Genomic DNA, 114,333 nt, shown 5'->3' with positions numbered 1-114,333 from the left:
CGTGGTAGATCGGGCCCAGCACACCGTACAGCAGGCCGGTGATGTGGAACATCGGCACCACGGCCAGGCCGACCGACTCGGGCGAGGCATAGCCCCAGAGCCCGCCGCCGCAGGCATTGGCCATCAGCGTGCGGTTGCTGTGCATGCAGCCCTTGGGCAGGCCGGTCGTGCCCGAGGTGTAGGGCAGCAGGGCCAGGTCGTCGGGGCCGGCGCTGTGCGGCCCCGGCACCAGGCCGGCCGCCAGCGCCTCGGTCCAGCGCGCCGCGCCGGCAGGCAGGGTCGGGTCGGCCATCAGCCATTGCTGCAGGGCCGGGGCCAGCGCCGCATCGACACCGGCCTCGGGCAGGGCCTCGGCATAGCGGGTCACCAGCAGGGCCTGCAGACGCTTGGCCGGCGGCAAGGCGGCGTTGGCCGCATCGACCACGGCAGCCAGATCGGCGCTGCAGATCACGACCCGGGTCTCGGGATCGCTGATGTAGTGGCCGAACTCCTCGGCCCGGTTCATCGGATTGACCGGCACGACCACCGCATCGGCGCGGTTGATCGCGTAGAACGCGATCAGGAACTGCGGGCAGTTCTGCATGAACAGCGCGACGCGGTCGCCCTTGCCCACACCCTGGGCCTGCAGCCAGCCGGCCAGCGCCTCGGCTTGGCATCTGAGTTCCGCATAAGTCATTGAACGACCGCAGAAGAGGGTCGCGGCCTTGTCGGGGTAGCGGGTCGCCGCCACCTCCAGATTGAACCAGAGCGAGGTCCGGGGAATCTCCAGCCGGCGGGGCAGGCGCCGGGGCCATGACAGATGCTGGCGGGTGTGGGGCGCGGGCGGATCGGCGGCTGTCATCGGGAAGTCTCCATCGGCGGGTCGACCGCATCTTGTCGCGCCAGGGGCGGCGGGCTTGTCACCGGAGCGACAAGCCCGCCGCTGATGTGCGGCACATCCACTCGCGGGGGTGCCAACAGGCGCGGCCACCGCGCATCAATAGAATGCCGGGCAACGCCTATGAAGCGCAACAACCATGGCCCGGACTCGCACGGGCGCCACATCTGCACCGATCTGCACTGGAGTGCCATGTCTTGCCCCATCACCGTGAACCGTCGCGACTGGCTGTGTAGCGCCGCCGCTGCGGCATTCGCCGGCGCCGCCCAGTCCAGCACCGAGGACAAGGTGCTGCTGAGCATAGGCGGCAAGCTTGGCCGCCCCGACCGGGACGGGCGTGCGCTGTTCGACATGAAACGGCTGCAGGGTTTTCCGCAGCACAGCCTGACGCAGAAGACGCCCTGGTACGCCGGCCCGCGCAAGTTCAGCGGCCCGCTGCTGCGCGAGGTGCTGGCCGCCGCCGGGGCCCAGGGCCAGAGCATCGAGGCCATCGCCATCAATGACTACAAGGTGACGATCCCGATGGACGACGTCAGGCTGCATGATGTGATGCTGGCACTGCAGATGGACGACCGGCCGATGCCGCTGCGCGACAAGGGCCCGCTGTTCATCATCTACCCCTTCGACAGCGATCCCCGCTTGCGCACGAGCATTTACTACGCCCGCTGCGCCTGGCAACTCAAGGCGCTGGAAATCCGTTGAGCGCGGCCGCCACCGTCCCGAGCAGGCAGCGCCGGCTGCGCCTGCTGCTGGCCTCGATGGGTGTGCTGCTGGTGATGGCCTTCGGCGCCGTCGGCTTGCTGCAGTCGCGCCAGTTCGAGCTGCTCAACACCACCAGCCGCTACCAGGGCGACTATCTGGTCTGGAGCCTGTTTCAGTTCGAGGTCGAGTACCTGAAGCTGCGCCTGGCGCTGACCCAGGCGCGGCAGGACCGCAGCCCCGAGGCGGCCGAGCAGGCGGCGCAGCGCTACGAGATCTTCGTCAGCCGGCTCAGCCTGATCGAGGGCGAGTACGCGGCCAAGGTGCTCAGCGCCAACCCCGACTACCAGCGCACCTTGGAGCGCACCAAGGCCTTTGTGCAATGGGCCGACGCGCTGCCGCTGGACGCGGCGCTGATCCAGCAGCAGTCGCCGACCATGCAGGCCCTGCTTGATCGCATGGACGGCCTGGCCGATGCGATCCGCGAGCTGTCGCTGACGGCCTCCCACCATGTGGCCAACCAGGTCAGCGGCCGCCATGAGATGGTGCGCTCGCAAAGCAGCCTGAGCCTGTGGCTGACCGCGCTGCAATGCCTGCTGTCGCTGGGCGTGGCCCTGATCGTGATCCGCCAGTTCCGCAGCCTGGACCGCCATGGCCGGGAGCAGGAAGCGCTGGCCGAGACCCTGCGCCAGGCGCGCCAGGAGGCCGAGGCCGGCAGCCGCGCCAAGAGCATCTTCCTGGCCAATATGAGCCATGAGCTGCGCACGCCGATGCATGGGCTCATGGGCATGCTGAGCCTGCTGCAGGACGGCCAGCTGCAGCCTGCCCAGCGCGAGCAGCTGCAGGCCGCCCACGAATCGGCCCGCCATCTGCTGGCCATCCTCAACGACGTGCTCGATGTCTCGAAGATGGAGGCCGGCGGCATCACGATACAGCCCGAAGCGATGCAGCCGGCCCGGCTGGTGCAGGAGCTGGAGGAACTGCTGTGGCCGCAGGCCAGCGCGAAGGGGCTGGATCTGAGCCTGCGCCTGGACGCCGAGGTGCCGGCCTGGGTCAGCGCCGACCCGACGCGGCTGCGCCAGATCCTGTTGAACCTGCTCAGCAATGCGATCAAGTTCTCCGAGCGGGGTCGGGTGGGCCTGCGCGTCAGCAGCACGACCGAGGCCCTGGTGTTCGAGGTCAGCGATACCGGCCTGGGCATGGACGCCGCCACCCAGGCCAAGCTGTTCCAGCGCTTCAGCCAGGGCGATCAGACGCGCTCGCGCCGCTTCGGCGGCACCGGCCTCGGCCTGGAGATCTCGCGCAATCTGGCCCGGGCCATGGGCGGCGATATCGAGGTACGCAGCGAACCCGGCCGCGGATCGGTGTTCACGGCCCGGCTGCCGCTGCCGCCCTGCCCGGCAGCGGCCGAAGCACCCTCGCCGCCCCCGGCCGCCATGGCCGCGCCGGCACGACGGCTGCGCATCCTGGTCGCCGAGGACCACCTGACCAACCGCAGCTTCCTCGAAGCGGTGCTGGAGCGGCTGGGGCACGCGGCGGTGTTCTGCGAGAACGGCTTCGATGCGCTGCAGCAGCTCAAGGCCGCCGACTTCGACCTGGTGCTGATGGACCTGCACATGCCGATGATGGACGGCTACCAGGCCGCCCAGGCGATGCGCGAGCTGCCCGGGCCGAAGTCGCGCACCCGCATCATCGCGCTGTCGGCCGATGCCTTCGAGGAGTCGCGCGAGCGCGCGCTGCAGGCCGGCATGGATGGCTTCCTGGCCAAGCCGGTCGGCATCGCCGCACTGGCCGCCCTGCTCGATGAGGAGGCGCGTGCGCTGCCGACGGCGCCGGCGCTGCCGGACACCGGTTTCGATGACAGCGTGCTGCTGGAGCTGCGCCGCAGCCTGCCGCCAACCAAGATCGCGCCGCTCTACCAGACCTTTGTGCGCGGAGTACCGGCCAGCCTGCAGCGCCTGCAGGCCGCCGGCGCGGACGCCGCCCTGCTGCGCGCCGAGGCCCATGCCTTGAAGGGCGCCAGCGCCAGCCTGGGCCTGATCAGCGTGACTGCGGCCGCGCGCGAGCTGGAGCTGCTGGCCAAGTCAGGCAGTGCCGATGCACCGGCCTTGCAGAGGGCGGTTCAGGCCCTGCTGAGCGCCATGCAGCGAAGCGCCGAGCTGTGTGCCCGGCGCGGCCTGGGCTGAATCAAAGCAGGATGGGCTCCGGCTCCAGCCGGATGCCGAAGCGGCCGTAAACGCTCTCCTGGATCGCGCGCGCCAGCGTCACGACCTCGGCCCCGCGCGCCTGGCCGCGATTGACCAGCACCAGGGCCTGGCGCTCGTAGACCGCCGCATCGCCGACCGACTTGCCCTTCCAGCCACAGGCGTCGATCAGCCAGCCGGCCGCCAGCTTCACCGTGCCGTCGGGCATCGGGTAGTGGACGATGCCGGGGTCACGGCCAATGATGTCGCGGCACTGCTCTTCGCTGACCACCGGGTTCTTGAAGAAGCTGCCGGCATTGCCGATACGGGCCGGGTCGGGCAGCTTGGCGCTGCGAATCTCGCAGACCCAGTCGAAGATCTGGCGGGCGCTGGGCGCGCTGATGCCCGTCTCGGCCACCTTGCGCTGCAGATCCAGATAGTCGATATGCGGCTGCCAGGGCTTGGGGCAGCGCAGCCTGACCTTGGTGATGACGCTTTTGCCGGCCAGGCCGCCAAAGCCGGTTTGCTTGAACACGCTGTCGCGGTAGCCGAAGCGGCAGACCGAGGCCGGCAGATGCACGGCCCGGCCGGTCACCAGGTCCACCGCATCCAGGCTGTCGAAGCGATCCTTCAGCTCGATGCCGTAGGCGCCGATGTTCTGGACCGGCGCGGCGCCGACCGTGCCGGGGATCAGGGCCAGGTTCTCCAGCCCCGGATAACCCTGCTCGATCGACCAGCGCACCAGCTCATGCCAGGGCACGCCGGCGCCAGCCTCGATAATCCAGGCATCATCCCGTTCTTCCAGCAGGCGCAAACCAGGAATCTCGATCTTCAGCACCACGGCCTCGATATCGCGCGTCAGCACCATATTGCTGCCGCCGCCCAGCACGAACTTGGGCGAGCGGCCCAGGCTGGGGTGGTCCACCACGCGGCGCACATCGGCTTCCGAGCGGATGCGCACCAGTTGGCGGGCCACAGCCGGCAGGCCGAAGCTGTTATAGGGCTTCAGATTGACGTCACGCTCCAGCAGCCATGCCGGTGCGGTCGGCCCGTTAGGGGGATTTACAGCTTGTTCCTGCATGGCAGAATTTTCACCGATCGAGAGGCCGAACCCGGCCCCTCACCCCAACAGCAGACAAATAAACATGCCCAGCTTTGATACCGTCCTCGAACCCGATATGGTCAAGATCAAGAATGGCGTCGACAACAGCGCCAAGGAGATCGCGACACGCTTCGACTTCAAGGGCACCGGCGCCCGCATCGAACTGAAGGACAAGGACAAGGAAATCCAGACCTTCGGCCACAGCGAGTTCCAGCTCGAACAGATCGAGGCCGTGCTCTACGCCAAGCTGACCAAGCAGGATGTGGTCATCAGCTTCCTCGACAAGGCCGAGAAGATCGAGAAGCTCGGCGGCGACAAGGTCAAGCAGGTCTACAAGATCAAGGACGGCATCGAGTCCGAGCTGGCCAAGAAGATCGTGGCCGCCGTCAAGAAGAGTGCGCTGAAGGTGCAGGCCTCGATCCAGGGCGACACCGTGCGCATCACCGGCAAGAACCGCGACGATCTGCAGGTCGCGATCGCGATGCTGAAGAAGGACATGGCCGACACGCCGCTGTCCTACAACAACTTCCGGGACTGAACTCGTGCCGTCGCCCCGCGCCGCCGCCCTGTTCGCCCTGGTGCTGATGGTCGGCGCGGCCTGGGGCCAGAGCGTCAGCTTCAACGGCAGCCTGGGCGCCCAATCGGCCCTGCTGCTGATCGACGGCGAGGCGCGCACCGTGGCGCTGGGCCAGAGCGTGCGCGGCGTCAAACTGCTGGCGCTGGAGGATGGTCGCGCCACCGTCGAGTTCGGCGGCCGGCGCCAGATCCTGGTGCTGGGCGCCTCCCCCGGTCGCATCGGTGACGGCAAGGCCGGCACGGGCGCGGGCCGGCAGATCGTGCTGGCCTCGGGGCCCGGTGGGCATTTCGTCGCCCAGGGCAGCATCAACGGCCAGGCCACGCAGTTTCTGGTCGATACCGGCGCCACCAATGTCGCGATCGCCCAGAGCGAGGCCGAGCGCATGGGCCTGAAGTTCCGCGAAGGCCGCCGCGTGATGGCACAGACCGCCAATGGCACGGTGCCGGCCCACCTGCTGCAGCTCGCGTCGGTGCGGGTCGGCGAGGTCGAGGTTCGCAATGTCGACGCCATCATCCTGCCCGGCCAGATGAGCCATGTGCTGCTGGGCAACAGCTTTCTGACGCGCTTTCAGATGCGCAGGGACAACGATGTCATGACGCTGGAGTTGCGTTACTGAGCGCCCCCTCGCCTGCGGGTGGGGTCAGGCGGGCGAGGCATTGGCGGAACGTATGATTACCACGATGCGTCAGCCAACGATTGCCCCCATGCCTTGTGCCAGCCAGACCCGGTCCCGCTCCAGTCAGCGATGGCCGCAGCGCCGCCTTGCCGGTCTGCTGCTTGCCGGTCTGAGCCTGGCTTCCCAGGCCTGCCTGGCCAACTCGGGCAAGGCGGCCACCTTCTACGAAGATGCCCTGAGCCGCTACCAGCGCAAGGACATGGCCGGCGCCATCATCCAGCTGAAGAATGCCTTGCAGCAGGACAAGAATCTGTTGCCGGTGCAGGTGCTGCTGGGACGCGCACTGCTGGCCAACGGTGATGCGGCCGGCGCCGAGATCGCCTTTGGCGAGGCCTTGCGCCTGGGTGTGGATCGCAGCGAAATCGCCCTGGCACTGGCTCAATCGCTGGCGGCCCAAGGCAAGCCCGGCCAGGTGCTGGAGCGAACCGAACTCAAGCCTGACGGCCTGCCTCCGGCGCTGCGGCAGAGAATGCTCCTGCAATACGCCTCGGCCCATGCCGACCGGGGTGATATCCGCGCCGCTTTCATGGTGCTGGAAGAGGCGCGCGGCATCGACCGGAACAATCTCGAGGTCTGGTTGCTGGAGGTGCCGCTGCGCGTGCGGGCGCGGCAACTCGATGAAGCCCTGAAAGTGGCCGAGGGCGCCGTGCGCCTGGGGCCCAATTCGGCCGAGGCGCACTATCAGAAAGGCACGGTTTTCCACGCTCGCGGAGATATCGCGGCGGCCACCGCCGCTTACGACCAGGCGCTGCGGGTCGACGCCGCGCACATCGAGGCCCGCCTGGCACGGGTCGGCGTGCAGATCGACCAGGGCCGTCGCAAAGAGGCGGCCATCGATCTGGGCAAGCTGCTGGAGCTCGCACCCGAGGATCCGCGCGGCGTCTACCTGAAGGCCCTGCTGGCACGCAGCAGCGGCGATATCGCCGCATCCAACGCTGCCCTCAACAGTGTCACATCGCTGCTCGACCCGGTGCCGATTGAATTCATCCGCTACCGCCCGCAGATCCTGATGCTCAATGGGCTGGCGCACTTCGCGCTCAACGAGTATCTGAAGGCCCTGCCCTATCTGGAGGCTGCACACCGGGCGATGGGGCCTAGCCCGCTGGTCAAGCTGCTGGCGCAGATCTACATCGACGAGAACAAGCCCGAGCGTGCTGCCGAGGTGCTGGAACCTTATCTGCGTGCCCAGCCTGCCGACAGTCAGGCCCTGGCCATGTATGCCTCGGTGCTGGTTTCACAAGGGCGCCATGCCAAGGCGACCTCGATGATGCAGGACGCCTTGCGTGGCAACGATTCGGCCGAGTTCAGGACCGTGCTGGGCCTGGGACTGCTGCAGAGCGGCCAGACGGCCAGCGGCCTTGCCGAACTCGAAGCCGCACTGAAGAAGGATCCACGCCAGTTGCAAGCCGGCATGGCACTGGTCAGTCGCCATCTGGGCAGCAGACAATTCAAGAAGGCAGGTCAGATCGCCGACCAATTGGTCAAGCACCACCCGAAGAGCCCCAGCGTCTGGACGCTGTCTGGCATCGCCAAGCAGCGCGCCGGTGACTTTGCCGGCGCACGCACCGCCTATCAGAAGGCCCTGAGCTTGGACGCGGAGCTGCTGGAGCCGAGATTGGGGCTGGCACGGGTGGAGCTGGCCTCGGGCAAGCTGACCGAGGCTGACGCACAACTCAAGACCTTGCTGAAGGCCGATGAGCGCAATGCCGATGTGCTCTTCGAAATGGCAACCCTATCGGAACTGAGGCGCCAGCCCGAAGACGCCTTGCGCTGGCTGGAGCGGTCGGTCGAAGGCAATGGCCCCGGCGCCTTGAAGGCCCAGCACGCACTGGTCGCCTGGCATCTGCGGGCCGGTGATGCCGCAGCCGCCTTGGCGGCCGCCAAGCGCCTGCTGGGTCGCACGCCTGACGACGTCAAGGCCCTGAACGCCTACGCCCAGGCTCAGTTCCTGGGCGGCGATATTCCCGGCATGCGCAGCACCCTGACGACGGCCGCGCGTAAGGCTGGCTTCGATAGCGGCCTGCTCTTGAGCGTGGCCGAGCTGCAAATGACGGCCAACGACCCCAATGCTGCCGTCTACACGCTGGAGAAGGTGCTGTCCACCGAGCCTCAGTCGACGCGGGCGCTGGCCATGAACTCCAGCGCCGAATTGCTGCGGGGAGATCTCGTCAAGGCCGAGAAGAGCGCCCGCCAGGTCCTGCAACTGCAGCCCCGTGCGGCGATCGGTCACAACCTGATGGCCGACATTCATATGGCCCGCGAGCAGCCCGGCCCGGCACAGGAATCCTTGCGTCGCGCCCTGGAGCTCCAGCCCAACAGCACCCATCTGCTGCGGCTGTTCCGTGTGCTCGCGGCACAAGATGGCGGCAAACCCGCGATCCAGCTTGCCGAGCAATGGCTGAAAGGCAAGCCCGGGGACCTGGTCGTGCGCAAGGCGCTGGGCGATGCCCAGGCGCGCACCGGCGACTTTGCTGCGGCGCAACGGTCTTATGAGGCGGCCTTGAAATTGAAGCCCGAAGACGCAGAAGTCTTGAACAACCTGGCCAATGTCCAGCTGCGCCTGGATCAGCCCGCGGCAGCGGTCAAGACCGCCGAAGCGGCGCTGCAGCAAGCACCGCGCAATCCGCTGGTCATTGACACGGCCGGTTGGGCTTATCACCGCCTCGGACAAAACGAGCGGGCGCTTCAGCTGCTGCGGGATGCCCGTCTGCGCGAGCCGGACAACCCCGAGATCCGCTACCACCTGGGCGTGGTGCTTGCCGCGCTGGGTCGAAAGGCAGAAGCCCGTGAGGAGCTCCAGATGGCGCTCAAGGGCTCACTCGCGGCCGACATCCGCGCCGCAGCCCTGCCGCTGCTCCAAACCCTCAAATGAGGGGGCACTTGGCTGTCAAAAAAGCTTACATTCCTGCCATGGGAAACCCAGGCATCGACGCTAAGTGCCTGTCAAACCTCAGAATCGTGTGCTTGGCCTGTTTTTTGCTCTGCGTCAGTCATGATTCTTTTTCAAGCTGATTGCGTTCCGGAGACATCTATGACGGCAAAAAAACCTCTGAAATGCCTGGCCTTGCTCGCCTTGCTTGGCGCCGGCTTTGCCGCACCGGCATTTGCAGCGGACTCCTGGACGTGGAAAGCCAGCACCTGCACGCAGACGGCGAGCGGGAGCACGGTGGCAGGCCCCAACGGCAATGTCAGCAATATCGGCAATGCCTATGGCTGCGGTGCCACCTCGGGCGCTGTTGTCAACAACGCAACCCTGACTGGCTGGTCGACCACCGGATTCAGCGGCGCGAGCAGCTCAAGCTACGACAAGGCTTCGGTGCGCAGGTATGACGGCGTCGAGTTCGGCATCGTCAATGACTACAACGAAACCAGCACTGGCGGTCAGCACTCGGTGGACAACAACACCCACACCGACTCTCTGCTGATCAAGTTCGATTCCGCAGTCGCCCTGAATGCGCTGAACATCGGCTGGCGCTACAACGACGCCGACATCACCATCCTGCGGTACGTCGGTGCCGATGCCCCGAACGTCCAGGGCAAGACCACGGCCGATATCAAGGCCGACATTCTTGACGGCAACGGCCAAGGCTGGGAATTGGTGGCCAATGTTTTTGATCTGGCCGCATCGACCAACACCAACAGTCCCAGCGCGACCTTCAACAACAATGCTGACGCCAGCAAGAACAAGAGTTCCAGCTGGTGGCTGATCAGTGCCTTCAATTCGAATCTGGGCGGAGTGGCCGGCGACGGCAACAAGGATTACTTCAAGCTGTTCTCCTTTGCTGGCGCTGGCAAGCAGGAGCCGTCGACCGGCATTCCGGAGCCAGCCTCCCTGGCATTGGCAGCAGCGGCCTTGCTGGCCCTGCGTGTGTCACGGCGCTCCTCACGAGCCTGAGTCAATCACCCAAGCACAAAGCGCCTCTTGCAGGCGCTTTGTTCGTTTTGGGTCGCCCAGCGAGGATTTGTCCCTGCCGAGACAGCTGTAAATCGAACGCTCGTGCTAAAAAGCAGCAAGTATTCGAGGAGACAGCATGGACCTGAACTTCACCCCCGAGGAACTGGCGTTCCGCTCCGAGATCCGGCAGTGGGTGGCCGAGAACCTGCCCAAGGACATCAGCCACAAGGTGCACAACGCCCTGCGGCTGTCCAAGGACGATATGCAGCGCTGGGCCAAGATTCTTGGCAAAAGGGGTTGGCATGGCTGGGCCTGGCCAAAGCAGTTCGGCGGACCGGGCTGGAATGCTGTGCAGCGCCATCTGTTCGAGGAGGAATGCGCGCTGGCCGGAGCGCCACGAGTCGTCCCCTTCGGCCCGGTGATGGTGGCGCCGGTCATCATGGCTTTCGGCTCGCCCGAGCAGCAGCAACGCCATCTGCCCGGCATCATGAGCGGCGAGGTCTGGTGGAGCCAGGGCTATAGCGAACCGGGTTCGGGGTCGGACCTGGCCTCGGTCAAATGCAGGGCAGAACGCCAGGGCGACAAATACCTCGTCAACGGCCAGAAGACCTGGACCACGCTGGGCCAGTACGGCGACTGGATCTTCTGCCTGGTGCGCACCGACACCGCAGTCAAGCCCCAGGCCGGCATCAGCTTTCTGCTGATCGACATGAAGTCGCCCGGCGTCACCGTGCGGCCCATCATCATGCTGGACGGCGAGCATGAGGTGAACGAGGTGTTTTTCGACAATGTCGAGGTGCCTGCCGAGAACCTCGTCGGCGAGGAGAACAAGGGCTGGACCTATGCCAAGTACCTGCTGGCCCACGAGCGCACCAATATCGCCGACGTGAACCGCGCCAAGCGCGAACTCGAGCGCCTCAAGCGCATCGCCAAGAGCGAAGGCATGCTCGAGGAGCAGCGCTTTCGCGACCAGATCGCGCTGCTGGAGGTCGACATCGTCGCGCTGGAGATGATGGTGCTGCGCGTGCTGTCGGCCGAGAAGAGCGGCAAGCAAAGCCTGGATGTCGCCGGCCTGCTGAAGATCCGCGGCAGCGAGATCCAGCAGCGCTATACCGAGCTGATGATGCTGGCGGCCGGGCCCTTCGCCCTGCCCTTCATCCAGGAGGCGATGGAAGCCGGCTGGCAGGGCGACCATATCGGCGCCGCCCATTGCGCGCCGCTGGCCAGCCACTACTTCAACTATCGCAAGACCACCATCTACGGCGGCTCCAACGAAGTGCAGCGCAATATCGTCGCCCAGACGGTGCTCGGCTGAAAGAAAGGACGGATCATGGATTTCGACTTCAATGAAGACCAGGAATCGCTGCGCGACGCCGTGCGCCGCTGGGTCGACAAGGACTATGACTTCGCTCGCCGCCACGCCAGCGTCAAGGCCGGCGGGTTTTCCAGGCCGGCCTGGGAAGGTCTGGTCGGCCTGGGCCTGAGCGCCCTGGCCGTGCCCGAGGCCCAGGGCGGCATGGGTTTCGGTCCGGTCGAGGCCATGGTGGTGATGGAAGAGCTGGGCCGCGGCATCGTGATGGAGCCCTATGCCCAGGCCGCGCTGATCGCGCCGGCCGTGCTCGCCCATGCACCGGCCGAGCTGCAAGCGGCCTGGCTGCCCAAGATCGCCGGCGGTGAGGCCCTGATCGTGATGGCTCATCAGGAGCGTGGCGCCCGCTACCGCTTCGACCAGCCAAGCACCCGCGCCGACGGTCTGCGCCTTTCGGGTGCCAAAAGTCTGGTGCCGGCCGGTGACCAGGCCGATGCCTTCATCGTCCCGGCGTTGAGCCAGGGGGGCCTGGCCCTCTACCTGGTCGAACGCAGCGCGGCCGGCGTCTCGACCCGCCCCTACAGTCTGCAGGACGGCTCGCGCGCCGCCGAGCTGACGCTCATCAACACACCCGCCACGCTGCTGGTCGGCCCCGAGCAGGGCCTGGCCGTGCTGGAGCAGGCCATCGATATCGGCATCGCGGCGCTGTGCGCCGAAGGCGTCGGCGCGATGGAGAAGCTGGTCGCGATCACGGCCGAGTACCTGAACACGCGCAAGCAGTTCGGCGTCGTCATCAGCAGCTTCCAGGCGCTGCGCCATCGCATGGCCGATGTGAAGATGCAGCTGGAGCTGGCGCGCTCGATGAGCTATTTCGCGACGCTGAAGCTGGGCGACGAACCTGCCTCGCGGCGCCGGGCGCTGTCGCAGGCCAAGCTGCAGCTGGGCCAATCCCTGCGCTTCGTCGGCCAGCAATGCATCCAGCTGCATGGCGGCATCGGCGTCACCGACGAGTACATCGGCAGCCACTACTTCAAGCGCCTGACGACCATGGAAATGCAGTTCGGCGACAGCCTGCACCACCTCGGCGAGGTCAGCGCCCGCATGCAGGACACGGCGGGCGTCTTCGCCTGAGGCGGGCTCGCGGCCTGATGCCCGATTCCTCGATCTGCGATGTGGCCGGCCTGATGGTCGGCCACCATACCGACCACCGCCGCCCGACCGGCTGTACGGTCTTGCTGTGCCCGCAAGGGGCCACCGCCGGCGTCGATGTGCGCGGCGCGGCACCCGGCACCCGCGAGACCGATCTGCTGGCGCCCGAGAACACGGTGGACCAGATTCATGGCCTGCTGCTGACCGGCGGCAGCGCCTTCGGCCTGGACGCCGCCGGCGGCGTGATGCGCTGGCTGGCCGAGCGCGGCCACGGCGTCGCGGTGGGACCGGCATGCGTGCCCATCGTGCCGGCCGCCGTGCTGTTTGATCTCTGGCTGGGCGATCCGGCGATCAGCCCCGATGCGGCCGCCGGCTATGCGGCCTGCGAGGCCGCCAGCTCGCGGGCGCCGGCCGAGGGCTCGGTCGGCGCCGGCACCGGTGCCACGCTGGGCAAGCTGCGCGGCATTGCACACGCGATGAAGGGCGGCATCGGCACGGCCTCGGTGACGGTCGGCGGAGTCACCGTCGGCGCCCTGGTGGTGGTCAATGCGATCGGCGACATCATCGACCCGGCCAGCGGCCAGTTGATCGCCGGCGCGCGCGGCGACGACGGCCGGCCGCTGGGCATGCTGCAGGCGATGCTGCGCGGCGAGTTGCCCGCCGTGCCGCTCAGCGGCACGGCCACCACCCTGGGCATCGTCGCGACCGATGCCAGCCTGGACAAGGCAGGCGCCAAAAAGCTGGCCCAGATGGCACACGACGGCCTGGCCCGCACGATCAACCCGGTCCACACGGTCAGCGATGGCGATGTGATCTTCTCGCTGGCAACAGGCACGACGGGCGAACGCGGCGACCTCCGCCTGCTCGGGCCGCTGGCGGCCGAAGTCACCGCCCGCGCGGTCCTGCGTGCGGTGCGGGCCGCGACCGGCCTGCCCGGCCTGCCGGCTGTGGCCGAGCTGGCCGGATAATCGGCCCATGCGTCTGTCACAAATTCTATTTTCCCAAGGCTTCGGCACCCGCCGCCTGTGCGCCGGCCTGATCTACAACGGCGAGGTCAGCGTCAACGGCGAGCTCATCGAGGACGCCGATGCCGAATTCGAGACCGAGGGCCTGGAGTTCGTCGTCAGCGGCAAGACCTGGCCCTTTTACGAGAAGGCCCTGATCCTGCTGAACAAGCCGGCCGGCTACGAGTGTTCCCAGAAGCCCAAGCACCATCCCAGCGTGATGACCCTGCTGCCCGGGCCGCTGCGCGAGCGCAATGTGCAGCCGGTCGGACGGCTCGACGAGGACACCACCGGCCTGCTGCTGCTGACCGATGACGGCAGCCTGATCCACAAGCTGACCAGCCCCAAGCACCATGTGCCCAAGATCTACGAAGCGCAGTGCAAGCATGAGGTGACGCCGGAGCAGGTCGCGCGGCTGCTGGCCGGCGTTGAGCTGCACGAGCCGGATCCGGCGCCCGGCAAGCCCGCGCGCAAGGCCGAGCAGGCACACGCGGAAGGCGCCGAGGCTTTCGCAACGGCGGCGGGCACCCACGGCCTGCGTCTGACCTTGATCGAGGGCAAATACCACCAGGTCAAGCGCATGGTCGCGGCGGTCGGCAATCGCGTCGAAGCCCTGCACCGCCCGCAGTTCGGCGCGCTGACCTTGCCGGCCGATCTGAAGCCCGGCCAGTGGACCTGGGTCAGCAGCCCGAGCCTGATCACCCCCTGAGTTTCCCTAGGCTTTGCGGCGGCCACACCACGCTTGCGGGTTCCTCCTAGGATGTTTGTCATCGGCGATCTGTAGAACCTAGGGATTGATGCGGCGGGCGCCTTGCTTGCCGCCACCCGTCCTAGAGCGCCCAGCAAGGGTGCCGCGTCCTAGCTGTATGACACAGACGATCAGAGCCGAGCCCCCGAGGGGCCGAGGGAATACCGAATCGAGGGCCGACATCACCGCTCAGGTGGCGTCGGAGCGCCTCGCATCGCTGTACGAGATGACGATGGCCCCGACGCTGGCGGGCCTGCTGTTCAGCGGCTTCCCGGTCATTTTTCTGTGGCAGCACCTGCCTCGCCCGCTGCTGCTGGGCTGGCTGGCCGCGCGGCTCGCCATCGGCGGCCTGCGCTGCCTGGACGTGCTGCAGTTCCGCCGTGCGCGGCCGGCCTGCGGCGACAGCGCCCGCTGGCAGCTGCGCTATCTGCTGCTGCTGGCGCTGGACGCGTTGAGCTGGGGGGCGATGGGCTGGCTCTTCCACAACCCGGCCGTGCCGGACCTGGACGGCATCATCCTGGCCTCGATGGTGGGGCTGGGTGCCGTCGGGCTGTTCTCGCTGGGCAGCGTCTGGCGCGCCCACCTGCTGTTCTCCGTACTGGCCTTCACGCCGCTGATGGCCTACCACCTGAGCCTGGGCACGCCGGCCGGCCTCTTCGTCAGCGCCGGCCTGGGGCTGTTCCTGGCCCTGACCCAGCTCGAGTCGCGCCGCGCCGAGGCCCGCAGCACCGAGCTGCTGCGCCTGCGCTTCGAGAATGCCTGGATCGCCGAGGAGCGCCAGCAGGCCTTGCAGTCGGCCGAACGCGACAGCAGCAGCAAGAGCCGTTTCGTTGCGGTGATGAGCCACGAGATCCGCACGCCGCTCAACGGCATCCTGGGCATGACGCAATTGCTGGAGCGCTCCGCGCTCGACGCCCAGCAGCGCGAGCAGATCGATATCGTGCGCCGCTCGGGCCGCCATCTGCTGACCCTGGTCAACGACATCCTGGACCTGTCCCGCATCGAGTCGGGCAAGCTGGTGGTCGAGTCCGGCCCGGTGCTGCTGCGCGAGGCGGTCGACGATGTCTGCCGCCTGCTGTCGGGCAGCGCACGCGACAAAGGCCTGGCCTTCGAGCTCAGCCTGAGCCCTGCCCTGCCGGTCTGCGTGCTGGGCGATGCCGACCGCATCAAACAGGTGCTGCACAACCTGGTCGGCAACGCGATCAAGTTCACCGAGCGCGGCCGGGTCGCGGTCGATGTCAGCACGGTGCTGGACATGCGCGCCGGCACCCTCTTGCGTTTTGCGGTGCGCGACACCGGCGAAGGCATCGCGCCCGACCAGATGGAGCGGGTCTTCGCGCCCTATGAACAGGTGCTGCGGGGCGATGGCGCCGCGCCGCGCCGCCAGGAGGGCACCGGCCTGGGCCTGACGATCTCGCGCGAGCTGGCCCGCGCGATGGGCGGCGATCTGCGCTGCGCCTCGATGCCCGGCCAGGGTTCGGTGTTCGAGTTCACGCTGCCGCTGCAGGTCTGTGCGGAACCCGAGAACAGCCAGCCGCCGGCCCCGACCGAGCTGCCGCAGCTGGCCGGCCGGGTACTGCTGGTCGACGACAGCGTCGTCAATCTGCTGGTCGCCTCCAGCATGCTGGAGCGCTGCGGCCTGGTGGTCGATCAGGCCGAGAACGGCCTGCAGGCGCTGGAGCGGCTCAAGAGCGCCGACTATGACCTGGTGCTGATGGACTGCCAGATGCCCGAGCTGGACGGCTTCGAGACCACACAGAGCTGGCGCGCCCACGAGCGGCGCCAGGGGCTGGCCCGCCTGCCCATCGTCGCGCTGACCGCCAGCGCGGTGAACAGCGACCGCGACCGCTGCCTCGAATGCGGCATGGACGACTATCTGGTCAAGCCCTTCGAGCTGGATGACTTGGCGGCCATGGTGCAACGCCATCTGCGCGCACCGGCTCTGGCCTAGGCCTGCGTAGATAATCCCTGGATGCATGTCTTTCGCGGCTTCCACCATCCCGGCATCGCACCCGCCTGTGCGCTGACCATCGGCAATTTCGACGGCGTGCATCGCGGCCACCAGGCCATGCTGGCCTTGCTGAAATCAGAAGCCCTGCATCGCGGTCTGCCGACCTGTGTGCTGACTTTCGAGCCGCATCCGCGCGACTTTTTCGCCGCCAAACTGGGCAAGCCCGAGCTCGCCCCGGCCCGTATCGCGCCGCTGCGCGACAAGCTCAGCGAGCTCGAGCGCTGCGGCATCGACCAGGTCGTTGTGCTGCGTTTCGATGAGTCGCTGGCCTCGCTGAGCGCGCAGGACTTCATCCAGCAGGTCTTGCGGCAGGGCCTGGGTGCCAAGTACGTGCTGGTGGGCGACGATTTCCGCTTCGGCGCCAAGCGCCAGGGTGACTACGCCACGCTGGACGCGGCCGGCCAGCGCATGGGCTTCGATGTCGCCCGCATGATGAGCTACGAGGTCCATGGTCTGCGCGTGTCCAGCTCGGCGGTGCGCGAGGCGCTGAGCCAGGGCGATATGGAGGCGGCCGCCAGCCTGCTGGGCCGGCCCTACTCGATCTCCGGCCATGTCGTGCATGGCAAGAAGCTGGGCCGGATGCTGGGCGAATCGGCGGCCGGCGCGGCCGATGGTTTTCGCACGCTGAACCTGCGCTTCCCGCATGACAAGCCGGCCGCCAAAGGCATTTATGCGGTGCGCACGCATGGGCTGACACAGGGGCCGCTGGACGGCGTCGCCTCGCTGGGCGTGCGGCCGACCATCGAGCATGCCGGCCGGGTGCTGCTGGAAGTGCATTGCCTGGACTGGCCGGCCGAGCTGGGGGCCGACGGGGCCTACGGTAAACTCGTGCGCGTGGAACTCCTGCACAAACTGCGCGACGAAGCCCGCTACGAGGGGCTGGACGCCTTGACGGCCGCGATCCGTCAGGACGTGGATAACGCGCGCGCCTATCTGGCGGGCCATGTGGCAACCCATGCCTCGCTGCGCCGCCAGACCACGCGCGACCGAATTTGAAGCGCTGAGCGCGCCTCCTCCTCAGTCTGTGCCCGCCGGGCACACCCCCGATTTGCAGGCTCATGCCTGTCCCTGATTGCCGCCTGCCATGACCGACGCCACCAAACCGGATTACCGCGCCACGCTAAATCTGCCCGACACCCTCTTCCCGATGCGCGGCGACCTGCCCAAGCGCGAGCCGGGCTGGGTCAAGAGCTGGGAAGACCGCGGTGTCTACAAGCGCCTGCGGGATGCCCGTGTGGGCCGCCCGAAGTTCGTGCTGCACGACGGCCCGCCCTACGCCAACGGCCAGATCCATATCGGCCATGCCGCGAACAAGATCCTCAAGGACATGATCGTCAAGGCGCGCCAGCTGGCGGGCTTCGATGCGGCCTACATCCCCGGCTGGGACTGCCACGGCCTGCCGATCGAGAACCAGATCGAGAAGACCTTCGGCCGTGGCCTGCCACGCGACGAGGTGCAGGCCAAGAGCCGCGCCTACGCGACCGAACAGATCGACCAGCAGCGCGCCGACTTCAAGCGCCTGGGCGTGCTGGGCGACTGGGAGAACCCGTACAAGACGATGAACTTCGCCAACGAGGCCGGCGAGATCCGCGTGCTGAAGCGCCTGTTCGAGCGCGGCTTCGTCTACCGCGGCTTGAAGCCCGTCTACTGGTGCTTCGACTGCGGCTCCTCGCTGGCCGAGTTCGAGATCGAGTACGCCGACAAGCAGAGCCCGGCCGTCGACGTGGCCTTTCTGAGCGCCGAGCCGGCCAAGCTGGCCGCCGCCTTCGGCCTGCCCTCGCTGGCCAAGGACGCCTTCACCGTCATCTGGACGACCACGCCCTGGACCATCCCGGCCAACCAGGCGCTGAATCTCAACCCCGAGCTCAGCTACGCCCTGGTCGACACGCCGCGCGGCATCTTCATGGTGGCCGAGGCCCTGGTCGAGAAATGCCTGGCGCGCTGGAAGCTCGAGGGCCAGGTGCTGGCCACGACGCTGGGCAAGCAACTCGAGCTGCTGAAGTTCAAGCACCCGCTGGCCCATGTCGACGCCGGCTATGACCGCGAGAGCCCGGTCTACCTGGCCGACTACGCCACCGCCGAGGACGGCACCGGCGTGGTCCATTCGGCGCCCGCCTACGGCCTCGATGACTTCAACTCCTGCGTCGCCCACGGCCTGGCCTTCAAGGACATCCTGAACCCGGTGCAGGGCAATGGCACTTACGAGGCCGAGCTGCCGCTGTTCGGCGGCCAGCACATCTGGAAGGCCAATCCGCTCATCGCGCAAGCGCTGGAAGATGCCGGCCGCCTGCTCTCGCACAGCAAGATCACCCACAGCTATCCGCACTGCTGGCGCCACAAGACGCCGGTGATCTACCGTGCGGCCGCGCAGTGGTTTGTGCGCATGGACGAGGCTGAATCCGGAACTCAGGGTGTCTTCAGCGTCGACAAGGCGCCCAAGACCCTGCGCCGGATCGCGCTGGACGCCATCGCCGCGACCAGCTTCTATCCCGAGAACGGCCGCACCCGTCTGCACGACATGATCGCCGGCCGGCCCGACTGGTGCATCTCGCGCCAGCGCAGCTGGGGCGTGCCGCTGCCGATCTTCCTGCACAAGGACAGCGGTCTGCCGCATCCGCAGACGCTGGAATTCATCGAGCGCGCCGCGCAGCTGGTGGAAGCCGGCGGGGTCGAGGCCTGGGCAAAACTTGACCCTGCCGAATGGCTGGGTGCCGAGGCCGATGTCTACAGCAAGGGCAGCGACATCCTCGACGTCTGGTTCGACTCCGGCTCGACCTTCCAGCACGTGCTCAAGGGCAGCCATGCCGGCGCGGCGCACGAGAGCGGCCCCGAGGCCGATCTCTACCTGGAAGGCCATGACCAGCATCGCGGCTGGTTCCACAGCTCGCTGCTGATCAGCTGCGCCCTCAATGACCGCGCACCCTACCGCGGCCTGCTGACCCACGGCTTCACCGTTGACGGCCAGGGCCGCAAGATGAGCAAGTCGGTCGGCAACACGGTCGCGCCGCAGCTGGTCAGCGACAAGATGGGTGCCGAGATCATCCGCCTGTGGTGCGCCGCCACCGACTACTCCGGCGACCTCGCCATCGACGACAAGATCCTCGCCCGCGTCGTCGATGCCTACCGCCGCATCCGCAACACCCTGCGTTTCCTGCTGGCCAACACCAGCGACTTCGATGCCCGGAAAGACGCAGTGCCGCTGGCGCAGCTGCTGGAAGTCGACCGCTATGCGCTGGCGCGTGCGGCCGAGCTGCAGGCCGAGATCCTGGCGCACTACGAGCGCTATGAATTCCATCCGGTGGTGGCCAAGCTGCAGGTCTACTGCTCGGAAGACCTGGGCGGCTTCTACCTCGATGTGCTGAAGGACCGGCTCTACACCACCGCCCCCGGCAGCCTGGCGCGCCGCTCGGCGCAGACCGCGCTGTGGCAGATCACCCAGGCCATGCTGCGCTGGATGGCGCCCTTCCTGAGCTTCACGGCCGAGGAAGCCTGGGCCATCTTCGACGGCGGCCATGCCGACGACTCGATCTTCACCGAGACCTACTGGCAGTTCGAGGGCAGCGACAGCAGCCTGATCGCCAAGTGGGACCGCATCCACGCGATCCGCGACGCGGTCAACAAGGCCATCGAGGCCGTGCGCGCCGCCGGCGGTGTCGGTTCCTCGCTGCAGGCCGAGGTCAGCCTGGGCGTCAACCCGCAAGACCTGGCCCTGCTGCAAAGCCTGGGCGAGGACCTGAAGTTCGTGCTGATCACCTCGGCTGCCAGCCTGGTGCCGGCCGATGAGCTCAGCGTCACGGTCACGCCGTCGAGCCAGGCCAAGTGCGAGCGCTGCTGGCACTACCGCGACGATGTCGGCGCCAACCCGGCCCACCCGACGATCTGCGGCCGCTGCGACAGCAATCTCTACGGCACGGGCGAGCCGCGCAGCGTGGCCTGAGCGTAGCAAGGGGCGCCGCGGCGCCCCTTCTTGTTTCCAAACCCCGGTCGGTCAGGGGAAGGCTGGGACGTTGGGCTCCAGGCCCTCGAAATGCGCCTCGGGATGGGTGCGCTCGAGCAACTGCTCGATTTCGGTGACGCGCGAGCGCGGCACATCGACCATCAGCAGATACTGGCCGGCCTCGATGGCCTTGTCGAACCGGGTCAGCCGCCGGCTCGGGGTCGAACTGCCTATCATGCTGGACGACCAGGTGCCCAGCACCGCGCCGATGCCGGCCAGCGCGATCACGATCAGGGCCGGCGGTGCGGTGCCGGCCAGCACATAGGCGCCGACGACGCCCAGCGCCGCACCGAGCCCGGCGCCCAGCAGCAGGCCGGTCTGGGCCGCCTCGACCAGGTCCGAGGTCTGCAGCACATTGGCCGCATGCAGGCCGCTCATATCGGCACCCTCACGGGCGACGAAATGGATATGCGGCTCGCTGATGCGGGCCAGCAAGAGCTCGTTCATGGTTTTGACCGCGCTGCCTTGGTCGGGCAGCAACCAGTAGATCCTTTTGCGCATCGCGAACTCCTTGCAAGAACTCGGTGGCCGGGCCGGCCACGAACAGGGCCATAGGCCGCAATGTAGTCCTTGCCGCGATCGCTAGCAACAGGCTAGCAGCAGCGGCCCATGCGGGCACCGTAGCGGGCCTGCTGGCGCTCGCGGAAAAAGGCTTCGTAGCTCATCGGCGCCTGCTCCGGGTGGGTGCGCTGCATATGCTCGAGATAGCTGCCGTAGTCGGGCAGGCCCACCATCAGGCGCAGGCTCTGCGCCATATAGCGGCCGGCCCGGCCGAGACCGGCCAGTTGCTCCTCAAGCATGCTGGCCGCCCAGCGTGGTGTCGGCCGGCAGGCGCTCGTAAGCGGTTTCCTGAGCGGTCGGCTTGCGGCTGGCGCGCGCCGCGACCACGGCCTTGACGCTGTAGACCAGCACGCTCAGCACGACGAAGATGAACAGACCGCACAGCGCCGCATCAAGACGGTCATTGAAGATCACGCGTTCCATCGCCTCCAGGCTCTTGGCCGGCGCCAGCACGGTGCCGGCAGCCAGCGAATCGGCGTACTTCTGCGCATGGGCCAGGAAGCCCACCTTGGGATCGGACGAGAAGATCTTCAGCCAGCCGGCCGTCATCGTGCAGGCCAGCAGCCAGGCCGCAGGGACAATGGTGACCCAGGCGTAGCGGTCCTTCTTCATCTTGAACAGCACGACCGTGCCCAGCATCAGCGCGACAGCGGCCAGCATCTGATTGGCGATGCCGAACAGCGGCCACAAGGTGTTGATGCCCCCCAGCGGATCGACCACGCCCTGGTAGAGGAAGTAGCCCCAGGCCGCGACGCACAGGCCGGTGGCGATCAGGTTGGCCGGCAGCGAATCGGTCTTCTTCAGCGCCGGCACGAAGGTGCCCAGCAGGTCCTGCAGCATGAAGCGGCCGGCGCGCGTGCCGGCGTCCACGGCGGTCAGGATGAAGAGCGCCTCGAACAGGATGGCGAAGTGGTACCAGAAGGCCATCATGGTCTTGCCGCCGACCACCTGATGCAGGATGTGGGCCATGCCGACGGCCAGTGTCGGCGCACCGCCGGCGCGAGCCAGGATGGTGTTCTCGCCGACATCCTTGGCGGTCTGCACCAGCATCTCGGGCGTGATCACGAAGCCCCAGGTCGACAGCGTCGCCGCGACGGTTTCGGGCGTGCTGCCCACCAGCGCGGCCGGGCTGTTCATCGCGAAATAGACGCCCGGCTCGATGCAGGAAGCGGCCACCAAGGCCATCACCGCGACAAAGCTCTCGGCCAGCATGCCGCCATAGCCGATGAAGCGGGCGTTGACCTCGTTGTCCAGCATCTTGGGCGTGGTGCCCGAGGAGATCAGCGCATGGAAGCCCGAGACCGCACCGCAGGCGATCGTGATGAAGAGGAAGGGGAATAGATTGCCCGACCAGACCGGCCCATTGCCGGCCGCGAACTGCGTGAACGCGGGCATCTGCAGCGGCGGCGCCACGATCACGATGCCGATGGCCAGCGCGACGATGGTGCCGATCTTCAGAAAGGTCGACAGATAGTCGCGCGGGGCCAGCAGCAGCCAGACGGGGATCGACGCGGCGACGAAGCCGTAGCCGATCAGCATCCAGGTCAGGGCCTTGCCGTCATAGGTGAACAGCGGCGCCCATGTCGGGCTTTCGTGCACCCACTGGCCGCCGATGATGGCCAGCATCAGCAGCACGAAGCCGATGATGGAGACCTCGCCGATGCGGCCCGGGCGGATGTAGCGCAGATAGACGCCCATGAAGAGCGCGACAGGAATCGTCGCCGCCACGGTGAAGGTACCCCAGGGCGAATCGGCCAGCGCCTTCACGACGATCAGGGCCAGCACCGCCAGGATGATGATCATGATCATGAAAGCGCCGAACAGCGCGATCACGCCGGGCACCATGCCCATCTCCTGCTTGACCAGATCGCCCAGCGAGCGGCCGTCGCGACGCGTCGAGATGAAGAGCACGATGAAGTCCTGCACCGCACCGGCGAAGACCACGCCGGCCAGTATCCACAGCAGCCCGGGCAGATAGCCCATCTGCGCGGCCAGCACCGGGCCGACCAGGGGGCCGGCGCCGGCGATCGCGGCGAAATGGTGGCCGTACAGCACGTATTTGTGCGTCGGCACGTAGTCCAGGCCGTCGTTGTACTTCCAGGCCGGCGTCTGGCGTGTCGGGTCCAGGCCCAGCACCTTGGTGGCCAGGAACAGGCTGTAGTAGCGGTAGCCGATCAGGTAGACGCAGACGGCGGCGATCACCACCCATAGCGCGCTGACCGCCTCGCCGCGCGCCAGGGCCACAACGGCCAGCGACGCGGCGCCAAGAATGGCCACGCCCGCCCAGGCGAGGTGGCGACGAATACTGGACATGGATCTGTCTCCTTTATGGGGCGCTTCGGCGCACGGACGCACCGCTGCTGTGCAGGCGGCGAGTGTGCGCCGCGGCACAGGACGACACATCCGTGGCCCGGCTTAAGCGGCCTGCGTGGCAATGCTTAGGTGCTAACCCTAGGATTCCAGGCGACGGCCATGCTCGACCGCATAGCGGATCAGCTCCGCCTGCCCCTCCAGCTCCAGCTTGCGCTTGATGTTCTGGCGATGCGTCTCCACGGTGCGCACCGACAGGTCCAGCGCCTTGGCGATCTGCTTGCTCGATTCGCCTCGCCCCAGGGCCGAGAGGATCTCGCTCTCGCGCGGCGACAGGATGGGCCGCGCTTGCTGGCTGCGGAACAGGCGCTTGGACACCGCAGGGCTCAGAAAGGTGCCGCCGGCCGCGACCGCGTCGATGGCCGCCACGATCTCGCCGGCCGGCGCGTCCTTCAGCACATAACCGCGCGCACCGGCCTGCAGCGCGCGCTGCACGTACTCGGGGTTGTCGTACATGCTGTACATCAGCAGGCGCAATTCGGGCTGGCGCTCGAGCATGGTCTGGGCCAGCTCGATGCCGTTGAGGCCCTTGAGCCCGACATCCAGCAGCACGACCGCCGGCTGGGTCGACACCAGCATCACCATGGCCTCCTCGGCGCCGCCGGCCTCGCCGACGACGGCAAAGCGCGCTTCGGCCTGCAGGCGCGAGCGCAACCCCTCGCGCACTAGCGGATGGTCGTCGACCAGCAGGATGCGGATGGCTTGTTCGCTCGCGACCTTCATGGAGCGGGATTGTCGCGCGCCAGACGCTGCAGCGCCGCGCCGCTGATGCCGGCCTCGATCTGCGTGCCATGACCGGGGCTGGACTGCAGCTCCAGCAGCCCGCCCACCGAGGCCAGGCGCTCGCGCATATTGCGCAGGCCGATGCCCTGCTCGGGCAGCGCCTGCACCGCCTCGGGATCGAAGCCACGGCCGTCATCGAGCACCCGCAGCAGCACGCCGCCGCCCGGCTGGAACTCCAGCGTCAGCGCCACCCGCGTGGCGGCCCCGTGCTTGGCCATATTCGTCAGCGCCTCCTGGGCGACACGGAACAGCACCGTGTTCAGCAAATCGGGCAAGGCGCGCGGCGTGCCCAGCAGCTGCCAGCCGACCTGGGCCGGGCCGACCTCGTCGAACTCGCGGGCCAGGTGCTCCAGCGCCGCCGGCAGGCCCAGCGTGTCCAGCAGGGCCGGCCGCAGCCGGTGCGATAGGCCGCGCACCTCGGTCAGGCTGGCGTTGAGCCGCTCCAGCGCCCGTGGCAAGGCCGCCGTATCGCCGGCCCGCTGGGCGCTCTCGATCAGCAGCTTGGTCGACACCAGGGTCTGGCTGACGCCGTCGTGCAGCTCGCGCGACAGATGCGCGCGCTCCACCTCTTGCGAGCGCACCACCTGGTGGGCCAGCGCGCGCAGCTTGGCCTCGGCCAGTCTTTGCTCGCTGAGGTTCAGCGCCAGGCCGCAGACGCTGATCAGGGCCACGCCGAAGACCGCAATGCCGGCGATCCACCACATGGTCTGGGCGATATTGCGCTGCGCCTGCGCATCGAGTTGGTCGAGCGTGGCCTGGATGCCGTCCAGATAGAGTCCGGTGCCCAGCATCCAGCCCCAGCGCTCCATCGCCACCACATAACCCAGCTTGGGCACCATGCGCTCGCTGGACGGCTTGCGCCACAGATAGTCGACATAGCCGCCGCCGGCGCGCGCCTGCGCGATCAGTTGCTGGATGGTCGGTCGGCCCTGCGGATCGCGCAGATCCCAGAGCTCGCGGCCCAGCAGCTCGGGCTGGCGCGAGTGCATCAGCACCCGACCCTGCAGGTTGTAGACGAAGAAATAGCCATCCTGGCCGTAGTCCAGCGAGGCCAGCAGACGCAGGGCCTGCTGCTTGTCGGCTTCATTGTCGCCACCGCGCGCATACAGCGGCTTCAGCGTGCTGACGGCCAGCTCGACGTAGTGGCGCAGCTCGTCGCGGCGCGCTTCCATATAGGCCCGCCGCATCGTCGCGTGCTCGCGCGCCAGCAGCTCGCGCTCCTGCTGGCGCACCGCCAGCGCGATCAGCACCAGCGAGGCGACCAGCGGCAGGATGGCCAGCAGCAGGATTTTGAAGCGCAGTCTCATCGGGCCGCAACTGTAGCCTGGGGCGCTACAGTAGCGCACCGTTTCCTCCCTCCATCCATGGCAGCCTCCAAGTCCTCCTCGTCCTCTTCGCGCCTGGCCCTGTGGCTGGGAATCGCCCTGCTGATCATCGTGCTGGACCAATTCAGCAAGACCCTGATCCTGGGCCATTTCCAGCTCGGCGACAGCCGCCATGTGACCGATTTCTTCAACGTCGTGCGGGTCCACAACACCGGCGCGGCCTTCAGCTTCCTGGCCGGCGCCTCGGGCTGGCAGCGCTGGTTCTTCGTCGGGCTGGGCGCGGTGGCCACCGTCTTCATCACCGTGATGCTGCGCCGCCACGGCCACCAGACCCTGTTCGCCTGGGCGCTGTCGCTGATCCTCGGCGGCGCGATCGGCAATGTGGTCGATCGCCTGCTGCACGGCTATGTGGTGGACTTCATCCAGCTGCACTGGGGTGGCTGGTACTTCCCTTCCTTCAATGTGGCCGACAGCGCGATCACGGTCGGTGCCGTGCTGCTGATCTGGGACGAGATCCGCCGCGTCCGCAAGGGCTAGCCCCGCTACACATCTGCTCGCGTCTGGCCTAGGCTCGCGCCATGAGCACCAGCGACGAGCCGGCCGAGACCTCGGCCTTTGACATACAGCTGCGCCCACTGCGCTTTAGCGACCCATTGCGCTGGCTGGCGGCCGGCTGGCGCGACTTCATCCGTGCCCCCGGCATCGGCCTGTTCTACGGCTTTTGCTTCATGGCCATGGGCTGGGCCCTGCTGAAGGTCTACGAACATGCGCCGGCCTACACCTTGGCGCTGTCGGCCGGCTTTCTGCTGATGGGGCCCTTTATGTGCCTGGGCCTGTATCAGGTCAGCATGCGGCTGGAGCGCGGCGAGCAGCCCGACTTTGCCGACTCCATCCTGGCCTGGGAGGCGCGGCTGTCGCAGCTGGCAATCTTCGGCGGCGTGCTGCTGATCCTGGAGATGCTGTGGGGCCGCGCCGCGCTGGTGATCTTCGCGGTCAGCTTCGACGGCATGCCTGATCTGGCCGGCTCGCTGGCCAAATTCCTCGACCCCGAGAACCTCGGCTTCGTCGTCACCTATCTGGGCGTCGGTGCGGTCTTCGCGGGCCTGATCTACGCGGTCAGCGTGGTCTCGATCCCGATGCTGCTGGACCGGCCGGTCGATGCCGTCACCGCCGGCCTGACCAGCCTGCGCCTGGTGCTGAGCCAGACCGGCGTGATGCTGCTGTGGGGCGGCCTGATCACCGTGCTGGTGCTGCTGGCCCTGCTGCCCTGGTTTGCCGGGCTGCTGGTGGTCGGGCCGGTGCTGGGCCATGCCAGCTGGCACGCCTACCGCGCGGCCGTGACGGACTGAACAAGCCGGCACAAATTCTTCATCTCCGCAGCATCCGGCTCACGCCACAATGGAGGGCGTTGCCCTCCTCCTCCGGCCCCTGCCGCCCATGCTTGATTTCTCCAGCTTGACGCATTACGACTGGCTCGATGTGCCCATGTGGGTCTTCGATCCCGAGCGCCAGCGCAATCTCTGGGCCAATGCAGCGGCGCTGAGCTTCTGGAAGGCCGAGAGTGCCGAGGAATTCCTGTCGCGCGACTTCTCCGACACCAGCACTATGGTGCGCGAGCGTCTGGCCGTCACCGCCGCCGACCACGCCCAGGACAAGATCGTGCGCGAGCAGTGGACGCTCTACCCCAAGGGCCAGGCCACCACGGTGCTGCTGGTTTCGCGCGGTATTCGCACACCGGACCGACGCCAGGTGATGCTGTTCGCCGCCGACGCGCTGCCCACCGGGGTCGACAAAAGCATGTTGCGCGGCGTCGAGGCCTTGCAGCACACCTCGGTGCGCATCGCGATGTTCAGCCTGAAGGACGGCAGCGTGCTGATGCGCAACCCGGCCGCCGCCAGCTGCTTCGGTGGCCTAGCCGAGGAGCGTGGCAGCAAGGCCTTCATGGCGATGTTTCCCGAACCCGAGCTGGCGCGGCGCATCTTCGCCCAGGTGCAGCGCGGCCAGACCTTCAGTGCCGATCTGGAACTGCTGACCAGCAGCGGCCGGCGCTGGCACGGCGTCGACGCCCGGCCGATGCGCGACCCGGTCACCGGCGAGCTGGTGATGCAGTTCAATGCCCGCGACATCGCCGATCTGAAGGCCTCGCAGGCCGCGCTGGAGGCCGCCCGCGAGGTGGCCGAGGCGGCCAGCCAGGCCAAGAGCAGCTTCCTGGCCAATATGAGCCATGAGATCCGCACGCCGATGAACGGCGTGCTGGGCTTGACCGAGCTTGTGCTGCAGACCGAGCTCAACGAGCGCCAGCGCAAATTCATCGAGCTGGCCCATACCTCGGCCAAGGGCTTGATGGTCATCATCAACGACCTGCTGGACGTCGCCAAGATCGAAGCCGGCCGCGTCGTCATCGACAGCCAGCCCTTCTCCCTGCACGACTGCCTGCGCGAGGCCCTGCACCCGCTGCTGCTGCATGCGCACGAGAAGAGCATCTCGCTGCATGCCAAGGTGCAGCCGGGCGTGCCGCAGCGCGTGCTGGGCGACGCGCTGCGGCTGCGCCAGGTGCTGGTCAATCTGGTCGGCAATGCGCTGAAGTTCACCGAGAAGGGCGAGGTGCGGCTGGAGGTCCTGCGCCTGGACGAAGACAGCGCGCCGGCCCCGCTGCGCCTGCGCTTCTCGGTGCATGACACCGGCATCGGCATGACGCGCGAGCAGATCGCCCAGGTCTTCGACCCCTTCACCCAGGCCGACGGCAGCATCACCCGGCGCTACGGCGGCACCGGTCTGGGCCTGACCATCGTGCAGCGCCTGGTGGGCCTGATGGGCGGCCAGGTCACGGTGGAGAGCCAGCCCGGCACCGGCTCCTGCTTCAGCTTCGAGCTGGCGATGGCGCGCCTGCCGGCACCCGAGTCGGCGCCCAGTTCACCCTCGCCCCTGCCCTCAGACCAGCAGCACGCCTGAGCCTATGGTCGTGCGGGCCTCGAGCTCGCGGTGCGCCTGCACCACCTGGTCGAGCGCATAGCGCTGCTCGACGTGGATCTTCACCTGGCCGCTGCCGACGACCGAGAACAGATCATCGGCCATCGCCTGTGTGGCTTCGCGCGTGGCCAGGTGGGTGAACAGGGTCGGCCGGGTCACATAGAGCGAACCCTTGGCGGCCAACTGGCCCAGCTGCACCGGCGGCGCAAAGCCCGAGGCATTGCCGAAGCTCACCAGCAGGCCGAAGGTCGCCAGGCTGTTCAGCGAGCCCTCGAAAGTATCCAGGCCCACCGAGTCGTAGACCACCTTGACGCCCTTGCCGCCGGTGATCTCGCGCACCCGCGCGGCGAAGTCCTCGCGCCGGTAGTTGATCGCGTGGCTCGCACCCGAGGCCAGCGCCAGCGCACATTTCTCGTCCGAGCCGGCCGTCGCGATCAGCTGCAGGCCCAGCGCCTTGGCCCATTGGCAGGCGATCAGGCCGACACCGCCGGCGGCGGCATGGAAGAGCACGAAGTCGCCGACCTGCAGACCGCCCTGCGGCAGGGTACGGCGCAGCAGGTATTGCGCGGTCAGGCCCTTGAGCATCATCGCGGCGCCGGTCTCGAACGAGATGGCGTCCGGCAATCGCACCACGCAGCGCGCCGGCATCACGCGCGCCGTGCAGTAGGCGCCGGGTGGCTGGCTGGCATAGGCGGCGCGGTCGCCGACGCTCAGATGCGTGACGCCCTCGCCCACCGCCTCGATGACACCGGCCCCCTCCATGCCCAGGCGGGCGGGCAGCGGCAGCGGGTAAGCGCCGTTGCGGTGGTAGACGTCGATGTAGTTCAGGCCGCAGGCCTGATGGCGGATGCGGATCTCGCCAGGCCCGGGCTCGCCGACCTCGATGTCGACCAGCTGCATCGCCTCCGGTGCGCCAGGCTGCAGGATCTGGACGGCTTTTTCGCGACGGCTCATGCGCTCTCTCCTCAACGTCAATGGATGAATTCCGCTATCGTGCCAGCCTTTGCCCGATCCTGCCGACGCCGCCGATGCTGACCCCGCGCCTTGCCCTGATGCTGACCCTGCCGCCGCTGCTGTGGGCCGGCAATGCGGTGGTCGGCCGGCTGATGGCCGGCAGCGTGCCGCCCTTGCTGCTCAACGCGCTGCGCTGGAGCCTGGTCTTTGTGCTGCTGCTGCCGCTGGCCTGGCGGCTGCTGGCGCAGCCGCAGCAATGGCTCAGCCGCTGGCGCTATCTGGCGCTCAGCGGACTGCTGGGCATGGGCTGCTACAACGCACTGCAGTACCAGGCGCTGCGCAGCTCCACAGCACTGAACGTGACCCTGATCGCCGCCAGCATGCCGGTCTGGATGCTGGCCATCGGCGCGCTGGTCTTCAAGGTGCGGCCCAGCCGCTGGCAGATCGGCGGCGCGCTGCTGTCGCTGATCGGCGTGGCCTTTGTGATCGCGCGCGGTCAGCTCGCCAATCTGGCCCGGGTGCAGTTCGTGCCCGGCGATCTGCTGATGCTGCTGGCGGTGTTCTCCTGGGCGATCTACAGCTGGATGCTGGCGCGCCCCCCGGCCCATATGCTGGGGGATCGAAAACCCGCCTGGAACTGGGCCGAGATCATGATGTCCCAGCTGATCTTCGGCCTCGGTTTCGCCGGGCTGATGGCCGGCGTCGAGCAGGGCTACACCGCGCAGCCCCTGGTCTGGGGGCCAGGTCTTGCGATGGCCCTCGTCTATGTCGCCATCGGCCCCTCGCTGATCGCCTATCGCTGCTGGGGCCAGGGCGTGGCCGAGGCCGGGCCGGCAATGGCGGCCTTCTTCGGCAATCTGACGCCGGTGTTCGCGGCACTGATGTCTACCGCGCTGCTGGGCGAATGGCCGCAGTGGTACCACGGCGTCGCCTTCGCGCTGATCGCGGCGGGCATCGCGGTCTCGGGGCGGCGCTGATCGGCGGATCGCCCCCCAAGCTAGAACCGAGCCGGCGGGCCTCGCCATGCCTAGAATCAGCAGCTGCAACTACAACGGGGGCTCTCAATGACAAAGCATAAACACTCGTGGCTGGCCTTGGCCTGCGGTCTGGCACTGGCGGTCCCGCTGCAGGGCCTGGCGCAGGAACTCGGCAAGGGCGGCTCCAAGGCCACCGGCGGCGTCGGCCCCGATGGCGCCCAGGGCGCCTCGGCCGAGCTGGAGAAATGCGAGGCCCCCAAGGGCACGATCGCGGTGGTCGAGCCGCAGTCGGCGCTGTCGGTGGCGCTGCAGCGCTATCAGCTGGGCTCGCCCACCAGCGTGATCCGCATGCTGATCCAGCAGTCCAACTGCTTCCAGGTGGTCGAGCGCGGCATGGCGATGCAGAACATGATGCAGGAGCGCGCGCTGGCCCAGTCCGGCCAGCTGCAGGCCGACCAGAACATCGGCAAGGGCCAGATGGTGACGGCCGATTTCCTGGTCACGCCCAATGTGGTGTTCAGCGAGAACAATGCCGGCGGCATCGGCGGCGGCCTGCTGGGCGCCTTCGGTGGCAATGCCGGGCGGCTGATCGGCGGCATTGTCGGCGGGCTCAAGTTCAAGCAGGCCCAGACCAGCCTGCTGCTGGCCGACTCGCGCTCCGGCATCCAGGTCGCGGCGGCCGAGGGCAGCGCCGAGAAGGCCGATTTCTCGCTGGGCGGCGCGCTGTTCGGCGGCGGTGGCGGCGCGGCGCTGGGCGGCTATTCCAACACCAATGAGGGCAAGGTCATCGTCGCCTCCTTCATCGACAACTGGAACAACATCGTCCGCTCGATCCGCAACAACCCGTCCTTGATACAGGCCCGCGCCGGCGAGGCCTCGCAGCGCAATGCCGCCACCAGCGTGCAGGCCGGCGCGGCGGCCGAGGGCGATGTGATGGTGCCCAAGATCGGCGGGGCCAAGGTGTTGCGCCAGCCGCGCGAGGGCGCGCCCGAGTTGCAGACCCTGGCACGCAGCGACGAGGTGCTCTACCTCGGCGAAGAGCGCGATGGCTTCCTGAAGGTGCAGTCGGGCAAGGGCGAGGGCTGGATCAAGAAGGTGCTCGTCAAGAAGCAATGACGCCTCCGCCCGGCGATCAGGGGCGCAGCGTCAGCGTGTAGCGCGTCTCGCCGGGCAGGAAGGGCAAGGCCTGACCCTGCAGCCAGGCCTGGTGATCGGCGCGGTAGAACGGCGACAGCGGGTGGCCGGACTGGCCGGCCGGCACGCTCAGAATGCCCCGGGCCTCCTGGCCCGGCGCCACCACCATGCGCTGGGACTGGCCATGCACGCTCTGCTGCACCCGCGGCATATGGCGATCGCCGGCCAGCGGCGTGTCCGGCATGTCCAGCCAGGGGCCCAGCAGCGGCAGGGCCTGGCTCAACGGATGCCTGATCGCGGCGCGGTTCTGCTCGCCCCAGTTGGCGTCGGCCAGCTGGCGGCTGGGCGTGGCTTCGAGGATCTTCTTGCGGCTGTCCAGCACCGCCTGCTCCAGCAGGGCCTGCCACGAGGCCTGCGCCTGCGGCAGCGTGTCGGCACGGCGCGCCTGCAGCAGGGCCCAGCCGGGCGTCTCGGGCGCCAGCTTCAGATCGCGCAGGCGCAGCTGGTGCGACTCCAGCAGGGCCGCCAGCGGCGCGAACAGCTGTTCCAGAACCTGCTCGCGCCAGCCGCGCAACAGCCGGTAGCCGACCGCGTCCGGACCGGCCGCTGCGGCGCTGCGCTCGATGGCGGCGCGGTAGTCCGCCAGGCCATGCTGCTGCACGAACGCCGGCCTCAGCACCTCATCGAGCAGCAGCCGGCGCCAGCGCTGCAGGAACAGCGCGCGGTGGTCGAGCTGGATGTCGTGCAGATCGGCCTCGCCCAGCTTGGGCTTGGCGAACAGGCCGTCGCGGATCTGCTGGCCGCGCGCACCGAGGTCGTAGCCGCCCTCGCCGATCAGGGCCAGCGCCGCGCCGCCGACCGTGCGGGCATTGGCGGTCCAGAGCCGGCCCTCGGCGGGCTTGGCCAGCTGCGGCCAGGCGGGGTCGGCCGCGCCGAGGTAGCCACGCCAGCCCTGGCGGCCATCGCTCCAGTCCTGCGGCACATTCAGATCGTCCAGCTCGCGCTTGGGCAGCGCGGCAGCCAGGGTCCAGCCGATGTGGCCGGCGGCATCGGCCACCAACAGGTTCTGCGCCGGCAGGCCGGCGCCGCGCGCGGCCTGCAGCGCCTGCTCCACCGAGCCGGCCCGCTCCAGGCCCAGCAGGCGCAGATTGAGGCCCTCGACATCGTGGGCCACCCAGCGCAAGGCATGAGCCTCGAAGGGGGCCGCCAGACGTGGGCCCCAGATCGTTTCCTGCACCTCATGCTCGACCGTCGCGCCGCCGGCCACCTCGATGCGCTCGAGATGGCGGCTCAGCGGCAGCTCGCCCTGCGGGCTCTGGTAATGGCTGCCGGCGGCGTTGAGCTTGAGCACCACGACATCGGCCCAGTCGGCCGTGGCATTGGTGAAGCCCCAGGCCACGGCGCCATTGCTGCCGGCCACGATGGCCGGCGTGCCCGGCAGGCTGACGCCGGTGACCTGGTGGGAGCGCCCGGCCTCGGTCCAGCGCAGCTGGGCCTTGAACCAGATCGCCGGCACGCGCAGGCCCAGATGCATATCGTCGGCCAGGATGGCCGCGCCATGCGGGCTCAGCGCGCCGCTGACGGCGAAGTTGTTGCTGCCGATATCGCGGCTGTCCTGCAGCCCGCAGTCGCCCCGGCAGGCCAGCTTGGCGGCGCGCAGCGCCTCGGGCAGCGGCGTGGCCGGCACCGCCACCGGCTGCACACGGCTGCCGTCGATCGCTGCCTGCCAGTCGCTGCTGTGCTGGGTCAGGAAGGCATACCAGTCGGGGGGCACACTGTGCTTCAGCACACCCATCGCCAGATCGTCGCGGCCCTGCGAGGACTGCAGGTCCAGATACATGCTGTAGATCACCAGCAGCGAATCGGTGCTCTGCCAGGGCCGGGGCTCCTGGCGCAGGATCAGGTACTCGAAGGGCCACGCGCCCAGGGCCGCCAGGCCCTCGTTGACGCCGGCCGTGTAGGCGTCGAGCAGGCTGCGCTGCTCGGCCGGCAGGGCCGCCAGCGCCACCGCGGCGCGGTGGCGGAAGCGGTGCAGCCGGCGTCCCTGGTCTAGCGGCAGCGCCTTGGCGCCGAACAGCGCGGCCAGCTCGCCGGCCGCGTTGCGCCGCATCAGGTCCATCTGGAAGAAGCGTTCCTGGGCATGGCTGTAGCCCAGGGCCTGCGCCGCGTCGGCCCGGTTGGCCGCGCCGATGCTCAGGTAGCCGCGCTCGTCGCGCGTCAGCGCCACCGCCGCGCTGACCGCGCTGCGCGCCTCGCCTTCGTAGGCCGGCAGGCTGGCGCGCAAGGCCAGCCAGGCGGCCAGTGCGATCAGCAGCACCAGGGCCAGCAGGCCCAGCAGCAGTCGGCGCAGCCAGCGCATCAGAAGGTGCCGGGGTAGGCGCCGCCGTCGAGCAGGATGTTCTGCCCGGTCAGATAGCCGGCCTGGGCGCTGCACAGCATCGCGCAGATCGCGCCGAACTCGGCGGCCGAGCCGAAGCGCTGGGCCGGGATGGTGACGCGGCGCTTGGCCGCCATCTCCTCGGCCGAGACACCGCTCTTGGCCGCGCCGGCCACCATGGTCTTCTGCAGGCGCTCGGTATCGAAGGCGCCGGGCAGCAGATTGTTGATCGTCACATTGCGGCCGGCGATGCGGGCCTGGCGGGCGATGCCGGCGACGAAGCCGGTCAGGCCCGAGCGCGCGCCGTTGCTCAAACCCAGCACATCGATCGGCGCCTTGACCGCGCCCGAGGTGATGTTGACGATGCGGCCGAAGCCGCGCTCGCCCATGCCGTCCACCGTGGCCTTGATGAGCGCGATCGGGGTCAGCATGTTCGCGTCCAGCGCGGCGATCCACTGCTCACGGTCCCAGTCGCGGAAATCGCCGGGCGGCGGACCGCCGGCGTTGTTGACCAGGATGTCGACCTGCGGGCAGGCCGCCAGCGCCGCCGCGCGGCCCTCGGCGGTGGCGATGTCGCCGGCCACCGTGCGCACTTCGACGGCGGGGTTCATTGCCCGCAGCGCCGCGGCGGTGGCCTCCAGCGTCTCGGCGCCGCGCGCCGTGATCACCACATTGACGCCCTCGCCCACCAGGGCCTCGGCGCAGCCGCGCCCCAATCCCTTGCTGGCCGCGCACACCAGGGCCCAGCGGCCATTCAGTCCGAAATCCATTGCTCTATCTCCACTTGGTCAACAGCCACACCCCGCCCATCACCAGCACCGTGCCGGCAGCCACCCAGGGGGTGAAGGGCTCGCCGAGTATCCACACGCCCATCAGGATGGTGGACATCGGCCCAATCATGCCGGTCTGCGCCGCCATCGTCGCACCGATGCGCTCGATCGCCATCATCACCATCAGCACCGGCGCGAAAGTGCAGGCGGTGGCGTTCAGCAGCGACAGCCACAGCACCTCGGGAGCCAGGCTCGCCAGCGAGCCCAGCGGGCGCAAGAGCAGGAACTGCGCGATGCACAGCAGGCAGGCCACCGTGGTCGCCAGCCCGGTCAGGCGCAGCGCGCCCAGGCGCTTGACCTCCTCGCCGCTGTAGACCAGGTAGAGCGCATAGCTCAGCGCGCTGCCGAACACCAGGGCCGCGCCCAGCAGCACATCGCTGCCCTGCAACTGCAGCTCCTGGCCGAACACCAGCAGCACGCCGGCATAGCTGACCGCCAGCGCGATCAGCTGGCGGCCGGTGACCCGGCGCCGGAACAGCACCCAGCCCAGGAAGAGCACGATGGTCGGGTTCAAATAGAGGATCAGGCGCTCGAAGCTGGCGCTGATATAGGCCAGGCCGGCGAAGTCCAGAAAGCTCGCCAGGTAGTAGCCCGAGAAGCCCAGGCCCAGGATCACCAGCCAGTCGCGCCGGGTCAGCGGGGGTTTGCCGCGACCGGCCCACCAGCTCAGGACCAGGAACAGCGGCAGCGCGAACACCATGCGCAGCATGATCAGGGTCACCGCATCGACGCCGTGGCGATAGGCCAGCTTGACGATGATGGCCTTGCCGGAGAACGCGATCGCGCCCAGCGAGGCCAGCAAAAGGCCCGGCCACAAGGGGGAAACGGCAGCGGGCGCGGTAGGGCTGGACATGGGCCGCCGATTCTAGGGTGCCTGCGCACCCGACCCGGCCGCAACCTGCGCTGCCGGGCGGCTGGCGCGCAGCATGAGCGGCCCGCCCTGCCTGCCACCGAGGCGACAGCCCGCCCCCCAGGCGCAAGAAAGCGTCGCCCGGTGTGAACTTGTGCCGGGCCGATTCGCCAAGATAGGTAACAATTGGTATTAGTTTGGTTACATATAAAAATACCAATGGTTCAAATTGGCGTTAGTTCTCGGGGGAGAGAAAACAATATGCACATGCTTCACAAATCCGGCCGACAAGGCGGTTTCACCTTGGTCGAACTGATGATTGCCGTCGTCGTGGCCGGCATCCTGGCCGCCGTCGCCGTGCCCGCCTACACCAGCTTCATCGCCAAGAGCCGGGCCAAGGACGCCAGCGCCGACCTCGCCGCGCTGGCGCTGAACATGGAAAACAGCTTCCAGCTGCAGCTGCGCTATCCGGTCCATGCCGACAAGACCGCCGCCACCACCACGCTTTTCAAGGGCTGGGCCCCGACCCAGGCCGGCCATTTCAGCTACAGCCTGGCCAGCGATGCCAGCAGCTACACCCTGACCGCCACCGGCAAGGGCAGTCTCTCCGGCTGCGTGCTGACCCTGGGCCATGACAACCGCCGCGGCGCCAGCAGCGCCTGCGGCTTCAGCGCATGGTGAGACGGCACGGCCAGCGCGGCATCGGCCTGATCGAGCTGATGGTGGTGGTCGCCCTGATGCTGCTGCTGGCCCTGGGCGGCAGCGCGCTGACCGCCAGCTGGGTCGACCAGGCCGCGATGCGCCAGAGCCAGGCCCAGCTGCGCCAGGCCATGGCCGAGCTCAAGGCCCAGGCCTTGCGCAACCCCGAGGCCCGGCCGATGGGCGAGGCGGCGGCCGTGCTGCTGAGCCTGCCCGGCCGGCTGTGCGTGCATCGCGGTCGACCCGATGAACTGGCCTGCGCCGGCGCACGCTGGCAGGCCACCCCCCCGGCCCGCATCCAGCTGGCCGAGCAGGACAGCGCCTGCCTGGCGATGGACAGCGCCGGCCAGCTGCTCGACAGCGCGGTCGGTTCAGGGCTGTGCACCACCGAGCTGGCCTATCGCATAGCCCGACACAAGGAGGAGCCCGTCAATGGCTGGCTTGAATAGAAAGAGAACCCAGCGCGGCGCCAGCCTGGTCGAGGCCATGGTGGCGGTGCTGCTGCTGGGCGTGATCGGCCTGGGCCTGGTCTACGCGCTGAGCCGCACCCTGGTCGCCCACAAATACCACAAGGCCCAGAGCCTGGCGGTGCAAGGCATCAGGGCCGAGCTGCAAAGCGCCGGCCTGGCCGGCGGCTGCCCGGCCAGCGGCACGGCCACCCGCAGCAGCGATCTGCAGCTGGGGGCGACGCTGAGCATCAGCGATGTGCAGAAGACCTGCATCGTGACGCCGGTGACCGTCAGCATTGCCGGCAGCAGCAAAAGCGTCACGCTGGCCCAGGTGCTGTATGAACTCGACGCCGAAACCCTGCTGGGTCCCGGCACGCTGACACTGAGGAATTGACGCGATGGCAGGGACGAAGAGGCCGCAGCGCCAGGCCGGCACCAGCCTGATCGGCTTGATGGTGGGCATGGTGATCGCGCTGCTGGCGGTGGTCGGCGGCATGAGCCTGTACCGCAGCACCGTGCAGCAGTTGATGAAGGATGGCGGCCTGGTGAAGAGCAGCAGCCAGGACGGCCAGCTGGCCTCGGGCCTGCTGAGCGCGCAGATCGCCTTGCAGGCGGCCGGCTACGGCATCAAGGGCGCGGCCAGCGACAGCCATCTGATCCTCCTGCGCGAGGCGGCGCTCAGCGGCGCACGCCTGAGCGGCCAGACCCAGGCGCTCAGCAGTGCGGCGGCGGCCGGCAATGCCCTGGTCTGGATCAGCAACCCCACGCTGTCGGCCGACCCGGCCCAGCAGGTCTGCCATGCACTGCTGGCCGAGCCCGACAGCCGCGCCCTGCTGCTGCTGCGCGCCGAGGGCAGCTGCCATCCGCTGGCCACGCGCTGGAACCAGCTCGAATGGGCCCGACGCAGCCTGGTGGCGGCCGAGCAGCTCAGCGAGCCGGTGGGCATCGCGGCGCGGCGCGCGGCCGGCTGCTGGCCTTATGGCGCGCTGCCCGAGGCGATGACCGGCATGGCGGCGCCAAGCGCGCCGGTCGAGGTCAGCCTCGCCTATGCGGGCAGCGTCAGCGGCGCCAGCAATCGTTACACCTCCTGCCTGGCCAACCTCATCCAATGACACGCAAGACTCCTCTCTCAGCGCCGCAGCGCGGCGTGGCCTCGGTGCTGTTCATGATGCTGTTGGGCCTGGGCCTGGCCGGCCTGGTGTTCGGCGCGGTCTATGCGGTCAGCGGCTCGCAGTCACAGGCCCGCACCGTCCATGCCCAGACCCAGGCGCAGCTGAAGGCCTGGGGCGGCGCCGAGGCGCTGCGCCAGTATCTCTACCAGCTCGGCGCGGCCAAGGCGGCCGAGCTGGAGGCCGGCAGCGCGGTGGCGTTCACCGGCCTGGACGGCGTCAGCGCCGGCATCAGCACGGTCAGCGCCGCCGACCCCGACTGCGAGGGCGCCACCAAGGTCGCGGCCCAGCTCACCGGCAGCAGCGGCGGCGCCAATGCCTTGCTGGCCCTGGTCTATTGCGCCAGCGGCAAGCCCGGTGGCGGCGGCACCTCGGGCAGCGATGCGATCAATATCAAGGGCAATCTGGACCTGTCCGGCGATCTGCAGGTGCTGGGCGACGACAAGGCCCGGCTGATCGTCGACGGCAGGGTCAGCGGCGCCGGCAGCCTCAGCGGCATCAACCACCTCTATGCCTCCGACAGCGTCACGCTGGGTGGCAGCACCAGCATCGCGACGGTGTTCTCCGAAGGCAGCATCACGCTCAGCGGTAGCGGCAGCTACAACAAGCTCAGCGCGATGCGGGACATCACGCTCAAGGGCGGCGTATCGGCCGGCACGCTGACGGCCAACGGCGCGGTCAGCCTGGAGAGCAACCAGGTGGTGGCCGTGTCGGCGATCGGCGATGTGCAGCTGGGCAGCGCCAGCGTCAGCATGCTCAAGACCCAGGGCAATGCCAGCGGCAGCAATGCCAAGATCACGGCCGAAGCCCTGGTGCAGGGCAGCTATAGCGAGGGCAGCAACGGCGCGGTGGCCAGCGGCCAGTATGGCCAGAGCCTGACGAAGCCAGGCTGGAACAGCCAAGTCGTGATGAGCCGCGTGGCCGGCCTGCGGGTGGCCCTGACGGCGCTGACCCCGACCACGATCAGCTCGCCCCGCATCGACGCCTACGAGTACCGTGCCGCCTCGAACTATCAGTTCGAACGCGACGCCGACAACCGCACGGTGGTGACCGTCAACCAGGTCAGCGGCATTCCCGACGGCCGCTACTTCCTGGCCGGCAGCGGCGCCAACCAGGACTGGCTGTGCAGCAGCGCCAGCTATGCCGCCGCCAGCTGCGTGGCCAAGATCTGTGCCGGCCACTCCAACTACAACAGCTGCCTGAGCTACGACACCGTCAGCCAGACCTGGATGCTGGCCGGCACCAGCATGGCGCCGGGCGTGGCCTGGTTCAAGGGCAATCTGGTCGCCGGCCAGGGCGACTACGCGAACAGCTTCATCGCCACCGGCGATATCAAGACCGCCGGCAACAACACGACCGAGGCGCTCAACTACGCCGGCTACGCCAAGGTCTGCAACAACAGCCTCTTTGCCGGCCTGGCGCCACGGGCTTATTGCAGCAGCGCCGAGCTGAAGCCGCAGCCGCTAGGCAATATCGCCTTCGCGGCCGGCGGCTATGTCGGCGCCAGCTACAGCGGCGGCCGCATCGACCTGACCGCCGCCAACCATGTCTATGGCGATGTGCTGGCCGGCGATCTGCTGCTGACCGGCGGCAACACCACCGTGCACGGCCATGTGGTGGCCGCCCGCATGGGCAATCACGGCGGCAACAACGCCTTCGGTGCCAGCACCAAGATCGACCTGCGCAATCTGCCCAGCACCTTCAAGCCCGGCGAGAACCCGCTCAAAGTCGGCCAACCGGCCAGCGCGAAGCTGCTGTGGTCGAGCTATCGATAGACGGGTCGACCGGCCAGGTTCAGGGCAGCAAAGTGCTGCCGCACAGCTCGATCCATTGCCGCCCACGAAAGCACGCGCCGAGCAGGTGCTCGCGATCCCAGGGAACCTCGTAGCAGAGCTCGGTCGCCATCTCGTCATCGAGCGGCACGACGACGACGGCCACCAGCGAGGCCTTGCGCAAGGCCTCGGCGGGATCGCTGAGCTCCGCCAACCCATCGTCATCGGGCCGCAACTCGCCGGCTCGAACCGCCTCGGCATAAGGCTCGTAATGCTCGAACAAGGCCTGCTGCAGCGAGTGGCGAACAGCCGCGAAATTCTCGGCCAACGTCAACGCCTGCGAGAGCGCCTGCGCATCAGGCCCTTTGCGCGTTCCACCGAGCACCAAAGGCACCCGGCCATACGGGGAGAGGCTGATCTCGCCGCGCCAGCAGCCTCGCCGCCAGCCCAGCACGCCGAGTTGCGGATGATCGAGATCCGAAGTCTTGAACAAACCAAACATCGTGAGCCCCCTCCTTCAGGCTCGATGGCCTGCCTGCGATTGACGACCGGTGGCGGCGCCCTCAGCGCCAGAACTTCCCATCCGGCCCGATGATGGCCAGATCGGCGTAGTCCAGGCCGGTGTGGTCGCTGCTGCTGAAATGCAGTTCGAGGCCGCCCAGATCGTATTTGCCGAGCCCGTCGAGCGCGCGCACCAGGCTGGCGCGGCTGAGGTCCTTGCCGGCCTTGCGCAGGCCGGCCACCAGCACCTTGGCGGCGGCGAAGCCCTCCAGATTGGAGGGGGTCAACTCGGCCAGGCCGGCGGCCTTGGCCAGCTCGTGGGCCTCGCGGATCATCGGCGTGTTCAGCGAGCGCTCGGACGGGAAGACCTGGCTGACGATGACGCCACGGCCGAGCTTGTCCAGCCGTTTGACGAAGCCCGCCGAGGCATTGTTGGACAGCGTCGCCACCTGCGCATTCGAGCCGGCGGCGCGCAGCGCCTGGATGCCCTCGACCACCGTGTCGCCCGAGCCGATGAAGAGCAAGGCCTGCACATCGGCCTTGGCCAGCTGTGCCATCAAGGGCGCCAGATCCGGCTTGACGCGCGGGAACACCAGATGGGCGACCGCCTGCAGCTTGGCCACCTGCAGGCCCTTGAGCGCACCGGTGGCGGCATCGGCGCCAAAGCTGTCATCGACCTGGGCCAGCGCGATGCGGCTGACCCCCATGCCGACCAGATGCTGGATCGCGCGCTCGGCCTCGCGCTGGTAGGTCGCGCGCACGTTGAACACATAAGGATTGACCGGCTTGTGCAGCAGCATCGCGCCGGTCGACGGTGCGACCAGGGCCAGCTTGTGCTCGGCCAGCAGCGGCAGGATGGCCTGGCTGTGCGGCGTGCCGCGGTTCAGGAACAGCGCGAGCACGCCCTGCTCGATCAGCTTCTTGGCGTTCTCGGCCGCCAGCGGCGGCTCGAACTTGTCGTCCAGCGAGATCAGCTCGATGCTCTGGCCATTGATGCCGCCGGCGGCATTGACCGAGTTCAGATAGAGCTTGGCGCCATCGGTCGTCTCCTTGACCCCGGCCGCCACCGGCCCGCTGAAACCGGCGGTCTGGCCGATCTTGATCTGGGCCCAGGCCCCGGCCGTCAGTCCCAGACCGCAGCACAGGGCTATCGCAACAGAACGCAGGCGCATGGGTGTCTCCCTTTTGATTGGGGGCGATTGTGGCAAAGCCGCTCGACACCCAGCCGCGCAAAAGCGGGCTAAATGTGAGCAATTGGTCACGCCGGCCAGTGGCGGGCCAGCAGCGGCGCCAGGTCCGCCTCGGCCTCGATGCGCCGCAGCAGCGCATGGAAATCGGGCCGCTGCTTCGCCAGATGCGCGCGCGCGCCCGACCAGCGCGACACCACCACGGCCATGAAGTCCAGCGCGCCGGTACGCTCGCCGTTCAGAAAGGGGGCGGCCGGAAACTGATCGGCAAAGATCTCCCATTGGCGATGCAGCTGCGCGCGCGCGCCACGCTGGATGCGCTCGCGGATGTCGGCATCGGCCTCGGCACACACGCGTTCGGGAAAGTCGATCACACCGATGCTCGCATAGCAGTTGGCGGCAATGAAGACCAGGCCGCGCAGCGCCTGGGCCCGTGCCGCCGGCTCGCTCGACAGCAGCCCGGCTTCGGGATGGACCAGGCCCAGATGGATCAGGATGGCGGCGCTCTCGCTGAGCACGGCGCCGTCCGGCAGCAGCAGAGTCGGGATCTGCAGCAGAGGATTGTGGCGGCGCAGCTCGGCCTGCTCGGAGTCGGGTTCCCAGGACGAGGCGCGGCGCAGCTGCCAGGGCTGGCCGATGCGCTCCAGCGCCATTTCTATCATCGCCGAGCCTGAGCCCGGGCTGCCGAACAAGGTGTACATGGGAGTGCTCTGGCTGCGTACCGACGCGGCCGAGCTTACCCGATCAGAGCCAGGCGCCCAGCAGCAAGGCCCCGCCCGAGCTCAGCAGCAGGGCCGGCGCCAGCCACAGCGGCCGCCAGGTTGCCAGTGCCACCACAGCCAGCGCGGCCAGGGTCAGCTGGGCGCCCCATTCGGTCCAGGCGATGCCGGTGTCCGGGCGCGGCCAGACGGTCAGCCACGAGAACGCGAACGCCAGCAGCGCCAGCGCACGCAAGCCGCGGCGCCAGGCCGGGCTCGGCGTCTGGCCCAGCGCGTCCTGATGGTGACGCTCCATCGCCAGGCACAGCGCGGCGAACGCGGCCAGGCAGCATAGCAAGGGATGCAGCAGGAACGATGGCGATGACATCAGGCGCCCTCCACCTGGCCGGCGGGGCCAGGTCTTGCCCGATGGGTCGCTGCCGGCCGGCATTTCCAGGCCAGACAGCCCAGCAGCGCCGCGCCGCTCAGAAAGGCCAGATCGATGCCCAACAGCATGCCGCCCGGCGGTGCGCCGGCCTGCAGCACATCGAGCAACGGCAGGCCGGCAAAAGCCAGCGCGCCCAGCCCGAACACCAGGCGCCAGCCGCCACCCGCCATCGCGATCAGCAGGCTGGCGCCCCAGACCGCGAAGAACACCTTCAGCTCCGCATCGGGCCGCTGCGCCAGCCCCAGCGGCAGCAGCCGGTTGGCATAGAAGAAACCCGCCATCGCCAGCGGCAGGCCGGCAATGGCCGTGATATTCAGCAGCGCGACCAGGCGATGGCCGAAGCCCAGCCGTGCCGGCCCGCGGCGCTCGGCCTCGGCGCGGCGCTTGACGCACCACAGCACCAGGCCGGTCGCGATCATCGCGCTGCCCAGCAGGCCGAAGCCGAACAGCAGCCAGCGCAGCGGCAGGCCGGCAAAGCGGGCGATATGCAGGCCGTAGAGCACGCCATAGGTCTTGGCGGCCGGCGCATCGGTGTCGGCCAGGTGCAGGCGTTCGCCGCTGCCGGCATCGAAGACCTGGCGCGGGCTGCGGTACTGCAGCCGGTCGCCCTCATGGCGATTGAACTCCACCAGGGTCTGGCCACCCTCGCGCAGCAACGACACCGCCTCGATGCGGCCATCGGGCCACTCGGCCCGGGCCTGGCTCAGCAGCCGGTCCCAGGCACCCTCCCCCAGCAGCGGCAGGGGCTCGGTCTCACCCGGTTTCGGCGTCAGACCACGGTTGCGCGGCAGCGGATCGCCGGCCAGCTCGCTGAAGTAGGCGCCGCTGTTCTTGCCATAGGCCGCCGCGATGCCCGAGGGCATGTAGAGGCTGTGCAGTGTCATCAGCCCGCTGAAGGTGATCAGCAGATAAAAAGGCAGGGCCAGCACGCCGCTGACATTGTGGGCATCGAGCCAGGCCCGCTGGGCCGCCTTCGCGCCGGGCCTGAAGGTGAAGAAGTCCTTGAAGAAGCGCCGGTGCGTGACGATCCCGCTGAGCAGCGCGACGAACATCAAGAGCGTCGCCAGCCCGACCAGCCAGCGCCCTTCCAGGATCCAGCGGCTTTGCTGGGCCGAGCGCAGCTCGAAATGGAAACGGTAGAAAAACTCGCCGGCGCCGAAGGTGGCGCGCGCCTCGACCGGCATGCCATTGGCTGGGTCCAGCCAGCGCTGCTCGAACCTGGCACGCTGCCCCGGCTTGGCGGGATCGGGCGCCTCGCGCCAGCTCAGCGCGGCCACCGGCCGGCGCTCGTCCGGCAGGCTCAGGCGCCAGCTCTGCGCGGCCGGCGCCAGCCCGTGCAGGCTGGCCTCGGCGCGGGCCAGCACGGCCGCGTCCAGCGCCTGGGCCACGCCCAGCCCATGCAGCTCGGGCCGGCTCCAGTGGTTGAGCTCCAGCTTGAAGAAAGCCAGCGTGCCGCTCAGAAAAATCGCGAACAGCAGCCAGCCCAGCACCAGGCCGGCCCAGGTGTGCAGCCAGGCCATGGCCTGGCGGAAGCCCTCTTTGGCACCATCGGCTCGCATGGTCAGAAGCGGTAAGCGAGGGTGGCGTTGACGGTGCGGCGCTGGCCGTAGAAGCAGTCGCCGCGTGCCAGGCATTGGGTGATCTGCACCTTGTCGGCCAGGTTCACCGCATTCAGGCTCAGGCGCCAATCGCCCTGGTCATAGGCCAGCATCGCATCGAGCAGGGTCGAGGACGGCGTGTCGATCAGCGGCGTGCCGGACCAGGAGCCGCCGACATGGCGCAGCCCGGCGCCGGCGCTGAAGCCGCTGCGCCCGCCCAGGCTGAAGTGCTGGGTCAGCCAGGCCGAGGCGCTGTGCTTGGCTATGCCCGCCACCGGCTGGCCTTGATCGGCGCCATTGCTGCGCGAAATCTTGGCATCGGTATAGGCATAGCCCAGGGTCCAATCCAGATGGCCGGCCAGGCTGCCGGCGCTCTCCAGCTCCAGGCCGCGCACCCGCACCTCGCCGAGCTGCAGGCTGTTCAGCGGGTTGGCCGGGTCGGCGGTCTTGCGGTTGGTGTCGCGCAGATCGTAGACCGTGGCGCTGGCCGAGATGCGCCGCTCCAGCGGCTGCCATTTGACGCCGGCCTCCCATTGCTTGCCGACCTGGGGCTTGTACGGCGTGCCATAGGCATCGAGCCCGCCCAGCGGCTGGAACGATTCGGAATAGCTCAGATAGGGCGACCAACCGCCCTCGCCCAGGTACAGCAGGCCGGCGCGGTGGCTGGTGGCCCGGTCCTCGGTCTTGGCGTCGCGCCGACCGCTGTGGCTGTCGGTCTTGGCATGGTCGCGGCGCAGGCCCAGCACCGCGACCCAGCGTTCGTCGAACTTGGCATGGTCTTGCAGATACAGGCCCAGCTGCTGCTGGTCGACCGGCGGCGCCGCCGTGGTCGTGGTCGGTGCGGTGAAATTGCCATAGACCGGCCGGTAGGCATCGATGGCCGGCGCACGGGCCCGGAAGGCGCGCGAGGTGCTTCGGTTCTTCTGTGCGTCCAGCCCGATCAGGGTCGTGTGCTGCCAGCGGCCCAGTTGCAGCCGGCCCTCCAGCTGGGTGTCCAGCAAGGCCATCGTGCCGCCGTTGAGGTTCCAGACCAGATCGCGCTCCAGCGTGCGGCCGTCGGTGTTGAAGACCGGCCGGCCGGTCGCGGTGAAGCTGGTGTAGATGGTGCGGTAGTCGACCGCGCTTTCGGTGTAACGCAGGTTCTGGCGCAGGGTCCAGGTCTCGTTGAAGCGATGGCTGAACAGATAGGCGAGCGAGTCCTGGTCGCTGTCGTAGGCGTCCCAGCCGGGCTCGCTGATGAAGGTAGAGGTCGGGATCTGGCCATGGGGCGGGTTGCCCAAGCGGGTGCCCTGCCAGGGGAAGAAACCGATCAGCGAGCCGCTCTTGTCGCGCTGGTGCAGCGCCTGCAGGGTCAGCGAGGTGGCGGCGCTGGGCTGCCAGCTCAGCGAGGGCGCCAGCACCAGGCGGTCATCGCCCACATGATCGACCTGGCTGCCGCTGTCACGCTTGACCGCCACCAGCCGGTAGGTCCATTGCCCGGCGGCGTCGATGGCGCCGCTCAGGTCGGCCGCGATCTGCTTGCGCTCGAAGCTGCCCAGCTGCAGCTGCACTTCGCGTCGCGTCTGGGCCTGCGGGCGCTTGGACACCAGATTCAGCACCCCGCCGATGCTGCCCTGGCCGTACAGCACCGAGGCCGGTCCGCGCACCAGCTCGACCCGCTCCAGCGTGTAGGGGTCGGGTCTTGCCGTGTTGTAGGTGCCGTAGCTGCGCAGCAGCCCGTCCTGGTACTGGCTGACGCTGCCGCCGCGCGCGGTGAAGGAATCGACCCGGCTGTCGAAGTAGGACGAGACGATGCCAGCCGCATAGGCGGTGGTCTGGCGCAGCGTGGTCGCGCCCTGGGCCTCGATCCGGTCGGCCGTGATCACCGAGATCGCCTGTGGCGTCTCGATCAGCGGCGTGTCGGTCTTGCTGGCGCTGCTGGCACGGCGCGCGACGAAGCCGCTGACCGGGCCGCTGGCGCTCTCCTTGCTGCCCTGCACGCGCACGACCGGCAAGGTGTTGGTCTCGGCGGGCTCGCTGGTCTCGGGTTTGGCCTGGGCCCAGGCGGCCTGCGCCAGCAGCGCGACCAGGGGCAGCAGACGGGGAATGGTGTGGGTGTTCATGGTGAGCGGGTTGTTTTGATTCAAAGCCAGCGCGGCAGCAGCACCGCCGCGCCCAGCGGCAGGGCCGGGCCCAGGGTCCAGGCCCAGGCGCGCAGCGCGCTGCGGCAGGCAAAGGCCGTCATGAAGGCACAGGCATAGGCGATGAAGGCCAGCATCACGCCGCCGACCGCGGCCTCGCTGCGCGCGACGCCCAGCGCCGGCAGGTGGACGGCGCAGACGGCCGCCACCGCAGCGGCCTGCAGATAGCCGCCGCCCAGCGCGGCCAGCGCGCGGGAGGCGACGTCGACGCGGTAGCGCCAGCCCACAGCGGTCTTGGCCATCGCCTCAGAAGCGACCGCGCAAGGTCAGCATCACGCTGCGCGGGTCACCGTAGTTGGGATAGTCGAGATTGGCCCAGTAGCTCTCGTCCAGCGCATTGCGCAGCGACAGGCCCAGGCTCAGCCGGTCATTGAGACGGTAGCTGGCATGCAGATTGACCAGGGCATAGGCCTTCTGCTCCACCGTCACCGCGCCCAGCGTCGGATGCGGGATGTTGTAGCCGGTGATCTGGCTCTGCCAGTTGAGGCCGCCGCCGACGGTCAGGCGTTCCCAGGCGCCGGGCAGGCGGTAGCTGGTGGACAGCTGCAGCTCGTGCTTGGGCAGATTGGCATAGATCAGGTCGTTCTTGTGGCGCGTGATCTTGGTTTGCGAGAGGCCGGCATTGAGGGTCCAGCCGGGGCTCAGCTGGCCGGCCACATCGAACTCGAAGCCGCGGCTCTTGGTGCCGTTGACGCCGATCTGCGGATAGCTGCCGTCGGGCAGCTTGAAGCTGTCGGGTATCGACATATCACGCACCGCGTAGTTGTCCTGCTGGGCTTCGAAGACGGCGAAGGACAGGTTCAGGCGCTTGTCCAGCAGCTCGGCCTTGATCCCCATCTCCTTGCTGGAGCCCAGCACCGGCGCCAGCAGGTTGTCACTCTTGTCGCGCGCGTTCTGCGGCTTGAAGATGTCGGTATAGCTGGCGTAGAGCGAAAACTCGCTGTTCAGGTCGTAGACCAGGCCGATATAGGGTGTGACCTCGTCGCTGATCTTGTAGGCGCCGGTGGTGGCGGTGTAGCGGCCGCTGGTGTTGTACGCGTCGGTCCTGGTTTCCCAGTCGTTCAGCCTTGCTCCGGTGATCAGCGCCAGATCGTCGCGCAGCCGCCAGCGGGCCGACGCGAACAGGCCCAGCTGCTCGGTCGTGCCGATGCGCGAGGCGCCGGTGCGGCCGTAGGTCGGCGCCGGTGCCGAGCCGTCCCAGGTGTAGATATTGGGGATCGCATAGCTCCAGCCGGCCACCGAGCTGAGCGTCGGCGTGTGCGTCTCGGTCTTGAAGTAGCTTGCGCCCAGCATCAGCTCATGCTGGCGGCCGAACAAGGCAAACCGGCCATTGGCGTAGATGTCCAGGCTGTCGCGCGTTTCCCTGCTCTCGCCGACGCCGGCCAGCAAGCGCAGACCGGCACCGGTGACGGGATCGGCATAGCCGTCGCCATAGGTGCGCAGGCTCATCGAATCGCCCTTGCTGCGGTTGTAGATGGCCTTCAGCGTCCAGTCGGCGCCCAGGCGCTGATCCAGGGTCGCATAGGTGGTACCCGACTGGCGCGACCAGCGGGTCCAGCTCGGCGAGAAGCTGGTCGAACGCGGCAGCTTGGCCAGCGAGCCATCGGCGGCAAAGCGGGGAATCGTGCCCCAGATCGGCGCCTCGGGCACGTTGTCCTGGTTCTGGTAGCCGAGTTGCACCGTGGTGCCGGGCAGCAGATCGGCCTCGACCACGCCCAGATAGCTGGTCTTGCGCTCGCTGTAGCGGTCGCGGAAGCTGTCGCGCTGCTGCAGCGCGGTGACGAAGCGGCTGCGCACCCGGCCATCGGCCGTCAGCGGCAGGTTCAGATCGCCCTCCAGGCGGCGCTGGTTCCAGGACCCCAGGCTCGCGGCCACCGAGGCCTCGAAGCCGCGCTGGGCGCGCTTGCGCAGCATATTGACCGTGGCCGAGGGATTGCCGGCGCCGCTGAGCAGGCCGTTGGCGCCGCGCAGGACCTCGATGCGCTCGTACAGCGCGGTGTCGTACTCCTGGTTGGTGCCGCCGCTATAGGTCGGCACGCCGTCGACCTGGAAGTCGGTGATCTGGAAGCCGCGCGCATAGTAGAGCGGGCGCTGCGTGTCGTAGAAGGTCACATTGATGCCGGTGACGTTCTGCAGCACCGCATCGATGCTGGTCAGCGATTCGAGCTCGATACGCTCGCGGTCGATGATGCTGAGCGACTGCGGCGTCTCGCGCGCGCTCAGGCCCAGCTTGCCGGTGGCGGCCGTCAGGGTCTTGCGGGCGCCGTTCACGACGACCTTCTCGAGCTTGCGGCCGCCCTGGCCCGCTTCGGTGTCGGCATCGGTATCAGCGGCGCGGGCCGCGCCCAGCGACAGCAGGGCCAGGCTCAGGGCCACAACGACGGTTTTCTTTTGTTGATCAGGGTAGGACATCGGGACAGGATTTCAGGAAGATCGGTCGCGCAGCCGGCAAGGCTGCGCCAGCGCGCCCGGCGGGCGCGTGCTGCACAGAGGGTCGACGGGCTTACTTCGCCGGCGTCGCGGCCGGCGGTGGCGGCGGCGACTCCAGGCCCTGAGGCAGGCTGAAGCTCAGCGTGGTCACATAGACGCCGACATCGAATTTCTGGCCGGCGCGCTCGACGCCGCCCTTGTCGGTGTGCTTGGCCTCCAGCGCGTAGGCGCTCTTCCACGGCAGTGCGACGCTGATCAGCCCGCTCTTGTCGGCCTGCACCTCGCGCGACCAGCCCGACGCGGCCACCACCTCGACCTTGGCCTCGGGCAGTGGCTGACCCTTGTAGAAAACCTGGAACTGGCCCGGCTGGCCGGTCGGCACCAGATCGAGGGTCAGCTGGGGGGCGCGGGCCGCGAAGTCGCCGACCCAGCGGGCCGCCGGCACCCAGACATGGCGCTCGACCTTGTCGCCTTGCTTGCGCTCCCACGAGGGGAAGCCCAGCTCCTGCCCGACGATCGATTCGCCGGCGATGGCGCGGGTCTTGATGACAAAGCCACTGGCCTGCTTGTCCAGTGCCACCGCCTGCTCGCCCTTGGCGGTCAGCAGCGTGGCCGAGGTCTGGGTGAACTTGTCCAGCATGCCCGGCGAGGTCTCGCGCAGGTTGTCGCCGAATTCGCCCAGGTACAGGCGGGCGCCGGCGGCGTCCTGCTCGATCCAGATCTGGTGAGCCTGGGCGCCGGCGGCAGCGGCCAGCAGGACGGTGGCCAGCAAGGCCTGGTGCGACTTGATCATCAACATCGGTGAGAACTCCTCGATTACGAAAGGCAGGGCCCGGCCGGCCTGCGATGGGCAGGGGCGGCATGGGCGGGCATCCGGGAGAGCTGGCGGGCCGTGAACACGGCGGCTGGCGGGCGCGAGCCCGGGCTGCGCTCGGCAGCCGGGTCGGCGGGCATGGGTTTATTCGCCTAAATGCGAATGATTATTATTGTAAAGCGCGAAAACAAAAATCACAATCGGCGTCGGGCCGGCGTTGCCATCAGGCTGCAGCCGGCCGCCCCGGCCCGAGCAAGCGCTGCAGCAACTCGCCCACCGAGCGGATCTCCCGGCCGAAGGGCAGCGCGCCGACGCCGCGGAAGAACAAGCCCTTGGCCAGGTCGCCACGCAGCGCGGCGGCCAGCTGGTTGTCGATGCAGAACTGGCCCCAGCCCGGCAGCCCGTCACGCAGCCCGCACTGCGCCAGGCAGTCGAAGGCCTTGGTGCAGCGGCTCTTGGCATGGGCCACCGCCTGCAGGCGCGGCTCGGCGCGCAGATAGTTCTTCAGCCAGGGCGTGGCGACCGCGCGCGCCGGCAGGCCGGCCACGCTGGTGAACTCCAGCATCTCGTCCTCGCCGGCCTCGGCCAGCACGCGCTTGAAACCGGGATGGGCATCGCACTCCTGGGTGACCGCGAAGGGTGTGCCCAGCTGCACGCCGGCGGCGCCCAGGCCCTGCAGGCGCCGGATGTCGGCATGGCTGCGCACGCCGCCGGCCGCGATCAGCGGGATCTGGCCGGCCAGGCCGGCCTTCTCGAAGAAGGCCAGGCACTCGGGAATGGCGCGCTCGAAATCAAAGCGTGGGTCCTGCAGGTCGGCCACCCGGGCCGCGCCCAGATGGCCGCCGGCCAGGCGCGGATGCTCGATCACGATGGCGTCCGGCAGGCGCTTCTTGCGCTCCCATTTCTTGACGATCAGCTGCACGCCGCGCGCATCGCTGAGTATCGGAATCAGCAAGGTGTCGGGATGGTCCTGGGCCAGGTCCGGCAGGTCCAGCGGCAGGCCCGCCCCCACCACCACCGCATCGATGCCGGCCTCCAGCGCCGTCTTCACCGAGGCCGCGTACTCGCTGACCGCGCGCATCACATTCAGCGCCAGCAGGCCGCGCCCGCCGCTGCGCGCGCGGGCGCCGGCGATCTCGCGCCGCAGCGCCTCCAGATTGGCCGCATCGATGGCCTGCTTGGCAGCCACGCCGGCATGCTGACCCTCGGTGCGCGCCATCAGGTCGGGGTGGTGGCGGCGCAGGTCCACCGAGCTGAGCGTGCCCACCGCACCGGCCGCCGCCACCGCGCCGGCCAGGCCCTGGGCGCTGATGCCCACCCCCATGCCGCCCTGCACGATGGGCAGCAACTCGCGGCCGCGCAGGCGCAGCGACCGCAGGCCGCTGTGCTGCAGCAGCGCGTGGAAGAAGGGGGTGATCGGATCAAGCTCGGGCATGGTGGGCACTCTCGGGGCGGACAGGTCGCCACGCTAAGGGCCCGCGAGCCGTGCATAGTTGACAAAAATCAGCCCGCCCGCAGTTCCAGGCCCATTCAGTGCCTCAAGCGCCTTGCAGCGCTGCCGATACAGCGGCGTGCCAGACCGTCCGGGAGCAGAGGAGACGGGCCATGGCCCGAACGGACAAGAGGGAACACCGATGCGATACCCCGACAGCGTGGCCAGGAGCGCCGAATACCTGCGCCTGGCCCTGCCCCTGATGACCAAGCAGCGCAGCGCGCTGCATCCGCACAGCTATGCGGTCTGGTACGAGTTCGTCAGCGGCCGCAACCCGCGCCTCGCCGAGGCCCTGGCCGAGCAGACCCGCGACGGTCTGGGGCTGACCGAGGCCCAGACCGCTGCGCTGTACCAGCACCATGTGGCCCAGCCGGGGCTGGACCCCGAGGAGGCCCAGCGCGTCAGCGACAGCCTGAGCCGGGTGCTGGAGAACATGGCCAGCTCGGCCGCCCATGCCGGCGACCAGACCGCGCGCTTCGACCAGTCGCTGCTGCTGTGGAGCAGCCAGCTGCTCGACGCGGCCCAGGACGAGCAGGCCGAGCTCTTGCAAGCGCTGATGGCCGGCACGCGCGAGATGCGCGCGGCCATGGCCCAGCTGCAGCAGCGCCTGGACGCCAACCAGGCCGAGATCGCCGCGCTGCGCCACGAGGTCAGCCAGGCGCGCAGCGAGGCCTTGGTCGACGCGCTGACCGGACTGGGCAACCGCCGCGCCTTCGAGCAGCAGCTGGCGCAGTGCCTGAGCCGCGAGCATGCCGATGCGGCCGCGCCCTGCCTGGTGCTGGGCGATATCGACTTCTTCAAACGGGTCAATGACAGCTACGGCCATTCCTTCGGCGACCAGGTGCTGCGCGCGGTGGCCGACAGCCTCAAGAGCCTGGCGCCGCAGCCGCATCTGGTGACCCGTGTCGGCGGCGAGGAGTTCGCGCTGCTGCTGCCCGCCAGCAATCTGCTCGAAGCCCAGCAACTGGCCGAGCAGCTGCGCAGCAAGATCGCCGCCAGCCGCATCCGGCGCGGCGCGGCGCTGGCATCGGCGGCCGTGCCGCTGGAGCGCGTCACGCTATCGCTGGGCGTCACCCAGCTGGCTCGCGGCGAGAGCGCCAACGACTTCTTCGAGCGCGCCGACCGCGCCCTCTACGCCTCCAAGCGCAGCGGGCGCAACTGCGTGACCGTGCTGGCCGCGAAGGCTGCCTAGCACGGCCTGGCTGCGCCGCCAGGCCGCCGGCGGCGCGCCGTACTCGCGCCGGAAGGCCCGGCTGAAGGCGGTGTCGGTCTGATAGCCGACCTGCTCGGCAATGCGGCTCAGCTGGGCGCTGCTGTGGCGCAGCAGATTGGCCGCCAGCAGCAGGCGCCACTGGGTCATGTACTGCATCGGCGCGCTGCCGACCAGGCGCTGGAAGCGCTCGGCCAGCACCGAGCGCGAGCTGCCGGCATGGCGTGCCAACGCGTCCAGGGTCCAGGCCCGGGCCGGCTGCTGGTGCATGCCATGCAGGGCCGCGCCGACCACGGGATCGCCCATGCCGGCCAGCCAGCCACTGCGCCCCTCTCCCGGCGTGTTCATATGCAGACGCAGCACCTCGATAAAGAGCAGCTCGGCCAGCTTGGCCAGCAGGCCCTCGGCGCCGGGCTGTGGCGAACGCGCCTGGGCCAGCGCATAGCGCAGCGAGGCCTCCAGCCAGTCGCCGGCCTCGCTGCCGCGCACATGCACACGCAGCACCGGAGGAAGGCCCGTCAACAGCAGCCGCGCCAGCCGGGCATCGCAGGCCAGATAGCCGCAGACCAGGCGCGTCCTCGCCCCGCCGCCGCCATAGGCCAGCCGCCGCGGCCGGCGCGCGAGCACCTCGTCCAGGCGCGCGCCCTGCGCCGGCGGCAGGCCCGGTGTCGATGTCATCCGGTGCGCATCACCCTGCGTGAACAGCACCGCATCGCCGGCCACCAGATGCAGAGGCGGTGCATCGCCCAGCTCGACATGGCACTCGCCATCGGTGATCAGATGAAAGATCACCACCCGCTCGGCGCCCGGCTCCAGCAGCGGCGCGGCCGCATCGGCGCTGGGCGACTGATAGCACCAGGGCGCGCTGAAACGCCCCTGCAGAAAGATCGCGCCGACCAGACGCACGATGCGAAGCGTCTCCGAGAGTGCGTCCATGCCGGCGCTCAAGCGGGGTCGATGTCGATCTGCAGCGCCAGGCCGGTGGCCTGCTGCACCGCATTGGGCACCGGCGAGCAGCGCAGGCCCTGCGCCACCAGCGCACGCAGCCGCTGCGGCGCCACGCCAGGCGCGGCAATGCGCACCTGCAGCCGCAGATCGCTCGGGCCACCGGGCACCGGGCGGCCATCGGCCTCGCTCATGCCCAGCAGGCCGCGGGTGTCCGAGCGGCTGCAGGCCCGCACCTCCAAGGCCGTCAGTACCACCCCTTCGCTGGCGGCGGTCAGCACGATGGAGGTGGTGGCGCAAGAGGCCAGGCCGGCGCGGAACAGCCAGCCCGGCGTGACGAGCGCACCGCCGCCGCCGAGCTCGGCCGGCATGTCGCTGGCGATCTCGGTGCCATTGGCATGCCGGGCCGTGACGCGGCAGCCGCCATCCCAGCGCGCGGTGGCCGGGGCATCGTCATGCAGGCCGCTCGCGGGGCGGCGCTGCAGCACCGCGCGCGCTCGCGCCAGGGCCGCAGCAATATCGGACTGCTGATCGATCATGGACTTGCCTTTCGGAGACTGGCTGCGCTGCAGCATTCTGCGCCGAGTCGTCAAACAGGGGATGCCGGACGCTGGGACAGCTCACAGCGACGTAAGGGCAGGACGGCTGGGCAAGCGCAGCGCCACAGTGGGACCAGGTCCAGAGATCGCTGGCCCCCGCCTTGCCACCATCACCGGAGATCCTCACCATGAGCAGCACCCCCGACCTCGCCGCCCTGAAGGCCCGCCAGCAGACCGCCTGGGCCAGCGGCGACTACGCCGTCATCGGCACCAGCCTGCAAATCGTCGGCGAGCAGCTGGCCGAGGCCTGCGATCTGCGCTGCGACGAGCGCGTGCTCGATGTGGCGGCCGGCAACGGCAATGCCAGCCTGGCGGCGGCGCGGCGCGGCTGCCGGGTCACGTCCACCGACTATGTGCCGGGCCTGCTGGAGCGCGGCGCCGAGCGTGCCCGCGCCGAGCGCCTGGACCTGAAGTTCCAGCTTGCCGATGCCGAGGCCCTGCCCTTCGAGGACGACAGCTTCGACGCCGTGCTGTCCAGCTTCGGCGTGATGTTCGCGCCCGACCAGGCCCGCGCCGCCGCGGAGCTGGCCCGGGTCTGCCGGCCCGGCGGGCGCATCGGCCTGGCCAACTGGACGCCCGAGGGCTTTGTCGGCCAGCTCTTCAAGACCCTGGGCCGCCATCTGCCGCCGCCGGCCGGCGTGCCCTCACCCTCGCTCTGGGGCGTCGAGAGCCATCTGCAAACCCTGTTCGGCGAGCGGGCGGCGGCCATCGCGGTGACGCCGCGGCTGTTCAACTTCCGCTACCGCTCGGCCGCCCATTTCATCGAGGTGTTCCGCAGCTGGTACGGGCCGGTGCACAAGGCCTTCGCGGCCCTGCCGGCCGAGCAGGCCGGCCTGCTGGAGCAGGACATCAGTGCACTGCTGAACGGCCTGAACCGGGCCGCTCCGGACTCGCTGGTGGTGCCCAGCGCCTATCTGGAGCTCGTCATCACCCGGCGCTGAGCCCGGCCGGGCCCAGCAGGCCACCCAGCTGCCACAGCGCGAAGCCGGCCAGCGCCACGGCGCTGCTGCGCTGCACGCAGCGCTGCCAGCGCGCATCGAAGCGCTGGCGCAGCCGCCCGACCCCGGCACTCAGCGCCAGCCACCACAGGGCCGAGCCGACAAACACTCCCAGCACCACCAGGCCCGGCGAGGCCGAGGCCGAGCGCGCCGACAAGGCACCGAACACCGCGATGAAGGAGAAGATGGTCGCCGGGTTGGACAGGGTCAGCAGCACCGTGCCGGCAAAGTAGCGCCACAGGCTGTGGCCCGACACCGCGGGCCGGGCGCTCAGCTGCGCCGCCGGCGCGCGCCACAGGCCCCAGGCCATATAGAGCAGAAAGGCCGCGCCGCCCAGGGCCAGCGGCAGCCGTGCCGCCGCCAGCGCCGTGATCACGGCGCCGACGCCGTAGGCACCCACCGCGCCATAAAGCGCGTCGGCCACGGCCGCGCCCAGGCCGGTGGCCAGGCCGGCCTGCGGGCCCTGCTGCAGGCTGCGCTGGATCGTCAGCAGGCCGATCGGGCCGACCGGTGCGGCGATCGCCAGGCCGATCAGCAGGGCCTGGGCAAAAAGGGTCAAGGTGCTGGTGAAGTCCATGCCCAGCACTGTAGGATCAGCATAGGCGGCGGCCAAGTCGAAAATTCAGGCAGCTTCACAGCAACACCGACAATTTTTTAGGTCAGCATGGGTATTTCCTTGCAACTCGATGACAAAGCCTGGCTGCTGCTGCAGGCCTTGCAATCCGATGGCCGCGCGCCGCTGAAGACGCTGGCGGCCGCGACCGGCCTGTCGATCCCGGCCACCGCCGAGCGCCTGCGGCGCCTGCAGGAGGCCGGTGTGATCAGCGGCATCCATGCCGAGCTCGACCCGCTGGCCCTCGGCTATGCGGTGCGCGCCATCATCGGCATCACGGCGGCCCAGCCGGCCAAGGCCAAGCTGCTGGCCAAGCTCAGGACCATGGCCGAGGTGCTGGAGTGCCACCATGTGACCGGCGCCGACTCCTATGTGATGACGGTCGTCGCGCCCGGCATGGCCGAGCTGGAGGCGCTGATTGCCCGCATCAACGCCTATGGCGAGACCCGCACCGCCATCGTGATGAGCACACCGATCCCGCGGCGCGGCCTGCAGCCCTGTGCCGCTCAGGGCAAGCCCTGACCCCGTCGTTTCCCACATAATCGCCCCATGTCGCGCGCCCCTGCTCCAGGCACAACCGGTGGTCCGGGCCTTGCCGTCCTGATGCCCATCGAGGGGCTGCAGCCTTGATACGCCTGGCCAAGTCCTCGCTGCGCAACGCCGTCGTGATGGCGCTGGTGACGGGCCTGCTGGTGCCCACCGGGGCGGTGCTGCTGTTCGAGAGCAATGCGACACGGCACGAGGCGATGGACGACCTGAAGCGCGATCTGTCGCGCGTGGTCGAGATCCTGGCGCTGTCGCTGTCGGAGCCGATCTGGCAGGTCTCGCCCGATCTGGCCGAGCCGATGATCAAGGCCCAGGTCGACGACCCGCGCTTTGTCTCCGTGCTGGTGATCGAGCCCTCCTCGCCCAAGCCTTTTGCCGAATTCCAGCGCGAGGTCGCGGACCGCAGCCTGACCCTGAGCCAGACCCGGGCGGTGCTGCGCGACGGCCGCGAGATCGCCCAGATCACCGTGACGATGAGCGCCGCGCCACTGCTGGAGCGCCGCCGTGCCGACATGCTGCAAAGCCTGCTGCGCAGCGGCCTGACGCTGACGCTGTCGCTGGCGCTGATCCTGATCGTGATGCAGCGCCGCGTGCTGCAGCCGATGAACCGGCTCAGCCAGGCGGCCGCCAAGCTGGCCGCCGGCAAGCTCGACCAGCCCTTGCAGCAGACGCTGGACATGGGCCGCGACGACGAGATCGCCCGCGTCGGCAAGGCGATGGAGCGCATGCGCCAGGCCCTGCTGGCGGCCTTCGACGAGCTGCGCCAGCATGCCAGCACGCTGGAATACCAGGTGACCCAGCGCACCGCCGAGCTGACCGAGGCCAACACCGAGCTGACCCAGGCGATGGCCCACCTGAAGACCGCGCAGCGCGAGCTGGTCGAGTCGGAGAAACTGGCCTCGCTGGGCCGGCTGGTGGCCGGTGTCGCGCATGAGCTGAACACGCCGCTGGGCAATGCGCTGACCGTGGTCTCGGCGCTGGAAGACCGCTGGGGCAAGCTCGAGGCCATGCTCAGCAACAGCGTGCCGATGCGGCGCAGCCTGCTCGAAGAGCTGGCGCGCGACACCCGGCGCGGCCAGGACATCCTGCAGCGCAATGTGCAGAAGGCAGCTGACCTGGTGCGCGACTTCAAGCAGGTCGCGATCGATCAGACCACCGACTCGCGCCGCGACTTCGATCTGGCCCAGGTGGTCGAGGACGTGCTGGTGATGGTGGAGCCCAGCTTCAAGCACACGCCCTATGCGATCCGCACCGAGTTGTGCACGGGCGCCGCGATGAACTCCTACCCGGGCGCGCTCGGCCAGGTGCTGACCAATCTGCTGATGAACGCGCTGGTGCACGGCTTCGAGGGCCGCGAGACCGGGCTGGTGCAGGTCAGTTGCCGCACGCTCGATGCCGAGATGGTGGAGCTGCTGGTGGTCGACGACGGCGTCGGCATGGACGAGTCGGTGCGGCGGCGCATCTTCGACCCCTTCTTCACGACCAAGCTGGGCACCGGCGGCTCGGGCCTGGGCATGCACATCGTGCACAACATCGTCACCAATGTGCTGGGCGGCCAGATCGAAGTATTCAGCACCGTGGGTGCCGGCACCCGCACCGTGATCCGCCTGCCCCGATTGGCGCCGCAGCGCGCGGCCGTCGACGGCGCCTGAGCCCGCGTTTCAGCGCGAAGCGGCGGCCGAGGCCGGCTCGGCCGCCGCCTCGCCATGCGCGGCGATATCGTGCTTCTCACCGCCCAGATCGATGTCGCCGCCCTGGCTCAGGATGAACAGCGCGAGCGCGGCGAAGGCGGCAAAGCCGGCAATGATTTTCCACATGAACAAGTCCTCCAAGTTGGGCTTCCATTGTTGTCAGCCTTGCTGACGGCAGCCTGAGCGGACCCTGCCACAGCGAGCAGCCAAGCCACGATCACGCCATGAAAAAGGCGGCCCGCAGGCCGCCTCGATTTAGGGTCAGAGGGAGATCAGTCGCGGGCGTAGATGTCCACGTCCTTGGTTTCCTTGACGAAGATCATGCCGATGACGAAGCTCATGCCGGCGATCACGATCGGGTACCAGAGGCCGTGATAGATATTGCCGTTCTGCGCCACCATCGCGAAGGTGATCGAAGGCAGCATGCCGCCGAACCAGCCGTTGCCGATGTGGTACGGCAGGCTCATCGAGGTGTAGCGGATGCGGGTCGGGAACATCTCGACCAGCATCGCGGCGATCGGGCCGTAGACCATGGTCACATAGATCACCAGAATGGTCAGGATCGCCACCACCAGCGGCTTGTTGACCTTGGCCGGATCGGCCTTGGGCGGGTAGCCGGCGGCCTTCAGCGCATCGGACAATTCCTTCTTGAAGGCGGCGATGTTCTTCTTGCTGGCGTCGTCGAAGCTGTAGCCGTCGGCGGTGCGGGTGGCGTTCAGCGAGCTGACGACCTTGTCGCCGATCTTGATGCTGGCGACGGTGCCGGCCGGGCCTGCAACCGTCTCGTAGCTGGCGGCCGACTGTGCCAGCGCACGCTTGGCGATGTCGCAGGAGCTGGCGAAGTCCACTTCCTTGGCGACCGGGCTGCCCTGGAAGGAGCAGGCGGCCGGATCCACCGTCACGACGATCTGGGCCGTCGCCTGGGCACGGGCCAGATCGGGGTTGGCGGCGGCGGTCAGCGCCTTGAACAGCGGGAAGTAGGTCACGATGGCCAGCAGCAGGCCGGCCATGATGATGGGCTTGCGGCCGATCTTGTCCGACAGCGTGCCGAACAGCAGGAAGAAGGGCGTGCCGATGATCAGCGAGACCGCCACCATCACATTGGCCGTCGAGCCGTCCACCTTCAGCACGCTGGTCAGGAAGAACAGCGCATAGAACTGGCCCGAATACCAGACCACGCCCTGGCCGGCGACCAGGCCGAACAGCGCCAGCAGCACGATCTTCAGGTTCTTCCACTGGCCGAAGGACTCGGACAGCGGCGCCTTCGAGGTCTTGCCCTCGGACTTCATCTTCTGGAAGGCCGGCGACTCATTCATCGACAGGCGGATCCAGACGCTGATCGCCAGCATCACGACCGAGAGGATGAAGGGCACGCGCCAGCCCCAGTCGGCAAAGGCTTCCTCGCCGATCAGGGTGCGGGTGCCCAGGATCACCATCAGCGACAGGAACAGGCCCAGGGTCGCGGTGGTCTGGATCCAGGAGGTGTAGGCGCCACGCTTGCCCTGCGGCGCATGCTCGGCCACATAGGTGGCGGCACCGCCGTACTCACCACCCAGCGCCAGGCCTTGCAGCATGCGCAGGATGACCAGGATCACCGGGGCGGCCACGCCGATGGTGGCGTAGGTGGGCAGGATGCCGACGATGAAGGTCGACAGGCCCATGATCAGGATGGTCACCAGGAAGGTGTACTTGCGGCCGATCATGTCGCCCAGCCGGCCGAACACCAGCGCGCCGAAGGGACGCACGATGAAGCCGGCGGCAAAGGCCATCAGCGAGGCGATGAAGGCCGCCTGCGGATCCAGGCCCGAGAAGAACTGCTTGGCGATGATGGCCGCCAGCGAGCCGTAGAGATAGAAGTCGTACCACTCGAACACCGTGCCCAGCGAAGAGGCGAAGATGACCTTCTTCTCTTCCCGGGTCATCGGCGTCTTGGCGGTCGATACTGCGCTTGCAGTTGCCATGATGTTTGTCTCCGATCTGTTGCTGAGGACCACCGACCGGTGATCCATGGCGCGACTATCGGAGCGGCCTCTGACCGCCATCTGACGCGAGGCTGAACGCTGGCTGACGAAACCCGCTGCAACCCTAGGTTTTCATTTCTCGATGTGGGATGGAAGACCTGGGAAGGGTAAGCACCGAGGCGGGCTCAGTGACGGCGCACGACGCCGGCGCGCTTGGCCCCGGCCGCCTCCCAGGCGCCGCTGGCAAACCAGGGATCGCCCTTCAGATAGGCGGCCAGCATCGGCAGCGCGTCCAGGCCCCAGAACAGCCGCCCGTCCACGGCAATCGTCGGCACCCCGAACACACCCGCCTTCAGCGCCTGCTCGGTGGCCTGGCGCAACTGCTCCTTGATCACCTCGCTGCCCGGGTCGCGGGCCGGGGCCAGGTCTTGCGTCAGCGCGGCCAGGCGCTCGGGGTTGACCGCATCGGCACCGGCCGAGCGCCAGACATGGTGCAGGATCTTCTCGACCACCAGGCGATTCGGTGTGCCCAGCGGCTGCGCACCGCAGGCCCAGGCCAGGCGCAGCAGCGGCAGCGGGTTGAAGGGATGCTGGGCCGGCGTGTCCAGCGGGATGTTCAGCTGGTGGGCCAGCCAGGCCACCTGGCGGAAGGTCCACTGGCGCTTGCTCTCGATCTCGGCCGGGCCTTTCTGGCCGATCGCATGCAGCAGGGCCGCGAACAGCACCGGCCGGTACTCGACCGTGTAGCTGCAGCCCACCAGGGCCTCGGGCAGACGGTCGAAGGCCAGGGCCGCATAGGGCGAGACGGGGTCGAAGTAAAAGGTCAGGTGTTTCATCAGGGGCCGTCCGTGGAGGCTGCTGCGGTGAAGATGCCCTGCTCGATCAGCGCGGCGCGGCGCTCGGGCAGGCGGGCCAGGATGGCCAGGCGGGTGGCGTCGTCGGCCCTGGACCAGGCCGCGATCTCGGCAATGGTGCGCGCGCAACCCTCGCACCAGCCGCTCGCCTCATGCATCTTGCAGACATTGCTGCAAGGTGACGGGACGCTGGAAACAAGCACGGCGTTCATGTCGCTTCCTGCACGGGCAAGACCACATCGATCACCGGCGCCTCGGTCAGCGCCGCCAGCTCGGCCGGCGTCATCTTGAACACGCCATTCGGATGGCCGGCGGCGGCCCAGATCACGTCGAAGCGGAACAGCTCCTGGTCGACGAAGAGCAGCGGCGCGGCCGCCCCCTCGATGGGTGCGAAGCCCAGCGGCGAGACGCCGCCGATGGAAAAACCGGTGCGCGCCTTCACATAGTCGGCATCGGCGCGGCCCAGCGGGCCGGTCAGTTCCTTGAGCTTCTTCTCGTCAACGCGCCGGTCGCCCGAGGCGATCACCAGCACCGCCTGCTCGTCCGTCTTGCGGCGAAACACCACCGACTTGGCGATCTGGCCCAGGCTCACGCCCAGCGCGTCGGCCGCCTCCTGCGAGGTGCGGGCGGCCACCTCCAGCCATAGCGGCGCATGGGCATGCTGCCTGACGGCCAGCGCGGCGCTGACGCGCAGAAAGCCTTCGGGGCGGGCGGGATCGGGGGTTCTTGCTTGCATGCGCCGCATTGTCGCGCAGCTCGCGGGCGGCCTCTTGCGCGGGCTCAGCCGCCCTGATCGAAGAAGGCGTGGCCGCAGTGCTGGCGCTTGGCCTCATACATCGCCGCATCGGCGCTTCTGAGCAAGGCGGCGGCGCTGCTGCCGTCGCCCGGGTAGCGCGCGATGCCGACGCTGATCTTGGTCTGAAAGGTCAGCGGGCCGATGCTCAGCGGTGCGCTGACCGCGTCGAACAGCTTGACGGCCAGCGCGCTCAGCTGCGGCCGGCCCAGCGCCGGCCCCATGCGCAGGCAGGCAAACTCGTCGCCACCCAGGCGGCTGAACATGTCCTCGCTGCGCACGACCCGGGCCAGGCGCCGGGCCACCACCTTCAGCACCTCGTCACCGACCTCGTGGCCATGCTGGTCGTTGATCTGCTTGAAGTCATCCAGGTCCAGATAGAACAGAGCCAGTGTGGTGTCCGGCGATTCCAGATGCGCCAGCGCATGGTCCAGGCGCTCGCTGAAATAACGCCGGTTCGGCAGACCGGTCAGGCCGTCGTGCATGGCCAGATGGCGTGCCTTGCGTTCCTCGTCCTTGCTGCCGGACAGCTCGGCACGCGCCGAGGCCAGCGCGCTCTGCGCGTCAAACACCTGCAGCTCCAGCGCGCCGCTGCGGGCCAGTTCCCGGGCCAGCGTCGCGTGCAGCTGATCCAGCGCGGCCGCGCATTCCAGCACACTGGTCTGCACCTGGCTGGCCCGGGCCGGCGCACTCAGCAGCGTGCGCATCGTGAGTCGCTCGCCGACCGTGGCCCGCAGCCGGCTCGTGACGGCATCGAACAGCAGCTCCCAGTCGCACAGACGGATGTCGGGCAGCGGCGCGACCCGTCTGTCCTGGCTCGGCAGTGAGCCAGGCACGACCTGGCCAGACCGGGGTCGCTGGAAACCAAGGCTAGAGCTGTGCGGCATAGGACCTCCGATCAGTGAAATAGCAGCTGCAGGCGGCCGCTTCCAGGCCGGGCCTGTCCAGCACCGTCAGCTCGCCGCGGCGGTAGCTGATCAGGCCCTGGCGCTGCAGCACGCCCGCCGCCACCGTGATGCCGACCCGACGCACCCCCAGCATATAGGCGAGGAACTCATGGGTGACGTGAAAGCGCACCGCATGGGCGCGGTCCTGGCTCATCAGCAGCCAGCGCGCCAGCCGCGGCGCGATCTGATGAAAGCGCAGGCAGGCCGAGGCGGTGGCCAGCTGGGCCATCAGCACATACAGATAGCGGTCCAGGCAGCGCTGCAACGCCGGACTGTCGGCCAGCTCGCGCCGGAACGGCGCCACGGCGATGCGCCAGGCCAGACCCGGCCCCTGCACCAGGGCACGCAGCGGCGAGATCGCCACATCCAGGGCCAGATGCACGCCCAGCATGCCCTCGCGCCCGACCATGCCGACCTCCAGCCCCGGGTGCTGATCGACCTGGGTCAGCAGCGAGATGAAGCCATCGACCGGGAAATAGACATGACGCGCCGGCGCGCCCTGCTCGCACAGCACCTCGGACAGCACCAGCTCGACCGGCTCGCACAGGGCCTGCAGACGCAGGCGGCCCGGGCGCGGCAGCTCGGCGATCAGATGATTTTCGGCGGGGCTCAACGGCATCACTCCCTGGGCAGGCGGAAACCCAAGCATGTGCAGAAGTCATGCTGCGGTCTGTACGCTGCCGAACCGAGCGCCCCTCAGGCGCTGATCGTGGGCGGCAGCAAGCGCTCGTACTCGGTCTTGACCACCGCATAGCACTCGCAGGTGCGTGACTCCAGACCGGCGCGGTCCAGCACCGAGATGCGGCCGCGCGCGTAGCGGATCAGGCCGGCCTTCTGCAGCTTCAGCGCGCCCTCGGTCACGCCCTCGCGGCGCACGCCCAGCATATTGGCGATCAGCTCCTGGGTCATCACCAACTCGCTGCCGTCCAGCCGGTCCAGGCTCAGCAGCAGCCAGCGGCACAGCTGCTGATCCAGTGAGTGGTGGCGGTTGCAGACGGCGGTCTGCGCCATCTGCGTGATCAGGGCCTGGGTGTAGCGCAGCAGCAGATGCATCACCGGACCGGCGCGATTGAACTCGTCCTTCATATGCTGCGAATGCAGACGATAGCCGTGGCCGGCGCTCTGCACCACGGCCCGGCTGGGCGTCGAGCCGCCGCCCATGAACAGCGAGATGCCGACCAGGCCCTCATGCCCCACCACCGCGATCTCGGCCGAGGCACCGTCTGCCAGCACATAGAGCAGGGACACGATGGCCGTGGTCGGAAAGTACACATGGCTCAGGGTGCCGCCGGATTCATAGAGCACCTCGCCCAAGGGCAGCTCGACCGCTTCGAGCAGCGGCTGCCAGCGCAACCACTCGGCTTCGGGCAAGGCAGCCAGCAGGCGGTTGTGGCGGGGATCGGGCGCTGAGGCCATCGGCAACTCCATGCAAGGCAATCGGACGGACCCGGCGCTGACAGGCCCCAAACCGACTATACGCAGGCGGGGCCTGTTGGTATGTGCGCTATCGAACATAGCGCATGGCCATGTGGGCCAGCGCACAGACAGCGCCGCAGCCAGCGGCTAAAAACACAGACCCGGCACAGCTGGCGCGACGGTCACGACACGAGACGGCGCTTGGTCCTACACCGGCCGGGGCCGACCGTCCGACAGACGGCGAAAGCCGCGCTGCCTACGATCAAACACGCCACGGGCCCTGCTCGCGGCCCTCTTTGCGAGAGCGCCTGCGGCGCGCTCGTTTCTGCCACACGATTGCCGTCGAGCCTAGCCGCCCGGCGGGCGGAGCCTTCGATGACCACCTCGAACTGGAGCACCTCGTCCTATGGCGACAGCACCGACACCTCGCCGATGGAGCTGTCCTCGCTGGGCGAACACCTGAGCCTGTGCCGCCGCATGAGCGGCCGCCTGTTCGGCCTGCGCTGCGGCGCCGAGCTGCTGCACCGCTTCGTCGCCGCGCGGCTGGTCACCAGCCTGGTGCTGCTGGCCGCCCTGATCGCCGCCGGCACCTGGCTGTATTGAGCGCGCTCATGGACCGGGCGCCGTCCGAGCTGCTGCGCCTGCTCCCGGCCGGCCCGGCGGCGCTGCTGGCCATGCAGGACCAGGACAAGGGCGCGCTGCAGGCACCGATACGCGCCGAGCTGTTCGGCCCGCAGCGCTTCGCCCAGCATGGCCGCAGCCTCGGCGAGACCCACCGCGCCACGCTGGGTGGCGCGACGAGCTTCTTCCCACGCCTGCGCAGCAATATCAGCGTGCTGCGCCAGGCCCGCCACTACATCGGCGCGCAGGCCGCCAGCGGCTACGACATCAGCCCGGCGGCCGAATGGCTGCTCGACAACTTCCATCTGATCGAGGCCCAGATCAAGGAGATCCACGAAGGCCTGCCGAGCCGCTACTTCCGGGCGCTGCCGCGGCTGATCGCCGAGCCGCTGGCCGGATTGCCGCGCATCTATGGCGTGGCCTGGGCCTTTGTCGCCCATACCGACAGCGCCTTCGACGCCGAGCTGCTGCAGGCCTTCCTGAACGCCTATCAAGAGACGCGCGAGCTGACCCTGGGCGAGACCTGGGCCCTGCCGACCACCTTGCGCGTCGTGCTGATCGAGAACCTGCGCCGCCTGGCCGAGCGCGTCGCGACGCAAAAGGCCGCGCGCGAGCTCGCCAATCTGTGCTGCGACCGGCTTGACGGCTGCAGCCTGCACGGCCTGGACCAGCTGCACCGCACGATGCAGCGGCGCGGCGTCGGCCCGGTGTTTCTGGCCCAGCTGGCCTTGCGCCTGCACGACCGCAGCACGGTGGACCGGGGCCATGTGCAGGGCTGGCTGCTCGACTGGCTGCAGCGCGCCCTGCCCGACCCTGCCGCGCTGCAGGCCCAGCTCAGCGCCGACCAGACCGCCGACAACCTCAGCGTCAGCAACGCCGTCAGCTCGCTGCGCGCGATCGCTGCCGCCGACTGGCCCGAGCTGATCGCCCGCGCCAGCAGCCTGATGCGCTTGATGCTGGGCGCCCCGGTATTCGCCGCCGAGCACAGCCAGACCCGCGACCAGAGCCTGCACCGCATCGAGCGCCTGGCCAGGCGCAGCGGCCGCAGCGAGCTGTCGGTGGCCAGGACTCTGCTCGACCTGATGCGGCTGGCGCCGGGTGGGTCGACCAGTGCGCCGGCAGCGGCCGGCTACTGGCTGCAAGGCGCCGGCCGGCCGACCCTGCTGCGCGCGCTGGGCCTGCGCGAGCCTGGTCTGCTGGCCTGGCGCAGCGCTGTGCGCCGGCTGCGTCTGCCGCTTTATCTGGGCACGCTGGCGCTGGCCACGGCGGCCCTGGTCGGCGCACTGCTGCCGAGGTCTGCGCTGGAGCCCGGGTGGCTGCTGTGGCTGGGCCTCGCGCTGATGCTGATCCCGGCCTCCGAGGCCGCGGTGGCGCTGCTCAACCGCATGGTCAGTGAATCGCTGCGGCCCCAGCACCTGCCGCGCCTGGCGCTGGCCGAGGGCATCCCGGCCGAGCATCGCGTGATGGTCGTGATCCCCGCCCTGCTGGGCGATCCGAGCGCTGTCCGTGCGCTCGCGCAGCGTTTGCAGCTGCACCATCTGGCCAACCCGGAAGCCCACACCCAGTTCGCGCTGCTGAGCGACTGGGCCGATGCCGAGCAGCAGCATGTCGATGGCGACGATGCGCTGCTGACCGAGGCCGCGCAACAGCTGCGCGCGCTGAATCTGCGTCATCCGGCCGCACCGGGGGCGCCGCCGCGCTTTCTGCTGCTGCACCGCGAGCGCCGTTTCAGCGCCAGCGAGCAGCGCTGGATAGGCTGGGAGCGCAAGCGCGGCAAGCTCGAACAGCTGGTCCAGGCGCTGGCCAGCGGCGACGCCACCGCCTTCGTGCCGCTGGGTGAGCTCACGCAGATCGCCGCCGACACCCGCTACATCGTCACGTTGGACAGCGACACCGGCATGCCGCCCGGTCGCCTGCGCGAGCTGGTCGGCGTCGCGGCCCACCCGCACAACCAGCCGCAGCTGGACGCCAGCGGCCAGCGCCTGCTGGGCGGCTACGGCATCCTGCAGCCGCGCGTCGTGACCCCGCTGCCGGCCGAGCGCGACCTGACGCCCTACCACTGGCTGTTCGCCGGCCGCAGCGGCCTCGACCCCTACAGCGCCGCCAGCTCCGAGGTCTATCAGGACCTGTTCCATGAAGGCACCTTCACCGGCAAGGGCCTGCTCAACGTGCGGGCCGTGCACGCGCTGCTGGCCGGGCGCCTGCCCGAGGGCCAGGTCTTGAGCCACGATCTGCTGGAGGGCTCGCTGGCGCGCTGCGCGGCGGTCAGCGACATCACGCTGATCGAGGAGGCGCCCTTTCACGCCGATGTGGCGGCCTCGCGCGTGCACCGCTGGACCCGCGGCGACTGGCAGCTGCTGCCGCTGCTGCTGAAACCGGGCCGCTACCGGCTGCGCGCGATCAACCGCTGGAAGATGTTCGACAACCTGCGCCGCTCGCTGGTGGCGCCGGCCGCGCTGGCGCTGCTGCTGCTGTCGCTGGCCGGCCTGGTGCTGGCGCCGGCGGTCGCGCTGGCCCTGGTGCTGGCGGCCTTCACCGCCGGGCCGCTGCTGGGCGCGCTGGCCGGCCTGGCCCCCAGCCGTGATGATCTGGCGCTGGGCCACTTCTACCGCCAGGCCATGCTGGAACTCGTGCGCGCGCTGGCCGGCGGCCTCTGGCATCTGAGCCAGCTGCCGCAGCAGGCGCTGCTGGCGCTGGACGCGATCACGCGCTCGCTCTACCGCACGCTGATCAGCCGGCGCCAGCTGCTGCAATGGACCACCGCGGCCGCCGCCCAGGCCGCCGCCAAGACCGCGCTGCTGGAAAGCCTGCGCCAGCACTGGCGCGCGCCGCTGCTGAGCCTGCTGCTGCTGGGCGCGCTGCTGCTCAGCGGCCGCACGCCCTACCCTGCGCTGAGCCTCGCGCTGGGTCTGCTGTGGCTGGGCGCGCCGCTGCTCAGCTGGTGGGTCAGCCGGCCACGGCGCCGTGCCACCACGCGACCGGCCGCCGAGCAGGCCTATCTGAACGGCGTCGCGCGCGATACCTGGCGCTTCTTCGAGCGCTGCGTCGGCCCGGAGGATCTGCATCTGCCGCCCGACAATCTGCAGACCCTGCCGCATGAGATGCTGGCCCATCGCAGCTCGCCGACCAATTTCGGCCTCTATCTGCTGAGCGCCGTCTGCGCCCGCCAGTTCGGCTGGATCGGCACCGAGGAGCTACTCAAGCGCCTGGAAGCCACCTTGGCCAGCATGGCCGGCCTGCAGCGCTACCGCGGTCATTTCCTGAACTGGTATGACACGCAGACCCGGGCGCCGCTGCTGCCGATGTATGTCTCCAGCGTCGACAGCGGCAATCTCTGCGGCCATCTGCTGGCCGTCGCCCAGGCCTGCCTGGAGCTGGCCCAGGCCCCTTACGACGAGGGCCCCGCGCGCCGCGCGCTGGCCGCGTCGCGGCAGCGGCTGCGCGCGCTGCTGCCGGCGGACTCGCCCCTGCTCATCGAGACACACAACGCCGAGAGCTTCGAGCCGCTGATGCGGGCACACAGGGCCGCCGAACCACTGACCTGGCTGCTGGCCGACCACCTGGCCACGCTGCGCTCGATACAGCTGGACCGCCAGGCCATGCTGCTGGGCAGCGAAGACGGCAGGCTGCGACTGCGCGCGCTGGCACGCGACTGCGAGGTGCTGGCCTGGGAGCCCGACTTCAAGTTCCTCTACAGCACCAAGCGCCAGCTCTTCCATATCGGCTTTCGCGTTGCCGAGCAGCAGCTCGACGAGGGCTTTTTCGATCTGCTGGCCTCGGAGTCGCGCCTGACCAGCCTGCTGGCGATCGCCAAGGGCGATGTGCCGGTGCGCCACTGGAGTGCGCTGGGCCGGCCCTTTTATGCCCAGGGCACGGCGGCGGGCCTGCGCTCGTGGTCGGGCTCGATGTTCGAGTACCTGATGCCGGGCCTGGTGCTGGACGAGCCGCAGGGCAGCGCGCTGCGCGAGGCCTGCGAGGCGGCGGTGCAGGAGCAGATCGATTTCGGCGCGCTGCACGGCACGCCCTGGGGCGTGTCGGAGTCGGCCTATGCCGGCAGCGACCACACGCTGGCCTACCAGTACGCGCCGCAGGGTGTGCCGCGGCTGGCGCTGCGCCGCACCCCGCCGGACGAGCTGGTGATCGCACCGTATGCGACGGCGATGGCCGCCCCGCTGGCGCCGCAGCGCGCGCTGCAGAACCTGCAGCGACTCGAGTCGCTGGGCGCGCGTGGCCGCTACGGCTTCATCGAGGCGCTGGACTTCACGCCCTCGCGCCGCACCGGCGCGGCCGCCTTCATGCCGGTCAGCACCTTCATGTCACACCACCAGGGCATGAGCATCGTCGCGCTGGCCAATCTGCTGCTGGGCGGCGTCGCGCAGCGCTGGGGCATGGCCGACGCCCATCTGCAGGCGGTGGCCTCGCTGCTGCACGAGAGCGCGCCGCGCGAGGTCTCGCGGCTGGCCGCGCCGGAGCCGGGGCCGCCGCCGCTGGCCGCCACCGAGCGCAGCGCCGGCCTGCTGCGCGAGGTGCTGCCGGGCATGGCGGCCATCGCGCCGACGCATCTGCTGTCGAACGGGCGCTACAGCGTCTCGCTGCGCGCCAACGGCGCCGGCAGCAGCCATTGGGGCCGCCAGGGCATCAGCCGCTGGCGCGACGATGCGCTGCGCGATGCCTATGGCAGCTTCTTCTATCTGCGCCGCCGGCCCGGCGCCGCGCCGGTTTCGCTGAGCCAGCACCCGGCGCCCGACCCGGCCGCGCAGTACCGGGCGCTGTTCCATGCCGACCGGGTCAGCCTGTCGGCCGACTGGCCCGATCTGCAAAGCCAGATCACGGTCTGGGTCAGCCCCGAGGACGATATCGAGTTCCGCCAGGTCGAGCTGCGCAATACCGGCGACAAGCTGCTGGAGATCGAGCTGATCTCGGCCTTCGAGCCCAGCCTGACCGAGGCGCGCGCCGACGAGGCGCACCCGGCCTTCGGCAATCTGTTCGTGCGCGCCGAATGGCGGCCGGCCCAGCAGGCGCTGTGCTTCGAGCGCAAACCGCGCCTGGCCACCGAGCGCGGCCTGCATGCCGCGCATTTCCTGACCCATACCGAGCATGCGCTGCTGGGCATCGGCGGCCAGGCCGACCGTGCACTGTGGCTGGGCCGCAGCCGCGCGGCGAACCGGCCGCTGGCCCAGCTGCGGCCGCTGCCGGCCGGCGGCGATACGCTGGCGCTGGAAACCGGGCTGGACCCGGTCTGCGCCTTGGGCGTGAGCCTGCGCATCGCGCCGCATGCCAAGGCGGTGCTGACCTTCGCGACCGCCGCCAGCGACGACGCCGGCGTCCTGCACGCGGTGATCGACAAATACCACCAGCAAAGCCATGTGCAGCGGGCCTCGCTGATGTCGGCCACCCTGGCCGGCATCCGGCTGCGCGCGCTGCGCATCAGCCCCGAGCATTTCGCGGCGGTGCAAAGCCTCAGCACCGCGCTGCTGCTGAGCCTGACCCGGCCGCTGGCCCTGCCCGGCGTGTGCGACCGGCGCCTGCTGTGGCGCTTCGGCATCTCGGGCGACCGGCCGCTGATACTGGTGACGGCCGGCGTGATGGCCGGCGTGGGCCTGCTGCGCACGCTGGCCCAGGCGCTGCGGCTGTGGGCCTGGGGCGGGCTGGCCTGCGATCTGGTGGTCGTCAATGCCGAGCCGGTGTCCTACCAGATGGCCTTGCAGCGCGAGATTGCCGCGCTGCGCGAGCACCATGGCAGCGAGGGCAGCCATGCCCATGTCAGCACCAGCGCCAGCACCGGCTTCCATCAGCTGCGCGCCGAGGAGCTGTCGGCCGACGAGCTCAGCACCCTGCAGCAGCTGGCCCGCGTGCGTCTGCATGCCGATGGACGGCCGCTGCTGCACCATCTGCAGGCCTGGACCGCCCAGCACGAGCAGGCGCTGGCGGCCCGCCAGGAGGTCTCGGGCACGGCGCTGGAAGTGGCCAGCGGCGGCCCGGCTCAGCCGGCGCGCGGCAGTTTCGCCCAAGGCGGCGAGGAGTTCCGCTTCGAGGTCGATGCCGCGATGCGAACGCCACGGCCCTGGATCAATGTGCTGGCCAACCCCGAGTTCGGCTGCCAGGTCTCCGAGGGCGGCGGTGGCCACAGCTGGGCGCGCAACAGCCGCATGAACCAGCTGACCGCCTGGTCCAACGATCCGCTGGCCGACCCGCCGTCCGAGTGGTTCTTGCTGCAGGATCTGCGCAGCCTGGAGGTCTGGAGCACGGCACCCGGCGCATGGGGCGACCAGGGCGTGGCCTACCGCGTCGCCCATGGCCAGGGCTACACCCGCATCAGCCACCGGCGCGGTGATCTGGAGATCCGGGCGGTCTGGTGCGTCGACCCGCAGCTGGCCGTCAAGCAACTGCGCTTGAGTATCAGCAACCGCGGCGCCCAGCGCCAGCAGCTGCGCCTGATCGGCATCGCCGAATGGATGATGGGCGCACAGCGCAGCGACCGCGGCACGCTGCACACCGCGCTGCACAGCCAGCGCCTGCCCGATGGCCCGGACGGCGCCCGCAAGCTCAGCGCGCTGCTGGCCACCCAGCCCGAGCGCTCCGGCGGCCTGGGCGAGGGCACGGCCTTCCTGGCCATCGCCGGCCCGGCCGATGCACTGCCCGACTGGAGCTGCGACCGGCGCGAATGCTTCGATGCGCGCGGCCGGCTGGTGCTGCCCGATCACTTCGGCCAGCGCAGCGGCGCCGGCCTCGACCCCTGCGCGGCGCTGGCTATCACGCTGGACCTGCCGGCCGGCCAGACCGAGGAGCGGACCTGGCTGCTCGGCTGGGCCGACAGCCCGGACGCCGCGCGCCAGCTGGCGGCGGTGGCGGCGGCCGTGCCGCCCCAGCAGCGCCTGGATGCGCAGCGGCGCGACTGGGACGCGCTGCTCGGCGCCGCCCGCGTGAAGACCCCCGATCCGCTCTTCGATGCCCTGGTCAATCGCTGGCTGCTCTACCAGGCCGTCTCCTGCCGGCTGTGGGCCAAGGCGGGCTTCTACCAGGCCGGCGGTGCCACCGGTTTCCGCGACCAGCTGCAGGACGCGATGGCGCTGGCCTGGGCCGCGCCGCAGCTGCTGCGCGAGCAGATCCTGGCCTGCGCGGCGCGCCAGTTTCCCGAGGGCGATGTGCAGCACTGGTGGCATGCCCCCGGCGGCGCCGGCGTGCGCACGCATTTCTCCGATGACCTGCTATGGCTGCCCCATGCCTGCGTCCACTATCTGCGCGCCAGCGGCGATGCCGCCCTGCTGGAGCAGCGATTGCCCTTCCTGGAGGGCGCGGCCATCCCCGAGGGCGCCGAGGACGCCTACTACACCCCGACCATCAGCAGCCACAAGAGCTCGGTCTACGAGCATGGAGCGCTGGCGCTGGATCGCAGCCTGCGGGTCGGCGTGCACGGCCTGCCGCTGATGGGCAGCGGCGACTGGAACGACGGCATGAACCGGGTCGGCCACCAGGGGCGCGGCGAATCGGTCTGGCTGGCCTGGTTTGCCTGCCGCATCGTGGCCGACTTCGCGCCGCTGGCACGCGAGCGCGGCGACACCGAGCGCGCCGAGCGCTGGGAGCGCGCCGCCGCCGGCTGGCGCGCCGCGCTGGCGGGTCCGGCCTGGGACGGCCGCTGGTACAAGCGCGCCTTCTTCGACGACGGCCAGCCGCTCGGCTCGGCCGCCAACAGCGAGGCCCGCATCGATCTGATCGCCCAGGCCTGGGCCGTGCTGTCCGGTGTCGAGGGCGAGCCGGGCCGCGCGCAGCAGGCGATGGCCTCGGCCCACAGCCTGCTGGTCGACGCCGAGGCCGGGCTGATACGGCTGCTGGACCCGCCGCTGGCCCATACCGAACCCAGCGCCGGCTATATCCAGGCCTATCCGCCCGGCGTGCGCGAGAACGGCGGCCAGTATTCGCACGCCGGCATCTGGGCGCTGATGGCCCAGGCCCGGCTGAACCGGCCCTCCGACCTGCCCTACCAATACTTCTGCCATCTGAGCCCGGCCCACCGGGCCGCCCATCCGCAGCAGGGCCCGGTCTATGGCCTGGAGCCCTATGTGATGGCCGGCGACATCTACACGCAGCCGCCCTATAGCGGGCGCGGCGGCTGGAGCTGGTACACCGGCGCGGCGGCCTGGCTGCACCGCGCGGCGCTGGAGGCCATCTTCGGGCTGAAGCTGGAGGCCCAGAGCCTGAGCTTCACACCCTGCCTGCCGGCGCACTGGCCCGAGGCAGAGCTGACGCTGCGGCGCGATGGACGGCAGATGCGCTTCATCCTGCTGCGCGCCACGCCGGAGCAGGCGCGGGTGGCGGCGACCGCGGCCGGGGCCACCCTCATTGACGAGGGCCAGGTCCTGCGCTGGCAAGACCTGGCCCCCGAGACCTGCTTCATGCTGCCGCTGACGCCTATCGAGGCTTGATCGCGCCGGCCTCGTCCGACAGCAGGATCTCGACACGGCGGTTCAGCTGGCGGCCGTCGGCGCTGTCATTGCTGGCCACCGGATAGGCCTCGCCATAGCCCTGGGCGCGGATGCGCTCGCGGCCCACGCCCTGGTCGACCAGGGCCATGCGCACCGCGTCGGCGCGCCGCCCGGACAGGCCCTGGTTGGCACTGTCGCTGCCGACACTGTCGGTATAGCCCTCGACCATCGCGGTGCGCTGCGGATACTGCTTCAGGAAGCCGACCAGCTTGTCCACGTTGCGCATGCCGCCGGGCTTGAGCTCGGCGCGGTTGGTGTCGAACAGCACATCGCCAATCGTGATCACCAGACCACGCTCGGTCTGCAGCGCGTTCATCTCCTTGAGCTGGGCCTCCAGCTGGGCGTTGACGGCACGGGCATCCCGGGTCTGCTGCTGGGCCATCGCGGCCTGGCGCTGGGCGGCATCGGCCTGCGCCATCGAGGCGTTGGCATTGCGCTGGGCGATGTCAGCCTCGCTGGTGCGGGCGGCCAGACGGGAGCGGTCGCGCTCGGCGGTGGCCAGGCCCAGGGCCTGCTCGGCGCCCTTCTGGCCGGCGGTTTCCTGCGCGATCGCGATGCGCTGCTTGGCCAGATAAGACCAGTGATCCACCTCGCTGGGTTTGTCCTTGCGGGTCCAGGCCTCGCTGGCCTTGCTCAGCGCGTCGCTGGCCTGGCGCATCTCGACGCCGGCGAGCTCGCTGATCTGCGGGGTCTGCTGCGCCGCGCGATAGTCGCGTCGGGCTTCCTCAAGTCGGGCATTGTCGGCAGGCAGGCTGCTGCAGCCCATCAGCACGGCCAGCGCCGCGAGGCTCAGCAGGGACAGGGTGTGATGGCGGGAAATGTTCATGACGGGGTCCTCGGTGTCGTTGGTGCTGGCAGCACGGCAGGCGTCTTGCGGCCCATCTCTTCGCGCAGCACGCGGTTGCCTTCCTGCAGCTCCTCGGCGGTCTTGCGGGCCTTGGCGGCGCGGCTCTTGGCCTCGGCCAGGCGGGCGTCCACCTCGGACTGCTGGGCCATCTGCAGCGCCTGATCATGGTCCTTGCTGGCCAGCGCGGCCTGGGCGCGCTCCAGCTTGGCGCGCGCCATGCGCAGCTCGGCCGGGGCCAGTTCGGCGGCGCCGGCACCGTCGGCGCGGGTCAGCGCGGCACTGGAAAGCGCCAGCTCGGCGCTGGGAGGCGGCGTGCTGGCGCAGGCCGCCAGTGCCAACAGCGCCAGCGCGCCGGGTACGGCCCTGAGGCCAAGAGAGCGTGTCATCGCAAATCCTTTCGTTGAAGGCGACGCGCCGGGGCCGGGCGTCCGTGAGCGATCAGGCTGGGCGCTTTCGCAAGCAGGGTCCGTGCGTTGACGCACATAGCGCGCGGTCGCGGTGCCGTCCTACAGCGGTCCGGCCGGCCGACTGGGCCGGCGACGGCGAAAAGCCGTCAATCGGGGACGCCTGGCGCGGCGGCCATGGCTTAGAGTGCAAGGGCGGCCCTGCGGCGCCGCCGATCAGCAGCGATCTACCGGAGGCGATCATGACGATGAAGCCCGCCCATCCCGCCCGGCGCCAGCTCTTGCGCCGGCTGGCCCTGCTGGCGCCCGCGCTGGCCCTGCCCCCGGTCGCCCAGGCCCAGCCGGCGCCGCTGCTCAAACCGCTCCCATCCAGCGGCGAACGCATTCCGGTGCTGGGCCTGGGCAGCTGGATCACCTTCAATGTCGGCGACGATGCGCAGGCGCGCGCCGGCTGCACGGCGGTGATGCGGGCCTTTTTCGCGGCCGGCGGGCGGCTGATCGATTCCTCGCCGATGTACGGCTCCTCGCAGCCGGTGATCGGCCAGGGGCTGGCGGCGCTGGGACCGGCCGCCGCCTCGGTGTTCGCGGCCGACAAGGTCTGGATCGGCGCCGGCGCGCGCGGGCCGGCCCAGATCGAGGCCTCGCGCCGGCACTGGGGCGTGGCCCGCTTCGACCTGCTGCAGGTGCACAACCTGCTGGCCTGGGAGGCCCATCTGCCGCAGCTGCAGACCCTGAAGGCGAGCGGGCTGCTGCGCTATGTGGGCATCAGCACCTCGGAGGGTCGGCGCCATGCCGAGCTGGAGCGCATCATGCGCAGCCAGCCGCTGGACTTCATCCAGCTCAGCTACAACCCGCTGGACCGCGAGGCCGAGGCGCGGCTGCTGCCGCTGGCCCAGGAGCGCGGCATCGCGGTGATCGCCAACCGGCCGTTCCGCCAGGGCGAGCTGCTGCAGGCCCTGGCCGGTGAGCGCCTGCCGCCCTGGGCCGGCGCCGAGCTGGGCTGCAGCAGCTGGGCCGCGCTGGTGCTGAAGTTCATCGTCTCGCACCCGGCCATCAGCTGCGCGATCCCGGCCACCAGCCAGGTCGAGCACCTGCGCCAGAACATGGCCGCCGCCAGCGGGCCCATGCCCGATGCGGCCCAGCGCCGGCGCATCGCCGAGCTGATCGCGGCGCTCTGAGCATGGCCGAGTGGTGGGCCGTCTGGTGGAGTTACCGCTTGTCCGACTTCCTGATGTTCTCGCCGGCCGCCTATGCCCGCCTGTTCGAGCGCTACAACGCCGCTATCTGGCCCCTGCAGCTGCCGATGCTGGCGGCCGGGCTGGCGCTGCTGCTGAGCCCGCTGAGCGCCGCGCGCTGGCCGCTGTGGCTGCTCGCTGCTGCCTGGCTGTGGGTGGCCTGGGCTTTTCACTGGCAGCGCTATGCGCAGATCAACTGGGCAGCATCCTGGTTCGCCGCCGGCTTTGCCTTGCAGGCCCTGCTTGTGGCGCTCGCGACGCGGCGACCGTCGCCCTTGCCACGGCGGCGCTGGCCGGGCCTGGCTTTGATCGCCTGGGGCCTGCTCGCCCAGCCGCTGCTGGGCTTGGCGCTTGGCCGCAGCTGGCGCGGCGTCGAGCTGTTCGGCCTGGCCCCGGATCCGACCGTGCTGGCCACCTTGGGCCTGCTGCTCATGCGTCCCGGCCCCTGGTGGCTGTGGCCGATCCCGCTGCTGTGGTGCGCGATCAGCGGCGCGACGCTCTGGACCCTGAAGGCGCCCGAGGCCCTGCTGCTGCCGGCTGCGGCCCTGCTGAGCCTGCTCACATCGCTGGGGTCTAGGCGCCCAGCGTCCCGCTGACCCGCCCCAGCGTCGCCCGCGCGCCGGCCAGTGCCTGCAGGCGCTCGCGCAGATAGTCGGCCAGCCGCACATGCTGGGCCAGCACGACGTTGAAGCGCAGATGCGGGTCGGGCGCGGCATCGGCACGGAAGGTGGCGCCGCGCGCCAGCAGGATCTTGTTGCGGTAGGCGTCCTGCACCAGCAGATCGACATCCACGCCCTCCGGCACCCGGCCCCACAGGAACAGCCCGCCCTCGCCGGGCTGGGGATCGAAGGCGATGCCGGCGGCCGCGAGCTGGCGCGAGGTGCTGTTGCGCGCCGCGATCAGCTGGCGCTGCAGCCGCTCCAGATGCTTGCGCCAACGCCCGGCCGCCAGCAGCTCCAGCAGCACATACTCGTTGAGCGCCGGCGTCGTCAGCACCGTGTAGATCTTCTCGCGCAGCAAGGCCTTCAGCAGCGCCGGTTCGGCCGCCAGATAGCCCAGGCGCAGCGCCGGGCTCAGCGCCTTGCAAAAGCTCGAGTAGTAGATCACCCGGCCCAGCCCCGACAGCGCCGCCAGCCGGGTCGGATGGCCGGGGTGGAAGTGGCCCTGCACATCGTCCTCGGCGATCAGCAGGCCGTGCGCCTCAGCCAGCATCAGCACCTTGTGCAGATTGGCCGGGCTGCTGCCCCAGCCGGTCGGGTTGTGCAGCACGGTCTGGATGAAGAGCAGGCGCGGCCTATGCGCGCGGCAGGCGGCCTCCAGCTCGTCCAGATCAAGCCCGTCAGGACGGCGCGTGATCGGCACCACGCGCAGCCCGGCCTCGCGCAAGCGGCCGAACATCAGGAAGTAGCCGGGGTTCTCGACCAGCACCGTGTCGCCCGGCTGCAGGAAGGCGCGGCAGATCAGATCGATGGCCTGGGTGCCGCCATAGGTGGTCATCACCCGGCCGGCATCGACCGCCAGCCCCTGGCCGCGCAGCAGCATCGCGATACGCTCGCGCAGCTCGGGCAGGCCCTGCGGCGGGCAGCGGGTGGCCATGCCGGCCGTGCTGCGCGCCAGCGCCCGCTGCACCGTCACCGCCGGCACCGCATCCGCCAGCCAGGAGGCCGGCAGGGCCCCGCTGCTGGCCAGCAACACGCCGGCACGCTGGTCGCTGGCCTGCTGGGCCAGCCAGACCGGCTCCTGCTCCTCGCCGGCCTCCAGTGCCGCCGGGTCGGGCAGCTGCACGCGCGGCTCGCAGACGAAGAAGCCGGCCGTGCCGCGCGAATCGATGCTGGCCGAGGCCACCAGCCGGTCATAGGCGCTGATCACGGTCTGCGGGCTGACCGCCAGCTGCTGGGCCAGCTGGCGGATCGAGGGCAGGCGCGCACCGGAAGGCAGCTGGCCGGCCGCGATCAGCGCGCGCAGCCGTGCCTCGATCTGGTCGGCCAGGGCCATCGTGGAGTTGCGGTCGATCGAGAACATGGGGGCCAGTTTAGGGGCTGCGCAGCAGCGACAGGGCCAGCAGCAAGAGGGTCGCGGCCATCAGCAGATTGAAGGCGCGGCGCTGCCGCGGCTCGGCCAGAAAACGCCGGATCGCGACACCGAACAGTGCCCACATCGAGTTGCAGGGGAAGCCGATGGCCCAGCCGATCAGCCCCACCAGCAGCGCGCCCTGCACCGCGCCCAGGCCGGTCGGCATGAAGACCGAGGCCAGCGTGATGGCCTTGATCCAGCTCTTCGGGTTCAGCGCCTGGAACAGCACCGCCTGCGCAAAGCTCAGCGGCTCGGCCGGCCGGCCCTGGGCCGCCGAGACGCCGCTGAGCTGCCAGGCCAGATAGACCAGGTAGAGCACGCCGGTGACGCGCAGCACGGCGTGGGCCTGCGGATAGGCCAGGAACAGGCTGCCCAGCCCCAGGCAGCACAGCAAGGTCTGGGCGAACACGCCGACATTGATGCCCAGGATGGGCGCCAGGCTGCGGCGATAGCCGAAGTTCGCGCCCAGCGCGGTCAGCATCACATTGTTCGGTCCGGGTGTGCTGGACATCACCAGGCAGTAAGTCATCAGGGGCAGCAGATCGCTGAGCATCGGGCGGGGCTCCAGGAAGGGAAGCCCGAGCTTAGGGACGCGGGGCCGGCAGGCCCAGATACAACAGGGGCCGACGGCTCAGTTGCTGTACCGGTCCTTGGACCCACACAAGCCCGCCAGCACCAGCTGCGTGATCAGCGCCTCGGCCGCGGCATAGTCCCCCGCCTCCAGCACCGGCTTGCCCAGCAGGATCGCGAACTGCGGGCCGAGGTCGGCATAGGCCTGGGTGCTGGCCCAGATCGTGAACATCAGGTGGCGGAAGTCCAGCTTGGCGACCAGTCCCTGGCGGGCCCAGCGCTCGAAGGTCTTGACATCGGCATTCAGCGCCGGCAGCACCTGGGCCTCGATCGCGTCGCGAAAGCGCGGTGCGCCGGCCATCACCTCGCGGGCGAAGACCTGGGAGCCGGCCGGGCGCTCGCGCGAGTAGCGCAGCTTGGCGGCGATGTACTCGCGCATCGCGGCTTCCGGGTCGGTGCCCGAGACGATGCCGGCCATGCGTTCCAGCCACTCGGCCAGCACCTCGTCGAGCACCTTGCGGTAGAGCTGCTCCTTGCTCGGGTAGTAGTACAGCAGGCTGTGGCGGCTGATGCCGACGGCGGCGGCGATGTTTTCCAGCGACGCCCCCTCGAAACCATATTGCGCGAACTGGCGTTCCGCTTCGGCACAGATGGCCGCCTCCTTGCGCAGCCGCGCCGCACGCGGCTGGGGCGCGAGCTCCTCGCTCGCTGCCGGGCTTGGTGCATCGGTGGATTTCTGACTTGTATTGCGCGCCGTGCTGGTGCGCCGCGCCTTGGATTCGGTCATTGCTGGCATGACGGGATTGTCGACGCGGCTATCTCAACACAGGACGGTGGTAGCGACCCGAGGGAATTTACCGACTGGTGATTTTTTACGTGTTAGTAAATTATCAACACACCCAGCACCCGGAGCCCGAGATGGACACCAACACGCCAGGCATTGCCGCCGGCCGACTTGCCGAGGCCGACTACACACGCAACTTCAGCGACGCTCACCCGCCGCTGAACCGCAGGCAGGCGCTGATCGAGGCCGAGCGCTGCTACTACTGCTACGACGCGCCCTGTATCACGGCCTGCCCCACCGGCATCGACATCCCCAGCTTCATCCAGCGCATCGCGCAGGAGAACAACCGCGGCGCGGCCCAGGCCATCCTGGAGGCCAATCCGCTGGGCGGCATGTGCGCCCGGGTCTGCCCCACCGAGATGCTGTGCGAGCAGGCCTGCGTGCGCAACACCAATGAGAGCAAGCCGGTCGAGATCGGCCTGCTGCAACGCTTCGCCACCGACGCTTTCTTTGCCAAGCCCGATGCGAAACCGCTGTTCACGCGGGCACCCGCCACCGGCAAGAAGGTCGCGGTAGTCGGTGCCGGCCCGGCCGGGCTGGCGGCGGCCCATGGGCTGGCGCGACGCGGACATGAGGTTCTGCTCTTCGAATCCCGTCCCAAGCTGGGCGGCTTGAATGAATACGGCCTCGCCACCTACAAGACCACCGAGGGCTTCGCGCAGCAGGAGGTTGACTGGCTGCTGTCCATCGGCGGCATCACGGTCAAGACCGGATCGCATCTGGGCCGTGACATCACGCTGAACCAGCTGACGGCCGAGTTTGATGCGGTCTTCCTGGGCCTGGGCCTGGCCGGCGTCAACGCGCTGGGCATCACCGAGCCGCAATGCGAGGGGGTGCGCCCTGCGGTGGACTTCATCGCCGAGCTGCGCCAATCGAAGCCGGCCGAGGTCAAGGTCGGCCAGAAGGTGCTCGTGATCGGCGGCGGCATGACGGCGGTCGATGCCTCGGTGCAGAGCAAGAAGCTCGGCGCGCGCGAGGTGACCATGGTCTATCGCCGCGGTGTCGAGGGCCTGAGCGCCTCGGGTTACGAGCAAGAGTGGGCACAGAAGAACGGCGTCCTGCTGCGGACCTGGGCCGCGCCCAAGCAGATCCTGGCCGAGAACGGCAAGGTGAGCGGCGTGCAGTTCGCGGTGACGGCGCTGCGGGACGGCCAGCTGGTCGAGACCGGCGAGCTGTTCACGATCGAAGCCGATATGGTGCTGAAGGCCATCGGCCAGAGCTTTGTGCCGGCCGGTGTCGAACTGGAACTGAAGAGCGGCCGCATCGCCACCGACGCGAGCGGCAAGACCAGCCACGCCAAGGTCTGGGCCGGCGGCGACTGCCGCTTTGGCGGGCGCGACCTGACGGTCGAGGCCGTCGAGCACGGCAAGCAAGCCGCGATCTCCATCGACTCTTTCCTGCGGAGCTGAACCATGGCCGACATCAGCAGCAACTTCCTGGGCATCCAAAGCCCGAACCCTTTCTGGCTCGCCTCGGCCCCGCCGACCGACAAGGAGATCAATGTCACCCGCGCCTTCGAGGCCGGCTGGGGCGGCGTGGTCTGGAAGACCCTGGGCGAGGACCCGCCGGTGGTCAACGTCAGCGGCCCGCGCTACAGCACCTTGATGAGCCAGGACCGCCGCGTGATCGGCCTGAACAATATCGAGCTGATCACCGACCGGCCGCTGCGCACGAATCTGGAGGAGATCCGGCGGGTCAAACGCGCCTGGCCCGACCGGGCCATGATCGTCTCGCTGATGGTGCCCTGCACCGAGGAGAGCTGGAAGGCCATCCTGCCCATGGTCGAGGACACCGGGGCCGACGGCATCGAGCTGAACTTCGGCTGCCCGCACGGCATGAGCGAGCGCGGCATGGGCTCGGCCGTGGGCCAGGTGCCCGAGTACATCCAGATGGTGACGGCCTGGTGCAAGCAGTACTCAAAACTGCCGGTGATCGTCAAGCTGACGCCCAACATCACCGATGTGCGCCAGCCGGCCCGCGCGGCCAAGGCCGGCGGCGCCGATGCGGTGAGCCTGATCAACACGATCAACTCGGTGATGGGCGTGGACCTGGACCGCATGGTGATGCACCCCAGCACCGACGGCTGGGGCTCGCACGGCGGCTATTGCGGCCCGGCGGTCAAGCCGATCGCGCAGAATATGGTGGCCGAGATCGCCCGCGATCCGCTGACCGCCGGGCTGCCGATCTCGGGCATAGGCGGCATCACGACCTGGCGCGACGCGGCCGAGTACATCGCGTTGGGTTGCGGCACCGTGCAGGTCTGCACTGCGGCGATGGTCTACGGCTTCAAGATCGTGCAGGAGATGTGCTCGGGCCTCTCGAACTATATGGACGAGAAGGGCTACGGCAATATCGACGCGATGATGGGCCTGGCCGTGCCGACGGTGAAGAACTGGAACCAGCTGAACCTCAACTATGTGGAGAAGGCGGTCATCCATCAGGACAGCTGCATCCAGTGCGGCCGCTGCCATGTGGTCTGCGAGGACACCTCGCACCAGGCCATCTTCGCCAGCAAGGACGGCAAGCGCCACTTCGAGATCAACGAGGCCGAGTGCGTGGGCTGCAATCTCTGCGTCTCGATCTGCCCGGTGCCGGACACGATCACGATGCGCCGCGTGATGCCCGGCGAGATCGATCAGCGCACCGGACAGCCGGTCAGCGGCGAGTATGCGAACTGGACCACCCATGCGAACAATCCGATGCGTGTGAGCAGCTGAGCGCAGCGGGTTTTCCGCATGGCGTGAGGCGACCGTTCGCACAAACATAGGCACAAAGATTGCTCACTTCACAAGACACACCCCCAGAGGAGAGAAACGCATGAGCACCAGCACCAGCGCCATCCACAGCGCGCCGGCCGGCAATCCGCTGGCCAATGAAGATCTGCTGCCGACCCCGGCCGCCCACCGCACCTGGGCCTGGAAGGACTATGCGGCGCTGTGGGTTGGCATGGTGGTCTGCGTGCCGACCTACACGATGGCCAGCTCGATGCTGGACCAGGGCTTCAGCTGGCAGATGGCGGTCTGGCTGGTCTTCCTGGCCAATGTCATCGTGCTGGTGCCCATGGTGCTGATCGGCCGCGTCGGTCCCAAACACGGCATTCCCTTCCCGGTGCTGGCCCGCGCCTCCTTCGGCGTCAAGGGTGCGAACCTGCCGGCCGTGCTGCGCGGCCTGGTGGCCTGCGGCTGGTTCTCGATCAACTGCTATTTCGGCGCGCTGGCCCTGCACGGCTTCTTCAATGTGCTGGGCATGAATCTGGCCGGCCCGGCCGCCGGCGAGACCATCAGCAGCTCGCAGTTCGCCTGCTTCCTGGCCTTCTGGGCCCTGCACATCTGGTTCATCTGGAAGGGTCCGGAGTCGATCCGCAAGCTGGAGGTGATCGCCGCGCCGCTGATGATTGCGGCCTCGCTGCTGCTGGTCGTCGTGCTCCTGATGAAGGTGCCGGCCGGCCAGCTGTTCGCGCTGCCGGCCAAGGTGGTCGAGGGCGGGCCCAAGACCTGGGCCGCGCTGACCGGCCTGGTCGGCTTCTGGGCCACCCTGGCGCTGAACATCCCCGACTTCACCCGCTTCGCGAAGAGCCAGAAGGACCAGGTGCTGGGCCAGGCCATCGGCCTGCCGATCCCGATGGCGCTGTTCTCCATGGTGGGCGTGATCGGCTTCTCGGCCTCGGCGATCCTCTACGGCAAGGCGCAACTGTTTCCCGATGGCCTGCTGACGCAGATGGGCCCGGTGGCCGCCGGCGTCGGCCTGCTGGTGATACTGCTGGCCAATCTGACCACCAATGTGGCGGCCAATCTGGTCTCGCCGTCCTATGACTTCAGCCAGGTCGCGCCAAGCAAGATCAGCTTCCGCATGGGCGGCATCATCGCCGCGCTGCTGGGCCTGCTCTTCATGCCCTGGAAGCTGCTGGCCACCTCGGGCGGCTATCTCTTCACCTGGCTGGGCGGCTACGGCACCTTGCTGGGCGCGATCGCCGGCATCCTGATGGTCGACTACTACCTGGTGCGCAAGACCGAGCTGAAGGTCGACGACCTCTACCGGCGTGGTGGCGCTTACGAGTACAGCGGCGGCTGGAACCTGCATGCGGTGATCGGCTTCGTGCTGGGCGTGCTGCCCTGCCTGCCGGGCTATCTGGCGGTCTCGGGCGTGATCCCCAAGGACGGTGTCGCTCCCCTGCTGCTGAACCTCTATGACTTCGGCTGGTTCTTCAGCCTGGCCGTGGCGGGGATTTACTACTATCTGACGGCACCCAAGCCGCGCTAGGAGACCGGACATGAGTAGCAGCTTGTTGATACGCGGCGGCACGGTGGTCAACGCCGACCGCGAGTTCGCCGCCGATGTGCTCTGCGTCGACGGCAGGATCGCCGCGGTCGGCCCGCGCGCGCAAGACCTGGCCCCGAGCGGCGCGCAGACGCTGGATGCGAGCGGCCAGTACCTGCTACCCGGCGGCATCGACCCGCACACCCATATGCAGCTGCCCTTCATGGGCACGGTGACGATGGATGACTTCTTCACCGGCACGGCCGCTGGTCTGGCCGGGGGCACGACCTCGATCATCGACTTCGTGATCCCGAATCCGCAGCAGCCGCTGATGGAGGCCTATCAGCAGTGGCGCGGCTGGGCCGAGAAATCGGCGGCCGACTACGGCTTCCATGTGGCCATCACCTGGTGGAGCGAATCGGTCCATGCCGAGATGGGCCGGCTCGTCCGGTCAGAAGGCATCAACAGCTTCAAGCACTTCATGGCCTACAAGAACGCCATCATGTGCGACGACGAGACCCTGGTGAACAGCTTCAAGCGCTCGCTGGAGCTGGGCGCGATGCCCACGGTCCATGCCGAGAACGGCGAGCTGGTCTTCCTGCTGCAGCAGGAGGTCGCCAAGATGGGCATCACCGGCCCCGAAGGCCACCCCTTGTCGCGCCCGCCCATGGTCGAGGGCGAGGCGGCGAACCGCGCGATTGCGATTGCCGATGTGCTGGGCGTGCCCATCTACATCGTGCATGTCTCCTGCATCGAGTCGGCCGAGGCGATCGCCCGCGCGCGCGCGCGCGGCCAGCGGGTCTATGGCGAGGTGCTGGCCGGCCATCTGCTGATCGACGACAGCGTCTACCGCCACCCCGATTTCGCGACTGCGGCGGCCCATGTGATGAGCCCGCCCTTCCGCCCCAAGATCCACCAGGACTTTCTGTGGCGCGGCCTGCAGAGCGGCCAGCTGCACACCACGGCCACCGACCACTGCACCTTCTGCGCCGAGCAGAAGGCCGCCGGCCTGGAAAACTTCGCCAAGATCCCGAACGGCTGCGGCGGCATCGAGGAGCGGATGGCGGTGATCTGGGACGCCGGCGTCAACTCCGGCCGGCTGACCCCCAGCGAGTTTGTCGCGATCACCTCGGCCAACACCGCCAAGCTCTTCAACCTCTATCCGCAGAAAGGCTCGGTCAGCGAAGGCGCCGATGCCGACCTGGTGTTGTGGGACCCCCAGGGCACGAAGACGATCTCGGCCAAGACGCAGCACAGCAAGGGCGACTTCAACATCTTCGAGGGCCGCACAGTGCGCGGCATACCGAGCCACACGATCAGTCAGGGCAGGTTGGTCTATGCCCAGGGCGAGCTGCGCGCCACGCCGGGCGCCGGCCGCTATCTGAAGCGCCCGGCCTTCGGCCCGAATTTCCAGGCGGTCAAGGCGCGGGCGCAAGACCTGGCCCCAAGCGCCGTCGCGCGTTAGTCAAGGAGCAGTACCGATATGGACATGAAGACCAAACCCGCAGACACCGAAAAATTGGCTGATCTGCGCGTCAATGGCGAACGCCTGTGGGCCTCGCTGATGGAGCTGGCCCGGATCGGCGCCACCGAGAAAGGCGGCGTCTGCCGCCTGGCGCTGACCGAACTCGACAAGCAGGGCCGCGATCTGGTGATCGGCTGGGCCAAACAGGCCGGCATGACGGTGACGGTCGACAAGATCGGCAATGCCTTCATGCGCCGAGCCGGCCGCAACAACGCCCTGCCCCCGGTGATGACCGGCAGCCATATCGACACCCAACCGACCGGCGGCAAGTTCGACGGCAACTACGGCGTGCTGGCCGGCATCGAGGTGGTGCGCACGCTCAACGACCATGGCATCGAAACCGAGGCGCCGATCGAGGTGGCCTTCTGGACCAATGAGGAAGGCTCGCGCTTCGTGCCGGTGATGATGGGATCGGGCGTGTTCGCCAAGGCCTTCACGCTGGAGCATGCCTATGCGGCCACCGACACCGAGGGCAAGAGCGTCAAGGACGAGCTGGAACGCATCGGCTACATCGGCCCCGAGGAACCCGGCGACCATGCGATCGGCAGCTATTTCGAGACCCATATCGAGCAGGGGCCGGTGCTGGAGGATCATGACAAGACCATAGGCGTGGTCACCGGCGTGCTGGGCATCAAATGGTATGACTGCACCGTCACCGGCATGGAGGCCCACGCCGGGCCGACGCCGATGGCGCTGCGCAAGGATGCGCTGCAGGTGGCGACCGTGCTGATGCAGGAAGTGGTGGCCACCGCGCTGCGCTACGGACCGCATGGGCGAGGCACGGTAGGCATGGTGCAGGTGCACCCGAACAGCCGCAATGTGATTCCGGGCCGGGTCAAGTTCAGCATGGACATGCGCAACAGCACGGATGCGCTGGTCGATGCGATGGATGCCGACATCCGCCGGTTCGCGGCCGAGCTGAGCGCCAAGACCGGACTGCCGATCCAGATCGAGCTGGTCTCGCACTACCCGGCCGCGCCCTTCCACGCCGACTGCGTGGCGGCCGTGGCCAAGGCGGCCGAGGCGCTGGGCTATTCGAATATGCCGGCCGTCTCGGGCGCCGGCCATGACGCCGTCTATATGGCGCGGCTGGCGCCGGCCGGGATGATCTTCATCCCCTGCAAGGACGGCATCAGCCACAACGAGATCGAGGACGCCAAGCCCGAGCACATCACCGCGGGCTGCAATGTGCTGCTGCACGCGATGCTGGAGCGGGCCCTGGCGCCCTAGCCGGAGCCAGGCGAACGCTCAGTCGCGGCCGCCCTTGCCGTGGCCATGGCCACGACCCGGGTGGTCATCGCGCTTGCCGTCGTGGCGGTCATCGCGACGACCGTCGCCGCGGCCATGGTCGCGGTCGCGACGGTCGTGATCGCGGCGATAACGCGGCGCGTATTCGTTCTGGTACCAGTCGTCGCGAACGAAGTAGACCGGCCGGCCGCAGGCGTCGTAGCGGCCGCAGTGCTTGCCCCAGTTCTTCTGATGGCCGGGCGGCACACGCAGATAGACCGGCTCATAAACCATCCGGGGTGCCCGGTGTATCACGACCGGCTCGGCATAGATGACGCGTGGCCGGGGATAGTTGCCGATGTCGATCTGGCCATAGAAGCCGGGTTGTCCCAGGCTGATGGAGACGCCGACATCGGTGGCCTGGGCGCTGCCAATGGTGGCAAACGCCAGACCGGCGGCGAGGATCAGATGTTTCATCGCGGGACTCCTTGTTGTAGATATGCGTGACTGCTCAACGCCCGGGGCGGTTGGCGGATGACAGCAGAAACCTTCGGAAACATCGCTTACGAAGCCCGACGCTCTGCCTGCTGGATGCGGCTCGGGCCGTGCCTAAGGCCGGACTTGCCGCCACAATGCAGCTTAGCCAAAAATCCACGCCCCAACCGCCAGGAGAGTGTTTATGCCCAAAGCCCCCGTCGCCAGCACCCCACACGCATTTGCCCACACGCTGAGCGAGTTCACGACACCCTCGGGGCGCAGCGGCCGCTACTACTCCCTGCCCAAGCTGGCCAAGAAGTTTCCCAATATCAAGCGCTTGCCGATCTCGCTGCGCATCGTGCTGGAGTCGGTGCTGCGCAATTGTGATGGCAAAAAGGTCGCGCCGGAGCATGTGGCCCAGCTGGCCAACTGGCAGCCGGTGGCCGAGCGCAGCGACGAGATTCCCTTTGTCGTCGCCCGTGTCGTGCTGCAGGACTTCACCGGCGTGCCGCTGCTGGCCGATCTGGCCGCGATGCGCAATGTCGCCGCCGCTGCCGGCCTGGACCCCAAGCGCATCGAGCCGCTGGTGCCGGTGGACCTGGTCGTCGACCACTCGGTGATGATCGACCATTACGGCACGAAGAAGGCCCTGGACCTGAATATGAAGCTGGAATTCGAACGCAACCGCGAGCGCTACGAGTTCATGAAATGGGGCATGCAGGCCTTCGACACCTTTGGCGTCGTGCCGCCGGGCTTCGGCATCGTGCACCAGGTCAATCTGGAGTATCTGGCGCGCGGCGTGCACAAGACGGGCAACAAGGGCGAGAAGGTCTACTACCCCGACAGCCTGGTCGGCACCGACAGCCATACGACGATGATCAACGGCATCGGCGTGGTCGGCTGGGGCGTCGGCGGCATCGAGGCCGAGGCCGGGATGCTGGGCCAGCCGGTCTATTTCCTGACTCCGGACGTGGTCGGCTTCGAGCTGACGGGCCGGCTGCGCGAAGGCGTCACCGCGACCGATCTGGTGCTGACCGTCACCGAGATCCTGCGCAAGGAGAAAGTGGTCGGCAAGTTCGTCGAGTTCTTCGGCGAGGGCACCGAGAGCCTGGCCGTGCCGGACCGCGCGACGATTGCCAATATGGCGCCGGAGTACGGCGCGACCATGGGCTTCTTCCCGGTCGACGACAAGACGCTGGACTATTTCCGTGGCACCGGCCGCAGCAAGGCCGAGATCGAGGCCTTCGAGGCCTATTTCAAGGCCCAGGACATGTTCGGCGTGGCCCGCGCCGGCGACATCGACTACTCCCAGGTCGTCAAGCTCGACCTGGGCGCCGTCGTGCCCTCGCTGGCCGGCCCGAAGCGCCCGCAGGACCGCATCGAGATCACCGATCTGGCAGCCAAGTTCGCCGAGCTCTACAGCCAGCCCACGGCCGCCAATGGTTTCAACCAGCCGGCCGAGAAGCTGGGCCAGGTCTTCAAGACCACCGGCGGCCTCGATGTGAAGAACGGCGATGTGCTGATCGCCGCGATCACCTCCTGCACCAACACCTCCAACCCCAGCGTGCTGCTGGCCGCCGGCCTCCTGGCGAAGAAGGCGGTGGAGGCCGGGCTGAAGGTGCAGCCGCACATCAAGACCTCGCTGGCCCCGGGTTCGCGCATCGTCACCGAGTATCTGGAGAAGGCCGGCCTCCTGCCCTATCTGGAGAAGCTGGGCTTCAATCTGGCCGCCTATGGCTGCACCACCTGCATCGGCAATGCCGGTGACCTGACCCCCGAGCTCAACGAGGCCATCACCAGCAATGACCTGATCTGCGCCGCCGTGCTGTCGGGCAACCGCAATTTCGAGGCCCGCATCCATCCGAACCTGAAGGCCAATTTCCTGGCCTCGCCGCCGCTGGTGGTCGCCTACGCGATTGCCGGCAATGTCACGGTGGACCTGATGACCCAGCCACTGGGCAAGGGCAAGAAGGGCCGCGACATCTTCCTCGGCGACATCTGGCCGAGCAGCGACGAGATCTACGCGCTGATGAAGTACGCGATGAACCCCAAGGCCTTCCGCGAGAACTACGAGCAGGTGGACAAGAAGCCCGGCAAGCTGTGGCAGCAGATCGATGGGGTCGCGGGTCAGGTCTACACCTGGCCCAAGAGCGGCTATATCGCGCAGCCGCCCTTCTTCGAGGGCTTCACCCAGACGCCGGTGTTCACCGCCGCCGGCGTCTCCGGCGCCCGCATCATGGCCTTGTTCGGCGACTCGATCACGACCGACCACATCTCCCCGGCCGGCGCCATCAAGGACAGCTCGCCGGCCGGCCAGTATCTGCAGGGCCTGGGCGTGGGCAAGGCCGACTTCAACAGCTATGGCTCGCGCCGCGGCAACCATGAGGTGATGATGCGCGGCACCTTCGCGAACGTGCGCATCAAGAACCTGATGATCCCGGCCAAGGCCGACGGCAGCCGGGTCGAGGGCGGCCTGACCCTGCTGCAACCCTCGGGCGAGCAGGCCTATATCTATGACGCCGCGATGCAGTACATGGCCGCCGGCACACCCACCGTGATCTTCGGCGGCGAGGAGTACGGCACCGGCTCCAGCCGCGACTGGGCCGCCAAGGGCACCCAGCTGCTGGGCATCAAGGCCGTGATCGCACGCAGCTTCGAGCGCATCCACCGCTCCAATCTGGTCGGCATGGGCGTGCTGCCGCTGCAGTTCAAGCCGGGCGTCAGCTGGGAGAGCCTGGGCCTGAAGGGCGACGAGTTGATCGACATCCAGATCCCCGGCGAACTGGCGCCCCAGCGCGACGCGACGCTGGTGATCACCCGCGCCGACGGCAGCCGGCAGGAAGTGCTGCTGACCTTGCGCATCGACACGCCGATCGAGGTCGACTACTACCGCCATGGCGGCATCCTGCCCTTTGTCCTGCGCCAGCTGCTGGCGGCTTGAAACGCAAGAGGCACAAGAGGCCATCAAGCACTGGAACGTTTTTTCGGGCCAGGAAACGCCATCGGCGCGCTGACAGCTTTTACAGATTGACGCCGCCGAGCGGCGACTCCTAGGATGCCGGGTCTGGGTGCGGTCAGCCATGATCGCCACCCGAGGTCCGATCCGGCATGTGAGAGGAGTCCTGCTCATGCCCAGCGCGCTGATCCCTGTGCCCGAAACCATGCCCGCCCCCGCCGTCGAGGTGGCGGACGGCATGGTCGATGCACGCTGGCAGGCACGGCAGCTGGCGCAGGCCCTGCACGACGAGCTGGCCCAGCTGCTGAGCCTGGCGCTGATGCAGCTCGATGCGGCGCGCGAGCCCGACCTGCCGCATGCGCTGCAGGCCCAGCAGCGTGCCTACGAGCTGGTCAAGCAGGCGCTGCAGGCCACCCGGGATGCGGTGACCCTGCTGCAGCCCGAGCCGGTCGATGATTTGCCGGCCGCGCTGCAGGCCCTGGTGCAGCAGCTGGGCGATCGCTCCGGCCTGAGCATCCAGTTCAGTTGCGCGCTGGCTCTGCCCCGGCTGCCCGAGCCGGTCAACGCCGGCCTGCTGGCGGCGGGGCGCGAGCTGCTGGCCAATGCCTGCAAGCATGCCGGTGGGGTCGCCATCCACATCGCGCTGGCCCCTCAGAGTCAGGGCAAGGGCGTCACCCTGATCGTGCGCGACCAGGGCCTGGGCTTCGATCCCCAGCGGGCCCAGGCCGCCGCGATCGCGGCCGGCCATGGTTATGGCCTGCCGCGCCTGCATGCCCGGCTGCGGCTGCTGGGCATGGGGCTGAGCCTGCGCACCGCACCGGGCCAGGGCGTGCATGCCCAGGTCTGCTGGCCACGCCAACCCGAAGAGGACGAGTCATGACTATCCGCGTCATCGTCGCCGACGATCACCGCATCGTGCGCGAGGGCCTGGTGGCCCTGCTGCAGCGCGAGGACGATATCGAGGTGATCGCCGAGGCGCGCGACGGCATGGAGCTGGTGCGCCAGGCCCGCGAGCTGCAGCCCGATGTGGTGCTGGTCGATCTGTCGATGCCGCGCATGAACGGGGTCGAGGCGATCCGCCGCATCCGTGCCGAGCCGCTGCGCTGCAAGCTGCTGTGCCTGTCGGTGCATGAGCAGCCGCAGCAGGTGCTGGCGGCGCTGGAGGCCGGCGCCTCGGGCTATGTGTTGAAGGAGAACTCCTTCGACGAGCTGGCGCGCGGCGTGCGCCGGGTGATGGCCGACCAGATCTATCTGAGCGGCGAACTGGTCGGTCTGGTCCTGCAGGGCGGCCGTCGGCCGGCCGAGGCCGGCGAGCTGGCCCGGCTGACGCCGCGCGAGCGCGAGATGGTGCAGCTGCTCTCCGAGGGCTACACGGCCCAGCAGATCGCCCAGCAGCTGCATCTGAGCGCCAAGACCGTGGCCACGCACCGCGAGCATGTGTTCGCCAAGCTGCAGATCCAGGGCATTGCCGAGCTGACCCGCTTCGCGCTGCGCGAGGGTCTGAGCTCGCTGGATGCCCAGCCGCCGCGCGTCTGAGCGCCGCCGCCGCCCTCAGCATTTTTCCTAGCGGCAAACCCGCAGCCCTGATGGGCTTGCCTGGGCTGCAGCCCCGGCCTGATGGTTTGCCCCATCAGCCCCAGGCTGATGCAGATTCAGCCGGCGGACTATGGTGCGGTGCCGGGTCTTGACCTACCTTCTGGCTCAGGGACATCAAGGACACAGCCACCATGATCGACGCCGCCCTGGGCCAGTTGGCCGGGCAACTCAACGAGCATCTGCGCCGGCGCTTCCAGGTCAGCGAGGATCTGGCCGTGCTGTCGAATCTGCATGAGCAAAACGGCGCGCTGGTGCCCCTGGTGGCCAACAAGCTGGTGCTCTTCCTGGCCGGCATCGAGCGCGACAGCGTCGCCCACCGCAGCGGCCATGGCCAGAACCTGGGCCTGGCACCGGGCCAGCTGCAGATGCCGGCACCGGTCTATCTGAACCTGCTGGTGATGTGCGCGGCCAACTTCAGCGGCGCCAGCTACCCGGAAGCGCTCAAATTCCTGTCCGGCGCGATCAGCTTCTTCCAGACCCGGCCGGTGCTGGACCAGCACAACACGCCGGGGCTGGACAAGCGCCTGGACCGGCTGGTGCTGAACATCGAGAACCTCAGCAGCTCCGAGATGCACAGCCTCTGGGGCATCCACAGCGGCCGCTACCTGCCCTCGGTGCTGTACCGGGTGCGCATGATCAGCGTCGACGGCCAGCACATCGACGCCCGCGAGCCGCTGGTGCGCGAGCTGGACGCGCGGGGGCTGCCCTCATGAGCTCGCTGCGCTACACGCTGCTGGCCAGCGCCCGGGTCCGTCACGACTACTTCGCCGACGGCCTGGCGCGGCGGCTGCGCTTCACGCCCGATGCCGACACGCAGCAGGCGATGCGCGCCCATCAGCTGCTGCTGCGCAGCAATGGTCACGCCCTGGCCCTGCATGCACCCGAATCGGCGCTGGCGCTGCTGTGGGCCGCGCGCGCCCCGCAGGCCCTGTGCTTCACGCTGCGCTGCGAGGACCCCGGCTTTGAGCTCTATACCGAGCCGGGCACGCTGCCGCTGCTGGCGCTGCCGCTGTTCACCGGCACTGCCCGCGACGAAGCCGGCTGGCGCGCCGGACTCGGCGGCGCGGTCGAGCTGCAGCTGCAGGCCCGCCGCACGGTCTGGAAATATCTGCTGCTGGGCGATTGGCGGGAGCACAGCCTGCAGCTCGTCGATGCCGCCGCCGAGGTGCAGTTCGAGGCCCCCGGCGCCGAGGCCCTGCCCGACGGTCGTGCGGCCATCGTGATCCGCTCGCGCTCGGCGCTGGTGCTGGCCGAGCGTTCGCCCTATCGATTTCAGTTGCGTGATGCGGCCAGCCAGCCGCCCAAGCTGCTGATGCCGCGCCTGCCGGTGGCCGCCCCGCGCGGCCTGCAGCGCGAGCTCAGGCCCCAGGGCGGCAGCACCGCCATCACCGAAATTTTTGTCAGTCGCTGACCCAACCAGGAGAACCAGATGGGTGTGATGAAAACTCCGGGCGTTTACATCGTCGAGAAAAACGCCTTTCCGAACTCCGTGGTCGAGGTGGCCACCGCCGTGCCGGCCTTCATCGGCCACACGCAGATCGCCGACAACCGCAACAAGCCGCTGGCGATGAAGCCCTGGCGCATCAGCTCCATGGCCGAGTACCACCAGTACTACGGTTTCGGGCCGGTGCCGCGCTTCAATATCGTCGAGAACACCGACCCCTCGGCGCTGGACGACTTCAAGGCCGGGGGCAAGGGCTATGTGCTGCAGCAGCCGGCCGGCAAGGACGGCGGCAGCTACTTTCTCTACAGCGCGCTGCGCCACTTCTTCCAGAACGGCGGCGGCCCCTGCTACATCGTCTCGGTCGGCACCTATGAGCAAGACCTGGACCTCGACAAGTTCAAGGCCGGCATCGACGAGCTGCTCAAGGAGCAGGAGCCAACCATGCTGGTGATCCCCGAGGCGGTGCGGCTCAAGGAGGAATCGGCCTGCATCGACTTGCAGCAGGCCATGCTGGCGCACTGCGGCGACAAGATGCGCAACCGGGTCGCCATCCTCGACATCTGGGGCGGCGACAAGCCGCGCAGCGATCCCGGCGGCGATCCGGTGGCGCGTTTTCGCAATGATCTGGGCATCAACTTCCTGGACTTTGCCGCCGCCTACTACCCCTGGCTCAACACCACGGTGGTCGGCGACAAGGATCTCAGCTACGAGAACATCCTCAGCATCGATGTGCTGAAGACCCTGCTGCGGCAAGACCTGGCCCTGCCCGACGCCCTGCCCGACAACGCGCCGGCCAAGCTCAAGGAGCATGCCCAGGCGGTCGACGACATCAGCAAGGACTGGGCGGCCGACCCGCGCCAGCTCAGCGAGGACGCGATCCTGACCCACAAGACCCTGCTGAACAAGACCCTGGCGGCTACCAGCGCACTGTTCAACACCATCATCGCCGAGGCCCGCAGCAAGCTCAATCTGCTGCCGCCCAGCGCCGCGATGGCCGGCGTCTACACCATGGTGGACAACACCCGCGGCGTCTGGAAGGCGCCCGCCAATGTCAGCCTGGCCGGCGTGATCTCGCCCACCGTCAGCGTCTCGGCGGTCGACCAGGAGGAGCTCAATGTCACCACCCAGGGCAAGAGCATCAACGCGATCCGCGCCTTCATCGGCGAGGGCGTGCTGGTCTGGGGTGCCCGCACGCTGGACGGCAACAGCCTGGACTGGCGCTACATCAATGTGCGCCGCACGATGATCATGCTGGAGGAGAGCTGCCGGCTGGCCGCCAAGGCCCTGGTGTTCGAGCCCAATGTGGCCAATACCTGGGTCACGATCAAGTCGATGATCCAGAACTTCCTGACCAGCATCTGGAAGCGCGGCGGCCTGGCCGGCGCCTCGCCCGAGGACGCCTTCAGCGTCCATGTGGGCCTGGGCGAGACCATGACGCCCGACGACATCCTGGAGGGCATCCTGCGCGTGACCGTGCTGGTGGCCATGGTGCGGCCGGCCGAGTTCATCGAGATCACCTTCCAGCAGCAGATGCAGAAGTCCTGAGCTGCGCCCCACACTAAATCGCGGAGATCAATATGGCTGATGACGGCTCCAAACAATCGACCAATGTCTGGCCCCTGCCCAAGTTCTACTTCCAGGTGAAGTGGGACGCGAACGTGATGTCCTTCGAGGAGGTCTCGGGGCTGGACATCGAGGCCCAACCGATCGAGTACCGCCACGGCGACAGCCCGGTGTTCTCGTCGCTGAAGATGCCGGGGCTGAAGAAGCACGGCAATGTCACGATGAAGAAAGGCGTATTCAAGGCGGACAACAAGTTCTGGGACTGGTTCAACCAGATCAAGATGAACACCATCAAGCGCGTGCCCGTCACGATCAGCCTGCTCGACGAGGAAGGCAAGCCGACCATGGTCTGGACCCTGTCGAACGCGTGGCCCACCAAGATCACCGGCACCGATCTGAAGGCCGAGGGCAACGAGGTCGCGGTCGAAACCATAGAGATCGCGCACGAAGGCCTGACCATCGCCAATGGTTGAGCGCCGTGAGCGATCCTGTCATCCCCAAGCCGCCGCCGCTGCCGCCACCGCCGCAGCAGCGGCCACGGCTGCAGCTGCCGCCGCGGCTGGATCTGGGCATCTCCGCGGCCGGCACCGCAAGAGCCGCGGTCACCACGGTCTGGGACCCGCCGGCCAGCCAGGCCAGCTACCCGCCGGTGGCCTTCTACTTCTCGGTGCAGATCGACGGCCGCAGCGGCGACTGCTCCTTCCAGGAGGTCTCGGGCATCAGCCTGGCGATGGAGCTCGAGCCGCTGGTGGAAGGCGGCGAAAACCGCTTCATCCACCAGCTGCCCAAGGGCATCAAGCAGGGCACGCTGCGCCTGCAGCGCGGCCTGGCGATGAAGAACACCGAGCTGGTCGCCTGGTGCCGACAGGTGCTGGAGGGCGATCTGGGCCGGCGCATCGAGCTCAAGCCGGTGCAGGTCAGCCTGCTCGACGAGATGGGCCAGCCGCTGTGCGTCTGGTCCTTCGAGAACTGCTATCCGGTCGGCTGGGACATCGAGGCTTTCAACGCCGACCGCAACGAGGTCGCGATCGAGCAGATCGAGCTGGCCTACCAGACCTGTGTGCGCATGAAGTAGGCAGCCAAGGAGCGAGGCGATGACGATAGAGGTCAGGCAGATGGTGATCAAGTCCAGCGTCGGGCCGGAGGAGGCGCGCCCGCAAGACCAGGTCGCGCTTGACCCCGAAACCCTGGCCGAGCTGAAGCAGGAGATCCTCAACGAGTGCCGGGCCTGGCTGCAGGAGCAGCTGCAGCAGCAACGAGAGCGCTAGCCATGATCCCCGCCTCCGGCCAAAGGCAAGCCCTGACCCTGACCCGCTGCACCGTCAGCCAGTCCGGCTCCATCATGGTGGATCGCGGCGTCAACTACGCCTTGCAGATCAATCCTGCGGAGTTCAGCCACCAGCGCACCATCCGCTACAACACCAAGCGCGTGGTCGGCCAGATCGGCTCGCCGATGCGCTTCTCCGGCATAGACCCGGACGACATCAGCTTCACCGCCACCTTCGACGGCACCGGCGTCGTGCCGATAGGCCCGGGCCAGCCCATCGAGGTGGCCGACCAGATCGAGGCGCTGAACCGCGTGATCTACACCTACCGCGGCGAGGCCCATGAGCCCAACCATGTGCAAATCCTCTGGGGCACGATGGTGTTCTACGGCCGGCTCTGCAGCATCGGCCTGCAGTACACGCTGTTCAAGCCCAGCGGCGCGCCGCTGCGCGCCAGCGCCGAGATGGACTTCGTCGGCTTCCTCAGCGCGCCCGAGGCCGAGCGTCGCGCCAACCGTTCCAGCCCCGACCTGAGCCATTCGGTCGAGGTGCGCGAAGGCGACACCCTGCCGCTGCTGTGCCACCGCATCTACGGCGACAGCCGCTACTACCCCGAGGTCGCGCGCTTCAACGGCCTGCGCGAATTCCGCCGCCTGCGGCCGGGCCTGCGCCTGCACTTTCCGCCGCTGGCCTGAAGGAGCGACAGCATGCCCGCCTCCCCCAGCGCCAGCGCCGAAGGTCCGGTCCGCCTGGTCGTGCAAAGCGAGGGCACCGAGGTGCAGGAGCAGCTGCGCATCCTCTCGCTGACGGTGCGCCACGCGCTCAACAGCCTGCCCTGGGCGCGCCTGGTGATCGACGACGGCGACATGCCCGGCAACAAATACCCGGTCAGCGACGGCGCGCTGTTCACGCCCGGCAGCGCCATCGTGCTGCGCGCCGGCTATGGCGACAGCGATGCGCAGATCTTCAGCGGCATCGTCGTGCGCCACAGCCTGAAGATCAGCGGCGACAACCACAGCCGCCTGATCGTCGAATGCCGCGACAAGGCCTGCAAGATGGCGATAGGCCGCGTCAACGCCAAGTACCAGGACCAGACCGACAGCGACATCATCTCCGGCCTGATCGCCGCCGCCGGCCTGCAGGCCGATGTGCAGAGCACCGAGGTCCAGCAGGCCGAGCTGCTGCAGTACGACTGCAGCGACTGGGACTTCATGCTGGCGCGGGCCGACGCGATGGGCCTGCTGGTCGCGGTCGAGGACGGCAAGATCACGGTCAAGCCGCCCGATGCCTCGGCCGAGCCGGCGCTGTCTGTCACCTGGGGCGTCGATCTGATCGCGCTGCAGGCCGATATCGATGCGCGCAGCCAGCTCAAGGCCGCCCAGGCCCATGCCTGGGATCCGGCCCAGCAGGCCGTGGTCGAGAGCAGCGCGGCCGCGCCGCTGGCGCTGAACGCGCAGGGCAATCTGAGCGGCGCGACCCTGGCCGAGGTCGTCAGCCCGGACAGCTACCGGCTGCAAAGCAGCGCCGCCCTGCCCCAGGCCGCGCTGGAGCAATGGGCCAAGGCCGCCCAGCTGAAGGCGGCGCTGGCGCGGGTGCGCGGCCGCATGAGCTTCCAGGGCAGCGCGCTGGCCAAGCCGGCGACCCTGATCGCGCTGGCCGGCGTCGGCGCGCGGGTCAACGGCCCGGTCTTCGTCAGCGCCGTCCAGCACGAGATCCACGACGGCGAGTGGCTCAGCGAGGCCGAGTTCGGTCTCGACCCCGACTGGCATATGCAGCGCCCCGATGTGATGGCTGCGCCGGCCGGCGGCCTGCTGCCGGGCATCCACGGCCTGCAGATCGGCGTCGTGATGAAGCTCGACGCCGACCCCGGCGGCGAGCAGCGCATCCAGGTCAAGCTGCCGGTGCTGCAGACCGCCACCGAAGGCATCTGGGCGCGGCTGCTGCAGCTGCATGCATCCAGCGGCTTCGGCGCCTTCTTCCTGCCCGAGGTCGGCGACGAGGTCATCGTCGGCTTTCTGAGCGCCGACCCCAGCCATCCGGTCGTGCTCGGCAGCCTCTACAGCAGCAGCCGCAGCCCGCCCTACGAACTGGCCGCCGAGAACGACACCAAGGCCCTGGTGACCCGCTGCAAGCACCGGCTGGTATTCGACGAGAAGGACAAGATCATCACGCTGACGACCCCGGCCAACAACCAGATCGTGCTGGACGACAAGGACAAGAGCATCCTGATCAAGGACCAGAACGGCAACAGCATCAAGCTCAGCAGCGACGGCATCGCGCTGGACAGCCCCAAGGACATCAAGCTGACGGCCAAGGGCGGCATCACGCTGGACGCCGTCAACGCGATCGAGCTGACGTCCAAGGCCGACATCAAGGCCGCCGGCCTGAACATCAGCTGCGAGGCCCAGGTCGGCATCACGGCCAAGGGCGCGGCCACCGCCGAGCTCTCGGCCTCGGGCCAGACCACGGTCAAGGGCGCGATGGTGATGATCAACTGAAGCCGACCAGGACAGCCATGCCGCCCGCCGCCCGCCTCACCGATATGCATGCCTGCCCGATGGTCACGCCGGGGCTGCCGCCCATCCCCCATGTCGGCGGTCCCATCGTGGGCCCCGGCGTGCCCACCGTGCTGATCGGCAAGATCCCGGCCGCCGTGGTCGGCGACAACGCGGTCTGCGTCGGCCCGCCCGATGTGATCGTCAAGGGCTCGGCCACCGTGCTGATCGGCGGCAAGCCCGCCGCCCGCATCGGCGACAGCACGGCCCATGGCGGCAGCATCGTGCTGGGCCTGCCCACCGTGCTGATCGGGGGCTGACGATGAGCTTTCTGGGCCGGGGCTGGAGCTTCCCACCGCGCTTCTCGGCGCGCAGCCGGGGTGTCGAGATGGTCGAGGGCGAGGCCGATATCGCCGAGAGCCTGCGCATCCTGATGTCCACCCATGTCGGCGAGCGATTGATGCAGCCAGCCTATGGCTGCCGGCTGCGCGAGCTGGTCTTCGAGGCCGCCAACGAGCAGACCCTGACCGAGCTGCGCGACATGCTGACCAAGGCCATCCTGTTCTTCGAGCCGCGCATCACGCTGGAGTTCGTCGATGCCCGCATCAGTGATCTCGAACCCGCCTGCCTGGAGCTGAGCCTGCACTACAGCGTGCGCAGCACCAACACGCGCCACAACCTCGTCTACCCGCTGTATCTGCAGCAGGCCACCAGCCCGATGCGGGCCGATTGACGCCATGGCAGCGACCGGCACCCAGCAAAGCGAACGCCAGGCGCCGGCCCTGCGCGCCGGCTATCTGCTGCCCGACGAGCTGAGCCTGGCGCAGCGCCTGCGCCTGTCGCTGGCCCAGGCACGCGGGCTGCGCTTTGTCGAGCCCTTCGGCGCGCCGGCCGGCGACTGGGGCGAGCTGCTGGGCCGGGACCTGAGCCTGCTGCTGGCCGATGTCGCCGCCTACCCGGCCGAGGCCCATGAGGCCCGTGCGCTGGAGCATCTGCCCTGGCTCGATCTGGACGCCCGCTGGCAGCGCTGCTGGGCCCTGGTCGGGCAGCTCGATCGCTGGTGCCACGGGCTGGACGCCCATCAGTTCAGCGCCCCGCTGGCCGCCAGCCTGCAGACCCTGATCGCGCAAGAGCTGGCCCCGCTGCTGCGCCAGGGCCTGCAGCGTTTCGAGGTCCAGCGCCTGGCATGGGCGCGCCTGCATCCGGCCTGGACGGGCGCGCCCGAGGGCGAGCCGGAGCCCGACACCTCGCTGCTGCTGCGCCAGCTCTGGGTGGGCCTGTGCCGCGCGCTGCGGCGCCTGCGCAAGCTGGCCCAGGAACAGCTGGCCGACAGCCTGCGCACCCAGACCCATGAGCCGGCCGTCGGCCTGCTGCTGACGCTGCTGCAGCTGCTGCAGCAAAGCCGTGCGCCGCTCAACGACTTTCCCGAGCGCTTCAAGCATTTCTACCATCGCGAGCTGCTGGGCCTGGGCACGCGGCCGGCCTTGCCCGAGCGGGCCCATCTGCTGCTGGAGCGCGCGCCGGGCCACACCACGCTGAGCCACGGTGTGCTGCGCCTGCCGGCCGGCACGCGCTTTGGCGCCGGCAAGAATGCCCAGGGCCAGCTGATCGAGTTCGCGTCCAGCCATGAGCTGTGGCTGGGCGATGCCCGTGTCGAGGCCCTGTTGAGCCTGCGCCTGGAGCACGACCCGCTGATCTCGCCGGAACGCGAGTTCGGCTACGCCAGCCGCAGCAAGGCCCAGCGCCTGCCGGTGCTGATGGACGGCCCGGCCAGCTGGCCGATGCTGGGCGTGCAGGCCCGGCCGCAGGCCGCCGATATCGACAGCGGCGCCGATGCCGAGCTGGGTCTGGCCATCGCCTCGGGTCTGCTGGCGCTGCGCGAGGGCGAGCGCGAGATCCGTGTGCGCCTGCACGCCGACGCGCAAGACCCCGCGCCGCCGGATCTCGAGGGCTTGCAGCAGGCCTACCGCCGCCTGGCCCAGATCGAGGCCCAGCAGCATCCGCCGCGCGAGCGCGCCGGTCTGCGGCCCGCGCCATCGGACGAAGAGCGGGCGATGGCCGCCGCGACGCTGGTCCGCGGCGCGACGGCGGGCAGCTCGCTGATGCTGTGTTTTCTGCTCGCACGCTGCCTGGCCACCGAGCAGCCGGCGCTGCTGGCCCAGCGCCTGGGCCGGCTGTTCGCGGTCTGGCTCTGCAGCGCCGCCGAGCTGCGCGAGGCCGATCTGGCGGCGCTGCGCGTCCATGCGCGCCGGGTCTTGCAGGCCAACGAGGCCGGCGAAGCCGCGGTCGATGACCCGCTGTCGCTGATCTACGGCCGCCGCCCGCTGGAGCGCTCGCTGGTGTTCGACCGCGTGTTCCGTGGCCTGTGGCGCGCCCGGCTCAGCACCGAGCAGGGCTGGCTGGCGGTGGATGAGGTGTTTGCCGAGCGCGGCCCGGGCGGCGCGGTCGAGTTGAGCCTGCGCCTGCGGCCCGAGCAGCCGGCCATCGTCGCCTGCCAGGCCGCCCTCCATGGCCCGGACTGGCCGGCCCTGCCGGTGCTGCAGCTGCAGCTGCAGCCGCAGACCCGGCTGCATGCCTACAGCCTGCTGCAGCAGCTGCCGCTGCACAGCATCGCGCTGGCGGTGAAGGTGCGTGGCCTGCGCCAGCTCTGGCTGCACAACCAGCTCGGCCGGCTCGACCCCAGCAAGCCCTTCGCGCCCTTCGGACCACTGCCCGACGCCGCCTCCTATCTGGTGCTGGGCAGCCCCGAGCTGGTGGCCAAGCCGCTGCAAAGCCTGCGTCTGCATCTGCTGTGGGCCGCGCTGCCCGGCTGCGGTGGCGGTTTTGCCGAGCACTACCGCGGCTATCCGGGCGACTGGAGCAACCCGGTGTTCCGTGCGCGCTGGTCGCTGCTGGCCAATGGCCGCTGGCAGGCGGCCCAGGGCGAGGCCACGGCGCTGTTCGACAGCCTGAGCGGCCAGCGTCGCATCGCGGCGCAGCGCACGCTGGCGCTGGACGCCACCGAACTCAAGCGCTGGCACCGCGCCGAACCAGCCGGCCAGCCGGGGCAGAGCGGCGAGTTCAGCCTGGCCAGCCGCCAGGGCTTTTTCCGCCTGGGCCTGGCCGAACCGCCGGCGGCCTTCGGCCATGCGCTCTACCCGCAGCTGATGACCGAGGTGCTGAGCCGCAACAGCCGGCTCAAGCGCGCCCGCGAGCCCGAGCCGCTGCCCCGGCCGCCCTACACCCCGCAGCTGGAGCAGCTCAGCGTCGACTACGAAGCCAGAGAGCTGATCGGCCTGCTGACGGCCGAGGCCGATCAGCCCGGTGCCAGCCAGCTGTTCCAGCAAGGCCCGTTCGGCCGGGAGCGCTTGCTGCCCGGGCAGCGCGGCCACCACTGGCTGCCGCGCCTGCAGGCCGACGGCCAGCTCTTCATCGGTCTGCGCGCCAGCGAGCTGCAGGGGCCGCTGTCCCTGCTGTTTAGGCTGCGCGCCGAACAGGCCGCCGATGCGCCGGACGCGCAGCGCCCGCGGCTGCGCTGGGCCGCCTGGTGCGGCGATGCCTGGCGCTGGCTGGACCCCCAGCGCCTGCTGCACGACGGCACCCAGGGCCTGTTGCGCAGCGGCCTGATGGTGCTGGACCTGCCGGCCGATCTGAGCCGCGGCTGCCCGGCCCTGCCCGGGCCCGAGCTGTTCTGGCTGCGCCTGAGCGCCGACTGGGGCTTCGAGCTGCTGGCCGGCTTCCAGGGCGTGCAGGCCCAGGGCCTGGAAGTGCTGCGGCTGGGCGCGGCGCCGCCGGGCGAGCCGGCGCTGCCCCCGGGCCGCATCAAGAACAGCCTGCAGCCCATCGCCGGGCTGGGCAACGTGCGCCAGGTCGACGGCGCCTTCGGTGCGCGCGCGGCCGAGGACGACGCCGCGCTGCATGTGCGCGCGGCCGAGCGCCTGCATCACAAGGGCCGGGCCGCGACGGTCTGGGACGTCGAGCGCCTGGTGCTGGACGCCTTCCCCGAGGTCATCAAGGTGCGCTGCCTGGGCAGCCGGGGCGCGCTGCGGGTGGTGGTGGTCGCCGCGCCGCCGCCCGACGCGCCGGCCGATGCCGCGCCACGGCTGGATGCGGCGACGCTGGCCCGCATCCAGGCCTACCTGAGCGCGCGCAGCAGCCCGCACCTGAGCCTGACGGTGCGCAACTGCGCCTATGCCCGCGTACAGCTGCGCTGCGCGCTGAGCCTGGTGGCCGGTGTGCCGGCCGGCAGCACGCTGCGCCGTCTCAATCTGGACCTGCTGGACTATCTGTCGCCGTGGCGGCCGGGCGGACGCGGCGTGCAGTTCGACTGGCGCCTGCATGCCGAGGAGCTGGAGGCCTTTGCCCGCGCCCGGCCCGAGATCGCCTCCATCGGCGCGATCTCGCTGCTGCACATCACACAGGACGATGCTGGCTGCTACCGGCTCGGCGACAGCGCCAGGCTGGGCAGCCGCGAGATCGCGGCCAGGCGCGGCTGGACCCTGCTGCTGCCGATGCGCCGCCATCTGCTGGAGCTGCAGACCGCGCCCGGCGAGCGCCGCGCCCGCGTGACCGGGCTGGCGCGGCTGGCGCTGGGCAGCAGCTTCATCATCGGCGGGGGTGTCAAACCATGACACGTCGCAATCGCGAGACGCTGAAGAACTATTTCCGCGAGGGCCAGCTGCCCAACGAGGACCATTTCGCCGACCTGATCGACTCCATGCTCAATATGAGCGACGAGGGTTTTCGCAAGACGGTCGAGCGCGGCGAGGAGATCTATGCGCCGGTGGGCCATGACGCGCTCCTGAGCTTTCTGCGCGACCAGAACCCCGACAGCGTGCTGTGGCGCGTGGCGCTGAGCCGCGCGCGCGATCAGCTGCTGCTGCAGCGCGGTGGCTCGGCCGGCGACGGCGCGAGCGCGCCGCTGCTGTGCCTGGACGCCGACCAGGACAGCGGCCAGCGCGTCGGCATCGGCACCGCCGACCCGCAGGACATGCTGGACGTGCAGGGCACGGTGCGTAGCAGCGGCCGGCGCGGCAGCGACCCGCGCAGCGCGCCCGAGCCGCTGCTGGCCAACGGCCAGTGGCAGGACCTGACCGACGATCTGCAGGGCTGCCAGGGCTTCGAGGTGATGGCCGGTGTCGGCCAGAAGGGCTCGGGCCGTTTCGCGCTGCTGCAGGCGGTGGCGCTGAACACCTACAACCCCAGCTGGGGCTGGCTGGACTTCCTCAATCGCAAGCGCGGCATCCGCAGCACCCAGGCCTTCTGGGGCCGGCGCTGCGACCGCCTGCAGCTGCGCTGGCACGGCGGCGACGACAAGGGCGACAAGGGCGACAAGAACGCGAAGAGCGTCAAAAGCGGCCGCGACGCCAGCTACCGGCTGCAGATCCGCACCGGCTGCGACTTCGGTGACAAATGCCTGATCAGCGCGCAGCTGACCCAGCTCTGGTTCGATCCGCATATGGAGGCCTGTCAGCGATGAGCATGCGGCCGCAGACCATCGCGCGCAAGCCGCCGCCGCAGCCGCAGCAATCGCCCGGCGGCCCGGCGCTGGACTTCGAGGCCTTGCGCAGCGCCGGCATCGCGCTGGCCCAGGCCGCCAGCGGCCAGCTGTGGACCGACTACAACCTGCACGACCCCGGCGTCACCCTGCTGGAGGCGCTGTGCTACGCGCTGACCGAGGATGTCTACGGCGCCCAGCAAAGCGTGCCCGAGCTGCTGGGCTGGCCCGAGGGCCAGGTCTTGCCCGAGCGCCATGGCCTGCACCGGCCCGAGCGTATCCTGCCCTGCCGGCCTGTCACCGCGGCCGACTACCGCCGCGCGCTGCTGGCCCGCTGCCCCGGCGCCCTGCAGCTGCGGCTGCAGCCCTGCGAGCAGGGACTGCCCGGGCTGTGGCGCCTGGCCCTGCTGGCCCAGGAGGGCCAGATCGACGCGGCCCAGCGCGCGTTCTGGTCGCTGCGCAACCTGGGCGAAGACCTGGACGGCGCCGTGCGGCGGCTGCAGCCCCGGCCACACCGCCTGGTGTTCGAGATCGATGTCGAGGGCCCGCGCGAGCTGGCCGAGCTGCTTGGCGAGCTCGCGCAGCGCGCGGCCGACTTCATCGCCGCACGGCCGCGCTGGCGGCCGGCCGACACGGCGCTGGACCCGGCACTGCGCTTCGACGGACCGGCCCTGCCCCAGGGCTGGATCAGCGATGCCGAGCTGCAGCGCGGCGAGCAGGCGCTGCTGTACTTCAGCGATCTGGTGCTGGCCCTGCAGGGCATCGAGGGCCTGGCCTCGGTGCGGCGCCTGCAGCTGCTGGGCGACGGCGAGGGGGCGGTCGACCCCGGCGCCGATGCCGTGCCCTGGGGCGATGAGGCCGGCGCGCTGTGCCTGCAGTGGCCGCGCCGCGCCGAAGACCTGATGGACTGGGTGGTCTGGCGCGGTGCGGCGCGCGAGACCCTGCCCGCGCAGAATCTGCTGCGCCGCCTGGCCCAGCTGCAGGTGGCCCACGAGCACCCACTGCCCGGCCTGAGCCAGGCGGCGCTCGGCGCTGCGGTGGCTGGCGTGGCGCCGCCCGAGCACCCGCCCTACTATCCGGCCCTGCTGCAGCTGCCGGCGATCTATGCCCATCCCGAGAGCCTGGGCGAGCAACGCCACCGCAGCCACAGCCGCAGCGGCCAGCACGCCCAGTGGCTGGCCTATATGGCGCTGCTGGAGCAGTGGCTGGCCCATGGCCAGGCGCAGCGCCAGCGGCTCGGTGCGCTCTACAGCCTGGCGGTTGAAGCAGCGCCGAGCTATTGGTGGCAGCCGCTGGGTGAGTCTCATCTGGAAGGCTTGACAGCGCTGCAGCTGCAGACGCCCGCCGAGCAGCTGACGGCCCTGCAGGCCGAGGACGATGCGCTGGAGCGGCGCGGCCGCGTGCTGGACCAGTTGCTGGCCCTGCACGGCGAGGCCCTGCCGCAGAGCGGGCTGCGCGGCCTGCCTTGCTACTTCAGCCCCGGCGGCTTCGAGCAGCATCTGCTGCGGCTCAAGCAGACGCTGGCGGCCGGCATCGAGCGCTTCACCCGCGAGCGCCATGCCGGCTTCGACTACAGCCGGCCGAGCTTCGGCCTGATCGGCAACACCGCGCCGCTGCAGGAACGCCTGAGCCTGCAGCTGGGTTTTGCCGAGCACCACAGCCGCTCGCTGATGGCACCGCTGCGTGAGCGGGGCTTGAGCGTGAGCGAAGACACCGAGCCGCCCAAGGTCTTGCGGCAGCCCGGCCCGGGCCTGAGGCCCATGCAGCTGTTCGCCGACGCGCCACGGCGCGAGGACCTCGCCGACAAGCCCTTATGGAAACCCGGCGACCGCCTGGATCCCGCGCTGCTGCGCTGCGCCGTCCATGCCAGCCGCTACCAATGGCAAGAGCAAAGCAAGCTGCTGTGGCTGGGCCCCGACGAGCAGCAGCGCTGGTGGCCGCTGGGCCGGCAGGCCGATGCGGCGGCCGCGCAAGACCTGGCCCTGGCCCTGCACGGCTTTGCCTGCGGCCTGCAGCGGCGCTGCGAGGGCCTGCATCTGCTTGAGCATCTGCTGCTGCGGCCCCAGGGCGAGGTGCCCTTGCCCCCCGATGTGCCGGACGACTTCTATGCGCAGCAGCTCAGCGTGGTGCTGCCGGCCTGGACCGCGCGCGGCGCCGACCCGCGCTTTCGGACCCTGGCCGCGCAGACCGTGGCCGAGCTGGCGCCGGCCCATCTGCAGACGCACTGCCTGTGGCTGCAAGCCGAGGCGCTGCAAGCCTTCGAGCTGGCCCTGCAGGGTTGGCTGCTGGCCAAGCGGGCGCTGTGCGAGAGCCTGGCTGGCGACGGCGCGCTGGACCCGGCCGCGCAACGCCGGCTGGACTCGCGCGCCGCCGTGCTGCGCCGGCTGCTGTGGCAGCAGATCTCGCGCGAGGCCCCGCCATGAGGGCCGTGATCGACAGCCTGGTCTGGGATGCCCGCTTCGCCAGCGAGGGCCTGGCCTGGCAGCAGCAGGAGCGCCTGCGCCGCTTTCTGCGCGGCCCGGGTCTGCGCACGCTGCAGGCGCGCCTGCAGGCGCAGATGCCGGCCGACGGCCGGGTGCTGCACATCGACAGGCTGGAACTGGACCTGGGCCGCTTCACACCCGATGCGCCGCTGCGGCAATGGGCCGAGCGCCTGGACGGCGCGCTGCTGCAGGCCTTGCAGCGCCTGCCCGGCAGCGGCCGCTCGCGCGACGCGCATGAGCTGGCGCAGTTCAGCCACTATCTGCAGCAGGGCGCGCTGCCCTGGTCGGCACGTTCGGCGCAAGACCTGGCCGGCTGGCTGGCGCGGCTGGCGCGCCGCCATGGCCCGGGCCTGTGGGAGGCCTTGCAGCGCCTGGCACCCGGCGAGCAGGTGCTGCAGAGGCTGGCGCTGATCACGCCGCATGGCGGGCTGCAGGCCCTGATCGCCGTGCGCGCGCCCGAGCTGGCCGCCGCACTGGAGCTGCTTGATGCGCAGTGGCTGAACCCGCTGCAGGCACGGGGCCGCCTCAGCCTCTACCAGCGCCAGCGCCTGCAGCAGGCGCTGCGGGTGGCCGGGCTGCGCGCGCTGTGGGGCGGTGCGACGCTGGCCGGGCCACGGCTGCAGGGGCTGATCCAGGCCCTGATCCAGGCCCATGCCGAGCTGCTGGGCCCGGCCTGGGCGGCGCTGGCCAACGGCCTGCCCCGGCCGACGCGCCCCCGCTCGGCGCTGGCCCGGCAGCTGCTGCAGGCGCTGTGGCCCGACAGCGTCGATGAGCACTCGCCCACCGTGACGCCGCAGCAGCGCCGCCGCAGCCCGCTGCTGGCCGCCGCGCTGGCGCAGCTGGACGAGGCCTTGAACAGCGGTCGCGCCCAGGACGGCGCAAGGCTGCAGCGCCTGTTGCTGGGTCTGGCTCAGCAGCTGCCGCAGGAGCTGCCGCTGCTGCTGCGCGCCTGGGCCCGCGAGGGCCGGCGCCGGCGCGGCTGGGCGGCCAGCCTGGCGCCGGCCGGCCTCGGGCTGGTGATGCATCTGATGCAGGCTCCCGAGCCCGCCAGCGCGCCATCGAGCGTGCCGTCCTGCGCGCCGAGCTGGATGGAGTCGCTGCGCCAGTTCGCGCTGCGCATGCTGGCGCGCCCGGACAGCCCCCCGCTGACCCTCAGCGCTCTGCAGCAGCATCTGCTGGACCACAGTCTGCAGACCCTGGCCGAGACCGGCCGGCTGCCGCAGACCCATGCCGGCTGGCAGGCGCTGTGGCAGCAGGGCTGGCAGCGCCTGCAGCAGGACGGCGCCGGGCCGGCCGCAGCCGCGACAGCGCCCGCGCCGGACTGGGGCAGCCAGCTCGATGCCTTGCTGGCCGCCGCGCCGCAGCGCTGGAGCGCGGCCCAGCGCCTGCAGTTCAACCGCCTGCTGGAGCGCGAGTCCGATGCCGAACGCTGGCTGGCCCGCTACCGCCCGGCCCAGCGCTGGGCCTTGCTGAACCAGGCTGCCGGTGGCGAGGCGGCGACCTTGCAGGCCTGCAGCGGCCTGCTGCAGCGGGCCTTGCAGGCGCTGCAGCCGCAGGCCAAGGCGGCCGACACCGAGCGCCAGCACTGGCGCTGGCTGCTGCGCCCCTTGCTGGTCGAGGGCCAGGCGCCCCGTCCCGAGACCCTGGTGCGCCGCTGGGCGATGCAGCTGCACCGCGCGCTGCCACAGGGCTCGCTGGCGCGCTGCTTCGCACGACTGGACCGGGTGCTGGCGGGTCTGAGCGCCTGGGCCGACCCGGTGCTGGCGCGGCTGCGCCGGGGCCTGCGTCGAGCGCCCAGCCGGGCCGAACACTATGAGCTGGGCCTGCGGGCGGACCGGCCCGATCGGCCGCTGACTCCGCCACCGTTGGCAAGACCCGACCCCACTGCCAGCGAGGGCCCGATCTATATCGCCGACGCCGGCCTGGTGATGCTGGCCGCCTATGCCGAGCGCCTGTTCGGCCGGCTGGCGCTGCTGGAGGCCGGGCGCTTCAAGAGCCCGGCCGCGCAAAGCCTGGCAGTCGCCGCGCTGGGCTATCTGGCCGCCGGCCACGAGCTCGGCCATGGGGTCGGCAGCGAGGCCGAGCAGGTGCTGGCCAAGCTCTTGTGCGGCGTGCCGCCGGCCCAGGTGCTGCCGGCGCCCGAGCCGCTGGACGAGGAGCGGCGCGCGCTGCTGGATGCCTTGCTGGGCGCGGTGATCGCGCACTGGAAGGCGGTCGGCAACACCTCGGTCGAGGGCCTGCGCCAGAGCTTTCTGCGCCGCGGCGGTCGGCTCAGCCGCAAGCCCGGCGATGCCGACGAGCAGGCCTGGCGGCTGCTCGTTGAGCCCAAGCCCTTCGACCTGCTGCTGGACCGTCTGCCCTGGTCGTTCTCGACGATCAGATTGCCCTGGATGACAGGAGTGCTGCATGTCGACTGGCGCTAGCACCGCATTGCAGGCCCGGGCCTTGGCCCTGGAACTGGACTGGCTCGGCCAGGTCCTGAGCCTGCGCCTGGAACAGCACTTCCAGCAGAGCGAGGCCGGCTTCGAGGACGCGCCGCCGCCGCCCGGTCTGCCGCCGGGCAGCGAGCTGGCGCGCCTGGTCGAGAGCTTGCAGCTGGGGCCGGCCGAGCGGGCGGTGCTGGCGCTGGCCCTGCTGCCGCATCTGCGTCCGGCCGCGCTGGACCTGCTGTTCATGCGCAACAGCAATCTGGAGCGCGGCTTCACCGAGTTCGGCGGCATCAAGGGCCAGGCCCATGGCGGCTTTCTGCCGACCGGCGAGACCGCCGCCTTTCTGATCGCCGGCGAGGACTTGCAGCGCCGCATCGCGCTGCTGGCGCTGTTCGATGCCGAGCATGGGTTCGCGCGCCAGGGCCTGCTGAAGCTGGACAACCCGGCCGGCGGTGAGCCCCAGCTCAGCGGCGCGCTGCAGCTCAGCGCCGAGGCGCTGCAGCGCCTGGCCACCGGGGTCTGGCACAAGCCCGACTACAACGCGCAGTTCCCCGCCAAGCTGATCAGCAGCACGCTGGGCTGGGACGATCTGGTGCTGGCGCCCGAGGTGATGGACGAGGTGAACCAGGTCTGCGCCTGGATGCGCGAGGGCCAGCACCTGATGCAGGACTGGGGCCTGGCACGCGCGCTCAAGCCCGGCTACCGGGCGCTGTTCTACGGTCCGCCCGGCACCGGCAAGACCCTGACCGCCACGCTGATCGGCCAGGCCGCGCAGGTCGATGTCTACCGCATCGACCTGTCCATGGTGGTGTCCAAGTACATCGGCGAGACCGAGAAGAATCTGGCCCGGGTGTTTGATCAGGCGCAGAGCCGGCGCTGGGTGCTGTTCTTCGACGAGGCCGATGCCTTGTTCGGCAAGCGCAACAGCAATACCCAGAGCGCCAACGACCAGCATGCGAACCAGGAGATCGCCTATCTGCTGCAGCGGGTCGAGGACTTCCCCGGCACCGTGATCCTGGCCTCGAATCTGCGCAGCAATATCGACGAGGCGTTTGCGCGGCGCTTCCAGTCGATGATTTACTTCCCGCTGCCCGATGCCGAGCAGCGGCTGCGGCTGTGGCGCGGCATGCTGGCGCCGCAACGGCTGTCGGCCGAGGTTAAGCTGGACGAGATCGCCGAGCGCTACGAGCTCTCCGGCGGCGCGATCGCCAATGTGTTGCGCTATGCGGCGCTGCTGGCACTGCGCCGGCGCAGCGAGCAGATCAGCGCCGCCGAGCTGCGCCAGGGCCTGCTCAAGGAGTTGCGCAAGGAAGGGAGGACCTTGTGAAGCGCCGCTACCTGCTTTGCGCCCTGCTGCCGGCCTTGATCGCGGCATCAGCGGCCGAGGCGCCGCTCATCGCCCCCGCCAGCGCCCCCTCCACCGCACCCATCAGCGCGCCCATCAGCGCGCCGGCCCCGGCCGCCTCGCGCGCGCTGAGCCAGTTGCAGGAGCCGCTGCAACTGGACAGCGCCGCGTTTCGTCTGCCTGCGGCCCTGCTGGAGCGCCCCTATCGCCGCCCGCTGCATGCCCAGGGCGGTCGTCCGCCCTATCGCTTCGAGCTGGCCGACGGGGCTCTGCCCGAGGGCATCGCGCTGTCCCCGCTGGGGGTCTTGCAGGGCACGGCCGACAAGCCGGGCAGCCATCGCTTCACGGTGCGCCTGATCGACGCGCTGGGCGAGCAGACGCAGCAGCGCTATCTGCTGGCGGTCGTGCAGGTCCGGCCCAAGGCAGCGGCTGCGGCCGCCAGCGCGGCGAGTGGCAGCCCCAAGCCGCTGACGACACTCTCGGCCGAGGACATGCTCGCGCTGCCGCCGGCACGGCCGCTGGCCCAGGCCTACCGGCTGATGCCGGCGGTGCTGGACATCCTGCTGCCGGCCGAGAGCGTCGAGGACGGCAGCCTGCCGGTGCCTCCGGCGGAGCCGGCGGCCAGCGCGAGCCAGGTGGGTGGTGCGGCGGGCGGTACGGGGGGCAGCGCTGCGCCCCTGCCCCCGCTGCCGGTCAACCTGGGCGCGGAGCAGGCCGAGCAGCTGAAGCTGCTGCTGAAGCCGCTGACCGCGCTGGAGTACCCGACGCGCGAGACCTTCGAGGCCGCACTCGATGCCCGGCTCTGCGCCTACAGCCGCATGCTGAGCCTGCAGGCAGCCGCCAAGCAAGGCCTGACCCCGCCCAGCGAGGCCCAGTTCGCCGCCGCCTGCCCGCCCGACTGGGCGGCCGTGGCCAAGGCCAAGCCGGTCAGCGGCCCGCCCAGCTGGCAGCAGCTGCCGCAGACCATCATGCCGGCGGCGCTGCGCCACTGGCTGGTCGAGGCGGCCCGGCACGAACATGAACTCAAGCTCGACCCGCCCATCGTCTGGGACGGTGCCGGCTGCGGCTGTGTGCGCGAGGATCTGTCGGGCCAGGTCTATGGCTTTTATCCGCTCTGGTGGGCCGAGGGCAAGGCGCAGCAGATCGACTTCAGCCTGCTCAGCCGCATCAGCGTGCTGGGCTTGCCTTTTTCCAACAGCCCGGGCGACGATCTCGCGCCGGACGCCCACGAGCGCTGGACCCTGGCCCAGACCAATTTCATCCGCACCGCGCAGCGCCACGGCACGGCGCTGGACCTGGTGATCTATCGCAATGACTGGCGCTTTCTGCAGGTGCAGCCGCCGGCCGCTCGCGAGGCCCAGATCGAGCAGGCCCTGCTGCAGCTGCCGCAGCAGGCACGCCGCCTGATCGACGCACCGCTGCCCGACTGGCTGTCGCGCGCCAAGGCCTGGCTACCCGGCTTCGGCCAGGCCCAGCATCTGGGCGACGGCATCACGATCTTCTTCGACGAGTTGCCGCCGGCCGGCGCCCAGCCGCTCTGGCGCCAGGCCTTCAAGGATTTCCATCGCCGCTTCGTGCTGGCGGTGATCGAGCAGCTGCGCGCCAATCCCAAGCGCCGGTACGCGCTGAATCTGGTGGTCGGCGATCGCCAGCTCAGCGAGCCGGGCGCCGTGGCCGGCCTGTTCGAGCTTCTGAAGGCGGCCGAGGACCCGCATCTGATCAATGGCCGCATCGAGGAGAGCACCGCCGTCTACAGCAGCGCCACCAACGTCACGCTGCGCGTCCTCGTGCTGCTCAGCGAGCCCAGCGCGCTGAGCAAGAAGCAGCTGCGCGGCCGCATCGAGGCCGAGCCGGCGCTGCAGGGCATAGACCGGCGCATCTTCCTGCGCAAGCTCATCCCGATGATCTCCATCGGTATGCCGGAGGCCGAGAGCCAGCAGTTCGCCGACGATCTGGTGTACTTCGAGGACAACTTCGGCGGTGTCGGTTTCTGGCCGCTGCCGATGGCCGGCGAGACCGTCAGCCCCGGCATGAGCGCGGCGCTGCGCACCGCCTTCAGCGGCGCCGCCGCCGACAGCGCGACCCGACCGATCTGCGACTGGGCCTGCGAGAACCGCTGGCCGCTGCGGGCACTGTTCCATCTGCTGCTGCTGAGCGGTGCGATCTGCCTGGCGCTGCTGCTGTGGAACTGCGCCTGGCGCGCGCGCTGGGGCCGCTATCTGCCGCTGGGCGGCATCCCGGTGGTGCTGGTCGGCGCCCTGCTGCTGAACTGCGACCCGCAGCTGCGCGCCCTGCGCGACGGCACCGGGCTGATGTGGACCGTGATCGCAATCCTGTTTGTCGCGGCCCTGTGGGCCGTGCTGAAACCGAAGGTGGAGAAACCATGAAAACCCTCGCCGCACCGAAGAGCCAGACCGCACAACGCGCTGCTGCAGCCGCCGCCCATGCCGGCCATAGCAGTGCCTCAGCCGCCTCGACCAGCCCGCGCCAGAGCGCCCAGGGCGCCCAGATCGCGCAGCTGCAAGCCCTGAGCACCGGCGCGCCGGTGCAGCGGGTCGAGGGCGACCGCAAGACCAAGGGCTTCAACCGCGGCAAATCGCACTCGACCACCACGCCCAGCGGCAAGACCACCTCGCACAAGCCCGGCAAGGGCCGCGAGGAAGACCCGCGCAAGAGCGCCGCCAAGAACCGCCGGCGCGACCGCATGCTGGCGGCGAATGTGGCGAATTCGCAGAACAAGTAGGCGGGGAGCGACGCATGAAAACTCGTGTCGATGCGGCAGCCCATGACAAGCAGCCGCTCGAACCCGCCAGCCGACTGGGGATGCAGCAAGGCCGGGCTGCCACAGGTCCTCGGCAGCAGCAGCAACATCAGCAGATCGCACAGCTGCAACAGAGCGTTCCAGACGCCAACAGGACCGGCTTGCCAGACTCGCTCAAGAACGGCATCGAAGCGTTGTCGGGCATGGACATGTCCGGCGTGCGCGTGCATCGCAACTCCAGCAAGCCGGCGGCGCTGCAGGCCCATGCCTATGCGCAGGGCTCAGACATCCATTTGGGGCCGGGGCAGGAGAGACATCTGCCACATGAGGCCTGGCATCTGGTGCAGCAGCGCCAGGGTCGCGTACGGCCGACCCGGCACAGCCAGGGTGTCGCGATCAACGACAGCCATGCGCTGGAGTCCGAAGCGGACCGTATGGGCGCCCGCGCGGGGCAGGTCGCGCAGCGCCGTGCGATGGCGCCCCTGCGGCACGCGGCCGGCTGCTGCTGTGGTAGTTGTGGCAGCAGCAACAGCGCGCAGTTGGTGAGGAGCGCCAGACTGGACGGAGCCGTGCAGCTGAAAACCTCGGTCAGCATCACCGATGGCAGCCAGACTGCCCAGGGAGAGAGCGGCCATGAGGACACGACACGCGGCCGTTTCGCCCAGTGGCCAGGACTGCGAAGCCGCTTCGAGGCTGTCGTCAACGCCCACACCATGCCCGAGCTCGACGACGGCGGCGTCGCCACCGGAAAGACCTACTCGCGCAACCGCTATATGTGCGCCGAGCCCAATGCCCTGGGCAATCTGCTGAACCACTATGCAAGCAGCACCACACATGGCTTGACCAACGGATACCTGGCCAGCTTGAGCTTCCCGGCACTGGCCATCGATGACAAGACCGGCGGTTCGATCGCGCCCTGCCCGGTTTGCTCGCAATGGGTGAGCGCGGTCGCGCCGATGGCGGTGCACACGCTGGGCGCGGTAGACATGGTCAACCAACGCGAACTCGACGCGCGCGACGAACTCCGGCGCGCCCGGCTGGCCGAAGAGGAAGAAGCCAGCCGAAGAGCGCAGGAGAAGGAACAGAAGAAGAAGGAACGCGAGACTCACAGCGCAGTCGACCTGGCTATTGATCAGACTATCGAGGCCCTGCTGGTCAAGAAGAAGGGCGAGCTCCAGCGCGCCCTGAAGGCGGCGCAGCCAGCCAGCACGGGAAAGAAGGCGAAGAAGGGGGCAACGGTCTTGTCCGATGGCGAGATCACCGCCTATCTGCGAGGCTGGATGGGCAGCCTGAAAGCCAGCAGCCCCCACACCATCAAGGTGCTGGCGACCTTCGACGAGGGCCAGGCCGATGAACTGACGGCCTGGGCCAGAAGCAACCACGAAGACGGCGCCTGAGTTCGCGCCCGCCGACAGCCTGAGATCCCATTGTGAAGACATCCCCCATCAGGCAGACCGCCCAGCAGCCACTGCCGCATGAGCCGGCAAGCCAGCAGGGGCCGCGCGGCGGCGCCAAGGCCGGTGGCGTGCGGCAACCTGCAGATCAAGTACCGCAGGGCTGCGAGTCGCAATGCTTGACGCCGTTCTTGATTGCAAACGAGGGTGCCCAAACGGGGACTGATTGGCGGAGATCTCATGAGCGACAAGACAGTAGACCGCCGGCGCCAAGCCCGCAGCCCGACCCGGCAAGCAGCAGCGGAGGCCGAGGCGAGCCAAGAAACCCCTGGGAGCAGCGCTGGCGGTACAGGGAGCCCACGCCAGTTGGCTCAGCGGGCACAGATTGACCAGCTTCGCGGGGCGATGCCGGCAGCCGGCGCAGCGACGCTGCAGTTGCAACGGAACAAGGCCGGCCTGGCTTCGGCCAAGGCCGATCGCCGGGCCGAGCGGCAAAGGCGCGGCGACCGGGGCCGGCAGGAGGCTCGCCGGCAAGAGCCCCAGGACTTCGATCCGGGCAGAATTGGCCACGCCCCCACGGGTGAGGTCGGCGTCATGCTGACCCTGCTGATGCTGCTCGGCCAGATCAACGGGGCCGGGGCGCAGCCTTTGACGGCGCGCGCCCCCCGTTCCCTGGCCCGGCATGCGCCTGACCATCTACCGGACCATCAGCCGGAGGCTCAGAGGAATTCGACGGCCCTGGCCCCGCAGCGGCCAGGGTCGCTCGCCCTGCCACAAAGTAGCCCGCTGCTCACATCGCCCGCGCGCCTGGGGATGCCATCGATGGGCCTGCTGCCCCTCGATAGGCCCACCACAGAGACCCACCGCCCGACGAATTCGACCGCCCTGACCACCCGGGCCCAGCCCCGTCCGCCGGAACGTCCGCTGATCGAGGGGCAGCGCACGATGACATCCACAGCGATCCTGCCCACGCCGAGGCGCCCGAGCGACGACATGTGCGCACTCAACGAAACAGGCATGGCGACGCAGAGTGACAAAGTCGCCTACGGCAAGCTTGCCCACGTTCGCTGTGACCCGCTCGTCGAAGCCTTGTGCGGCGAGGCGCGCAGCAATCCCATTTACAACGGCACCTTGTCGGAGGTGGATCAGGTCTGCAAGGACGTCCAGATCACCGACCCCGTGAACAAGCCCGGCG

General features: G+C 69.3%; 95 protein-coding genes and 1 pseudogene (2 of these 96 cut by a window edge). 58 read left to right on the top strand and 38 right to left on the bottom strand.

Annotated elements, in window-relative coordinates:
- Nucleotides 1-841, bottom strand: the beginning of a protein-coding gene (locus tag ABGI63_RS14475) for a long-chain fatty acid--CoA ligase (protein ID WP_349743099.1). The gene continues 857 nt to the left of window position 1, outside the view; 841 of the gene's 1,698 nt are visible here — the first part of the coding sequence; the start codon lies at nt 839-841; its stop codon lies off the left edge, out of view.
- Nucleotides 842-1,000: 159 nt separating this feature from the next.
- Here ABGI63_RS14475 and ABGI63_RS14470 point away from each other — a divergent pair, with 159 nt between their 5' ends.
- Entirely contained in the window at nt 1,001-1,579 is a 579-nt protein-coding gene (locus ABGI63_RS14470; protein WP_349743098.1) for a putative pterin-binding protein, read from the top strand.
- Nucleotides 1,576-3,762, top strand: coding sequence for an ATP-binding protein (locus ABGI63_RS14465; protein ID WP_349743097.1), 2,187 nt, complete (start codon nt 1,576-1,578; stop codon nt 3,760-3,762). Before ABGI63_RS14470 ends, ABGI63_RS14465 begins: the two co-directional genes overlap by 4 nt.
- 1 nt (nt 3,763) lies before the next feature.
- Here the strand turns inward: ABGI63_RS14465 and murB are convergent, their stop codons facing one another.
- Entirely contained in the window at nt 3,764-4,840 is a 1,077-nt protein-coding gene (gene murB / locus ABGI63_RS14460; RefSeq protein ID WP_137942102.1) for a UDP-N-acetylmuramate dehydrogenase, read from the bottom strand.
- Between the two features lie 64 nt (nt 4,841-4,904).
- On the opposite strand from murB, the gene ABGI63_RS14455 reads away from it, so the two are divergent.
- The 11 genes from ABGI63_RS14455 (at nt 4,905) to ileS (ending at nt 20,167) form a co-directional block, all read left to right on the top strand.
- On the top strand, nt 4,905-5,399 hold the full coding sequence (locus tag ABGI63_RS14455; protein ID WP_349743096.1) for a YajQ family cyclic di-GMP-binding protein: 495 nt from the start codon (nt 4,905-4,907) through the stop codon (nt 5,397-5,399).
- A 4-nt stretch (nt 5,400-5,403) separates the two neighbouring features.
- Nucleotides 5,404-6,054, top strand: coding sequence for a retropepsin-like aspartic protease family protein (locus ABGI63_RS14450; protein WP_349743095.1), 651 nt, complete (start codon nt 5,404-5,406; stop codon nt 6,052-6,054).
- Between the two features lie 88 nt (nt 6,055-6,142).
- Nucleotides 6,143-8,986 carry an XrtA/PEP-CTERM system TPR-repeat protein PrsT gene (gene prsT, locus ABGI63_RS14445; RefSeq protein WP_349743094.1) on the top strand — a complete coding sequence of 948 codons (2,844 nt, stop codon included), beginning with the start codon at nt 6,143-6,145 and terminating at the stop codon, nt 8,984-8,986.
- A gap of 159 nt (nt 8,987-9,145) precedes the next feature.
- Nucleotides 9,146-10,009: an exosortase-dependent surface protein XDP1 gene (gene xdp1 / locus ABGI63_RS14440; RefSeq protein ID WP_349743093.1), complete on the top strand. Its 864-nt coding sequence runs from the start codon at nt 9,146-9,148 to the stop codon at nt 10,007-10,009.
- 136 nt (nt 10,010-10,145) lie between these two features.
- Nucleotides 10,146-11,324 carry an acyl-CoA dehydrogenase family protein gene (locus tag ABGI63_RS14435; RefSeq protein ID WP_349743092.1) on the top strand — a complete coding sequence of 393 codons (1,179 nt, stop codon included), beginning with the start codon at nt 10,146-10,148 and terminating at the stop codon, nt 11,322-11,324.
- A gap of 15 nt (nt 11,325-11,339) precedes the next feature.
- Nucleotides 11,340-12,449 carry an acyl-CoA dehydrogenase family protein gene (locus tag ABGI63_RS14430; protein WP_349743091.1) on the top strand — a complete coding sequence of 370 codons (1,110 nt, stop codon included), beginning with the start codon at nt 11,340-11,342 and terminating at the stop codon, nt 12,447-12,449.
- A gap of 17 nt (nt 12,450-12,466) precedes the next feature.
- Nucleotides 12,467-13,435: a P1 family peptidase gene (locus ABGI63_RS14425; RefSeq protein WP_349743090.1), complete on the top strand. Its 969-nt coding sequence runs from the start codon at nt 12,467-12,469 to the stop codon at nt 13,433-13,435.
- Between the two features lie 7 nt (nt 13,436-13,442).
- Nucleotides 13,443-14,180, top strand: coding sequence for a pseudouridine synthase (locus tag ABGI63_RS14420; protein ID WP_349743089.1), 738 nt, complete (start codon nt 13,443-13,445; stop codon nt 14,178-14,180).
- Nucleotides 14,181-14,451: 271 nt separating this feature from the next.
- Nucleotides 14,452-16,170, top strand: a complete 1,719-nt coding sequence (locus tag ABGI63_RS14415) for an ATP-binding protein (RefSeq protein WP_349743088.1) — start codon at nt 14,452-14,454, stop codon at nt 16,168-16,170.
- A 21-nt stretch (nt 16,171-16,191) separates the two neighbouring features.
- Nucleotides 16,192-17,226: a bifunctional riboflavin kinase/FAD synthetase gene (locus ABGI63_RS14410; protein ID WP_349743087.1), complete on the top strand. Its 1,035-nt coding sequence runs from the start codon at nt 16,192-16,194 to the stop codon at nt 17,224-17,226.
- Nucleotides 17,227-17,314: 88 nt separating this feature from the next.
- Complete coding sequence (gene ileS / locus ABGI63_RS14405; protein ID WP_349743086.1) at nt 17,315-20,167, top strand: isoleucine--tRNA ligase; 2,853 nt, start codon at nt 17,315-17,317, stop codon at nt 20,165-20,167.
- A 51-nt stretch (nt 20,168-20,218) separates the two neighbouring features.
- Here the strand turns inward: ileS and ABGI63_RS14400 are convergent, their stop codons facing one another.
- The 5 genes from ABGI63_RS14400 to ABGI63_RS14380 all read right to left on the bottom strand — a co-directional run bounded on the left by ABGI63_RS14400 (nt 20,219) and on the right by ABGI63_RS14380 (nt 25,248).
- Nucleotides 20,219-20,728, bottom strand: a complete 510-nt coding sequence (locus ABGI63_RS14400) for a DUF1269 domain-containing protein (protein ID WP_137942091.1) — start codon at nt 20,726-20,728, stop codon at nt 20,219-20,221.
- Between the two features lie 92 nt (nt 20,729-20,820).
- The gene (locus ABGI63_RS14395; protein WP_349743085.1) at nt 20,821-21,027 is read right to left on the bottom strand and encodes a YbdD/YjiX family protein; all 207 of its coding nucleotides are present in this window, start codon (nt 21,025-21,027) and stop codon (nt 20,821-20,823) included.
- The gene (locus ABGI63_RS14390) at nt 21,020-23,101 is read right to left on the bottom strand and encodes a carbon starvation CstA family protein (RefSeq protein WP_349743084.1); all 2,082 of its coding nucleotides are present in this window, start codon (nt 23,099-23,101) and stop codon (nt 21,020-21,022) included. The genes ABGI63_RS14395 and ABGI63_RS14390 overlap by 8 nt, the downstream gene beginning before the upstream one ends.
- A 138-nt stretch (nt 23,102-23,239) precedes the next feature.
- Entirely contained in the window at nt 23,240-23,881 is a 642-nt protein-coding gene (locus ABGI63_RS14385; protein WP_349743083.1) for a response regulator transcription factor, read from the bottom strand.
- On the bottom strand, nt 23,878-25,248 hold the full coding sequence (locus ABGI63_RS14380; RefSeq protein ID WP_349743082.1) for a cache domain-containing protein: 1,371 nt from the start codon (nt 25,246-25,248) through the stop codon (nt 23,878-23,880). Before ABGI63_RS14380 ends, ABGI63_RS14385 begins: the two co-directional genes overlap by 4 nt.
- 57 nt (nt 25,249-25,305) lie before the next feature.
- Here ABGI63_RS14380 and lspA point away from each other — a divergent pair, with 57 nt between their 5' ends.
- The 3 genes from lspA (at nt 25,306) to ABGI63_RS14365 (ending at nt 28,218) form a co-directional block, all read left to right on the top strand.
- Complete coding sequence (lspA, locus tag ABGI63_RS14375; protein WP_349743081.1) at nt 25,306-25,803, top strand: signal peptidase II; 498 nt, start codon at nt 25,306-25,308, stop codon at nt 25,801-25,803.
- A 41-nt stretch (nt 25,804-25,844) separates the two neighbouring features.
- On the top strand, nt 25,845-26,615 hold the full coding sequence (locus ABGI63_RS14370; RefSeq protein WP_349743080.1) for a DUF2189 domain-containing protein: 771 nt from the start codon (nt 25,845-25,847) through the stop codon (nt 26,613-26,615).
- 88 nt (nt 26,616-26,703) lie between these two features.
- Nucleotides 26,704-28,218 (top strand): hybrid sensor histidine kinase/response regulator, encoded by a 1,515-nt coding sequence (locus ABGI63_RS14365; protein ID WP_349743079.1) that lies wholly within the window; start codon nt 26,704-26,706, stop codon nt 28,216-28,218.
- Here ABGI63_RS14365 and ABGI63_RS14360 read toward each other — a convergent pair.
- Complete coding sequence (locus tag ABGI63_RS14360) at nt 28,198-29,190, bottom strand: quinone oxidoreductase family protein (RefSeq protein ID WP_349743078.1); 993 nt, start codon at nt 29,188-29,190, stop codon at nt 28,198-28,200. The two genes, ABGI63_RS14365 and ABGI63_RS14360, sit on opposite strands and share 21 nt — an antisense overlap.
- Nucleotides 29,191-29,210: 20 nt before the next feature.
- Here ABGI63_RS14360 and ABGI63_RS14355 point away from each other — a divergent pair, with 20 nt between their 5' ends.
- Nucleotides 29,211-30,167 carry a DMT family transporter gene (locus tag ABGI63_RS14355; protein ID WP_349743077.1) on the top strand — a complete coding sequence of 319 codons (957 nt, stop codon included), beginning with the start codon at nt 29,211-29,213 and terminating at the stop codon, nt 30,165-30,167.
- Nucleotides 30,168-30,254: 87 nt separating this feature from the next.
- Complete coding sequence (locus ABGI63_RS14350) at nt 30,255-31,283, top strand: CsgG/HfaB family protein (RefSeq protein WP_262970530.1); 1,029 nt, start codon at nt 30,255-30,257, stop codon at nt 31,281-31,283.
- A 16-nt stretch (nt 31,284-31,299) separates the two neighbouring features.
- Here the strand turns inward: ABGI63_RS14350 and ABGI63_RS14345 are convergent, their stop codons facing one another.
- The 3 genes from ABGI63_RS14345 to ABGI63_RS14335 are packed head-to-tail and all read right to left on the bottom strand — an operon-like array spanning nt 31,300 to nt 35,361.
- Nucleotides 31,300-33,660: a penicillin acylase family protein gene (locus ABGI63_RS14345; protein WP_349743076.1), complete on the bottom strand. Its 2,361-nt coding sequence runs from the start codon at nt 33,658-33,660 to the stop codon at nt 31,300-31,302.
- The gene (locus tag ABGI63_RS14340; protein WP_349743075.1) at nt 33,660-34,448 is read right to left on the bottom strand and encodes an SDR family oxidoreductase; all 789 of its coding nucleotides are present in this window, start codon (nt 34,446-34,448) and stop codon (nt 33,660-33,662) included. Before ABGI63_RS14340 ends, ABGI63_RS14345 begins: the two co-directional genes overlap by 1 nt.
- Nucleotides 34,449-34,452: 4 nt before the next feature.
- Nucleotides 34,453-35,361 (bottom strand): DMT family transporter, encoded by a 909-nt coding sequence (locus ABGI63_RS14335; protein WP_349743074.1) that lies wholly within the window; start codon nt 35,359-35,361, stop codon nt 34,453-34,455.
- A 264-nt stretch (nt 35,362-35,625) separates the two neighbouring features.
- Between ABGI63_RS14335 and ABGI63_RS14330 the strand changes: the two genes are divergently transcribed.
- The 5 genes from ABGI63_RS14330 to ABGI63_RS14310 are packed head-to-tail and all read left to right on the top strand — an operon-like array spanning nt 35,626 to nt 39,450.
- A complete protein-coding gene (locus ABGI63_RS14330) occupies nt 35,626-36,039 on the top strand; it encodes a type IV pilin protein (protein WP_349743073.1) in 414 nt (137 codons plus the stop codon).
- Nucleotides 36,033-36,506, top strand: coding sequence for a prepilin-type N-terminal cleavage/methylation domain-containing protein (locus ABGI63_RS14325; RefSeq protein WP_349743072.1), 474 nt, complete (start codon nt 36,033-36,035; stop codon nt 36,504-36,506). The genes ABGI63_RS14330 and ABGI63_RS14325 overlap by 7 nt, the downstream gene beginning before the upstream one ends.
- Nucleotides 36,490-36,900: a prepilin-type N-terminal cleavage/methylation domain-containing protein gene (locus tag ABGI63_RS14320; RefSeq protein WP_349743071.1), complete on the top strand. Its 411-nt coding sequence runs from the start codon at nt 36,490-36,492 to the stop codon at nt 36,898-36,900. The genes ABGI63_RS14325 and ABGI63_RS14320 overlap by 17 nt, the downstream gene beginning before the upstream one ends.
- 4 nt (nt 36,901-36,904) lie before the next feature.
- Entirely contained in the window at nt 36,905-37,618 is a 714-nt protein-coding gene (locus ABGI63_RS14315; RefSeq protein ID WP_349743070.1) for a PilW family protein, read from the top strand.
- Nucleotides 37,615-39,450 (top strand): hypothetical protein, encoded by a 1,836-nt coding sequence (locus ABGI63_RS14310; RefSeq protein ID WP_349743069.1) that lies wholly within the window; start codon nt 37,615-37,617, stop codon nt 39,448-39,450. The genes ABGI63_RS14315 and ABGI63_RS14310 overlap by 4 nt, the downstream gene beginning before the upstream one ends.
- Before the next feature lie 19 nt (nt 39,451-39,469).
- On the opposite strand, the gene ABGI63_RS14305 is transcribed toward ABGI63_RS14310, so the two are convergent.
- From ABGI63_RS14305 to ABGI63_RS14260, 10 genes are all read right to left on the bottom strand, one after another.
- Nucleotides 39,470-39,949, bottom strand: a complete 480-nt coding sequence (locus ABGI63_RS14305) for a DUF6985 domain-containing protein (RefSeq protein ID WP_349743067.1) — start codon at nt 39,947-39,949, stop codon at nt 39,470-39,472.
- Nucleotides 39,950-40,010: 61 nt separating this feature from the next.
- Entirely contained in the window at nt 40,011-41,120 is a 1,110-nt protein-coding gene (locus ABGI63_RS14300; protein ID WP_349743065.1) for an ABC transporter substrate-binding protein, read from the bottom strand.
- An 86-nt stretch (nt 41,121-41,206) separates the two neighbouring features.
- A complete protein-coding gene (locus ABGI63_RS14295; protein WP_349743063.1) occupies nt 41,207-41,836 on the bottom strand; it encodes a glutathione S-transferase family protein in 630 nt (209 codons plus the stop codon).
- 43 nt (nt 41,837-41,879) lie between these two features.
- A complete protein-coding gene (locus tag ABGI63_RS14290) occupies nt 41,880-42,221 on the bottom strand; it encodes a DUF3325 family protein (RefSeq protein WP_349743061.1) in 342 nt (113 codons plus the stop codon).
- Entirely contained in the window at nt 42,221-43,840 is a 1,620-nt protein-coding gene (locus tag ABGI63_RS14285; protein WP_349743060.1) for a PepSY-associated TM helix domain-containing protein, read from the bottom strand. The genes ABGI63_RS14290 and ABGI63_RS14285 overlap by 1 nt, the downstream gene beginning before the upstream one ends.
- 2 nt (nt 43,841-43,842) lie before the next feature.
- A complete protein-coding gene (locus ABGI63_RS14280) occupies nt 43,843-45,981 on the bottom strand; it encodes a TonB-dependent siderophore receptor (RefSeq protein ID WP_349743058.1) in 2,139 nt (712 codons plus the stop codon).
- A 20-nt stretch (nt 45,982-46,001) separates the two neighbouring features.
- Nucleotides 46,002-46,301, bottom strand: coding sequence for a hypothetical protein (locus ABGI63_RS14275; protein ID WP_349743057.1), 300 nt, complete (start codon nt 46,299-46,301; stop codon nt 46,002-46,004).
- Nucleotides 46,302-46,305: 4 nt separating this feature from the next.
- Entirely contained in the window at nt 46,306-48,471 is a 2,166-nt protein-coding gene (locus ABGI63_RS14270) for a TonB-dependent siderophore receptor (protein WP_349743055.1), read from the bottom strand.
- Nucleotides 48,472-48,562: 91 nt separating this feature from the next.
- Nucleotides 48,563-49,288, bottom strand: a complete 726-nt coding sequence (locus tag ABGI63_RS14265) for a DUF4198 domain-containing protein (protein WP_349743053.1) — start codon at nt 49,286-49,288, stop codon at nt 48,563-48,565.
- Nucleotides 49,289-49,526: 238 nt separating this feature from the next.
- Entirely contained in the window at nt 49,527-50,738 is a 1,212-nt protein-coding gene (locus tag ABGI63_RS14260) for an NAD(P)H-dependent flavin oxidoreductase (protein WP_349743051.1), read from the bottom strand.
- Nucleotides 50,739-50,937: 199 nt separating this feature from the next.
- Between ABGI63_RS14260 and ABGI63_RS14255 the strand changes: the two genes are divergently transcribed.
- Complete coding sequence (locus ABGI63_RS14255; protein ID WP_349743050.1) at nt 50,938-51,987, top strand: GGDEF domain-containing protein; 1,050 nt, start codon at nt 50,938-50,940, stop codon at nt 51,985-51,987.
- 24 nt (nt 51,988-52,011) lie between these two features.
- Here ABGI63_RS14255 and ABGI63_RS14250 read toward each other — a convergent pair.
- A pseudogene (locus ABGI63_RS14250) lies at nt 52,012-52,941 on the bottom strand (AraC family transcriptional regulator); the annotation flags it as partial.
- 8 nt (nt 52,942-52,949) lie between these two features.
- Complete coding sequence (locus ABGI63_RS14245; RefSeq protein WP_349743049.1) at nt 52,950-53,489, bottom strand: OsmC family protein; 540 nt, start codon at nt 53,487-53,489, stop codon at nt 52,950-52,952.
- 188 nt (nt 53,490-53,677) lie between these two features.
- Between ABGI63_RS14245 and ABGI63_RS14240 the strand changes: the two genes are divergently transcribed.
- Nucleotides 53,678-54,490: a class I SAM-dependent methyltransferase gene (locus ABGI63_RS14240; RefSeq protein ID WP_349743047.1), complete on the top strand. Its 813-nt coding sequence runs from the start codon at nt 53,678-53,680 to the stop codon at nt 54,488-54,490.
- On the opposite strand, the gene ABGI63_RS14235 is transcribed toward ABGI63_RS14240, so the two are convergent.
- The gene (locus ABGI63_RS14235; protein ID WP_349743046.1) at nt 54,477-55,124 is read right to left on the bottom strand and encodes a LysE family translocator; all 648 of its coding nucleotides are present in this window, start codon (nt 55,122-55,124) and stop codon (nt 54,477-54,479) included. The genes ABGI63_RS14240 and ABGI63_RS14235 overlap by 14 nt on opposite strands.
- A gap of 87 nt (nt 55,125-55,211) precedes the next feature.
- Between ABGI63_RS14235 and ABGI63_RS14230 the strand changes: the two genes are divergently transcribed.
- Together ABGI63_RS14230 and ABGI63_RS14225 are read left to right on the top strand one after the other, a co-directional pair.
- Entirely contained in the window at nt 55,212-55,682 is a 471-nt protein-coding gene (locus tag ABGI63_RS14230; protein ID WP_349743044.1) for an Lrp/AsnC family transcriptional regulator, read from the top strand.
- 104 nt (nt 55,683-55,786) lie between these two features.
- Nucleotides 55,787-57,358 (top strand): sensor histidine kinase, encoded by a 1,572-nt coding sequence (locus ABGI63_RS14225; protein WP_349743043.1) that lies wholly within the window; start codon nt 55,787-55,789, stop codon nt 57,356-57,358.
- A gap of 9 nt (nt 57,359-57,367) precedes the next feature.
- Here ABGI63_RS14225 and ABGI63_RS14220 read toward each other — a convergent pair whose 3' ends face one another.
- The 8 genes from ABGI63_RS14220 to ABGI63_RS14185 form a co-directional block, all read right to left on the bottom strand.
- The gene (locus ABGI63_RS14220) at nt 57,368-57,523 is read right to left on the bottom strand and encodes a hypothetical protein (protein WP_349743042.1); all 156 of its coding nucleotides are present in this window, start codon (nt 57,521-57,523) and stop codon (nt 57,368-57,370) included.
- A gap of 146 nt (nt 57,524-57,669) precedes the next feature.
- The gene (locus ABGI63_RS14215) at nt 57,670-59,358 is read right to left on the bottom strand and encodes an MFS transporter (protein ID WP_349743041.1); all 1,689 of its coding nucleotides are present in this window, start codon (nt 59,356-59,358) and stop codon (nt 57,670-57,672) included.
- Between the two features lie 185 nt (nt 59,359-59,543).
- On the bottom strand, nt 59,544-60,194 hold the full coding sequence (locus tag ABGI63_RS14210) for a 2-hydroxychromene-2-carboxylate isomerase (protein ID WP_137942061.1): 651 nt from the start codon (nt 60,192-60,194) through the stop codon (nt 59,544-59,546).
- Nucleotides 60,194-60,424, bottom strand: a complete 231-nt coding sequence (locus tag ABGI63_RS14205) for a DUF1289 domain-containing protein (protein ID WP_137942060.1) — start codon at nt 60,422-60,424, stop codon at nt 60,194-60,196. The genes ABGI63_RS14210 and ABGI63_RS14205 overlap by 1 nt, the downstream gene beginning before the upstream one ends.
- Nucleotides 60,421-60,948 carry a YbaK/EbsC family protein gene (locus ABGI63_RS14200; protein WP_349743040.1) on the bottom strand — a complete coding sequence of 176 codons (528 nt, stop codon included), beginning with the start codon at nt 60,946-60,948 and terminating at the stop codon, nt 60,421-60,423. The genes ABGI63_RS14205 and ABGI63_RS14200 overlap by 4 nt, the downstream gene beginning before the upstream one ends.
- 44 nt (nt 60,949-60,992) lie before the next feature.
- Complete coding sequence (locus ABGI63_RS14195; protein ID WP_349743039.1) at nt 60,993-61,841, bottom strand: diguanylate cyclase domain-containing protein; 849 nt, start codon at nt 61,839-61,841, stop codon at nt 60,993-60,995.
- Nucleotides 61,842-61,875: 34 nt separating this feature from the next.
- A complete protein-coding gene (locus ABGI63_RS14190; protein WP_349743038.1) occupies nt 61,876-62,565 on the bottom strand; it encodes a Crp/Fnr family transcriptional regulator in 690 nt (229 codons plus the stop codon).
- Between the two features lie 83 nt (nt 62,566-62,648).
- Nucleotides 62,649-63,368 (bottom strand): Crp/Fnr family transcriptional regulator, encoded by a 720-nt coding sequence (locus tag ABGI63_RS14185; RefSeq protein ID WP_349743037.1) that lies wholly within the window; start codon nt 63,366-63,368, stop codon nt 62,649-62,651.
- 375 nt (nt 63,369-63,743) lie between these two features.
- On the opposite strand from ABGI63_RS14185, the gene ABGI63_RS14180 reads away from it, so the two are divergent.
- Nucleotides 63,744-63,971 (top strand): hypothetical protein, encoded by a 228-nt coding sequence (locus ABGI63_RS14180; protein WP_349743035.1) that lies wholly within the window; start codon nt 63,744-63,746, stop codon nt 63,969-63,971.
- 8 nt (nt 63,972-63,979) lie between these two features.
- Complete coding sequence (locus ABGI63_RS14175; protein WP_349743034.1) at nt 63,980-72,412, top strand: glycoside hydrolase family 94 protein; 8,433 nt, start codon at nt 63,980-63,982, stop codon at nt 72,410-72,412.
- Here the strand turns inward: ABGI63_RS14175 and ABGI63_RS14170 are convergent.
- Nucleotides 72,399-73,298, bottom strand: coding sequence for an OmpA family protein (locus ABGI63_RS14170; RefSeq protein WP_349743033.1), 900 nt, complete (start codon nt 73,296-73,298; stop codon nt 72,399-72,401). The two genes, ABGI63_RS14175 and ABGI63_RS14170, sit on opposite strands and share 14 nt — an antisense overlap.
- The gene (locus ABGI63_RS14165; RefSeq protein ID WP_349743032.1) at nt 73,295-73,705 is read right to left on the bottom strand and encodes a DUF4398 domain-containing protein; all 411 of its coding nucleotides are present in this window, start codon (nt 73,703-73,705) and stop codon (nt 73,295-73,297) included. Before ABGI63_RS14165 ends, ABGI63_RS14170 begins: the two co-directional genes overlap by 4 nt.
- Nucleotides 73,706-73,965: 260 nt before the next feature.
- Here ABGI63_RS14165 and ABGI63_RS14160 point away from each other — a divergent pair, with 260 nt between their 5' ends.
- Both ABGI63_RS14160 and ABGI63_RS14155 read left to right on the top strand, forming a co-directional pair.
- Nucleotides 73,966-74,901 carry an aldo/keto reductase gene (locus ABGI63_RS14160; protein ID WP_349743031.1) on the top strand — a complete coding sequence of 312 codons (936 nt, stop codon included), beginning with the start codon at nt 73,966-73,968 and terminating at the stop codon, nt 74,899-74,901.
- 2 nt (nt 74,902-74,903) lie between these two features.
- Nucleotides 74,904-75,554: a DUF6064 family protein gene (locus ABGI63_RS14155; protein WP_349743029.1), complete on the top strand. Its 651-nt coding sequence runs from the start codon at nt 74,904-74,906 to the stop codon at nt 75,552-75,554.
- Here the strand turns inward: ABGI63_RS14155 and ABGI63_RS14150 are convergent.
- The 3 genes from ABGI63_RS14150 to ABGI63_RS14140 all read right to left on the bottom strand — a co-directional run bounded on the left by ABGI63_RS14150 (nt 75,532) and on the right by ABGI63_RS14140 (nt 78,388).
- A complete protein-coding gene (locus ABGI63_RS14150) occupies nt 75,532-76,980 on the bottom strand; it encodes an aminotransferase-like domain-containing protein (protein ID WP_349743027.1) in 1,449 nt (482 codons plus the stop codon). The two genes, ABGI63_RS14155 and ABGI63_RS14150, sit on opposite strands and share 23 nt — an antisense overlap.
- Before the next feature lie 10 nt (nt 76,981-76,990).
- On the bottom strand, nt 76,991-77,584 hold the full coding sequence (locus ABGI63_RS14145; protein ID WP_349743026.1) for a LysE family translocator: 594 nt from the start codon (nt 77,582-77,584) through the stop codon (nt 76,991-76,993).
- Nucleotides 77,585-77,662: 78 nt separating this feature from the next.
- Nucleotides 77,663-78,388, bottom strand: coding sequence for a TetR/AcrR family transcriptional regulator (locus tag ABGI63_RS14140; RefSeq protein ID WP_349743182.1), 726 nt, complete (start codon nt 78,386-78,388; stop codon nt 77,663-77,665).
- 131 nt (nt 78,389-78,519) lie between these two features.
- Here ABGI63_RS14140 and ABGI63_RS14135 point away from each other — a divergent pair, with 131 nt between their 5' ends.
- The 5 genes from ABGI63_RS14135 to ABGI63_RS14115 all read left to right on the top strand — a co-directional run bounded on the left by ABGI63_RS14135 (nt 78,520) and on the right by ABGI63_RS14115 (nt 85,457).
- Entirely contained in the window at nt 78,520-79,854 is a 1,335-nt protein-coding gene (locus ABGI63_RS14135) for an NAD(P)-dependent oxidoreductase (protein ID WP_349743025.1), read from the top strand.
- Between the two features lie 3 nt (nt 79,855-79,857).
- Nucleotides 79,858-81,162 carry an NAD-dependent dihydropyrimidine dehydrogenase subunit PreA gene (gene preA, locus ABGI63_RS14130; RefSeq protein ID WP_349743024.1) on the top strand — a complete coding sequence of 435 codons (1,305 nt, stop codon included), beginning with the start codon at nt 79,858-79,860 and terminating at the stop codon, nt 81,160-81,162.
- A 100-nt stretch (nt 81,163-81,262) separates the two neighbouring features.
- Nucleotides 81,263-82,705: an NCS1 family nucleobase:cation symporter-1 gene (locus tag ABGI63_RS14125; RefSeq protein ID WP_349743023.1), complete on the top strand. Its 1,443-nt coding sequence runs from the start codon at nt 81,263-81,265 to the stop codon at nt 82,703-82,705.
- A 10-nt stretch (nt 82,706-82,715) separates the two neighbouring features.
- Nucleotides 82,716-84,167, top strand: coding sequence for a dihydropyrimidinase (hydA, locus tag ABGI63_RS14120; RefSeq protein ID WP_349743021.1), 1,452 nt, complete (start codon nt 82,716-82,718; stop codon nt 84,165-84,167).
- Nucleotides 84,168-84,185: 18 nt separating this feature from the next.
- Nucleotides 84,186-85,457: a Zn-dependent hydrolase gene (locus ABGI63_RS14115; RefSeq protein ID WP_349743020.1), complete on the top strand. Its 1,272-nt coding sequence runs from the start codon at nt 84,186-84,188 to the stop codon at nt 85,455-85,457.
- A gap of 18 nt (nt 85,458-85,475) precedes the next feature.
- Here ABGI63_RS14115 and ABGI63_RS14110 read toward each other — a convergent pair whose 3' ends face one another.
- Nucleotides 85,476-85,931 carry a hypothetical protein gene (locus tag ABGI63_RS14110; RefSeq protein ID WP_349743019.1) on the bottom strand — a complete coding sequence of 152 codons (456 nt, stop codon included), beginning with the start codon at nt 85,929-85,931 and terminating at the stop codon, nt 85,476-85,478.
- A 202-nt stretch (nt 85,932-86,133) separates the two neighbouring features.
- Between ABGI63_RS14110 and acnA the strand changes: the two genes are divergently transcribed.
- The 22 genes from acnA to ABGI63_RS14000 form a co-directional block, all read left to right on the top strand.
- Entirely contained in the window at nt 86,134-88,872 is a 2,739-nt protein-coding gene (acnA, locus tag ABGI63_RS14105) for an aconitate hydratase AcnA (protein WP_349743017.1), read from the top strand.
- A 220-nt stretch (nt 88,873-89,092) separates the two neighbouring features.
- Nucleotides 89,093-89,767, top strand: coding sequence for a sensor histidine kinase (locus ABGI63_RS14100; RefSeq protein ID WP_349743016.1), 675 nt, complete (start codon nt 89,093-89,095; stop codon nt 89,765-89,767).
- Complete coding sequence (locus tag ABGI63_RS14095) at nt 89,764-90,423, top strand: response regulator transcription factor (protein ID WP_349743015.1); 660 nt, start codon at nt 89,764-89,766, stop codon at nt 90,421-90,423. Before ABGI63_RS14100 ends, ABGI63_RS14095 begins: the two co-directional genes overlap by 4 nt.
- 191 nt (nt 90,424-90,614) lie before the next feature.
- Nucleotides 90,615-91,196 (top strand): Pvc16 family protein, encoded by a 582-nt coding sequence (locus ABGI63_RS14090; protein ID WP_269840255.1) that lies wholly within the window; start codon nt 90,615-90,617, stop codon nt 91,194-91,196.
- Nucleotides 91,193-91,894 (top strand): hypothetical protein, encoded by a 702-nt coding sequence (locus ABGI63_RS14085; protein ID WP_349743014.1) that lies wholly within the window; start codon nt 91,193-91,195, stop codon nt 91,892-91,894. Before ABGI63_RS14090 ends, ABGI63_RS14085 begins: the two co-directional genes overlap by 4 nt.
- Before the next feature lie 18 nt (nt 91,895-91,912).
- Nucleotides 91,913-93,472 carry a phage tail sheath family protein gene (locus ABGI63_RS14080; RefSeq protein ID WP_349743013.1) on the top strand — a complete coding sequence of 520 codons (1,560 nt, stop codon included), beginning with the start codon at nt 91,913-91,915 and terminating at the stop codon, nt 93,470-93,472.
- A gap of 32 nt (nt 93,473-93,504) precedes the next feature.
- The gene (locus tag ABGI63_RS14075) at nt 93,505-93,963 is read left to right on the top strand and encodes a phage tail protein (protein ID WP_349743012.1); all 459 of its coding nucleotides are present in this window, start codon (nt 93,505-93,507) and stop codon (nt 93,961-93,963) included.
- 5 nt (nt 93,964-93,968) lie between these two features.
- Nucleotides 93,969-94,565, top strand: coding sequence for a phage tail protein (locus ABGI63_RS14070; protein ID WP_349743011.1), 597 nt, complete (start codon nt 93,969-93,971; stop codon nt 94,563-94,565).
- A 19-nt stretch (nt 94,566-94,584) separates the two neighbouring features.
- Nucleotides 94,585-94,758: a DUF5908 family protein gene (locus ABGI63_RS14065; protein ID WP_349743010.1), complete on the top strand. Its 174-nt coding sequence runs from the start codon at nt 94,585-94,587 to the stop codon at nt 94,756-94,758.
- A 2-nt stretch (nt 94,759-94,760) separates the two neighbouring features.
- Nucleotides 94,761-95,450 (top strand): CIS tube protein, encoded by a 690-nt coding sequence (locus ABGI63_RS14060; protein ID WP_137942036.1) that lies wholly within the window; start codon nt 94,761-94,763, stop codon nt 95,448-95,450.
- A gap of 12 nt (nt 95,451-95,462) precedes the next feature.
- Nucleotides 95,463-97,253, top strand: coding sequence for a type VI secretion system tip protein VgrG (gene vgrG / locus ABGI63_RS14055; RefSeq protein WP_137942035.1), 1,791 nt, complete (start codon nt 95,463-95,465; stop codon nt 97,251-97,253).
- A 17-nt stretch (nt 97,254-97,270) separates the two neighbouring features.
- Nucleotides 97,271-97,570 carry a PAAR domain-containing protein gene (locus ABGI63_RS14050; RefSeq protein ID WP_137942034.1) on the top strand — a complete coding sequence of 100 codons (300 nt, stop codon included), beginning with the start codon at nt 97,271-97,273 and terminating at the stop codon, nt 97,568-97,570.
- Between the two features lie 2 nt (nt 97,571-97,572).
- The gene (locus tag ABGI63_RS14045; RefSeq protein WP_349743009.1) at nt 97,573-97,983 is read left to right on the top strand and encodes a GPW/gp25 family protein; all 411 of its coding nucleotides are present in this window, start codon (nt 97,573-97,575) and stop codon (nt 97,981-97,983) included.
- A 4-nt stretch (nt 97,984-97,987) separates the two neighbouring features.
- Nucleotides 97,988-101,860 carry a baseplate J/gp47 family protein gene (locus ABGI63_RS14040; RefSeq protein ID WP_349743007.1) on the top strand — a complete coding sequence of 1,291 codons (3,873 nt, stop codon included), beginning with the start codon at nt 97,988-97,990 and terminating at the stop codon, nt 101,858-101,860.
- The gene (locus tag ABGI63_RS14035) at nt 101,857-102,708 is read left to right on the top strand and encodes a hypothetical protein (protein ID WP_349743006.1); all 852 of its coding nucleotides are present in this window, start codon (nt 101,857-101,859) and stop codon (nt 102,706-102,708) included. Before ABGI63_RS14040 ends, ABGI63_RS14035 begins: the two co-directional genes overlap by 4 nt.
- On the top strand, nt 102,705-105,149 hold the full coding sequence (locus ABGI63_RS14030; protein WP_349743005.1) for a hypothetical protein: 2,445 nt from the start codon (nt 102,705-102,707) through the stop codon (nt 105,147-105,149). The genes ABGI63_RS14035 and ABGI63_RS14030 overlap by 4 nt, the downstream gene beginning before the upstream one ends.
- Nucleotides 105,146-107,632 carry a contractile injection system tape measure protein gene (locus ABGI63_RS14025; RefSeq protein ID WP_349743004.1) on the top strand — a complete coding sequence of 829 codons (2,487 nt, stop codon included), beginning with the start codon at nt 105,146-105,148 and terminating at the stop codon, nt 107,630-107,632. Before ABGI63_RS14030 ends, ABGI63_RS14025 begins: the two co-directional genes overlap by 4 nt.
- Entirely contained in the window at nt 107,616-108,965 is a 1,350-nt protein-coding gene (locus tag ABGI63_RS14020; protein WP_349743003.1) for an ATP-binding protein, read from the top strand. The genes ABGI63_RS14025 and ABGI63_RS14020 overlap by 17 nt, the downstream gene beginning before the upstream one ends.
- A complete protein-coding gene (locus tag ABGI63_RS14015; protein ID WP_349743002.1) occupies nt 108,962-111,370 on the top strand; it encodes a putative Ig domain-containing protein in 2,409 nt (802 codons plus the stop codon). The genes ABGI63_RS14020 and ABGI63_RS14015 overlap by 4 nt, the downstream gene beginning before the upstream one ends.
- Nucleotides 111,367-111,726 carry a hypothetical protein gene (locus ABGI63_RS14010; RefSeq protein ID WP_349743001.1) on the top strand — a complete coding sequence of 120 codons (360 nt, stop codon included), beginning with the start codon at nt 111,367-111,369 and terminating at the stop codon, nt 111,724-111,726. The genes ABGI63_RS14015 and ABGI63_RS14010 overlap by 4 nt, the downstream gene beginning before the upstream one ends.
- A 14-nt stretch (nt 111,727-111,740) precedes the next feature.
- Nucleotides 111,741-113,141, top strand: a complete 1,401-nt coding sequence (locus ABGI63_RS14005; protein WP_349743000.1) for an eCIS core domain-containing protein — start codon at nt 111,741-111,743, stop codon at nt 113,139-113,141.
- 237 nt (nt 113,142-113,378) lie between these two features.
- Nucleotides 113,379-114,333, top strand: the 5' portion of a protein-coding gene (locus tag ABGI63_RS14000) for a hypothetical protein (RefSeq protein WP_349742999.1). The gene runs 500 nt beyond the window's last position; the window shows 955 of its 1,455 coding nt (coding positions 1-955); the start codon lies at nt 113,379-113,381; its stop codon lies beyond the right edge, outside the window.

The organism is Roseateles cavernae (assembly GCF_040187885.1).
GTDB classification, from domain to species: Bacteria; Pseudomonadota; Gammaproteobacteria; order Burkholderiales; family Burkholderiaceae_C; genus Roseateles_E; species Roseateles_E cavernae.
This window is presented reverse-complemented; position numbering and strand designations above follow the sequence as displayed.

Bases quoted from the DNA above. Each gene is read 5' to 3' on its own strand.
- ABGI63_RS14050 (WP_137942034.1), top strand. From the start codon at position 97,271: ATGCCGCCCGCCGCCCGCCTCACCGATATGCATGCCTGCCCGATGGTC.
- ABGI63_RS14340 (WP_349743075.1), bottom strand. From the start codon at position 34,448: ATGGATTTCGGACTGAATGGCCGCTGGGCCCTGGTGTGCGCGGCCAGC.
- ABGI63_RS14145 (WP_349743026.1), bottom strand. From the start codon at position 77,584: ATGCTCAGCGATCTGCTGCCCCTGATGACTTACTGCCTGGTGATGTCC.
- ABGI63_RS14205 (WP_137942060.1), bottom strand. From the start codon at position 60,424: ATGAACGCCGTGCTTGTTTCCAGCGTCCCGTCACCTTGCAGCAATGTC.
- hydA (WP_349743021.1), top strand. From the start codon at position 82,716: ATGAGTAGCAGCTTGTTGATACGCGGCGGCACGGTGGTCAACGCCGAC.
- ABGI63_RS14010 (WP_349743001.1), top strand. From the start codon at position 111,367: ATGAAAACCCTCGCCGCACCGAAGAGCCAGACCGCACAACGCGCTGCT.
- ABGI63_RS14315 (WP_349743070.1), top strand. From the start codon at position 36,905: ATGGCAGGGACGAAGAGGCCGCAGCGCCAGGCCGGCACCAGCCTGATC.
- ABGI63_RS14285 (WP_349743060.1), bottom strand. From the start codon at position 43,840: ATGCGAGCCGATGGTGCCAAAGAGGGCTTCCGCCAGGCCATGGCCTGG.
- ABGI63_RS14185 (WP_349743037.1), bottom strand. From the start codon at position 63,368: ATGGCCTCAGCGCCCGATCCCCGCCACAACCGCCTGCTGGCTGCCTTG.
- ABGI63_RS14280 (WP_349743058.1), bottom strand. From the start codon at position 45,981: ATGAACACCCACACCATTCCCCGTCTGCTGCCCCTGGTCGCGCTGCTG.
- ABGI63_RS14060 (WP_137942036.1), top strand. From the start codon at position 94,761: ATGATCCCCGCCTCCGGCCAAAGGCAAGCCCTGACCCTGACCCGCTGC.
- ABGI63_RS14265 (WP_349743053.1), bottom strand. From the start codon at position 49,288: ATGTTGATGATCAAGTCGCACCAGGCCTTGCTGGCCACCGTCCTGCTG.
- ABGI63_RS14210 (WP_137942061.1), bottom strand. From the start codon at position 60,194: ATGAAACACCTGACCTTTTACTTCGACCCCGTCTCGCCCTATGCGGCC.
- ABGI63_RS14290 (WP_349743061.1), bottom strand. From the start codon at position 42,221: ATGTCATCGCCATCGTTCCTGCTGCATCCCTTGCTATGCTGCCTGGCC.
- ABGI63_RS14045 (WP_349743009.1), top strand. From the start codon at position 97,573: ATGAGCTTTCTGGGCCGGGGCTGGAGCTTCCCACCGCGCTTCTCGGCG.
- ABGI63_RS14305 (WP_349743067.1), bottom strand. From the start codon at position 39,949: ATGTTTGGTTTGTTCAAGACTTCGGATCTCGATCATCCGCAACTCGGC.
- ABGI63_RS14095 (WP_349743015.1), top strand. From the start codon at position 89,764: ATGACTATCCGCGTCATCGTCGCCGACGATCACCGCATCGTGCGCGAG.
- ABGI63_RS14090 (WP_269840255.1), top strand. From the start codon at position 90,615: ATGATCGACGCCGCCCTGGGCCAGTTGGCCGGGCAACTCAACGAGCAT.
- ABGI63_RS14220 (WP_349743042.1), bottom strand. From the start codon at position 57,523: ATGTGGAAAATCATTGCCGGCTTTGCCGCCTTCGCCGCGCTCGCGCTG.
- ABGI63_RS14160 (WP_349743031.1), top strand. From the start codon at position 73,966: ATGACGATGAAGCCCGCCCATCCCGCCCGGCGCCAGCTCTTGCGCCGG.
- ABGI63_RS14040 (WP_349743007.1), top strand. From the start codon at position 97,988: ATGGCAGCGACCGGCACCCAGCAAAGCGAACGCCAGGCGCCGGCCCTG.
- ABGI63_RS14215 (WP_349743041.1), bottom strand. From the start codon at position 59,358: ATGGCAACTGCAAGCGCAGTATCGACCGCCAAGACGCCGATGACCCGG.
- ABGI63_RS14100 (WP_349743016.1), top strand. From the start codon at position 89,093: ATGCCCGCCCCCGCCGTCGAGGTGGCGGACGGCATGGTCGATGCACGC.
- ABGI63_RS14200 (WP_349743040.1), bottom strand. From the start codon at position 60,948: ATGCAAGCAAGAACCCCCGATCCCGCCCGCCCCGAAGGCTTTCTGCGC.
- ABGI63_RS14345 (WP_349743076.1), bottom strand. From the start codon at position 33,660: ATGCGCTGGCTGCGCCGACTGCTGCTGGGCCTGCTGGCCCTGGTGCTG.
- ABGI63_RS14075 (WP_349743012.1), top strand. From the start codon at position 93,505: ATGGCTGATGACGGCTCCAAACAATCGACCAATGTCTGGCCCCTGCCC.
- ABGI63_RS14240 (WP_349743047.1), top strand. From the start codon at position 53,678: ATGAGCAGCACCCCCGACCTCGCCGCCCTGAAGGCCCGCCAGCAGACC.
- ABGI63_RS14295 (WP_349743063.1), bottom strand. From the start codon at position 41,836: ATGTACACCTTGTTCGGCAGCCCGGGCTCAGGCTCGGCGATGATAGAA.
- ABGI63_RS14180 (WP_349743035.1), top strand. From the start codon at position 63,744: ATGACCACCTCGAACTGGAGCACCTCGTCCTATGGCGACAGCACCGAC.
- xdp1 (WP_349743093.1), top strand. From the start codon at position 9,146: ATGACGGCAAAAAAACCTCTGAAATGCCTGGCCTTGCTCGCCTTGCTT.
- preA (WP_349743024.1), top strand. From the start codon at position 79,858: ATGGCCGACATCAGCAGCAACTTCCTGGGCATCCAAAGCCCGAACCCT.
- ABGI63_RS14170 (WP_349743033.1), bottom strand. From the start codon at position 73,298: ATGAACATTTCCCGCCATCACACCCTGTCCCTGCTGAGCCTCGCGGCG.
- ABGI63_RS14355 (WP_349743077.1), top strand. From the start codon at position 29,211: ATGGATGAATTCCGCTATCGTGCCAGCCTTTGCCCGATCCTGCCGACG.
- ABGI63_RS14080 (WP_349743013.1), top strand. From the start codon at position 91,913: ATGGGTGTGATGAAAACTCCGGGCGTTTACATCGTCGAGAAAAACGCC.
- ABGI63_RS14230 (WP_349743044.1), top strand. From the start codon at position 55,212: ATGGGTATTTCCTTGCAACTCGATGACAAAGCCTGGCTGCTGCTGCAG.
- ABGI63_RS14025 (WP_349743004.1), top strand. From the start codon at position 105,146: ATGAGGGCCGTGATCGACAGCCTGGTCTGGGATGCCCGCTTCGCCAGC.
- ileS (WP_349743086.1), top strand. From the start codon at position 17,315: ATGACCGACGCCACCAAACCGGATTACCGCGCCACGCTAAATCTGCCC.
- lspA (WP_349743081.1), top strand. From the start codon at position 25,306: ATGGCAGCCTCCAAGTCCTCCTCGTCCTCTTCGCGCCTGGCCCTGTGG.
- ABGI63_RS14455 (WP_349743096.1), top strand. From the start codon at position 4,905: ATGCCCAGCTTTGATACCGTCCTCGAACCCGATATGGTCAAGATCAAG.
- ABGI63_RS14395 (WP_349743085.1), bottom strand. From the start codon at position 21,027: ATGCTTGAGGAGCAACTGGCCGGTCTCGGCCGGGCCGGCCGCTATATG.
- vgrG (WP_137942035.1), top strand. From the start codon at position 95,463: ATGCCCGCCTCCCCCAGCGCCAGCGCCGAAGGTCCGGTCCGCCTGGTC.
- ABGI63_RS14155 (WP_349743029.1), top strand. From the start codon at position 74,904: ATGGCCGAGTGGTGGGCCGTCTGGTGGAGTTACCGCTTGTCCGACTTC.
- ABGI63_RS14260 (WP_349743051.1), bottom strand. From the start codon at position 50,738: ATGCCCGAGCTTGATCCGATCACCCCCTTCTTCCACGCGCTGCTGCAG.
- ABGI63_RS14300 (WP_349743065.1), bottom strand. From the start codon at position 41,120: ATGCGCCTGCGTTCTGTTGCGATAGCCCTGTGCTGCGGTCTGGGACTG.
- ABGI63_RS14420 (WP_349743089.1), top strand. From the start codon at position 13,443: ATGCGTCTGTCACAAATTCTATTTTCCCAAGGCTTCGGCACCCGCCGC.
- ABGI63_RS14410 (WP_349743087.1), top strand. From the start codon at position 16,192: ATGCATGTCTTTCGCGGCTTCCACCATCCCGGCATCGCACCCGCCTGT.
- ABGI63_RS14085 (WP_349743014.1), top strand. From the start codon at position 91,193: ATGAGCTCGCTGCGCTACACGCTGCTGGCCAGCGCCCGGGTCCGTCAC.
- ABGI63_RS14325 (WP_349743072.1), top strand. From the start codon at position 36,033: ATGGTGAGACGGCACGGCCAGCGCGGCATCGGCCTGATCGAGCTGATG.
- ABGI63_RS14470 (WP_349743098.1), top strand. From the start codon at position 1,001: ATGAAGCGCAACAACCATGGCCCGGACTCGCACGGGCGCCACATCTGC.
- ABGI63_RS14235 (WP_349743046.1), bottom strand. From the start codon at position 55,124: ATGGACTTCACCAGCACCTTGACCCTTTTTGCCCAGGCCCTGCTGATC.
- ABGI63_RS14415 (WP_349743088.1), top strand. From the start codon at position 14,452: ATGGCCCCGACGCTGGCGGGCCTGCTGTTCAGCGGCTTCCCGGTCATT.
- ABGI63_RS14365 (WP_349743079.1), top strand. From the start codon at position 26,704: ATGCTTGATTTCTCCAGCTTGACGCATTACGACTGGCTCGATGTGCCC.
- ABGI63_RS14360 (WP_349743078.1), bottom strand. From the start codon at position 29,190: ATGAGCCGTCGCGAAAAAGCCGTCCAGATCCTGCAGCCTGGCGCACCG.
- ABGI63_RS14330 (WP_349743073.1), top strand. From the start codon at position 35,626: ATGCTTCACAAATCCGGCCGACAAGGCGGTTTCACCTTGGTCGAACTG.
- ABGI63_RS14370 (WP_349743080.1), top strand. From the start codon at position 25,845: ATGAGCACCAGCGACGAGCCGGCCGAGACCTCGGCCTTTGACATACAG.
- ABGI63_RS14005 (WP_349743000.1), top strand. From the start codon at position 111,741: ATGAAAACTCGTGTCGATGCGGCAGCCCATGACAAGCAGCCGCTCGAA.
- ABGI63_RS14150 (WP_349743027.1), bottom strand. From the start codon at position 76,980: ATGTTCTCGATCGACCGCAACTCCACGATGGCCCTGGCCGACCAGATC.
- ABGI63_RS14035 (WP_349743006.1), top strand. From the start codon at position 101,857: ATGACACGTCGCAATCGCGAGACGCTGAAGAACTATTTCCGCGAGGGC.
- ABGI63_RS14110 (WP_349743019.1), bottom strand. From the start codon at position 85,931: ATGAAACATCTGATCCTCGCCGCCGGTCTGGCGTTTGCCACCATTGGC.
- ABGI63_RS14310 (WP_349743069.1), top strand. From the start codon at position 37,615: ATGACACGCAAGACTCCTCTCTCAGCGCCGCAGCGCGGCGTGGCCTCG.
- ABGI63_RS14125 (WP_349743023.1), top strand. From the start codon at position 81,263: ATGAGCACCAGCACCAGCGCCATCCACAGCGCGCCGGCCGGCAATCCG.
- ABGI63_RS14425 (WP_349743090.1), top strand. From the start codon at position 12,467: ATGCCCGATTCCTCGATCTGCGATGTGGCCGGCCTGATGGTCGGCCAC.
- ABGI63_RS14270 (WP_349743055.1), bottom strand. From the start codon at position 48,471: ATGTCCTACCCTGATCAACAAAAGAAAACCGTCGTTGTGGCCCTGAGC.
- ABGI63_RS14390 (WP_349743084.1), bottom strand. From the start codon at position 23,101: ATGTCCAGTATTCGTCGCCACCTCGCCTGGGCGGGCGTGGCCATTCTT.
- ABGI63_RS14245 (WP_349743049.1), bottom strand. From the start codon at position 53,489: ATGATCGATCAGCAGTCCGATATTGCTGCGGCCCTGGCGCGAGCGCGC.
- ABGI63_RS14255 (WP_349743050.1), top strand. From the start codon at position 50,938: ATGCGATACCCCGACAGCGTGGCCAGGAGCGCCGAATACCTGCGCCTG.
- ABGI63_RS14175 (WP_349743034.1), top strand. From the start codon at position 63,980: ATGGACCGGGCGCCGTCCGAGCTGCTGCGCCTGCTCCCGGCCGGCCCG.
- ABGI63_RS14430 (WP_349743091.1), top strand. From the start codon at position 11,340: ATGGATTTCGACTTCAATGAAGACCAGGAATCGCTGCGCGACGCCGTG.
- ABGI63_RS14115 (WP_349743020.1), top strand. From the start codon at position 84,186: ATGGACATGAAGACCAAACCCGCAGACACCGAAAAATTGGCTGATCTG.
- acnA (WP_349743017.1), top strand. From the start codon at position 86,134: ATGCCCAAAGCCCCCGTCGCCAGCACCCCACACGCATTTGCCCACACG.
- ABGI63_RS14350 (WP_262970530.1), top strand. From the start codon at position 30,255: ATGACAAAGCATAAACACTCGTGGCTGGCCTTGGCCTGCGGTCTGGCA.
- ABGI63_RS14400 (WP_137942091.1), bottom strand. From the start codon at position 20,728: ATGCGCAAAAGGATCTACTGGTTGCTGCCCGACCAAGGCAGCGCGGTC.
- ABGI63_RS14380 (WP_349743082.1), bottom strand. From the start codon at position 25,248: ATGAGACTGCGCTTCAAAATCCTGCTGCTGGCCATCCTGCCGCTGGTC.
- ABGI63_RS14335 (WP_349743074.1), bottom strand. From the start codon at position 35,361: ATGTCCAGCCCTACCGCGCCCGCTGCCGTTTCCCCCTTGTGGCCGGGC.
- murB (WP_137942102.1), bottom strand. From the start codon at position 4,840: ATGCAGGAACAAGCTGTAAATCCCCCTAACGGGCCGACCGCACCGGCA.
- ABGI63_RS14165 (WP_349743032.1), bottom strand. From the start codon at position 73,705: ATGACACGCTCTCTTGGCCTCAGGGCCGTACCCGGCGCGCTGGCGCTG.
- ABGI63_RS14385 (WP_349743083.1), bottom strand. From the start codon at position 23,881: ATGAAGGTCGCGAGCGAACAAGCCATCCGCATCCTGCTGGTCGACGAC.
- ABGI63_RS14135 (WP_349743025.1), top strand. From the start codon at position 78,520: ATGGACACCAACACGCCAGGCATTGCCGCCGGCCGACTTGCCGAGGCC.
- prsT (WP_349743094.1), top strand. From the start codon at position 6,143: ATGCCTTGTGCCAGCCAGACCCGGTCCCGCTCCAGTCAGCGATGGCCG.
- ABGI63_RS14020 (WP_349743003.1), top strand. From the start codon at position 107,616: ATGTCGACTGGCGCTAGCACCGCATTGCAGGCCCGGGCCTTGGCCCTG.
- ABGI63_RS14435 (WP_349743092.1), top strand. From the start codon at position 10,146: ATGGACCTGAACTTCACCCCCGAGGAACTGGCGTTCCGCTCCGAGATC.
- ABGI63_RS14140 (WP_349743182.1), bottom strand. From the start codon at position 78,388: ATGACCGAATCCAAGGCGCGGCGCACCAGCACGGCGCGCAATACAAGT.
- ABGI63_RS14030 (WP_349743005.1), top strand. From the start codon at position 102,705: ATGAGCATGCGGCCGCAGACCATCGCGCGCAAGCCGCCGCCGCAGCCG.
- ABGI63_RS14065 (WP_349743010.1), top strand. From the start codon at position 94,585: ATGACGATAGAGGTCAGGCAGATGGTGATCAAGTCCAGCGTCGGGCCG.
- ABGI63_RS14275 (WP_349743057.1), bottom strand. From the start codon at position 46,301: ATGGCCAAGACCGCTGTGGGCTGGCGCTACCGCGTCGACGTCGCCTCC.
- ABGI63_RS14320 (WP_349743071.1), top strand. From the start codon at position 36,490: ATGGCTGGCTTGAATAGAAAGAGAACCCAGCGCGGCGCCAGCCTGGTC.